Genomic DNA, 115343 nt, shown 5'->3' on the forward strand with positions numbered 1-115343 from the left:
GGTGGTGGTTACCGTAATCGCCTTGTCTTCGCCATTGATGCTCATGTGGCCATCGCGTTTGGAGACGAACACCGCGCCGGACGAGGTGAGCTTTCCCTTGAATGTGGCGGGCGGGGTCGGAGTCCCGTCGGGACGGGGGCCCGCCTCCATCTTCGCGACCAGGGAGTCGCCCTCCTGGGCGATGGTGAGCACCCCCTTGCCCATGATCGCTGTCTGTCCGCCCGCCTCGACCCGGCGGCCTGCCTCGTATTCAATATTCCATTTTCCGACCAGGGCCGGTGCCTGTTGAGCCTGAAGGGAGCCGACCGAGCCCAGCAGCAAGGCTGCTGCGGCAAACGTGCGTTTCATGCGTGTCCCCGAGGAGAGAGTGGACGAACCGAGGTGCAGAACCGAGAAGAGGGATGCGGGAACCATGGCAGGCGTCGCATCGGACTGGGCCGCCTTGGCTTCGAGCATCCCCCAGGCCAGCCCCCTCTTGCGCGATTCGCCCCGATTTCTTAGCGTCTAGGGGTCCAAGCGTTACAGATTGCGTTGCCAGAATAGCGCGCTGCTAATCCGGTGCCGCCTTGTCGAGTGGAGTTCGGCTCCACTAGCCGAAGGCGCCTTCCATCGCACCCCAGGGTGCGTGGCGGCGTCTTTTTCTGTTTTCGCCCGACCCGACCTCTTCTCGAAGCAGGGGCCATGACCCGAATGTCGCGTACGCCCGCAGAGAACGGTGGTGCAGCCCTCATCGAGCCGCACGCTACCGCCACCCTCGATCGCAGCCAGTTCCTCCACGCCCTGCAGCAGGTCCGCGGTGGCGATTTCTCGGTCCGCCTGCCGGGCGACTGGTCGGGAATGGACGGGAAGATCGCCGACACCTTCAACGAGATCGTCGCCGCCAATCAACAGATCGCGGCGGAATTGAAGCGCGTTGGCCAGGTGGTCGGCCGGGAAGGGAAGACGCGCCAGCGCGCGAAGTTCGAGCAATCGAAAGGCTCGTGGGGCGAGATGGAAGCGTCGGTGAATACCCTGATCGACGACCTCCTGAGGCCGACGACAGAAGTCACCGGCGCCATCGCAGCGGTCGCCCAGGGGCACCTGACCCAGACCATCCGTCTTGACGTCGACGGCCGGCCGCTCGAGGGCGAGTTCCTCCGCTCCGCCACCATCGTCAACACGATGATCCAGCAGCTCGGCGTCTTCACCTCGGAAGTCACCCGCGTGGCGCGCGAAGTCGGCTCCGATGGCAAGCTCGGCGGGCAGGCGCAGGTCCCCGGCGTCGGCGGCGTCTGGAAGGACCTCACCGAGTCGGTCAACTCGATGGCCAGCAACCTGACCGCGCAGGTCCGCAACATCTCCGAAGTCACCATCGCGATTGCCAGCGGCGACCTTTCCCGCAAGATCACCGTCGACGTGCGCGGCGAGATCCTGCAGTTGAAGGAAGCGATCAACACGATGGTCGATCAGCTTCGCTCGTTCGCCTCCGAGGTCACCCGAGTCGCCCGCGAAGTCGGCACCGAAGGAAAACTTGGCGGGCAGGCCGTGGTCCCTGGTGTCGCCGGTACCTGGAAGGACCTGACCGATTCGGTCAACGCCATGGCCGGCAACCTGACGGCGCAGGTCCGCAACATCGCTGAGGTGACGACCGCTGTCGCCCGCGGCGACCTGTCGCGCAAGATCACGGTCAACGTGTCGGGCGAAATTCTGGCACTGAAGGACACCATCAATACGATGGTGGACCAGCTCAACGCATTTGCCGGCGAGGTGACCCGCGTCGCCCGTGAAGTAGGCACCGAAGGGAAGCTCGGCGGCCAGGCAGAAGTGCCGGGCGTGGGCGGTACCTGGAAAGACCTCACCGACAACGTCAATTTCATGACGAGCAACCTGACGGCGCAGGTGCGCAACATCGCCGAAGTCGCGACCGCGATCGCCCGTGGCGACCTGTCGAAGAAGATCACCGTGCACGTCAGCGGCGAAATTCTGCAGCTCAAGGAAACGCTGAACACGATGGTCGACCAGCTCAACGGTTTCGCGTCGGAAGTGACGCGCGTCGCCCGCGAGGTCGGCACCGAAGGGCGGCTCGGTGGGCAGGCCGCGGTGCCCGGCGTGGCCGGCACCTGGAAAGACCTGACCGACAACGTGAACCTGCTGGCCGCAAACCTCACCACACAGGTACGCAACATCGCTGAGGTCACGACCGCCGTGGCTCGCGGCGACCTGTCGCGCAAGATCACCGTGGACGTGAAGGGTGAAGTGCTCGAGCTGAAGGTCACCATCAACGCGATGGTCGACCAGCTCAACGCCTTTGCGGCCGAAGTGACCCGGGTCGCCCGCGAAGTCGGTACCGAAGGGAAGCTCGGCGGACAGGCACAGGTGCAAGGCGTTGCCGGCACCTGGAAGGACCTCACCGACTCGGTCAACTCGATGGCGAGCAACCTGACCGGTCAGGTCCGCAATATCGTGGAAGTTGCAACCGCCGTGGCCCGAGGCGACCTGTCGCGCAAGATCACTGTCGACGTGAAGGGCGAGATCCTTGAGCTGAAAGACACGCTCAACACAATGGTCGACCAGCTCAATGCCTTCGCCTCCGAGGTGACTCGCGTGGCGCGCGAGGTCGGCACCGATGGACGACTCGGTGGACAGGCGCTGGTGCCCGGGGTCGGTGGCACATGGAAGGACCTGACTGACTCGGTCAACTTCATGGCCTCGAACCTGACGGCACAGGTGCGCAACATCGCCGAAGTCGCCACGGCGATCGCGACGGGCGACCTTTCCAAGAAGATCACCGTGGACGTCTCGGGTGAAATCCTTGAGCTCAAGGACACGCTCAACACGATGGTCGACCAGCTCAACGCGTTCGCTTCCGAAGTGACCCGCGTGGCGCGCGAGGTCGGCACCGAAGGGAAGCTTGGCGGTCAGGCACAAGTGCCTGGCGTGGCCGGTACCTGGAAGGGCCTCACCGACAACGTGAACTTCATGGCCGGCAACCTGACAGCGCAGGTCCGCAACATCGCCGAGGTCACCACGGCCGTCGCGCGCGGCGACCTCTCGCGCAAGATCACCGTCAACGTGTCGGGGGAAATCCTCGAACTCAAGAACACCATCAATACGATGGTCGACCAGCTCAACGGCTTTGCGGGCGAAGTGACGCGTGTCGCTCGCGAAGTCGGTACCGAAGGGAAGCTCGGTGGTCAGGCCGAAGTGCCCGGGGTAGCGGGAACGTGGAAGGACCTCACCGACTCCGTCAACTCGATGGCGAGCAACCTGACGGCGCAGGTCCGCAACATTGCAGAGGTGACAATCGCAGTGGCCAGCGGTGACCTCTCCAAGAAGATCACCGTCGACGTGCGCGGCGAGCTGCTGCAGCTCAAGGAAGCGATCAACACGATGGTCGAGCAGCTGCGCTCATTCGCCGCCGAAGTCACCCGAGTGGCCCGCGAAGTTGGCACCGACGGCAAGCTGGGCGGGCAGGCGAACGTCCCGGGCGTGGCCGGTACCTGGAAAGATCTCACCGACAACGTGAACCTCCTTGCCGCCAACCTCACCACGCAGGTGCGTAACATCGCCGAGGTCACGACTGCGGTGGCACGCGGAGACCTTTCGCGCAAGATCACGGTGGACGTGAAGGGTGAAATTCTCGAGCTCAAGCTGACCATCAACACGATGGTCGACCAGCTCAACGCCTTCGCCGCCGAGGTGACTCGCGTCGCCCGCGAGGTCGGCACCGATGGCAAGCTCGGTGGCCAGGCCAAGGTGCCGGGCGTGGCAGGCACGTGGAAGGACCTCACCGACAACGTCAACGTGATGGCCGTCAACCTGACCGAGCAGGTGCGTGGCATCGTGAAGGTCGTCACGGCGGTGGCCAATGGCGACTTGCAGCCGAAGTTGACCGTGAATGCCAAGGGCGAGGTCGCTGCACTCGCTGAGACAATCAACAACATGACCGGTACCCTGGCGACCTTCGCCGACCAGGTCACCACTGTAGCCCGCGAGGTGGGCGTCGAAGGACGCCTCGGTGGCCAGGCCAACGTGCCGGGTGCCGCCGGAACCTGGAAGGACCTCACCGGCAACGTGAACCTGCTCGCCGCAAACCTCACCACGCAGGTGCGCGCCATCGCCGAGGTGGCGACGGCGGTGACGCAAGGTGACCTGACCCGGTCGATCTCCGTCGAGGCACGGGGCGAAGTCGCGGAGCTGAAGGACAACCTCAACACGATGATCGACAACCTTCGACTCACGACCGACCGGAACACCGAGCAGGACTGGCTCAAGACCAACCTGGCGCGTTTTACCAGCATGCTTCAGGGGCAGCGCGATCTGGCCACCGTCGGCCGGATGCTGTTGTCGGAACTGACACCGCTGGTGAACGCACATCAGGGGGTCATCTATCGGCGGGAGAGCGCCGACGCCGAAGAATTGCGTCTGGTGGCGGCCTTTGCGGACGATGGCCACAGTGCGCCGCGGCAGACGCTCCGGATGGGGGAGGGCCTCCTGGGGCAGTGCGCCATCGAGAAGCGCCTCCTGATCCTGAGCGAACTCCCGCGCGACACGGTGGCGATCGGATCGAGTCTTTTCCGGGCGACGCCCCGCAATGTGATCGTGCTTCCCGTCCTCTTCGAGGGCGAGGTCAAGGCGGTGATCGAGCTGGCGTCGCTGGGCGAGTTCACCGCATCACACCTCGCGTTTCTCGAACAACTCACGGCCAGCATCGGCATCGTGCTCAACAGCATCGAGGCGACGATGCAGACCGAGGGCTTCCTGAAGCAGTCGCAGCAACTGGCCGCCGAGCTGCAGACCCAGCAGGGGGAGCTGCAGCAGACCAACGAACAGCTGGCGCAAAAGGCGCAGCAGCTGGCCGAGCAGAACGCCGAGGTCGAGCGCAAGAACCAGGAAATCGAGCAGGCACGACGCGCCGTGGAGGAAAAGGCGACCGAGCTTGCGCTCACCTCCAAGTACAAGTCCGAGTTCCTCGCCAACATGTCGCACGAGCTGCGTACGCCGCTCAACAGCATCCTGATCCTCGGCCAGCAACTCGGCGAGAACTCCGAAGGAAATCTGCTGCCGAAGCAGGTCGAGTTCGCCCGAACGATTCATGGTGCCGGCACCGATCTGCTCAACCTGATCACCGACATTCTGGACCTCTCCAAGATCGAGTCCGGCACGGTCACGGTCGTCGCCGAAGAAGTGCCGGTATCGCCGCTGCTCGACTCGATCGCGCGGCCGTTCCGCCATGAAGCGGAGCGGAAGGGACTCGGCCTCGACGTGCAGCTCGAGCCGGGCATGAACGCCAACATCGTGACCGACTCGAAGCGGCTGCAGCAGGTGCTCAAGAACCTGCTCTCGAATGCGTTCAAGTTCACGGAACGCGGCGGTGTCCGGATGCGTGTTGGTCCGGTGCATGACGGCTGGAACCGCGACCACCCGGTCCTCTCGCGCGCGGCGGGTGTTGTTTGCTTCGAAGTCGCTGACACCGGTATCGGCATCCCGGCGGAGAAGCAGCGGATCATCTTCGAGGCCTTCCAGCAGGCCGACGCGGGTACCAGCCGCAAGTATGGCGGCACCGGCCTGGGTCTGGCGATCAGCCGTGAGCTTGCCTCGCTGCTCGGTGGCGAAATCCAGCTGCGCAGCACGCCGGGCGTGGGCAGCACCTTCTCTCTCTACCTGCCCACGGCCTATACCGGGCCCTCGGTCACGCTCACCAAGCCGTCCGGGCGCGAACTCGATTCGCGGCATGCGCACGAGGCGATGTTTCCCTCAGTTCGTCCGGAACGCGCCATCGAACAGATCCCCGACGACCGCGCCGACCTGCTGCCCGGGGAGCCGACGATCCTGATTGTCGAGGACGATCCGGCGTACGCGCGGCTGCTGCTCGACGAGGCGCACGCCCAGGGATTCAAGGTGCTGGTGGCGATGCGGGGTACCGACGCGCTGGCCCTCGCTCGTGAATACCGGCCGACGGCAATGTCGCTCGATGTGTTCCTGCCCGACATGCTTGGCTGGGCCGTGCTCAACCAGCTCAAGCAGGATCCCACGTTGCGCCACATTCCGGTGCAGATCGTCACGCTTGATGAAGACCGTCAGCACGGTCTCGCGCGGGGTGCCTTCTCCTTCATTCCGAAGCCGACGAGCACCGAGGGCTTGCAGTCAGCGCTGTCGAAGCTCAAGGAGTACATCGTGCCGCGCGCCCGGCGTCTGCTCGTCGTCGAAGACAACGAGGCCGAGCAGATGAGCATCGGGGAGTTGCTGGGTCACGACGATATCGAAATCGCAACTGCCGGGACGGGGAGGGAGGCGCTGCAGGCCATGCGCGACACGCAATACGATTGCGCGGTCCTCGATCTGCGCCTTCCCGACATGTCCGGCTTCCAGGTGCTGGAGCAGATCCGTGATGACGCAACATTGCGGGACCTGCCCGTGGTCGTCTTCACCGGCAAGGAGCTCTCGCCGGACGAGGATGCGCAGCTGCGCACGCTTGCGCGCAGCGTGGTCGTGAAGGGTGTCGAATCACCGGAGCGCCTTCTCGATGAGACGGCCCTCTTCCTCCACCGGGTGGTGGCCGACCTGCCGGTCGAGAAGCAGCAGATGCTCGAGAAGCTGCACCGGTCGGATGATCACCTCATTGGCCGGAAGGTGCTGGTGGTGGACGACGACATCCGCAACATCTTCGCGCTGAGCAGTGTCCTCGAACGCCGCGGCATGGAAGTGCTCACGGCGGGGACCGGGTTCGAGGCCATCGAGAAGCTCGACACCACGGATGACGTGGCAATCGTGCTGATGGACATCATGATGCCCGAGATGGATGGCTATCAGACAATGCAGGCGATTCGCCAGAAGCCGGCACTGCGGCGACTGCCGATCGTCGCGCTCACTGCCAAGGCGATGAAGGGTGACCGCGAGAAGTGTCTTGACGCCGGTGCCTCGGACTATCTGGCCAAGCCGGTCAACACCGAGCAGCTGTTGTCCGCGCTTCGCCTCTGGTTGCACCGGTGAACGGGCGCGAGCCGTGATGGCCCCCGAGAAGGAAAAGGTGAACATCCTGCTGGTCGACGACCAGCCGGGGAAGCTCCTCGCGTATGAGGCGATGCTCGCGCCGCTGGGGGAAACGCTGATTCGCGCCAATTCCGGACGTGAAGCGCTCGAAGAGCTCTTGCGAACCGACATCACCGTCGTGCTGATGGACGTGAGCATGCCGGAGCTCGACGGTTTCGAGCTGGCAGAGATCATTCGCGAACACCCGCGATACCGCAAGACAGCGATCATCTTTGTCTCCGCTGTGCACCTCAGCGATCTTGACCGCCTCAAGGCGTATGCGTCGGGGGCGGTCGACTACCTCTCCGTGCCGGTGATTCCGGAGATCCTGCGTGCCAAGGTCAGCGTCTTCGTCGAGCTCTATCGGAAGACACGCGAGTGGGAGCGACTGAACGAAGAGCTGGAGCGCCGGGTGCGCGAACGCACGGCGGAGCTTGAGGCATCGATGGTGACGCAGGTCGATCTCTCCGAGCGCCTTCGCCAGGCCGACCATCGCAAGGACGAGTTCCTGGCATCGCTCGCGCATGAGTTGCGCAACCCGCTCGCCCCGATTCGCAACGCGATCGAGATCCTGAACAAGAAGCCGGCGGCCGATCCGGAGTCGGTCTGGTGCAGGGAAGTGCTGAATCGGCAATCGGCACAGTTGATCCGTCTGGTGGATGACCTCCTCGACGTCTCGCGCATCACCCACGGGAAGATCAAGCTGAAGCCGGTCCGCCTTGAGCTTGCCGAAGTCCTCGAACAGGCGATCGAGGCGAGCCAGCCGCTGATTGACGCGCACCGCCACACCCTCGCGGTCACCCTCGGTGACGATCCGGTCCCGGTCGACGGCGATCCAGCCAGGCTGATCCAGGTGTTCGGGAACCTGTTGAACAATGCGGCGAAGTATCAGGAAGACCACGGCCGGATCGAGCTGGATATGCGACTCAAGGGGGACACGGCCATCGTGACCGTACGGGACCGCGGCGTCGGAATCCCGCCCGAATTGCTGTCGCAGATTTTCGAGTTGTTCGCGCAAGGCGAGCGCGCTCCTGACCGGGCCGCTGGCGGCCTCGGCGTGGGCTTGTCGCTGGTGAAGTCGCTGGTCGAGATGCACGGCGGGCGGGTCGTGGCCCGAAGCGACGGACCGGGGCACGGAGCTGAATTCAGTGTGCACCTGCCGATCGCCGTGGCCGCGCCGGCGGAGATCGAAGGACCGGCGCGCGCCGGTGGGCCCGCCCAACGTTCATCGCGTCGGATTCTTCTCGTCGACGATAACCACGACGCCGCGGACAGTCTCGCGATGATCCTGCGCCTCAGTGGTCACGACGTGTCGGTGGCGCACGACGGACCCCGCGCGCTCGAAATCGCCTCAGCGGAGCAACCGGCGTTTGTGCTTCTCGATATCGGGCTTCCCGGGATGGACGGCTACGAGGTCTGCCGCCGACTCCGCGATCTCGGCCTGACGGAGGCCCGGATTATTGCCATGACCGGCTATGGCCAGGACCGGGACCGGCAACGATCCCAGGACGCCGGGTTCGACCTCCACACGGTGAAGCCGGTGGAGATCCATGGCCTGATGTCGATCCTCGCTGAGGGGTAGCCAGAGACCACGGTCTGGCGCCACCGGCCCCGACCCGCCATTTTAGAAGGCTATGTCAGCCCATTTCGGGCTGGCCAAGGCCCTTCTCACGACAGGCAGCATGGCGACCACTGTGGAACCGACTCCGATGACCGCCTCCGGCGACAGCAACGACACCCCGTTCTTCACCCCCCAGCGGATCCGCCAGTTCGGGATCGCCGGGGCGGTGGTGCTGGTGATCGCCCTGGTGGCGTGGTTCGCCATCACTGCCGGGAAGCGCAAGGAAGCCTTTGCGGCTCGCGAGCTCGAGGTCGGCCGTTCGATGGCCGAGCAGGGGAATCTCGGCGGCGCGGTGGAGCAGTTCAACAAGGTCTCGAAGTCGTACAGCGGCACTTCAGCGGCCTACGACGCCACCCTTGGTATCGCCCAGGCCCGGCTCGTGAACGGTCAGCAGGAGCTCGCGATCGCCTCATTGCTGGACTTCATCAAGACCAATCCGCCGGCCAACTACGCGTCGCCTGCCAACTCGCTGTTGGGGACCGCTTACGAGAACACTGGCAAGTACGCCGAAGCGGCGGCTGCCTATCGCAAGGCGGCCGACCTCTCGACGCTGGATTATCTGAAGGCGACCGCGCTCCTCGACCAGGGCCGGGCGCTCCGCCTCGCCGGGAAGAAGGACGAAGCGGTCACGGTCTACAAGGAAATTCTCACCAAGTTCGCTGAGACTTCCGCGAAGACTGAGGCCCAGGTCCGGTTGTCGGAGCTGACGCTCGGCCAGAGCTGAATCAACAAGCAGTGATGGTCGCGGGGCCCGATCCTTTCTGGATCGGGCCCCGCGTGCGTTCAGAGGGTCGTGGCAAGTCGGAGCACGATGTCGCGTCCCGGATTGAGCGCGAACGCCTTGTAGCGTGACAGGAAGTCGCGGTAGCTGGTATTGGTGGCGTTGTGGATGGTCAGCTCCATCGAGAGTGACCGGCCCAGCACGGCGCGATCGAACCCGGCCGAGATTTCGAGGAGCGAGTATCCGGCCGTCGGCAGGTCGTAGCTGCCGAGCCGGTCCTGACGCGCGACGCCGATCAGGTCGGCTCCAAGATGCGCGCGACCAGCCCACCCGAACGCAGGGGCGTGCCACTCCACGCCCACGAGCGTGCGAACCGGCGGGGTCAGTGGCAGCGGGGTATCGTTGGTCCGATCCAGCGTGCGCACGCCGTCGACGCGGGCGCGCACGGTGAGTGAGGCGATCGGGTCGACCTCGAGCGACGCCTCGCCACCGGTGAGCCTGGCATCGGTCTGGCGGTAGCGGTAGACGGCGAGTCCACCGGCGTTGGCGCCGGTTGGCGTGATGAAGATGTAATTGTCGATGCTGTTGCGATATCCGGTGATTTCACCTCGCAGGCGCGGACGCTGCCAGCGAATCGACGCTTCGAGGTTGTTGGCGGATTCCGTCACGAGCAACGGTTCGCCGATTTCATACCGGGCTTCGCTGAGCTTGGGACCGTTGCTGTAGAGCTCGAAGAGGTTTGGTGCGCGCCAGCCGCGGCCCGCATTGGCGCTGATCGACCAGCCGTCCACCGGACGGAAGACCACGCCGAAATTCCCGGTCAGCGCGTGAAAGTTGCGACGCTCGCCTGCAGAGGAGAGGGAACTGTTGGCGTCGGCATCGAGCGATGAGCGATCGCCGCGCAGGCCGGCGAGCATGCTCCATCGGGTGGTGCGGTGTTCGACCACCGCGAACCCAGCGGCGTTGTTCGTGGTACCCGCCGGCACGAGGGCGATCGGGCCACGGGTGTCATTGGTCTGGTGCAAGGCGCTGACTCCCACCGTGGTCAGCAGGTGTCCCGCGATGGTGCGATGCGCGCTGAGGCCGGCGGTCAGGGTGTTCAGCAGCAGGTCGAACGCCACCGTCTCCTTGCCGGCGCCCGCGGCCGGGTTGGCGTCGTCCGAGACCTCGACCAGCGAGTGCTGCTGGAACTGCGCATTGGCTTCGAGGCGCCAGGCGCCGGCGAGGCGAAGGGCATCGAGCTGCAGCCGTTCATCGCGCGCCTTCCGGACCGGTCCTTCTTCCTCTGCCTCCGGGCGGAGCCGGATGGCCGCTGCCGGCCCGGTCGCCTCGAGCAACCGGAACTCGCCGCCGTAGTGGGCCCCGCGGATGGTGAAGGACCCACGTGATCCGCGGCTCCCCCAGGCGATGTCGCCGTTGACGGCGCCGAAGCCGGTGTTATCGAGCTCGCCATCGGGGGTATGGAGGGAAGCCGCCCGGCGGCCGACCACATTCGCCCGGAATCCGTGCCCGGCCGACCCACGCTCGTACCGCAGCGTCGTCCCCGTTTCGGCGTTGTTCGACGCGACCGACTGCTCCACCGAGATCCGATGCCAGCTGTTGCCTCCGGGGCCAAGTTCCGGGAGGGGGTCGGGAACCGCGTTCACGACCCCTCCGATGGCGTCGGCGCCATAGAGGAGCGAGGTCGGCCCCCGGATCACCTCGACCCGGCCGGCGAGCCGGGCGTCGAGAGATGGGCCATCCTCATCACTCCAGGAATAGTCCTCCAGCCGGTGGCCACCATCGAGGACGAGGACCCTTTGCCCGCTCAGGCCCCGGATCATCGGTTTCGCGATCTGGCTTCCGGTGGTCACGCTCCGGACTCCGGGGAGGTTCTCGACCGCCCGGGCGATCGAGACGCTCTGGCTCCGGCGCAGGAGGTCGGACTCCATGGTCGACGAGGAGAGCGGAGTCGCCAGTGGTGTGAGCGGGTCGGGGGTCCCGGTGGAGACCAGGGTCGGCAGCTCGACCGGCGCCTCGGTCAGCCGGAATTCGAACCGGGAGGAGTTCCGGGTGAGGTCGACCGTACTGGTACCAGGGGCATAACCGATGTCGGTCACGCTCACCGTCCAGCGACCCAGGGGAACGTCCGCGAAGCGGAAACGACCGTTCGCGTCGGTCTCGGCGAGTCGCCGAAGCTGCGGAATCCGGACCGCCGCATGCGCCAGCGGACGGCCTCGCGAGTCGGTGACTCGGCCCACCAGGGAGTCGGCTGGGGCGTGTGAGGGGGTATTGAGGAGCGCGGCGAGGGTGAGGAGCGCGAGAGTCATGACGAAGCCGTATTGAGGGTTCGGAACCATCCACAGACCAGAATATGCTTGTGGACTAAAACGGTAAAGTCTTGGTGCTATGGCGGTTGGTACGCGTTGCTTGTAGTAATGGTTGCGCGATATTTCTATGACGTATAAGATGTATTATGTTAAGTTAGGCCGTGGATAAGTGTGCAAAACCCCGACTTCTCCCCAACCATCAACCCTCCCACACCCCACGCGCCACAATCCGCCCTTCACCACAGAGCCAGACTTCGCGCGCCACCCCATCGTCACCGACCGTCGCCTGGACCGTGAGCACCCGACCCCCGCCGGAGCGGAACCGGAGCGGCAGCTGATCTTCACCTGAGACCGCCAGTGCGAGTGCCGCCGCCACCGTCCCCGTACCGCACGCGAGCGTCTCACCCTCGACGCCGCGTTCGAAGGTCCGGATCGCCCAGGTCGGTTCAGCCGGGTTCCGGCTGCCGGTTCCAGCTCCAGTGGAACCTGATATCCGACTGACGAAGTTGGCATTCGCACCGGCCGGTCCGGTCGCGGGATCGTTCCGGAGGAATCGGCCTCGGGTCTCGAGGTCGACTGACCGGACGTCGGCAACCACCGTGACGAGGTGCGGCACCCCGATGGTCCCGAACAACATCGCCCGTTCTCCTTCGACGACCGGGATCCCGATCGGGGCCGGCACGGGAGCATCGGCGAGATGCAGTTCGGCAAGGTGCCCCGGCCCGACACAGCGGGTCTGGTAGGTGCCGGCGTCGGTGACCAGGGTCATCCCTGCGGGGTCTGCCATCTCGAGCCGAGCGGCGAGTCGGGTGGAACAGAGCGCGGCGTTGCCGCACATCGCGGCCCGGCTGCCATCGCTATTGAAGAAGGTCATCCGGATGGTGTCCGGGGTCGCCTCCGGCGTCACGAAAACGAGCCCGTCGGCCCCGACCCCGTCGCGCCGATCGCAGATCGACTGGATCCTGGCGGCGTCCCAGTCGGCCGGAGAGTTGACCCGGCCATCGAGCATCACGAAGTCGTTGCCGGACCCGGTCACCTTGAAGAAGACGACGCTCATCCGAGCCTCCCGAAGATGGCCTGGAACCGGAGCCACCAGACCATCCAGACCGCCTCGCGCACGATCCGCTGGTTCATCTTGCTCTGCCCCTCGACCCGGTCGACAAAGACGATCGGGAGCTCGACCAGCCGGAAGCCCTTCTTCCACGCCCGGAAGCTCATCTCGACCTGGAAGGCATAGCCGTTGGACCGGACCCGGTCGAGCGGGATCGCCTGCAGCACTTCGCGCCGGAAGCACTTGAAGCCGCCGGTGGCGTCGGTGAGTGGCAACCCGGTGACCCAGCGGACGTACTTGTTGGCGAACCATGACAGCAGCAGCCGCGACATCGGCCAGTTGATGACGTTGACCCCCGTTGCATACCGCGATCCCAGGACCAGGTCCGCGCCCGCGATCTTCTCGAGCAGGCCGAGCAGGTACTTCGGGTCGTGGGAGAAGTCGGCGTCCATCTCGATCATCATCGCGTACTCGTGCTCGAGCGCCCACCCGAAGCCGGCCAGATAGGCCCGGCCGAGCCCCTGCTTCGAGGCGCGATGGAGGACATGGACGCGTGGGTCGGCAGCGGCCATTGCATCAGCGAGGTCGCCGGTCCCGTCCGGCGAGCCGTCGTCGACCACCAGGATGTCCAGCCGCGGGTCGACCGCGAGAATGGCAGGAACGATCTGCGGCAGGTTTTCACGCTCGTTATAGGTCGGCACCACAACGAGGGCACGAGAATCAGGCGTCATGAGTGCGCGGTCGGAAGCGACCAGCTGCAAGGAGTCCGAGGGCGATGAGCGCACACGCCCAACTGACCCACATCATCTGGTGGTACTCGGTGGAGTCGTAAGTAAAGGTGACTTCCTTCGCCCCCGGCGGCAGGGCCACGCTCAACAGCGAGAAATCGGCACGGTGCGTCTGCACCGCCTTGCCGTCGATCGTGGCCTTCCAGTCGGGGTACCAGTTCTCGGCCACCATCAGGTAGGTGGTACGCGTGTCGGTCCCGCTGAGCTTCACTGTCATCGCACCCGGCTGCCAATGGCTCAGCTCGGCCTTCACCGTGGTGGGCGCAGGCGCCGTCTGGTTCCCTCCCCCGGCCACGATGCTGCTGCTGTCGGGGTAGAGCACGAACGCATTGAGCGGGAAGCGCGGATCGATGACGGTCGGCACGATCCGGTCTTCGGGCACCTTGGCGGCGGCGGGAACGACACGAACCCAGGCGATGGCCGAGTCGCGTTCCCACAGATAGCCTGCCGGCGCATTCTTGCCGATGAGGTGCGGGAAGGAGACCGGCCCGAGCGTCTTGTGGAAGCCAGGAATACTGGGCACGTCCTGATTGAGTGTGATGTACTTCACCCCGTACAGATCCCAGAACGTCGGATTCAGCTGGTTCACCCACTTGCCCTTCTCGCCGAGCAGTTCGTCGAAGTACTTGCTCTCCATGCCGAAGTAGCCGAGGAGCTGAGGCACCCGGTACCCCATCAGCACGGAATGTGTATAGACACCCGCACCCAGTGGGTCGAGGGTCCGAAACGGCAACGCGGTCTTCCGCATGGCCGTCGTGATCTCATCGTCGGCATAGGTCACGCTGGCTGGCGGATACCATTTCGCGAAATGATGGAGAATGCTCCAGTTGTCCCCCGCGACCGCAAACGCGAGAAGCGCCACGGCGAATCCCTGCTTGAGGATGCCACGCTGAATCGCAATCAGCACGCCCCCGCCCAGCACAATCACTAGGAGGAGGCGAAGGGCCCCGGTCCGCAGCTCGGGCGCATTCGCCACTGCCGTCGCCATCGTCTCGGCGCTCGCGAGGGAGGTGGCGACGCCCTGCAGGAGGCCAGCCACCCCAAGGAGGGCGATACCCCCGACCACCGCGAGTGGGACGAGCAACCTCCTCATCGAGACCTCGCCTCGCAACAACCGCTCCGCTCCGAGTGCGGCCCAGACGCAGACCGGAAGTGCGACGAGATAGAAAGCCATGCCGGCGGCGCGCACGCTCGACATCATCGGCATCAGGATCCACAACCGATAGAACGGCGTGTGTCCGCCAAAACTCACCAGCAGGAAGAGGGCGGCAACGACGCCGAACCCGGTGAGCAGGCCGCGCTTCCTGGCGGCGCCGAGTCCGAGCACTGCCAGCACGACCACGAGCGCGCCGAGGTACTCGGTGTGGGACTTGAAGAAGTTCTGCCCCCAGTATCCGTCGAGCATGCCGTTGAACTGCGGCAGGATCGTCGTCATCAGCTCTTCAATCGGCATCGCGTAGGCGGTGTTGTACTCCCACCCAACGCTTGGGCCGCCCGCGCCACGCGGCGTGTACACCTTGTGCGTCAGGATCGGAATCACCTGCACCGCGGCAATGCCAACGCCGATGAGTACCGCGACTGCCGCAAACGCCACCGGCTTCCATCCCGGCCGATCGGTGCGCCGCTCCGGATCGAAGAAGGCGAGCCACAATGTCCAGATCCCCGACGCCACCATCAGGTAGTAGGCCATCTGAACCTGTGGCGACAGAATCGCCAGCCCGACGACCAGCGCAAAGCCACCATAGCCTGCGAGTCGGCCGTGCCGAATGGCACGCAAGAGCGCGAGGAACGCGAGTGGTGCCATCGACGAGACGAACAACTTGCCGTCGTGCCCCGGGCTCATCTGCGACGCCACGATGCCGCTGAGCTGATACGCCACACCGCCGACCACGGCGGCGCCCCACGCGAGCTTGAGGCCGCGCAGCAGCGCGTACATCGCCACGCCGGCCAGGATGATGTGGAAGAAGAAACCCAGCGTCATGCCGAGGTCAGTCGGCACGAACCACCGCAGCCAGGCGGTGGGATAGAATATGTCGCCGTGACCGACGACCGAACTGAACGGCACGCCGCCGAAGATGTACGGGTTCCACTGGGGGATGCTGCCGGTGGTCTTGTGCATCTCCGCGCCGAAGAGACGGAAGGCATAACCGGCGCCGAGCTGGTCATCACCCGCGAGAAACTGTCCCGAGAAGAGCGGATAGAAGATCGTCAGCGCAACGAGAACGAAGACCACCGCGGCGACAAACGCGGGATACCGTGGCTGCCAGGATTCAGGGGCTTCAGGCGTCGTCACGCGACGGCCTCCGCAGCAAGAGGAACGAAGCAAACAGGATATCGAACATGGTGAAGACCACGCGATACGAGAGTGCGATGGCAAGCGCTGGCCCCGGGGAGACCTGCGGCTTGATCAGGGCGTAGAGGACCGCTTCCCGCAGCAACAACCCGGTCGGGAAAAGCGGCAGCAGGTAGCCGACCACCGTCGCCCCGGCGAGGGCACCGGTCACCAGCATCCAGTCCACGTGGAATCCCACCAGCAATCCTTCGCCGAGCAGCGAGAGGCCATAGCCCGCGATGACCCACGCCGCAAAGTTGGCGAAGATTCCGATGCCCAGCGCCTCGGCATCTGCCGGTCGTACTGTTTCTGGCCGGCCAAGACTCTGGCCAATGCGACGCGGCAGGTCGGTCCCGGCAAGCCCGAAGGTCACCACCAGGATGGCGAGTGCGGCCAGCAACAGGATGGGGAGATAGATCTTGGTATTGCCATAGCGATAGAAGGCGAGCAGGACCGCCGCAGTCACGGAACCAGTGCCTAGCCAGACCAGTGGTGGATGCACCGCCGAGCCTACCACGAGCTTGGCCCTGAAGACTTCCTCCTCGGCGATCGCAACCAGTCGCAGCGGCAAGCCGTGCCAGCGTGGGAGATATCGCGCCAGATTGGAGCGCACCCAGAGGCGGATGGTGCTTGCCACCGAAATCTTGTATTCCCATCCCCGGATGATCTCGCCTGTCGACCAGATCAGGATCACGTAGGCAAGGAACGTCGCGGCCAGCCCTTGTGCGATGACGGGCCAGTCCCAGAGCCAGATTACCGGCTTGAGGGCGAGCGTATCGCCGCTATGCAGTACCGACCGCACACCGAGTGCGATCAGCGCAAGCGCCCCGAGGCGCTGGGCCCCGCGGATTCGTGGGTTAGCCATTGGTCGTGGCCGCAGCCACCTTCGCCGGGCGCCAGAACAGGAATGGCAGCGCCGCGCCGAGTTCGTTGACCGTAAGTGTGAGTCTGGAGGCGACAGCGAGCGCGCCCGCAGGTCCGAGCCCGATCGTGGGCTTGAGCAACAGGACCAGGACGAGTTCCCGGACGCCAATCCCGCCGGGCACGATCAGCGCGAGATACCCCACCAGATACGACGCCGCAAACGCCCCAGTTGCCGTTGCCCAGTCGAGCGTGACGTTTTCAATGGTGCCGAGGAGCAGCAGTTGCAACGCAAGGCCGTACCCTGCCCACGCCAGGAAATTCGTGAATAGCGCCGCCGCCAGCGACTCCGGCTCCACTGGCTGGACCGCATCTGGCCGTCCCACGACGAAGCCGATGCGCCGGGTGAGTGAGGGCGAGGTGAGCGCGAGTACGGCGAGCAGCGCGACGATGGCAAGGGCGAGTGCGGCCAATGACGAACCGGGCCACATCTCGTCGAGCAGGCGTGTTCCGATCAGCGCGAAGGTGAGGATGGTCCCCGTCGCGATCGACACCAGCTGCATGATGATCGCCGAGCCCGTCGCGGCCGCCCCGGACACGCCTTCGCGTTGCGCCATCACCGCCATCCCCGCGATCGCCCAGACCTTCCCCGGGATGTACTTCCCCAGCGAGGAGAGGCACCAGATCCGCGCGGCATCCACGGCTCGGATCCACTGCCGCCAGCCATGCAGCACCGAGCGCCAGCCGAGGATCAGGAAGCCGTACATCACCCAGGTCACGAGCAGTGATGCGATGATGAACTCCCAGCGGAAGTGCCACTGGATCTGCTGTGCCTTGAAGTCATCCCAGTTCTTGATGACCTTGATGACCAGGAAATAGAGGATCACGAGGCCGAGGGCGCCCTGCGCGATTCGCCACTTGTGCTTAAGCATCGAGTGCGCTCCGGTACCAGCCGAGACAACGCTCGGCCACGAATTCAGGGGAGAGGCGTTCCCGCCAGCGTGCGCCTGCAGTGCGAGCATCCTGCCGTGCATTCGGGTCAGCCAGCAATTCGTGCATCGCCGTGGCCATGGCGCGGGCCGAGGGAGCGACGACTCGCCCCGCTCCCGACGTCGACACCACATCAAGGAGCCCGCCGCCATCGGTACAGGCGATGACCGGTATGCCTTGCATCAGTGCTTCAGCCGCCGCCAGCCCGAACCCTTCCCCGACTGCCGGCATCAGGGCGAGGTCGGCCGTTGCCAACAACAACGGAACGTCGGACGGCGCCACCTCACCGAGGAAGCGGACGGCATCGCCGAGCGCGAGCCCGCCCGCCTGCACCCGCAGGGCGGCGCGAGCCGCGCCATCGCCAGCGATCGTGAGGGGCAACGCCAGCCCCTGCGTGCGGGCCAATGCGAACGCGTCGAGGGCGAGATGGACTCGCTTCTGCTCGACCAGCCGTCCCAACACCACGATTCCACCCCCGCCACTGCTCCACGGTCGATCGACGCCGGCGACCGGCATCGGCTGAACGGCGTCGTCGGCAACCCGCGCGGGAGTGCTCTCGTTGATCACCGTTGCAAGCTCGCGTGAGACCGTTGTCACGACCCTTGCGCGGCGAAACGGCGTCCGGGCGAGCCAGCGCACGACCCTGCCCCGTTGCAGCAGTCGCGCATCGCTTCCGTGGCACGTGAGCACCAGCCGCGCTTCGGGTGGAGCGGCGAGCCCGGCCGGAATCCACCAGTGCGCGTGGACCAGCGCTTCAGCGGCTCCGGTCAACTCCTCGCGCGCGCCCTTACGCAGCGCACGGATCATTCCAGCCAACGCCCGCAATCCCTGCGGCGTGCGAATCGCGCTCGCCATCGTGCCGGTGTAGGCAAACGATTCCTGGGAGGCATCGGCGTAACGTACGCGCCGCACCGGCACCCCGTCGATCAGATCCTGCCCACCCCGTCCGGCATCGCTCGGCGCCACGACTCGCACGTCCACTCCACGGGCCCGCAAGGCCAGCGCGAGCGGGTGCAGGAAAGCCCCGGCAACATCGCCCGGGTGGCGCGGGTAGTTGTGCGTCAGAAAGACGACCCGCATCACGGTCAGTCGGGCCGATCGGACTCGAGCCGACGCGCGAACTCACGCTGCTCTTCGCGCATCCCGGCCACGAGTTCGGCCGTGAACCCGAAGCCGAACAGCACCACGCCACAGATGACCATCGTCTCGACCAGGTTCAGCAAGGGTCGGAAGCCGATCCCGAATCCGAAACGCAGCACCAGGGCGACAATGCCCGCAAGGAATCCCACGCTGAACAGCAGCACGCCGGCGACACCGAAGAAGAGCATCGGCTTTCGCCCGAAGCGCAACTGGAACCAGACGGAGATGAGGTCGAGCACACCAATTGGAATGCGCGTCCAGGTGAACTTCGACACGCCGGCAGTCCGCGCGTAGAGCGGCACCGGTACCGATGTCAGCCGGAAGCCGTCGGCGGCCGCGATCACGACCATGAAGCGATGCCAGTCAGGGCGCATCGGCACATTGGCCATCACCTCGCGTCGATACGCCTTGACCGAATTGAGGTCGGTGACGCGAACGCCGAAGAGCCAGCGACAGAGGCCGTTGTAGATGGTCGAGACGAAGGCCTTCTCGTATTTCCCCTGCTTCGTGCCGGTCACGATGTCGGCCTGCCCGGCGAGAATCGGAGCCACCAGCTGGGGAATGTCCTCCGGCTTGTACTGCAAGTCGGCGGGATAGAAAACGAATACATCGCCGGACGCGGCGTTGCCTGCGCTGCGCAGCCCATCGGCAATGCCACGCTGACGACGGTGCGTCACCACGCGGAGGAAGGGATACTCGGCCGAGAGCCGCGTGAGCACACCGGCGCTGTCGTCACTGGAACCGTCATTGACGACGACCACCTCGAAGCCCACACCGAGCGCCGGCAGCGCGTCGGCGCACTGACGGAGAAATTCCGGGAGGTTCTCCGCCTCATCCTTCGCCGGCACCAGCACGGAGACGCGAATGGCGCTTCCGTTCATACCCGCTTCCGCATCCGGGCCGGCAGGATGCCGAGTTGATCGCGGTACTTCGCGACGGTGCGGCGAGCGATCTGGATCCCCTGCTCCTCGAACAGATGCACGATCTGCTGGTCGGTCAGCGGCTTCGCCGCGGCTTCCTCGGCAACCATCTTCTCGAGCTTCGCGCGGATCGAGCGCGCCGAAGCATCTTCACCAGATGCCGTCTGCAGGGCGCTGGAGAAGAAGAACTTCAGCGGCAACACACCGCGCGGAGTCTGGACGAACTTCTCGTTGGTGACCCGGCTCACCGTCGATTCGTGCATCGAGATCACCTCGGCGACCTCACGCAAGGTGAGCGGCCGCAGGTACTCGACACCCTTCTCGAAGAACTCTCGCTGCCGGTCGACGATGAAGTTCATCACCTTCAGCATGGTCTGGCGCCGCTGTTCGATGGCCTGGATCATCCAGGTCGCGCTATTCATCCGTGAGGCGATGAAGTCGCGATTTTCGGCGGTCATCTTCCCCTTTTCTCGCGCGATTTCCTGGTACGACCGCGAGAGCCGGAGTCGTGGGACGCCCGTGTCGTTGAGGAAGACCTGATATCGGCCCTCGATCTTGTCGACGATCAGGTCGGGGGTGATGTAGGCGTCGCCGCGATCGGCGTACTTGAGGCCCGGCTTCGCGTCGCATTTGGCCAGCACGTCGGCCGCGGCCTGCGCTTCACGCGGACCGACGCCAAACTTGCGGGCGAGGTCATTCCAGCGATGGGCAATCAGGTCTTCGAACGCCTGATCGACCAGTCGGTAGGTCAGTGTGTCGGCATCGCCATGCTCGCGCAGCTGGAGCAACAGGCATTCACGCAGGTTGCGGGCGCCGACGCCCGGCGGATCGAGTGACTGGATGATGACGAGTGCCGCATCCAGCTCTTCGGGCGTGAAGATCGCCACGCCAGGTGGCAGCTTGGCGGCGCCGTTGGTGTGGTGCGCCTCGTGCTGGCCATGCCCCTCTTCCTCTTCGTCGATATCGAAGGGGTCATACTCATCCGGCTCCGGCGCCTTCGCCGCCGGATTGTTGGAGAGCAGCCAGAGGTTGGCCGATTCGAGGACCACCTCCAAGGGGCAGCCCAGCAGGCCGTCATCGTTGATGTTGCCGATGAGCTCTTCACAGAGGAGCCGCATCCGGGGCGTCATGTCGAGCATCTGGAGCTGGTCGCGCAGATGATCTGCGAGATCGCGACTCTCGACCGACACCGGCTCGATGTAGTCCATGACCTCGAACTGCTCCTTCGGTCCGCCCACTTCGAAACCGTTGAGCAGGATCTCTTCCCAATCGACCTCGTCGTCCTTCTTGACCTCTTCCTGCTCCTGCTCGGTGGTCTTCTCCGGCGTTTCCTCTTCCTCGGGTTCTTCCAGCTCGAGGAAGGGATTGTTGAGCAGTTCCTGTTGCAGATGCTGCTGCAGGTCGAGCATCGGCATATAGAGCATATCCATCGCCTGATAGAGGCGTGGATTGATCCGCAGCTCCTGCCGGAGGCCCTGTTGCTGATGGAGGCCGGTCTTCACGCGGGCTGCTCCATCCGGCCGCGCAAGCGGGCGGTGAGGGTGGGTCCGAGATAGAGTTCGGCGACACGGTCATTCCAGACCAGTTCACGCACGGTCCCGGCGGCCTGCACGGTTCCCGAGTGCATGATGTAGGCACGGTCCACGATCTCGAGGGTCTGTTCGACGTTGTGGTCGGTGATCAGGACTCCAAGACCGCGTTCGCGGAGTGAGGAGACGATAGTCTGAATGTCGTGAACGGCGATCGGGTCGACCCCGGCAAACGGTTCGTCGAGCAGCATGAAGAGTGGATCACGGGCCAGCGCGCGGGTGATCTCGAGTCGCCTCCGCTCGCCACCGCTGAGCGTGTATGCCGGAGACTTTCGCAAGGCGGTCAGCCCGAGTTCGGACAACATCCGCTCCAGTCGTTCGAGCCGGTCGTGCTTCGTGAGCGAGAGGGTCTCGAGGATGGCGAGGACGTTCTGCTCGACGGTCATCCGGCGGAAGATCGACGGTTCCTGCGCGAGATAGCCGATTCCCCGGCGGGCCCGCTTGTACATCGGCTGGGAAGTGATTTCGGTATCGTCGATGTAGATCTGTCCCTGATCGGGGCGGATCAATCCGGTGATGAGATAGAACGTAGTCGTTTTGCCGGCGCCATTGGGGCCAAGCAGGCCCACGATTTCTCCCTGGGCCAGCGAAACCGCTACATCCTGGACCACCGCCCGCCGCGAATAGCTCTTCCAGAGACCCTCGGCCCGAAGCACGCTCATGGCCGCTTCCCCGGCAACGCCACCTTGCTGCTGTCGGCTTTGGACTTCCGCAGCGATGCGGTCTCGAGTTGCACGCCATCGATAGTGCCGTGGGCGCGCACCGCCGACACCCCGGTCGAATCGCCACCCTTCATCAGGACCAGGATGGTGTCGGCGCGGGTGTAATTCACCGACGGCGAGGTCTTGCCGTTCTTGGTGACGTTACGCGAGAAGAGTGATTTTGCCGACCCGATCGCCTCGATCCGACGAATCCGGGTCTTCTCGACGCCGGCGGAGTCGACCTGCTCGAACGAGGCGACAATGCGCTCGCCCCAGAGGGTATCGCGGTCGCGTGGCGTTTTGTTTGAGGTATCCGCCGCTGCGACCCTGGCCGCCGTCGTATCGAGTGGATTCTGCACCATCCCGCGACGGAAGACGCGGAGTTCCCGCAACTTCTCGCCCGGCGTGTCGATGGCAATGCTGTCGCCCTTGATGTCGTACCCTTCGTTGTGCACCGTGGCCGGATGCTGCCTGTCCCATGCCAGCGTCCGGCTGAGCTTCTCGCTGGTGAATGCGAGCACGACGTTCTCTCCCTTGATCCGGGAACTCCCGTTGAGCACCTCGCCATCGCCGAAGGCGCGCACGTCGCGCAGGACGTCATCATCGAGACCGAGCCGCACTTCCTTCCCCCGAACCGTGAACGAATCGCTCGAGGTGCGGCGCAGTTGTGCTGGCCTGCCAAAGAGCGACGCCGCTCCACCGCGTCCCGCGAGATAGACCAGAGAGTCGCCGGTGCCGTGCAGCGAATCGCGATCGACCGTCACGTTGCCATACCCATAGAATTTCGAGTCGCCGATGCCGCGGAGTCGATCACCGACAATCAGGTATGGCGAGGCCACCGCAGTGTCCTTCGGACCGCGGGCCGGGAGATACTTGAGGGTCGGTCGCTGCAGTGCAGTCATCTCGGCTTCGGGCCGTACTCCGGTCACAGCGCGGGCATAGTCGACCGAGGGGCCGACGATGTTGGAGCCGGTCTTGAGATTCCGCACCACCACGTGACCGCGCGCCTGCATCAATTCGCCGTTGGTCTTGAAATAGGTGATGGTGTCGGCAGTCAGCGAAACGGTGGCATCGCGGTAGAAGGCTTTCGTGATCAGGATGACCACATTGCCACCGAGCGACGCGAGCGAGTCACCACCGAGCCGCACGTCCTGACCAGCGCAACTCAAACGAACATTGCCGCCGGCGAAGTAGTTGGTGTTTCCCGGAATCGGCTCGCTCAGGAATCCCTCGCGGTCGACATTGTCGACCTTCAACAGGCACCGCTTCCCCTGCTGCGCCGTCAGGCCTGGGGTGCAGAACGCGCCGAGGAGCAGCACTCCCAGGAGTGCCCGAATCATTTCGGGGCTCCCTTGGCTGTCACCGGGCTCTTTGTTGCCGCACCCTGCCCTGGAAGCAGGAAACCTTTCCCCTTGACTGCTCCCTTGGGTCGCGCGGTCACGATGTTCTTGAAGTCCGGGTCTGATTCGAACGAAGCACCCGAGCCATTGCCATCGGGCGCCGTGAACTTGAACGCCGTATCCGAGCGCACCTGATTCGCGATCCGGTCGTAGACGAGGTGCTCGGTGTAGAGCTTCTTGCCGGACGGGGTCACCGCCACGACGTTACCCCGCAGATCGAGACTCTTGTCCCGGATGGCGTAGTTCCCCTTGTTCGAGGTCACCGTCGACGTCTCGTTGCCGCTCCTGTCGAAGAAGGTCACCGTCACCTTCTCGAGGTCGGCTACCTGACGCTGCTGATAGACGCGGGCACTGTCGGCCTTGAGCGTGAGCACCCGGACGTTGTTGTCGGTGATCGACGTCTCCATGCCACCCATCACCTGATCGGCACTGTCGGCCATCGCGGTCTGCGTCGGGGCAATGCCGCGGCTGGCACAGCCCGTCGCAAGCAGAAGGACGGTGCCGAGCGCGATGGTCCGCATCAGGCGGCTCCTGCCCGAAGGAGGTCGTGCATGTGGACCACCCCGATGACCCGCGCCTCATCGTCGAGAACCGGCAGGGCGACAACACCGTGGCGCTCCATCGTGCCGAGCGCGGTGGCCGCAAGATCATCGCCGTGGGTGCTGCGGGGGCTGCGGGTCATCACGTCGGCCACCGGTATCGAGAGATAGTCACTGGTGCGTTCCACGAGACGCGTGAGATCGCCGGTGGTCACGACGCCGATCAGGACGCCGCCTTCCACCAGCGGGACCAGTCCGCGCCCCCGTGCCAGCCCCACAACCGCCTGTTGCATCGTCGCCGAGGTGGCGAGTGCGTGGTCGGCCGGTACCATGACATCGCGAACCCGGAGCAGCAGCTTACGGCCGAGGCGTCCGCCGGGGTGGAGCGAGGCGAAATCCTCGCGGCGGAAGCCCTTCCGTTCGAGCAACGCCACGGCCAGCGCATCGCCGATCGCCAGCGCGACCGTGGTGCTGGTCGTCGGCGCGAGATCGTGCGGGCAGGCTTCTTCCGAGACCGCCGCATCGATGGTGACCCGCGACGCACGCCCGAGTGTCGACGACGCCTCACCGGTGATCGCAATGATCGGAATCAGCATCCGCCCGAGCGCCTCGAGGAGGCCGAAGAGTTCTTCGGTCTCGCCACTCTTGCTGAGCACAATGGCCACGGTGGTCGCGTCGACCATACCCAGGTCACCGTGAAGCGACTCGATCGGATGGAGGTAGCTCGCCGCCGTGCCGGTCGAGGTCAGCGTGGCGGCGATCTTCTGGGCAATGACACCGCTCTTGCCGATCCCGCTCACGACGACCCGTCCGCCCTGAGCGAGCAGGTCGATTGCCGCGTCGAAGCGCTCGTCGAGACGCTCAGCCGCCGCGAGCACCGCTTCACCTTCGAGCCGCAGTGTCCGGCGCCCGGCGGTGACGGCGCTGCTCACGCGTCGGTCCCGATGTAGTGCTGCGCGGCCTGTTCCCACTCACCGCGCGCCTGCAGCAGTTGCTCCACGACTTCGCGTAGCGCACCGTGCCCACCCGACGCCTGGGTGATGTATTGGCAGACGGCCTTGACCTCGGGGCGGGCATTGGCCACCGCGATCGGCAGGCCGACACGGCGCAACACGGGAATGTCCGGCAAGTCGTCGCCAATGAAGATCATCTGTTCCCAGGTCAGGCCGCGCTCGGCAAGCAGCGCTTCAACCGCTGCGACCTTGCCCGTGCTCGACACCTGGAGCACCGCGCTGACCTTGAGCTCGGTTCCGCGAAGTGCAGTGGCCGACGAGACGCGTCCGCTCACCCAGCACATCTCGATGCCCGCATTGCGAAGCAGCGTCGCGGCAAGGCCGTCGAGGACATCGAAGCGCTTGAACTCGACCCGCGCGCCGGCGACCTCGCCGATGTAGAGGCCGTTGTCGGTCAGACAGCCATCGACGTCGGTACCAAGGAGGCGGATCCCTTTCGCCCGCGCAGGATCAAGCATGCACGTCCTCCCTGACGCCATGCCAGATGGCCAGCGTGCGCTGTACAAGGGAGTCCAGCTGGTCGAGCGGCCACTGCGTCGCCGCGTCGGAGAGCGCCCGGGCCGGCTCGGGGTGCGTCTCGACAAAGAAGCCGTCGGCACCTGCGGCCGCTGCGGCCGCCATCAGCGGCGGAATGAATTCTCGCAGACCCCCGCTGGCGCCGCCGGCGGCCTGTCCCGGTTGCTGGACCGAGTGCGTCGCGTCGTAGATCGTGGGGACACCGGTTGCGGCGCGCATCCGCGCAAAGTTGCGAAAATCAACGACGAGATCGCCATAGCCGAAGAAGGTGCCACGTTCGGTCACAGCGACTTCCTGTGAGCCGCCGATACGCACCTTGTCGACCGCGCCCACCATCGCCTCGGCCTGCATCCACTGCCCTTTCTTCACATTCACCGGCTTACCGGTCGCGCCGGCCGCCAGCAACAGGTCCGTCTGGCGCGAGAGGAAGGCCGGGATCTGCAGCACATCGACGACGGTGGCGACGGCCGCGACCTGAGATGGCTCGTGCACATCGGTCAGGATCGGCAGGCCCGTAGCGCTTCGCACGCGTTCGAGTGCGCGGAGTCCTTCGTCGAGACCAGGCCCGCGAGGCGAATCGCCCCGGGCACGGTTCGCTTTGTCGAATGAGGCCTTGAAGCAGACGCGCAGGTCATGACGCAGGCCGATGGCGGCGAGCGTCTCACCGATGCGCAGCATCGTCGCGGCGTCCTCTACCACGCACGGCCCGGCAATCAGGAACGGTCCGGGGCCGAAGCGCCAGCCGTTGGTCACGAGGCCATTCCGGCGGCAACTGCGGTCGCGGCCATCACGAGCGGCACGGTCAGGAGATGGCGCTGCAGTGCCGCCCCCACGAACGCCGCGAACAGCGGATGCGGACGAGTTGGCCGCGACTTGAGCTCGGGGTGAAACTGGCATCCTACGAACCACGGATGATCTTCGAGTTCGATCATCTCGACGAGCGCCCCGTCGGGCGACTTGCCGGCGAGCACCATGCCGTGGTCGGTGAGCACATCACGATAGGCGTTGTTGACTTCCCAGCGGTGACGGTGCCGCTCGGAGATTTCAGTGGTGCCGTACGCCGCTGCCGCTTTGCTGTCGGGATGCAGGCGGGCCGAGTACGCCCCGAGGCGCATCGTGCCGCCAAGATCCTTCACGTCGCGCTGCGATGCCATCAGCGCGATCACGGGGTTGGGGCAATCAGGCTGGAACTCGGTGGAGGTCGTTTCGAGCATTCCGCAAACGTTCCGCGCAAACTCGATGATCGCCACCTGGAGTCCGAGGCAGATGCCGAAGAACGGCAGCTGGTGCTCGCGCGCCCAGCGGATCGCCTCGATCATCCCCTCGACGCCGCGTTCACCGAAACCACCCGGGACCAGCAGGCCGTCGAAGTCACCGAGCAACTCACCAGCAGCTTCCTGCGACGTGAACTTGTCGCTCGACACCCACTCGATCTGCACGCCGGTATCGTGGGGGATACCGCCGTGAAGCAGCGATTCACCAACCGACTTGTACGCGTCGTGGTAGTCGGTGTACTTGCCGACGATGGCGATGCGGACCCGATGCGACGGGCGCAGGATCCGGTGGACCATCACACCCCACTTCTCGAGATCGGGCTCACGCGCCTCGAGGCGAAGTCGAGCGCACACCTCGCGATCGAACCCTTGCTCATGGAAGCGGAGCGGGAGTTCGTAAATGCTCTTCACGTCGGGGCTCTCGATCACGGCCGAGAAATCGACGTTGCAGAAGAGGGCGATCTTCTGCTTGATGTCGGAGCCGAGGGGCCGTTCGCTGCGGCAGATCAGCATGTCGGGCTGGATACCGACCTGCATCAGGTCGCGCACCGAGTGCTGCGTCGGCTTGGTCTTGAGTTCGCCTGCCGCCGCAATCCACGGTACCAGCGTCAGGTGCACGAAGAGCGCATTCTCGCGGCCGACGTCCTGCCGGAACTGGCGGATCGCCTCGAGGAACGGCAACGACTCGATGTCGCCCACGGTGCCGCCGATTTCCGTGATCACCACATCGGTGCCGGTCGCGGTGCGCTTAAGCGACGCCTTGATTTCGTCGGTGATGTGCGGAATGACCTGTACCGTCCCGCCGAGATATTCGCCGCGCCGTTCCTTGCCGATCACCGTCTGGTAGACTCGCCCCGTCGTGATGTTGTTCTGCTGCGACAGCGACCGGTCGATGAAGCGCTCGTAGTGCCCGAGATCGAGATCGGTCTCGGCTCCGTCATCAGTGACGTACACCTCGCCGTGCTGGAACGGCGACATCGTACCCGGATCCACGTTGATATACGGATCGAACTTCTGCATCGTCACGGTCAGACCACGCTCGACCAGCAGCCGACCGAGTGACGCCGCTGCGATTCCCTTGCCCAGGGACGAAACAACGCCACCAGTGACGAAGATGTATTTGGTCGGGCGCGGCGGGTTGGTCATCAGCAAGCCTCGGCAAGGTCACGCCACCGCATTTCTGCGGCGGCCAGGTCAGCCGGCGTATCAATGCCGGCGGGAGCGGGTCGATCAAGGAAGGCGAGGCCGATGGTGAGGCCAGCGTCGAGCGCACGCAGCTGTTCCAGTCGTTCGGCACGTTCGAGTGCGCAGGTGGGGAGCGCCGTCACCTGCAGCAACGCATCGCGCTGATAGGCATAGACGCCGAGGTGCTGCCACCAGCGCGCCGCGGCGAGGTCGGCGTCATCCCGCACGTGGGGAATCGCCGCGCGCGAGAAATAGAGGGCCCGTCCCGAGGCATCGCTCACGACCTTCACGAGTGCCGGTTCGTGGCGAAGCGCGGGATCGAGCGGAGCGGCTGCCGTGCCGATCGCATCGCCCTGGCGGACTCGTGCCATCGCCCCGGCCACGGCCTCGACCGGCATGAACGGCTCGTCGCCTTGCAGGTTCACGACGATCTCGCAGCCGGCGTAGTCCGGGTGGCGCGCGACCTCAGCGACACGATCGGTCCCGCTCTCGTGGCCCGGGTCGGTCATCACGATGGCCACGCCGAGATACCCGAGTGCATCCGCAATTTCGATGGAGTCTGTGGCCACCACGAGATGATCGACCCCCGGAACCTGACGGGCGCGCTCGACCACGCGGGCCACCAGTGGGGCCCCGCCCAGAAGCTGGAGGGGTTTGCGAGGGAGTCGCGTCGAGCCGACGCGAGCGGGCACGACAAGCAGGACAGGCACGATCAAAGCTATGTAGTCTCGGCCTCTGTGTCAAAAGTCATGCCGAACTTGTGACCGTGACCCTAAACGCTTGCGAGAGAACCGATTAGCTGTCAAGCCCCGCGAGGCGGATGAAGTTCACCAGCAATTCCTTTCCGGCGGGGGTCGCGACCGACTCCGGGTGGAACTGCACGCCCCAGATGGGGAGCTCCCGGTGGCGCAGGGCCATGATCTCCGCGCCTGCCGGGCGGTCGCCCGACCAGGCCGTCACTTCGAGCTCCGTGGGCATCGACTCAGGCGCAATGACGAGGGAGTGGTAGCGCATCACGGTCATCGGGGATGGCAGCCCCTGAAACAACCCTTCGCCGTTATGCGCCACGTCGGTGGTCTTGCCGTGCATCATCCGGTCGGCCCGGACAACATCTCCCCCGAAGGCCTCACCGATCGCCTGATGTCCAAGGCAGACCCCGAGCAGCGGAATGCCCCGCTGCCCCGCCTCCCGGATCAGCGGAACAGCGATGCCGGCCTCTGCGGGAGTGCCCGGCCCAGGAGAGACCAGGATTGCCCGTGGGGCTCGATCGAGGGCCTCGGAGACCGTCAGCTGATCGTTCCGGACCACCTGAGGCTCGGCCCCGAGCTCACCGAGGTACTGGACCAGGTTGAAGGTGAACGAGTCGTAGTTGTCGAGGACAAGGAGCATCCTGAAAGTAAGGGAGTAGAGTTCAGGCGAGGAAGTTCCGCGAACCATCACAGGTACGGAGTGTCCGTTGGCCCTGACCGCGACGATTTACAACTTCGAGATCCAGCTCGCCGATGTTGACAGAGGTGTCTACGAGGAGCTGGCGCTCCGGGTCGCCTGCCATCCTTCGGAGACCCCGGAATACCTGGTCGCGCGGGTGCTCGCGTACGCCCTGGAATACACCGAGGGGATCACCTTCGGGCGCGGAATTTCCGAGCCGGACGATCCGCCCATTGCCGTCAAGGATCTCACGGGAACGCTCCTGACGTGGATCGAAATCGGCAGCCCCGATGCGGCGCGGCTCCACAAGGCAAGCAAGCTCGCCCGCCGGGTCGCCGTCTACACGCATAAGGACCCGCGAATGCTCCTCCGCCAACTCGAGGGTGAGCGAATCCACCGCTCGGAGGCCCTCGAGCTTTACAGCTTTGACCGTGAGATGATTGCGGAACTGGTGGGCTTGCTGGATCGTCGCACGAAGCTGGGGCTTTCAGTGACCGATCGTCAACTCTATGCGACGATCGGTGAGACGACAATTTCGGGAGAAGTCCTGCGACACCTGCTCGGCAGCTAGCCGCGTGGGTGAAATTTGTGGTGGACGGTGCGCAGGTAATCACGGTCCACGTGGGTGTAGATCTGGGTCGTCGAGAGATCGGCGTGGCCCAGCATCTCCTGCACCGCCCGAAGATCGGCACCGCCCTCGAGCAGGTGGGTCGCGAACGAGTGCCGCAGCGTATGTGGGGTGACATCCTTGCCGAGCCCGGCTTGCTGCGACCGCTTCTTGACGATGCCCCACGCCCCGACGCGCGAGAGCGGTTCGCCGCGCGCGTTGAGGAGGACGCGCCCCTTGCTGTTTCCCTTGTCGAGCGTGGGCCGGATGGTATGGAGATAGACCGAGAGGGCCGAGACGACCGCTCGACCGATCGGCACCAGGCGTTCCTTGCGACCCTTGCCAAACGCGCGGACCAAGCCGTCTGAAAGGAGCAGGTCGGTGATTCCGAGATTGCAGAGTTCGGACACCCGGAGCCCAGCGCCGTAGCCCAACTCCAGCAGGGCGCGATCGCGCCAGGCCAGCGGCTCTTCCACCTTTGGTGCCTCGAGCAATCGCTCGACCTGCTCCACCGAGAGTACTTCAGGGAGCGTCCGCCAGCGCTTGGGCGTCTCGAGCCGATCGCTCGGATCCTTCGTGACCAGCCCTTCGGCCGCCAGGAAGGCGAACCAGGTTCGCACGGCCGAAATGTGCCGCCGGATGGTGGCCCCGCTCAGCCCAAGATCCTTGAGGAGAAAGACGAACTCGCGCAGCACCGGTGTGGTCAGGCCAGCGGGTTCGTGGATCCCTTTGGTCACCGCGAACTGGGCCAGCCGTGTGAGGTCACGGCGGTACCCCTCGAGTGTATGCGGCGAATGCCCGGCTTCGAGCGAGAGGTGATCCCTGAATGCCGTCAGGTGGAACGCGAGCGCAACCTCCGCGTCGAGCTGCGGCAGTGTCACGGGGTGCCCTGCTGGCGCGATCGCCTCCAGAACCAGAACGCGAGCGCAAGTGCAATGACGACTGCGGCGATCGCCATCCCCTGATTCAGCGTGTCGAGGCTCTTGAGAAGTGATTCGACCTGCGCGCCGAAAGTCGATGCGAGCCAGACGATGCCACCATACCAGAGCGCCGAAGCCAACAGCATGGGAATGCCGGCGCGAATCGGGCCGACGTGGATCAGGCCGGCGAACGGCGGCACAATCGCCCTGAAGCCGGGGAGAAGCCTGCCAAGGAAGAGGCCCACGACTCCAAAGCGGTCGTACTCACGGCGGACGAACGCGAGTCCGTTCTCGGGAAGAAACCGGCGCGCGAATTTCGACCGGAAGAGTGCTGGCGCGTGTCGGGCGGCGAGGAAATACATCCCCATCGCGCCGGCGATGTTCGGGATCAGCGTGACGAGAAAGACGCCCCACGCGGTCGTGACACCCCGATGGGCGAGGAAGGCGCCGATGGCGACGGAGGCGTCGGCAGGAAATGGGGGAAAGATGTTTTCGACCGCCGCAAGCACACCGATGACGGCATAAACCGCTCCCGGCGGCAGCGTGGTCAGCCAGTTCAGCAGCCCCTCGATCATGGCAGGAGCGTTGGGCGGCCCGGGATCGCAGTGAGTGTGGCAACCGCCATGACAGCAATGCCCTCGCCGCGACCGAGGAAGCCCATTCCTTCGTTGGTCTTGGCCTTGATCGATACTGATCCGACCGGCACGCCCAGCACTTCTGCCATCCGAGCCTGCATGGCGGGCACGTGTGGTGCGAGCTTCGGTGCCTGTGCGATCACGGTGACATCGGTCTGGTGCAGTGTCCAGCCTGCGGCCTGCACCTGGCGATGCGCTTCCGCAAGCAGGAGCATCGAATCGGCGTCCTTCCATTCCGCATCGGTATCGGGAAAGAGTCGACCGATATCACCGAGTGCGGCGGCGCCGAGGATCGCGTCGGTCACCGCATGCCCGACCGCGTCGGCATCGGAATGCCCGTGCAGCCCCAGCGTGTACGGAATGACGACGCCGCCGAGCACCAGTCGGCGGCCGGCCGCGAAGCGGTGTGAGTCGTAGCCTATTCCCACCCGAATCACGCGACGGCCGCCAGTGATTCGGCAACGAGCGAATAGTCCTGCCGCCGCCGCATCGGGGTGAGTCCCGCATCGCGAATCGCGCGCTCCATCTCGCCGATGGTGGCTCGGTATGTCGTGCCTGCGGCGGAGACGACGTTCTCTTCCATCATCAGCGAGCCGAAATCGTTGGCCCCGAATCGCAACGCCACCTGCCCCACCTTGAGGCCCATGGTGACCCACGACGACTGCAGGTTCGGAATGTTCTGGCAGATGATGCGAGCCATCGCGAGTGTACGCAGGTAGGTGACCGCATCGGTCTTGACGTACTCACTCATGCCGGTCCCTTCGGGCTGCAGCGGCCAGCAGATGAAGGCGGTGAACCCGCCCGTCTTCGCCTGGACATCGCGAACGCGGAGGAGATGTTCAATCCGGTCGGCGTTGCTCTCCCCCAGCCCATACATCATCGTGACCGACGTCTTCATTCCCTGGCGGTGCGCTTCCTCCTGCACGCCGAGCCACTCTTCCGTCTGCGCCTTCTTCTTGGCGACGCGTTCGCGGATCTCATCGACCAGGATCTCGCCGCCACCACCGGGAATCGAATCCAGCCCGGCTTCGTGCAGTTGCCGCACTACCTCCGCCACCGGCATCCGGAAGCGCTCCGAGAAGAACACCACTTCCGACGGCGAGAAGCCGTGAATGTGAATCGGATGGTTGGCCTTGATGTACCGCATCAGTTCGAGATACCAGTCGAACGGGATGTACGGATTGTGGCCGCCCTGCAGCAGGATCTGCACGCCCCCAATTGCCTTGCATTCATCGATCTTGGCACCGATCTGTTCGAACGAGAGGACGTAGCCCTCCTTGTCCTTCGGTCGGCGGTAGAAGGCGCAGAAGGCGCAATCGGCCACGCACACGTTGGTGTAGTTGATGTTGCGATCGATGATGTAGGTCACCACCGGATCCGGGTGCAGCCGCTGCCGCACGGCATCGGCCTGCGCGCCCAGCTCCAGGAGTGGCGCCTTTTCGTAGAGCTCCAGGTAGCCACGGAACTCCGCGCTGCTGCGATCGAGCATCGACATCAGGCCGCCGTCAGAAACGTGAGGGAACCATTGGGAACCAGTCCGTCCTTCGCGAGGCGGCCGAAGAACTCGGTGAGGCCTGCGAGGTGTCGGTAGGAGAGTTCGTAGTCGAGATCACCGAGATAGGCGCGGCAGGTCGACGCGGGAATGCCGGTCCGAGCCGCGGCTTCGCCAGCAATGAGGTCGAGATGCTCGATCCCCCACGCCCGCGACTGCAGCAGCGCCTCGTGGACGCGGAGCACGGCGTCGCGGTCTGCCTCGCGCCGCGCGGCCCACACGGCAAAGACGAACGGGAGCCCGGTCCACTCCTTCCAGGCACTGCCGAGATCTTCGCATACGGGGTAGATGCCGCTCATCCGAAGGTGCAGTGCTGCATCGCCAATGACGAGGACGGCATCATGTGGCAGCGACTGCAGCGTCGTGAGGTCCGTCGCCTCGGCCCGAGCCGTGGCAAAGTTCGGCTGGACTCCCCACCGATGCCGGCAGAGCAGTTCGAGCAGCAGCACCGACGTGCGCGAAGACGCCGTCCGGAGCACCGTGGCCCCCTCGAGTTCACGCACGGGGCGGCGGGAAAAGAGCGCGACGCTGTGCACCGGGCCGTCGCAGGAAATCGCGAGGTTTGGCAGCAGGTGGTACGACGCTGCGTCGCGGGCATACTCGACGGCGGAAACCACGCTGAGATCGAGCTCACCCGCCGCCAGCAGATCGTTGAGCTCCGCGGCCGTGGCGGACACCACGCTCGCAGGCGCCGGCACGAGGCCGCGATCCATCGCGGCATAGACCGGCGCGGCGTTGATCCAGGGAATCCGCCCGAGCCTCATGCGGCGTGCACCACTGGGAGCGAAGCGCGCACGGTGCCGCCTTGCGGAATCGCGAGTTCGCTGAAGTCGGTGCGGATCGATTCGTAGAGCGAGTTGCGCTCGACGGGTTCCTTGCCGGCATCCCGGATCAGTGCGACGAGTCCCTCGTAGGCCAGGTGCATCTGCGTCGTCGCGCCGGCCTCATGGTAGACGCGCTCAAAGACGACGGTCCCTTCCACGTCATCACAGCCGAAGGCCAGTGCGATCTGGGAGAGGAACGGCGTTACCATCGGCCAATGGGTCTTGACGTGCGGGATGTTGTCGAGGAAGAGCCGCCCGACCGCAATGTTCTTGAGATCCTCGAAGCCGGTCGTGGCCGTTCCGACGCGGCCCAGCTCGATCCCGAGTTCGTTGTGTTCGGTGTGGTACGCGAGCGGGATGTAGGTGAGGAAGCCCCCGGTCTCGTCCTGCAGATCACGCAGCATCGTCAGGTGCTCAATGCGGTCATCGGCGGTTTCGATATGTCCGTAGAGCATGGTACAGTTGCTGGGGATGCCAAGCGTGTGTGCTTCGCGATGCACGTTGATCCACTCGGTACCGGTGAGCTTTCGCTCGGCGATCGTCGCACGCACGGCGGTCGAGAAGACTTCGGCGCCGCCGCCGGGCAGTGACGTCAGCCCGGCCTCCTTGAGCGCCACCAGCACCTCGGCCACGGAACACTTCTCGATGCGTGCGAGATGGGCGATTTCGACGGCCGTGAGCGCCTTGATGTGCACCTGCGGGTGACGTTCCTTCAGCCCGCGGATCATGTCGGTGTAATAGCTCAGCGCGAGCTTCGGATGCAGCCCGCCAACGATGTGAAATTCCTTCGTCGGCGAGCCGGTTGCCTGCGCGGCCTCGTGATACACCTCTTCCAGGGAGCGGGTGTAGTGTCCATCCTCTTTCGGCATTCTGGCGAAGGAGCAGAAGGTGCAGGTGTTCCGGAGAATGCAGACGTTGGTCGGGTTGATATGCTGGTTGGCCGAGAAGTAGACCCGGTCGCCGTTCTTGCGGCGATTGGCGACATCGGCGAGGGTACCGAGGCCGATCAGGTCATCGCTGGCATAGAGGATTCGAGCATCGGCCGCGGTCAGGCGCTCGCCGGCATCGACCTTGTCGGCGATACCAAGGAGGGCGGGATCACGGAGGCGATGGCGCGGTACGTTCAGGGTCTGAGCCATGCCTGAAATCTACGGTACCCCGGCCCGCAATGCTTACCTGGGTGGCGGGCCTCGGGGTGGCCCTTCCCCACCTCGAGGTGGCGGCGGGCGTCGGGCTGCCTCGGCGAGGCGATCGCGTTGTGCCGGGTCGAGCAAGGGGGCCAGTGCGGACTGCAGCGAATCCATCGCGGCGCGCATCGAGCCGGCCGCCGATTCCGAGATCAGACGATTGCGTGCATCCGTCGCGACGAGGAAGGGGCGGATCGCCGCGCGCTGAGCCGAGTCACGCGGCTGGAGGACCTCCTCCATGTGCGCCACGAAGCCGCCCGGCTCACGCAGGCGGACCATCTCCTGTGCACGGCGCTGCACCAGCGAGCCATTCCACAGCAAGCCGAGCGCGATGCCAAGCCCGAAGAGACCGGTGACCAGTACTCCGGCCTTGAATCCTGGTTGCATGAATGGCTCCTAGCGGGTCGGCGTGGTGCCAGAATCGAAATAGGCGACTTCGAGCGTGATCGGCGCGAGCCCCAGCAACGCCTCGGTCGTGCTCTGTCCGGCGAGACGACCGGTTCCCCCAAGGGTGTACAACGCGATCGCTGCGGCGGCCGCAAGCCCGACCGCCGCGGCGCGACTGCCGATGCGCAGGGTCAGGTCTGCCATCGACGGTGTCCGGCGGCTACGCCAGCGGAGGATGGCGCGCTCGACGAAACCCGGCTCGTACGTCGTGAGACGTCCCTCGGCGAGAATGTCGCGCAGCATGTTGAGTTCCCGGTTCATCGGTCGTTCTCCAACGGTTCGAGTGCGATGGCGAGTCGGGCCAGAGCGCGCTTCAGGCGGGACATCACGGTGCCTTCGGGAAGCTGCAACAGCTCGGCGGTCTCCCGGGTCGAACGCTCCTCGAGAATCCGGAGCACGACCACGGCACGGTGAATGGGGTCGAGCGCCGCGACCGCGAGGCGGATCTGCCGGCGACGGTCGTCACGATCGATCTCCTCGGGGCTGATCGCGGCGACGGTGGGTTCATCGCGCTCCGCCGTGACGCCAAGTCGCAGCCAGCCGAAGCGGCGTCGACGACGTGCCAGTACATCGAGCGAGAGGTTGATCGCAATCCGGGTGAGGTAGGTGCGGACCGCGGCGTCACCGCGAAAATTCGGCAGCGCGCGAAGGAAACGTACAAAAGTCTCCTGCCCCACATCATCGGCATCGTCCCCTGCGCCGAGCATTGCCGTGACTGTGGCTGCGATCGCGCCTTCGTGTTCCTGCACCAGCTGCCGGAAGGCAGCCTCGTCCCCTCCCGCGGCCGCAGCGACCAGCCCCCGCTCAGTCCACGGTTGATCCATCGGCCCTCGAAATGGCGGTGGTGCGGGAGCATCATGACGATTGGACGGGCGAGGGGGCTCTCTCATTCCCTCATGGGGGGGCGCTTCTCCTCCTCCCCTACGAACGTCCGTCGAGCGCCTCGCGGACGGCATCGGCAAGCTCGGCCGGGGAAAACGGCTTCGCGAGGAAGGGGGCCCCACCATACTCGGCGGCGACGAGCTCCTCGCTGTACCCGGACATCAGCAGGAGTCGGGTCTCCGGCCGCGTCTCGTGGATCCGTCGCGCAAGTTCACCACCACCCATGCCCGGCATCACCATGTCGGTGAGCAGGAGCTGGAGAGTGCCATTGTGCGCACTCGCGAGGGCCAGTGCCTCATTACCGTCGACTGCCACGAGAACGGTGTAGCCCAGCTGTTTGAGAACGCGCTCCGCCAGCCGGCGAATCTGGGGCTCATCTTCGGCGACCAGGATGGTCTCGGTTCCTCGCGGTGCCTCGTGCTCATCCCGGCTTGGCGGCGCCGGGTCCGGTGCACCAGGGGCGAGAGGCAACGCAATCCGGAACGTGGTCCATTCACCGAGCCGGGAGGTGACCTCGATGCGACCTCCGGCTTGCTGAATGATGCCGTAGCAGGTCGCCAGCCCGAGGCCAGTTCCCTGGCCCGCCGCCTTGGTGGTGAAGAATGGCTCGAAGATGTGCTCGCGCACGTCAGGTGCGACGCCGGTGCCCGTATCCGATACCGTAACGATGACGGTATTCCCTTCGACCGTCGTCTGGATATGGAGCGTGCCTCCATTCGGCATCGCGTCGCGGGCATTGACGGCCAGGTTCGTGAGCACCTGTTCGAACTGGGTGGGGTCGATCAGGACCCGTGCCGGCGATGGGGCGATGGTCGTCGCGATCGTGATCTTCTCTCCGACCAGTCGGCGCAGCAGTGAGTTGGCGCCCACAATGACCGTGTTGGCATCCACGACCCGGGGCTGCACCATCTGCTTGCGGGCGAAGGCCAGCAGCTGCCGGGTGAGTTCGGCGGCACGATCCGACGACTGGACGATTTCGTTCAGGTCTCGCAATGCTTCCGGATCGCCGTGGCACCGCTCGCGCAGGAGCTGCGCGTAGCCGGCAATCGCCGTGATCAGGTTGTTGAAATCGTGGGCGATTCCGCCTGCGAGCCGACCCACCGCCTCGAGCCGGGCCGCTTCCGTGAGGCGACGCTCCAGTTGCAGTTGATCGTGGACATCACGGATGATCATCAACAGGCAGTCGACGCCATCGAAATTGACGACTCGCCCGGACATGCGGCACTCGCGCAGGTGCCCGTCACCGGTCGGCAACGCGAGCGCAAATTCGCTGATGCTCCGGTCGGCCGCCAGCGCGGCAAGCAACTGCTCACGGCCTTCGGTCGAGCTCCAGAGCCCGGCTTCGATCGTCGTCCGCCCGATGAGTTCGTCACGCGGGCGCCCGGTCATCGACACAAGGACGTCGTTGACCTCGAGGATCCGACCATCGGCGTACCGAGTCAGGATGACACCGTCGGGGATCAGCGAGAAAAGGCGCGCGAACTTTTCTTCAGCCCCGCGTCGCAGCTGGGCATCACGCGCCTCGATTCGCGCGAGCTGACGGCTGCGGGCCAGGAAGGCCGAGAGGGCCATCAGCAGAACCACGAGCCCCACCCGCACGGCGAACGGGAAGAGCGGGCCGGTCGAGCGCGAGTCCCAGCCGCCGGCCGGCACCGATTCCAGCGTCCAGGTCCGGTCGGGGAGGTGCACTTCCGTCCGGATCACTTCTCCTGCCTGCTCCAACCCTGGGCGCCCGGCAATGACAGCGCCGCTGCTGTCACGCAGTCGCATCCAGAGTGATTGCTGGTTGTCGAATCCTGACTCGTGCAGCAGCGGGTCGACATCGAGGACAACGGCCGCAACGCCGAGCACCTCGCCCTTTGCATCACGGAAGGCGAGCCGGCCGATGAGGCCGCGCCCACCCTGAAAAAGCTGGATCGGGCCGGAAAGCACCACGCCATCTGACTCCAGCGCGTGGCGGAGTTCGACGCTGATCTCGGGTCTCGGATCGTGAAGGATGTCTCGGCCGACCGCCGCCTCGTTGCCGGCGAGCGGTACCGTCTGCGTGATCCGACCGTCGACGACGTACTGGATGCTGCGGACGCCCGGGACACCCTTCAGGATCCGGGTCCCGAATGCATCGAAGTCCTGGGCCAGCCCTGGCCGCCCCCAGTTGACAGCGAGGAATGCAGCGACGCCATCGAGCAACGCCATGCGGCGGTTGATGGCCGTCTCGAGCGCGTTCGCCGACGGAATCGTTTCCTGGATCACCTGTTGGCGGATGATCACGGTATCGCTGGAAATCGCAGAGCGCCGCACGAGGACCGCGAGCAGAATCGCGGCCCCGGCGATCAGGGCGGCAGCATGCAACGGGCGAAACGAGGCGACCCCCCGCCGGGGCAGCCCGGGGAGGGTCGTCGGATGGTCCGATGGTTCTGGCGCGCGGGACATCACATCGCCCGGACAGCCAGCGTGGCGTTGTGGCCACCGAATCCAAAGGAGTTCGAAAGCGCGACCCGAACCTTCTGTGTCCGCTTCACGTTCGGCACGCAATCGAGGTCACAATCAGGATCGGGATCGTCGTTGTTGATCGTCGGCGGAATCTCACCACGGCTCGCGACCAGGAGCGAGATCACCGCTTCGATCGCTCCAGCGGCGCCGAGGGCGTGTCCCGTCATCGACTTGGTCGAGGCAAACACCAGGTCGCGTGCGCGCGGACCGAACACCGCCTTCACGGCGTTCGTTTCGGCGATGTCGCCCTGCGAAGTCGAGGTGCCGTGGGCGTTGATGTAGTCAACCTCATCGAGGCCAATCCCGCCGCTCTCGAGGCAGTCGGTCATCGCCTGCATCGCTCCGTGACCATCTTCCGGCGGCGAGGTTATGTGATAGGCATCGCCAGATGCCGCGTAGCCGATGACCTCTCCGAGGATCGGCACGCCGCGTGCCTTGGCGTGTTCATACTCCTCGAGCACGAGCATTCCCGCACCGTCGGCGAGGACGAAGCCGTCGCGACCGCGGTCAAACGGCCGTGATGCCGCCGCCGGATTCTCGTTGCGCGCGGAAAGGGCTTTCATGTTCGAGAAGGCGGCCACGGTGAGCCCGGTGATCGCGGCCTCGCACCCGCCGGTCAGCATCACATCGGCAATGCCGCCGCGGATCATCTGCCACGAAGTCCCGATGGCGTGGGTCCCCGACGCGCAGGCCGACACGGTGGCGAAATTGGGTCCGCGCAGGTTGTAGCGAATCGAGGCGAGGCCCGCAGCGATATCCGGGATGAACATCGGGACGAAGAACGGTGAGACGCGATCAGGGCCCTTCGTGAGGAAGGCCTCGCAATTGTCCTGGTAGGTCTGCATACCCCCGATGCCCGCGCCGATGATCGCGCCGGCACGCTTCGGGTCGGCCATCTCGCCATTACTCAACCCCGCCTGCACCATGGCCTGGTGCGCAGCGGCCAGGCCATACTGGGCGAAGAGGTCGTACCGTCGCGCTTCCTTCCGGTCGATGTACGGCGACGGATCGAAGTTCTTCACTTCACAGGCAAACTGCACCGCGAAGCGCTCCGGGTCGAACTTGGTAATGCGGGCCGCGCCGGAGACGCCGGCAAGCAGGTTCGCCCATGACTCTTCCACGGTGAGCCCCACCGGGGTCACCAGGCCGAGTCCGGTTACGACGACGCGGCGCACCCGGTTACTTCCCGAGCTTCTCGTTGAGATACTTCAGGGCATCGCCGACGGTGCGAAGCTTCTCGGCCTCTTCGTCCGGGATGTCGATGTCGAATTCCTTCTCGAAGGCCATCACCAGCTCCACCGTATCGAGGGAGTCGGCGCCCAGGTCCTCCATGAACGAGGCCTCGGGGGTGAGCTTCTCGCGCTCGACGCCGAGTTCCTCGACGATGATGTCCTTGACCTTCTCCTCTACGTCGCTCATCTCTGCCTCTGTTGCCTGGTGTGAAGTGATGACCTGCTCAGCCGATCATGCCGCCGTCGACCACGAGTACCTGCCCCGTCACGTACCCGCCGAGATCCGAGGCGAGGAAGAGAACGGCTCCTGCAATATCACCCGGGCCGCCGAGGCGCTTGACCGGGATCGACTCCAATAACGCGGCCCGCGTCGCCTCGGGCAAGGCACCGGTCATGTCCGTCTCGATGAACCCCGGGGCGATGCAATTGGCCAGGATCCCGCGACCCGCGTATTCCTTGGCCACCGACTTGGTGAAGCCGATCAGCCCGGCCTTGCTGGCGGCGTAATTCGCCTGCCCCGCGTTGCCGGTGACGCCCACGATGCTGCTGATGTTGATGATCCGCCCCTGACGACGCTTCATCATCCCCTTGATCACGGCCTGCGTCGCGACGAAGGCGCCCTTCAGGTTCGCTGCCAGCACTTCGTCCCAATCGGCCTCGCTCAAGCGGATCAGGAGGTTATCCCGCGTCAATCCGGCGTTGTTCACCAGGATATCGATCGGCCCTAGCGCCGCTTCGGCGTCGGCGATCGCCAGCCGAAGGGAGGGCGGATCGGTGACGTCGCATGCGAAACCTCGCGCACCCGTTCCGAGTTCCGAGGCGACCCTTTCGGCCGCATCGAGAGAGCGGCCGAGAATCGCTACCTTGGCTCCGGCGCGGTGCAGCGTTTCCGCTATCGCACGCCCGATCCCGCGGGTGCTGCCGGTGACGAAGGCAACGCGGCCAGTGAGGTCGATGGTGATGCTCATCGGGCCAGCCACTTGTCGATATCGTCGGCGGTGCCAAGGGGAGTGCAGCTTGCCCCCGGAACGATCCGCTTGAGCAGGCCGGTGAGCACGGCACCTGGGCCGATTTCAAGCCACTGGGCCTCGGGGAAGCGCTCCGCCAGACGTTGCATCGACGCGACCCAGCGGACCGGCGCGGTGAGTTGCGCGGCGAGCAGTTCGACCGCGGTATCACGCGATTTCGAAAACTCGGTGGTGGCATTCGCAATCACGGGAAACGCCGGCTCTCCGAAGGGTGCGACGTCGAGCGCCTCGCGAAGTCCGGGCACCGCCGGCTCCATCAGCGGTGAATGAAACGCGCCACTCACCTTGAGCGGCAGCACTCGCTTGGCGCCAGCCGACTTGCACAATTCGCCGGCCCGTTCGACCGCGGCAGGGTCGCCCGAAATCACGGTCTGGTCGGGTGCGTTGAGGTTCGCCGCGACCACGGTCCCGACGCCTGACGCGGTCGCGCCGGCGCAACTCGCCTCGACCTCGGCGGTCCCGAGCCCGAGGATGGCCGCCATCGCGCCCGGGCGTGCCTGCCCCGCCTGGAACATCAGGGCACCGCGCCGACGCACCAGCAGGGCCGCATCGGCCGCGTCCAGGGCGCCAGCGGCGACGTAGGCGCTGTATTCCCCGAGCGAGTGACCAGCGGCGGCCGCGACGTTGCCAAGCTTGCCAGAGAGGATCGCGAGCACAGCTGCCGAATGCGCGAGAATGGCGGGCTGGGCGTTGTGCGTCAGCGTGAGCTGATCCTCGGGGCCGCTCCACATCAGCGTGGTGAGGGGGGTCTCGAGCGCGTCGTCGATGCGCTGCATGACAGCGCGCGCCTCGGGGAATCGCTCCGCCAGGTCCTTCGCCATGCCGACCTTCTGTGCCCCCTGCCCGGGGAACAGCAGGATGGTCACCACCGAAGCACCACACTGCCCCAGGCGAAGCCCGCGCCGAACGAGACCAGCATGATGATCATCCCCGGCTTGAGGCGACCCTCCTGCTGCGCCTGCGCCAGTGCCAGCGGAATGCTTGCGGACGAGGTGTTCCCGAAGCGGTCGACGTTCACGAAGACCTTGTCCATCGGGATCCCGGCGTGCTTCGCGGTCGCCTCGATGATCCGTTGATTTGCCTGATGCGGCACCAGGAGGTCGATGTCTTCTGGCGCGAGTCCGGCACGACGTATCGCCTCGTCAGTCGAGCGGCTCATGGCGAGCACGGCCGCCTTGAACACTTCACGGCCGGCCATCTTCATCAGGTGACGCTTGTCGCGGAGAATTTCTTCGTTCATCGGCTCGGTCGAGCCGCCCGCCGGAATGTAGAGCAGGTCGGCGAGGTCGCCATCGGCGCCGAGATAGGTCGCCAGCATTCCGCGCTCATCGGTGGCACGCTTGAGTACGGCGGCGCCCGCACCATCCCCAAAGAGAATGACGGTCGAGCGATCCTGCTGATCGACGATGCTCGAGAGCTTCTCGGCGCCGACGACCAGGATGGTGTCGCCATTGCCGGTCGCCATCAGCCCTTCGGCCACCGTGAGCCCGTAGACCCAGCCCGGGCAGGCGGCCACGACGTCAAAGGCCCACGCGTTCTTGGCGCCGAGCGCGGCTTGCAGGTCACACGCGGCAGACGGCAGGCGACGATCGGGGGTGACGGTCGCGAAGACGATGCCGTCGAGGTCGGCTGCGGTAATGCCGGCCTGCGCCATCGCCTGATGCGCGGCCACGAGTGTGTAGCTGGTCAGCGACTCGTTGACGTCGGCAATGCGGCGTTCACGAATGCCGGTCCGCTCGACGATCCATTCGTCGGAGGTCTCGACCGTGCGCTCGAGATCGGCATTGGTCAGCACCCGAGCCGGGGTAGCCGAACCGATGCCGGCGAAATAGGCGATCGGGCGCCGGATGCTCATGCGTCGGTCTCCTGGCTGCGCAGCGCGAACTCGGCCGCGATGTGTTCACTCAGGCCACCGCGCACTGATTCGACCGCCTTCTTGATGGCATTCTTGATCGCGTTGGCCGTCGACGAGCCGTGACAGATGATCGGCACGCCGCGCACGCCCAGCAGCGGACCGCCACCGTATTGCGAGTAGTCCAGGAAGCGCATCAGCGGCTTCATCGCGTCGGACTCGAGCAGCCCCGGGCTCTCCCGCCCGAGCAGCGAAGCGACGAGGCGACCCATCGACTCGTAGAACTTGAGCACGACGTTGCCGACAAAACCATCGCACACCACCACATCGACACGGCCATGGCGCGGATGCGGGACGGCGATGTCGCGGCCTTCGATGTTGCCGACGTAGTTGAGATGCGGGGATTTGAGCAGGACCTTGTGCGCCTCGCGCACGACGGCGTTGCCCTTCTCGTCTTCTTCGCCAACGTTGAGCAGGCCGACCTTGGGCTCGTTGCGGCCGACGACATCGCGCATGTAGATCGAGCCGAGGTAGGCGAAGTTCACCAGTTCCTTGACCGAACAGTCGACGTTCGCACCGGCATCGAGAACCAGCACGGGTCCCTCGGCGGCAGGAAAGAGCGACGCGACGGTGGCGCGATCGACGCCATCGTGCAGACCGAGGAGGATGGTGGCTGCGGCGAGGGAGGCCCCGGTGTTGCCGGCCGAGACGAACGCATCGACCAGACCGTCACGATGGAGGCTGATGCCCACGACCAACGAGGAGTTGGGCTTGCGGCGAACCGCAGACAGCGGCTTTTCGGCCATCCCGATGACTTCGGTGGCCTCGACAATGCTGAGGCGCGACCGGTCAATCCCGGGGTGGCGGGCGAGGTGCTCTTCAATGACCGCCGGCTGCCCAACCAGGGTCAGCGTGAAGTCCGGCGGCAGCTCGCGCAGGGCGAGGGCCGCGCCGTCGACTTCAGCGGCCGGCGCGTGGTCTCCCCCCATCGCGTCGAGCGCGACGCGGATCACAGCTTAGTTGTCCTCGACCTCGAGCCGCTTCTTCCCCGCGTAATAGCCGCAGGACGGGCACACCCGGTGGGGCAGGCGCGGAGCACTGCAACGCGCGCACGCCTGAGCCGGAATCCCCTGCGCGGTATGGTGCCCGCGACGGAGGCGCTTGCGCGACTTCGACATCTTTCGCTTCGGTACGGCCATCGGTCCCTCAGTTGGTCGAGCCGGCGACCATGCACCCGCATGGACCGGCGTTCAAATCCGCGCCGCAGGCAGCGCAGAATCCCTTGCAATCAGGTCGGCAGAGTGGAAATGCCGACACCCGCAGCGCGAGCTCTTCCCGGACAGCCGCCGCCACGTCGATCAGGTCGACATGCGTCGGGAGAGGGTAGACGCTGGGATCTTCGATCAGCTCGGGGTCCCCGGAAAAGAGGACGTCCACTTCATCGTCGATTTCCTGCGTCACCGGCGTCAGGCAACGGCGACACTCGCCCGCGACCGTGGCCTGGATCCGCCCGCGCCAGAGGTAATTCCCCTCCGACGTGGACTGCAACTCCCCCACCACCTGCACCGGGCCCGTCAGGGCCACGTCCAGCCCCTCAAGGGCGCTGTCAGTGGGGGCAATCTGCCCGTCGGTCTCGACCGGACCCCCCTTCAGCTGACGCACGTCCACGCGAAGCATAGCCATCAAAGCTAGCGGCGCGGCCCCGGCTGGGTCAAGCCGAGTTCAGGCCACCCCGAGGAGGGCTAACTCACGCTCTGGAAAGAAGAAAGCGATTTCCCGGGCGGCATTCTCGTCGCTGTCGGAGCCATGGACCGCATTCCGGCCCTTCGATTCCGCGAACAGCTTGCGAATGGTGCCCTCGGCGGCCTCAGCGGGGTCGGTAGCTCCGATGGCCACGCGCCAGGCCGCCACGGCATCGGCACCTTCCAGAGCCAGGGCGACAACCGGGCCCGAGCTCATGAACTCGACCAGTTCGCCGTAGAAGGGGCGTTCCCGGTGGACCGCATAGAAGGCTTCGGCTTCGGTCCGGGTCAGGCGGACCATCCGCATCGCCCGGATACCGAACCCCTGCTTCTCGATATGGGCGAGGATCGCCCCGCCCTTCCCGGTGCTCACGGCATCGGGCTTCAGCATCGCAAACGTCATCCGACCAGCCATCAAGAACTCCTCGCGGCCCCGCGGCCGCGTTCAGTACGTGCAAAACGTGACTACTTGAGGCGCGCCTTCAGCAGCTCGACCACGTCGGCTGGGCGGCGCATGATGCCGATATTGGCGGACTCGAAGGCCTGGAACTTCTCTTCCGCGGTGCCCTCGGAGCCCGAGATGATCGCGCCCGCGTGGCCCATCCGGCGTCCCTTCGGCGCCGTCTGACCGGCCACGAAGCCGCAAACCGGCTTCTTCACGTGGGCCCGGATGTACTCGGCAGCTTCCTGTTCCGCCGTCCCGCCGATTTCACCCAGCATGACGATCGCTTCGGTCTTCGGATCGGCGTTGAACGCCGCAATCACGTCGATGAAGTTGGTGCCGACGATCGGATCGCCGCCGATACCGACGCACGTGCTCTGCCCCAGCCCGGCACCGGTAAGGTGATGGACGACTTCGTAGGTGAGGGTGCCCGAACGCGAGACCAGGCCGATCGGACCCGGCTTGCAGATCGAACCAGGGATGATGCCAACCTTGGACTCGCCCGGCGTGATCAGGCCGGGGCAGTTCGGTCCGATGAGCCGGACATTCCGCTGCGCGATGTAGGGCATCACGGTGGTCATATCGAGCACCGGCACGCCCTCGGTGATGCAGACTACCAGTTCGATACCGGCATCGGCCGCTTCCTTGATCGCCGCCGCCGCCATGGCGGGCGGCACATAGATCACGGAGCAGTTCGCGCCGGTTTCGGCGACCGCCTGAGCCACCGTGTGGAAGACCGGCACCTTGGATTCAAAGGTCTGGCCGCCCTTTCCGGGCGTGACGCCGGCCACGATGTTGGTGCCGTATTCCATCATCTGGCGCGCGTGGAACGATCCCTCACGGCCGGTGATGCCCTGGACCACCAGGCGCGTGTCCTTCCCGATCCAGATGCTCACGCAGCCCCCTTGGCGAGTGCAACGGCCTTCGCAACAGCCGCGTCCATGTCATTCATTGCCGACATCCCGACCGATTCGAGAATGCGGAACGCTTCGACTTCGTTGGTGCCAGTGAGGCGGATCACGATGGGCACCCCGACCTTGAACTGCTTGGTCGCGGCCACAATGCCGTTCGCAACGTCATCGGTGCGGGTGATGCCACCGAAGATGTTGAACAGGATGACCTTCACCGCAGGATCGGCGGTGATGATCTTCAGCGCGTTCACTACCTTCTCCGGATTCGACGAGCCGCCGATGTCGAGGAAGTTGGCGGGCTCACCACCGTGGTACTTCACGAGGTCCATCGTCGCCATCGCGAGACCGGCACCGTTCACAACACAGCCGACGTCGCCATCGAGCTTGATGAAGGTGAGGTTGGCGCGGCGCGCAGCGACTTCGCTCGGCTCCTCGCCCGACTCGTCACGGAGCACCGCGAGATCGGGGCGACGATCCAGCTCGTTGTCGTCGATGATGATCTTCGCGTCGAGCGCGAGCACCTTGCCGTCCGGTGTCGTGACGAGCGGGTTGATCTCGGCGAGCGAGCAACCGTTGGCCATGAAGACGCTGTAGAGCTGCGTCAGAATCCTGGTGGCCGCCTTGACGTGATCCCAGTCACGGTAGAGCGCGAGCGCGAGCTTGAGTGCCTGGTGGGGCAGCAATCCGTCGCGCGGATCGATGGCCATCCGGGTGATCTTCTCGGGCGTCTTGGCCGCGACTTCCTCGATGTCGACGCCGCCGGCATCCGACACCATGAAGACCGGCTTCTGCGACGCGCGATCGAGGATCAGGCCGACGTAGCTCTCGGTGGCAATGTCGGCAGCGGGAACCACCAGCACCTTGTTGACGATCAGCCCCTTGATCGACATGCCGAGAATCTGCGATGCGCATTCAAGCGCTTCGGCGGGGTTGCGGGCGAGCTTGACGCCGCCGGCCTTGCCGCGGCCGCCGACGTGCACCTGCGCCTTGACGACCACCGTGCCACCCAGCCGGCGGGCGATGGCCTCGGCCTCGGTCGGTGTGCTGGCGACGTCGCCGTCAAACATGGGAATGCCGGCAACCTTCAGCAGGTCACGGGCCTGATATTCGTGCAAGTTCACGCGTACCTCGACGAAAGGATCAAGAGACAGCCATCAAAAATAGCCGTGCGCAGGGCGCCCCGCCACTAACGCGGGCGACGCTCGAGCACCTTCCGCAACTCTTCGAAGGCCCGCCCAAAGGCGGTCAGATCGTGTCGCGACAGGGCTGAATCGGCCTGCCGCATCCAGCTCTGTGCGGCGGTCAAACGCCCGGCATCCGTCGGGCCGGTGGGGCTGGCAGGGCGCCCCGCCCCGAACAGGGCGGCCCATGCCTCGGCACCACTCCGGGCGCCGATGGCGCGCTCGCCAACGGCAGCCCCGAGGCCGAGCAACGCCGGCCTGCCGCGGGCAGGGGCCGCAAAGATCGGCTGCCACGCCATCAGTTCGCCAGCCACGAACCGCCAACGCAATGGCGGCGCGAAGAAACTGTCACCGGCGGCCTGAGCGGAATCGCGGAGATGCGCCAGCGTGAGGTCCCGGGCCCAGTCGCGTTCCAGTTCACGTCCATTGGCAATCGCGGCTCGTTCGATCCGATCGATCCTCAACTGAGGCACCCCGTTCAGCCGCGATGCGGTCACCAGTGCGGAGAGGACCCGCCTGGCCGGATCCTCGAAGACGGCGACCCGGGTCGGCTGCGAACCGCTGCTCCAGACAACCATGGCTCGCTCGGCAGGTCCATCCGGACTTTCGCGACCTGGCCGCCGGCCGAGGCCCCATGCCGGCCCTTCGAGGACCTGCAGCTGGCTCGCCAACCAGGCGGAGGGGTAGCCGAGTTGCTGCCGCACCTCTGGCGGCATTGCCGCGGCCTCTGCCACGACGCCCGGTGCAAAGCGCGACCAACTCGCCGCAAGTGAATCGGCCCCTGGATCCCGGTAGATCGTGATGGTCCCCGACACGGCATCCATGGTCGCAACGAATGCCGGGACAACGCCTGACACCTCGGCCCCACGCCAGCGCAGGCGGGTTGCCTGGGGCGCAATCGGCAAGGGCAACATCCCTTGAACTACCCAGGTAATCCGGTTTCCCAGCGCCATCGGCACCGGGGGTGACCAGGTGGCCATCGGCAGAATTGCTGCGGCACGCTCAGCCGGATCGAGATGCCAATCCACGGCGCGCGCCGCGCCCGGTGTCACCATTCCCCAGGCCTGTCGTGCCCACGCCAGCCCGAGGTTCCGAAGCGGTCCTCCCATCGGCACACCGGTCAGCGTGAAGCGCCACTCGTCGGCATCTGGCCGCAGCCGTGGGTCGGCCAGTGTGAGCAGTGGAACGGCAGGCTCGGTCCTCGACAGGAGCACCGGACTGCCGTCGCTCGCGGCCACTCCTTCCGCAATCGCAAGCAGGTCGACACGATGGCGGTCGGCAGCGGCAGTCGCGGCAACGAGCCACCCCGGCTGCGCCCCTGCCGGACCACCGACAACCGCGGGGTTTGCCCCGAGGAGTGTCCTGCCGTCTCCCTCGAACCAGCGCGACAGGATGGCATCATCCCAGATCGCCGCAGGGACTTCGCTGCTGTCACTGGTGCGGGGCTCGGTCGCCTCGCGGATACCCCACGCGATGCTCTCGAGCTGCCTGATTTCGGCACTGGTCACGGCCGGCGGGGTGGCTTCGGCAGCGAGCGCCGGGATGATGACGCGCTCCACCAGGATCCCCATCACGAGCACGCTCCAGCCACTCAGCAGGAGCGCGTGTCGACCGCGCTGCGCCCACATCAGGCTCAGGAGCGAAACCGCCAGCGCTATCCCGGCCATGATCTGCGCGGCGCGAATCCTCGTCAGCGCGGCCACCGCGCCGAGCCCGGGGTCGTTCCCCGCAGCGATGCGGTAGGGCTCGATGAGGTAACCGGCGGCGAGCACGCCGGCGAAGAGCGTCAGGAGGCCACCCAGGTGTCGCCGCGCGTCGGGGTGAACGACCAGCGCTTTCTGGTCGCGCTTGATCCCGCCGATGCCGGAGTAGAGCATCGTCGCGACGGCGAGCCCGAGCACGATGAGTGTCACGGCGAAATCGTGGGCGAGTTCCCACACCGGCAATTGCGCGACGTAGACGCCGAAATCCTCTCCCAGGAGCGGATCCACCACGCCGTAATGCACACCCTGCCAGGCGAGCGCTACCGGCCCACGCCAGGCGCGCGCCCCGGCGCCAGTGATGAGGCCGAGCAGCACACCGGTGCAGACACCCGCGACCCAGAGGTAGCGGACCGGGATGGCTTCGCGGACCTGGAGATTTCCGATATTGCGGGTGACGGAGACCGTCGCCACCGCGCGGGCAACCAGCAGCGCTTGCAGCGCGAACCAGCACGAGGCGATGAGGATGGCGGCGCCATCGAGCGCGAGACCAAGGAGACGCCACCGGGTGATGGCGCTGACGGCGGCGGGCGAAAAGGTCGCGGCCCACCAGCGCTCGGTCAGGAACGCGACGCTCCAGCGGCCAACGTACAAGAGGACAACCACCACCGCGATACCGCTCAACAAGCGGCGCGTTCGCGGCGTCATCTGGTCAGGCCCTGAGGCCGCGGCCGGCGAGCCAGGACATCACTTCGTGTTGATAGCTGTCTCGTGCGGCAGCGGTGGCACCCTCGAAGCGCAGCACGAGGATCGCCTGGGTGTTGGACGCCCGGATGAGACCCCATCCTTCGGGGTATTCGATCCGCACGCCGTCGATCGTCGACACAGGATAGCGTGACGCGAAATAGGCCGCCGCTTCCTCGACGAGGCCGAACTTCACCGCATCGGCACACTCGACGCGCAATTCCGGCGTCGCAAACGTTTCGGGGAGGTCTGCCAGCAAGGGCGCGAGGCCGCCGGGCTGCGACGAGACGATCTCGAGCAGTCGCGCCGCGGCGAAGAGCGCATCATCGAACCCGAACCAGTCACCGCCAAAAAAGATGTGTCCGCTCATTTCGCCGGCGAGCGGCGAATGCTCGGCCTTCATTTTCGCCTTGATCAGCGAGTGCCCCGTCTTCCACATGATCGGACGAGCGCCAGCCGCCGTCAGCGCCTGCGGTAGCAAGTCGGAGCATTTCACGTCGAAGATCACCGGGATGCCCGGGCCGAAGCGCCGCACCGCATCGCGACCGAAAAGCACCAGCAGCTGATCGCCCCAGACCGGCCGGGCATCTTCATCGACGGCACCGATCCGATCGCCGTCGCCGTCGAACGCGATACCGAGTTCGGCACCGTGCACCCGCACCGCTTCCTGCAGGTCGACAAGGTTCTCGAGGACGGTCGGGTCGGGATGATGATTCGGGAAAGTGCCGTCGCTGTCGGCGAAGAGTGGCACGACATCGGCACCGCACGCCTGCAGTGTCGCCACCGCGACCAGCGATGCCACGCCGTTACCGCAATCGACCACGACCTTCACCGGACGCTGTAACTGATGCCGCTCGACGATGGCTTGCCGATAGCGTGTCAGGATCGACGCGTCGCTCGCGTGGCGCCCAGCACCTTCGTCGAAGCGCTCGGTCACGATCGCCTCCCACAGCGCGATTATTTCCTCGCCATGGATGGCATCGCCTGCCAGCATCACCTTGAAGCCGTTGAACTCGGGTGGATTGTGCGATCCGGTGACCTGGACGCCACCATCGGTCCCGAGGGCACTGACCGCGTAGTAGAGTGCTGGTGTCGGCAGCATTCCCACGTCGATCGCGGTGCAGCCGGTCGAGACAATCCCGTGGCGCAGCGCCGCCGCGAGCGCTTCCCCGCTCGGGCGATTGTCGCGCCCGACGGCGAGCGTCGCATCGCGATGCAACCGTGCCCGCGCTGCAGTGCCGATGGCACGGCCAAGCTGCTCGGCGAAGGCGGGGGTGAGTTCGCTGCCTACGATGCCACGGACATCGTACTGACGAAAAATCGACTTCGGGACGTTCACAGGAAAGGATTCCTTCAGCGCGGGCCGGTCGGCATCGCGGTCTGCCGCAGGTGTACCGCTTCCTGGGTCGCGAAGTTCAAGGGGATGTTGGGCAGCAAGCCGAACACCAGAATGGCGGCAACACAGATCGCAACGGCGATCTTGGCCGGAATCGGGAAGCGGATGGTGGTGTGCGCCGAGCGGGTCCGCGTCGGCTTCAGCGTCATTGCGAGAATCACCGGGAGGTAGTAGCCGATCGAGATACCGCTGCCGATCATTGCCACGATCGGAAGAAATGCCTCACCCTGCCCCAGCGTGGCCGAAATGAGATACCACTTGCCGATGAAGCCGAACGTGCCCGGGAAACCGAGCAGGGAGAGCATGCAGACTGCGAGCCCGAGTGACGCGAAGGGCCGGACCGAGAAAAGACCTTCGAGGTCGGTGAGCAGCACGGTGCGTGCACCGGCACGCTCGATGGAGGCGAGGATCCCGAAGGCGGCCACCGTTGTGATAGAGTAGGCCAGCAGGTAGACGAGTACCGCCGCCGTTCCCTCATCGCTGTGGGCCCAGAGCGCGAGCATCAGGTAGCCAGCGTGGGCGACTGCGCTGTAGGCCAGCATCCGCTTCATCGAGGTCTGCGCGAGGGCTGTCAGGTTGCCGACCAGAATCGTGGCCACCGCCAGCACCGCGATGATCGGGCGCCAGAGCAGCACATACGCCGGGAACGCCTCGGCCAGCAGGCGCGCGAGCGCGAGGAACGCCGCCGCTTTGACGCCGCTCGCCATGAACGCCGTGACCGGGGTCGGAGAGCCTTCATAGACGTCGGGTGCCCAGGCGTGGAACGGCACTGCGGCGACCTTGAAGCCGAAGCCGATCAGCAACAGCCCCATGCCGAACTTTGCCATCAGCGTGGGCGGTGTGGCCGACAGCTGCGCCCCGATCAGGGCGAAGTTGAACTGTCCGGTCGCGCCGTAGATGAGCGCGATGCCGTACAGCAGGAAACCGGAGGCGAAGGCACCCAGCAGGAAATACTTGAGCGATGCTTCCGCGGAAGAGCGCCGTGTGCGATCGTAGCCGGCGAGGACATACACCGAGATCGACATCACCTCGAGCCCGAGGAAGACGGTGATCAGGTCGGCCGCGCCAGCGAGGAGCATCATCCCCACGGTCGCGAGCATCAGCAGGACGTAATACTCCGGGGCGAGAATGCCTTGCCGTTCGAGCCAGCGCAGCGACAGCACGGCAATGGCCCCGCCGATCCAGAGCAGCAAGGCATCGCTCGCGAACCGGAAGCCGTCGAGCGCGATCATCTGCGGCAGGCCGTCCGCCCGTGCGCCACGCCAGGCCAGCCAGCCGGTCGCAACGACGGCGAGGAGATAGCCGAAGAGCGACAAGAGCCCTACGAACCGCGTATCGGCCGCCGTACGATGCCGCCACGCGACGACGAGCAGGACCACCAGCGCCCAGGCGGTGAGCAGCAACTCAGGGAGCAGTGCCAGTGTCGCACCGCCCGGTGTGGCGAGGTCGATCCCCATCACGGCTTCATCCCCGAGGTCGAAATGCCGGGCAGCGAGGCAGGCGGCAGGTGCGGCTGGATCAATTCGATGTAGCGACGGGCCGCCGCCTCCGTCCGGTGCAACAGCGGCTTCGGATACAGCCCGATCCAGAGCATCGCGATGATCAGCGGGGCCATCACCGCGATCTCGCGGAAGTTCAGGTCACCGATTCCCTCGTTGAGCGGGTTCGTGAACCGGTTGAAGAAGACGCGCTGCGTCGACCAGAGCATATAGGCCGCGGAGAAGACGACCACCGTCGCTGCCGCCGCGACCAGCCAGGGGTAGCGTCCGAAGGAGCCGATCAGGACGAGGAACTCTCCGATGAACCCGTTCAGTCCCGGCAACCCGATCGACGAGAAGGCCGTGATCGTGAACGCCGTTGCCATGAGCGGGGCGACCCGGGCGAGTCCGCCGAAGTCGGCGATCTTGCGGGTGTGCCGTCGCTCGTACAGCATGCCGATGATGAAGAAGAGCGCACCGGTCGAGAGGCCATGGGAGACCATCACGAGAATGGCCCCTTGCACGCTCTCGACGGTACTGCCCCAGATGCCGAGCATGACGAAGCCGAGATGGCTCACCGAGGAGTAGGCGACGAGGCGCTTGAGATCTGGCTGCACCATCGCCACCAGGGCAGCGTACACGATGCCGATTACCGCGAGTGACGCCATCACCAGACCAGTGGTCTTCGACAGGGCGAAGGCCGGGAAGAATGGGATCGCGAAGCGGAGGAAACCGTAGGTTCCCATCTTGAGCAGGATCACGGCGAGGTCCACCGAGCCCGCCGTCGGCGCCTCGGTGTGCGCATCGGGGAGCCAGGTGTGGAATGGGAAGAGGGGCACCTTCACCGCGAATGCCAGCGCAAACGCCACGAAGAGCCAGCCGCCCCACGGCGCCATCGATTCTGCGTGTTCCAGCAGGTGTGCGTAGGCAAAGGAGTACACCCCCGTTGCCTTGCCGACGGTCCACACCATCCAGACAATAGCGACGAGCATCAACAGCGAACCGACGAAGGTGTAGATCACGAACTTCGTCGCCGCGTACAGGCGGTTGCTGCTCCCCCAGATGCCGATGAGGAAATACATCGGGATCAGCAGCAGTTCCCAGAAGGTGTAGAAGAGAAAGAGGTCGGTCGAGATGAAGACCCCGAGCATCCCCGTCTTGAGCGCCAGCAGCAGCGAATAGAAGCCGCGCTGCTTCTGATCGATTCCGCGCCAGCTTCCCCACACAACCAGTGGCATCATCACCACCGACAGCAGCACCATCAGCACCGAGATGCCGTCGATGCCGATCCGGTAGCCGATGCCGAATTGCGGCAACCACGCCGCATCAGTGACGAACTGCATTCCGGGGTTGTTGGAATCGAACGCCCACCAGAGTCCGAGTCCGAGCCCCAGTTCCGTCAGCGCCACCGTGAGCGCGATCCAGCGCGCCGAGTGGACCGGGAAGACCAGGATCAGCGGGATTGCGAGCAGCGGCAGCAGCAGGAGCACGTGGAGAATCCAGTGCTCGTATCCGATGGAGGCGAGGAATTGCGTCATCTCCTTACCCCACCAGCGAACGAAGGATGAGTACCGCGCCGATCGCGAACATGGTCACGTAGAGTGCGACCTGTCCGTTCTGCAACCGCGAGCCGAGCCAGCCGAGTCCTTCGGCCACCCGGGCCGTACCACCCACCGCGAGGCGATCCACGAGGAACTGGTCCATCCCCTGCCAGAGTACCTTGCGCGCGATCCAGACCACCGGCCCGACGATCAGCTTCTGATAGAGTTCGTCGATGCGGTACTTGTCGTAGAGGAGTCGGGCGAGGCCGACATCAGGCGTCGCAAGCTCCGGCGTCGCGATCGGAGCGCGCAGCGTACGCGTGATGCCGAGGAAGAGTCCGAGTAGTCCGATCGCCACCGCACCACCGATCAGCAGGAGCTCGGTGCTGCCGTGGGGCATCGCAACGATCGGGAGGAGGGCATCCGCCGGCGCCGTGACCGGCTCGAGCCAGCGATGCATCGCCTCGCTCCCGCCGACCAGTTCCGGGAGATTGAGCGCACCACCCACGACCGAGAGCAGCCCGAGGATCACGAGGGGCCCGGTCATCACCCACGGCGCCTCGTGGAGCCCGGTCTCGGTCGCATCACCCCCACGGAACTTGCCAAGAAAGGTCATCGCGACCAGCCGGGCCATGTAGTACGCGGTCATCAAGGCGGCGGCGAGCCCGAGCACCCAGCAAATGAGGTAGACGGGATTGGTCTGACCCTTGGCAAACGCCATCGTCAGGATCTCGTCCTTCGACCAGAAGCCCGAGAGCGGAGGCACGCCGGCGATGGCCAGCGTCGCAATCGCCATCAAGGCGAAGGTCCAGGGCATCGCCTTCCGCAGGCCGCCCATGTTGCGCATGTCCTGCGCATCACGATGGCTGTGCGCATGATGCAGGGCGTGATGCATGGCGTGGATCACGCTGCCGGCACCGAGGAAGAGCAGCGCCTTGAAGAACGCGTGGGTGACCAGGTGGAAGATGCCGCTGGCGTACGCCCCCGTGCCGACGCCGAGGAACATGTATCCGAGCTGCGAGACGGTCGAATAGGCGAGCACCTTCTTGATGTCATACTGCTTGAGGCCGATCGTCGCCGCGAAGAACGCGGTCAGTGCACCGATGATCGCGATCAGTTCCAGCGTGGCCGGGGCCAGCGCGAAGAGCACCCCGGTGCGCACCACCAGAAAGACGCCGGCGGTCACCATCGTGGCCGCGTGGATGAGGGCAGACACCGGAGTCGGACCGGCCATCGCATCGGGCAGCCAGACGTAGAGCGGGATCTGCGCCGACTTGCCGGTGCAGCCCAGGAAGATCAGCATGGTGATCAGTGTTGCCGTCGTGCCGCCGAGGGAGAGCAGCGCCGGTGCCCGTCGCGCGATTTCGGTGTATTCGAGCGAGCCGAGGTACCACCAGATCAGGAACATCGCCATCAGGACGCCGAAGTCACCGATCCGGTTGGCGAGAAAGGCCTTCTTGCCCGCGTCGGCGTTGGCATCGATCTCGAACCAGAACCCGATCAGCAGGTAGGAACAGAGCCCGACTCCTTCCCAGCCGATGAAGCTCACTGGCAGCGAGGCGCCGAGCACCAGCACAAGCATGAAGGCGACGAAGAGGTTCAGGTAGGCGAAATACCTGGCATACCCCGGGTCGTCGTGCATGTACCCGACGGAGAAGAGATGGATCAGCGAGCCGATCCCGGTCACCACGAGGAGCATGATGACCGAGAGATGGTCCACCTGCAGGGCGAGATCGATGCTGAGGCGGTTCGAGATCGGCATCCACTGCCACAGCATCACCCGCACCGATTCCTCGGTCCCGCCTCGCAGTTCGCTGAACACGGCGAGCGCGACCCCGAAAGCCGCCACCAGAGTCCCGACCCCGACGAAGGAGACGAGCCCCTTCGCGCGGGATTTGCGCGCGGCGAGGACGCCATTGAACAGCGCGCCCAGGAGCGGGAAGAGCACGGCCAACCAGACGAGCTGGATCACGCCTCAGCCCTTGAGAAGGTTGAGCTGGGTGAGGTCGACCGACTGCGTGTGCCGGTAGACCGCGAGGATGATGGCGAGACCGACGGCCGCCTCGGCCGCTGCGACCGTCATCACGAAGAAGACCATGATCTGGCCGCCATAGCCGTGGACACGCGACAGTGCCACGAAGCTGACGTTCACGGCGTTGAGCATCAGCTCGACGCACATGAAGAGCACGATGGCGTTCCGGCGGATCAGCACGCCGGCCACACCGATCACGAACAGGATCGCCGAGAGGATCAGGGAAGGTCCGAGCAGCATCAGAGTTTCTTCTTTGCGAGGACGACGGCCCCGATCGCGGCCGCCAGCAGGAGCACCGAGGTGATCTCGAACGGGATCAGGTAGCTGGTGAAGAGTGGCTCCGCGATGCCCCCGACGACGCCGTGCGCCGCCGTGGCGGCCTGCGCCGCTGCACCCTCCGGAAAGACCAGCGCCGGGTCGACGGTGCCGGGGAGGGTTGAGAGCTCGCGGGCGAGCCGGTCCGGCGAATAGCCGCGCAACGCCACGAGTTCCGCGAGCATCACGGCGCTGAGCCCGGTGCCGGTGACCCACATCGGCCACCGCTTCATGTTGCGCGGCGAGTCGCCGATGTTGAGCAGCATGATCACAAACAGGAAGAGCACCATTACTGCGCCAGCGTACACCAGCACCTGCACCGCCGCGATGAACTCGGCCTGGAGCAGGACGTAGATGCCCGCGAGGGCGAACATGCAGGAGACCAGCCAGAGGACCGACGCGATCGGGTTCCGACGCGTGACACAGAGAAGCGCCGACACGACGGCCCACACCGCAAAGACCCACCAGGTGATGGTGACGAAATTCACGTCACTCTCCCTTCGGATCGGCAGGATCCCAGAGCGTCGAGACCGGATGGGTCTGCGCCGACAGTCGCTCGAGGTCATAGACAAAGCGATCGCGGGAATATTCGGCGTTCTCGTAGTGGACGCCCACGTGGATCGCCTCTTCCGGGCAGACTTCCTGGCAGTAGCCACAGAAGACGCAGCGGAATTCGTCGATCTCGTAGATCAGCGGATAGCGGTTCCCCGCTTCATCCTCGCCGGGCACCAGCTTGATGCAGTTCGCCGGGCAGATCTGCGGGCACAGCCCGCAAGCGACGCACTTCGAGCGACCCTGCGCATCCGTCATCATCCGGTGCGTGCCCCGCCACCGGGTGGCGATGTGCCACTCCTCGGTGCTCCGGCTCTCGGGGTACTGCATCGTGACCCGCGGCTGGAACATGTGCTTGAACGTCAGCGCCATCCCCTTGAGCGTCGCCCGGATGTACGACACCTCGCGTTCCGGGCGTCGCATCACCTTCACGCCGATAGCCATCACCCCACCCCTTCGGTACGAGCGACCGGCAGTGGCGCCCGACGACTGACGCCGCGCATCACGCGGCCGCGATCAAGCACGAAGAAGAGCAACCACCCGAGCACGAGATTCATTCCGGCCAGCGCGAAAGCGACATTGCGCACGCCGGTGACGCCAACCGCTTCGAGGCCCTGAATGGCGCCGGCCGTGACCATGATGTACGCCAGCGCCAGCGGCAGTAGCACCTTCCAGCCGAGCGTCATCAGCTGATCGTAGCGGAACCGCGGCAGGGTCCAGCGGATCCACATCACGAAGAAGATCCAGAAGAACATCTTGACGAAGAAGGCGAGGAAAGTGGCGACGGCCTGCAACGCTCCGCCCTGCTCATCCCACTTCGTGAACGGAATGTCCCAGCCGCCGAAGAAGAGGGTGGCGACCATCGCCGCGATCGTCACGATATGCGAGTACTCGCCGATCATGAAGAGCGAGAACTTCATCGCGCTGTATTCCGAGTGGTAGCCGGCCACCAGCTCCGATTCTGCCTCCGGAAGGTCAAACGGCAGCCGGTTGGTCTCGGCGAACCCAGAGATCAGGAAGACGAAGAACGAGATGAAGAGGGGCCCGATGAACCAGAGCCCTGCCTGCTGCCGGGCCACGATTTCGTTGAAGCTGACATTCCCGGTGAGCAGCAGGACGGGAATAAGCGAGAGACCCATTGCGACTTCGTAGGAGATCATCTGGGCACTCGCTCGCAGGCCACCGAGCAGCGAGTACTTGCTGTTGGAGGACCACCCCGCGAGGGCCACGCCGTAGACACCGAGTGACGAGAGGGCGAGGATGAAGAGGAAGCCCATCGGGAGATCGGCCACGGACATCGCCATCATGCCGTGAAAGACCGCTTGCCCGATCAGTGGCAGGGTCCAGTCGAAGTCGACGCGCATCGGTGCCGCGAGCGGGACCACGGCGATCAGCATCACGGCGGGAATGAACGACATGGCCGGTGCGAGGACGAAGATCGTCCCGTTGGCTGCCGACGGCCGGGTCTCTTCCTTGATGAAGTTCTTGATGCCATCGGCCGCAGGCTGCAGGATGCCGAATGGGCCGACGCGGTTCGGCCCCGGACGATTCTGCATCCACCCGGCGAGCTTGCGCTCCATCAGGGTGAGCAGCGCAACGCCCACGAGCAGGACGGTGAAGACCACGATCACCTTGATGACCGCGAGGATCAGGAAGCCCTTCATTTCGGGGGTCACGAGACGGCCCCCGCGGCCTGCTCGCCGACCACGCGCCCGGTGAATCCGAGTTCCGCATTCGAGAGCGATGCGAAGGGCGCCAGTGCGCGCAGCGCTTCGTCGGCAGACGCCGGCGCGGAACGGCCTTCGGCGGACTGGGCCCACGCTTCGGCAGCAACCCACCACGCCGGCCGGGCCATCCCGGGCGCCGGTCGCGCCGGGAGCACTCGCTGCGCCCGCCGGTCGCGGTTCACGAGCACACCCTGCGATTCAACGACCGTGGTCACCGGAGCGACAACGACCGCGTTGGTCAGTCGCGCGTCGGCCACGGTGGTGAAGTGGATCAGCTGAGGCGCACGCGACACGGTCGCGGCATCTTCGTCCGAAAGTTCGACGTCTAGCACGATCACCAGTGATGCCTGAGCGGCAGCGGCGACGGCCGCGCCCCAGTCACCCGCGAGTCCGAGGAGTCTGGCCCCTTCGAGATTCGCGGCGCGTTCGGCCCGGAGCGCCAGATCGGGGATCGCACCGATCGGTGCGGTCTCGCCGAGTGGAACCTGCATCGCCGCAGTCAGCGGACGATGCCCGGCAAACTTCGCGACCCAGCCCAGCGCCTCGCAGCTGCTTCGCCCGCCGCTCAGCAGGACCACCGGGCCGTCGCTCGCTCCGACCAGGACGGCCAGCCGCTGCAACGCATTGTCCCAGTCGGTCGCGCGCAGCTTGTCGCCATCGCGCACCAGCGGTGCTTCGACCCGGTCGCCACGATTCATCCAGCGATAGTCGGCGCGCCCGGTATCACACATGAAATGACGGTTGACATCGAGATTCGGGCGTGGACGCAACCGCACGACGACATCGTCGCGCGTGTCCACGGTGATGTTGCATCCCTGCGTGCAGCCGGTGCAAACCGATGGCGTGCCGTCGAGGTCCCAGGCGCGCGCCTTGTGCAGGAAGTCTTTCGAGATCAGCGAGCCGACCGGGCAGAGGTCGACGACGTTGCCGGCCCACGGATGATCCAGGCGCTGACTCTCATCGATCCCGATGAAGGCGCGATCCCCGCGTTCGGACACATTGAGAACGGGCTCTTCGGCCACGCTCTCCATGAAGCGGACGCAACGGGTGCAGAGAATGCATCGGTTCGCGACGTAGAGGATGTCAGGCCCGAAGTCCTCAACTGGATTGTAGCGCTTGGGCTCGGCGTAGCGGCTGTTGGCGCGGCCGCCCTGGAAGACGAAGTCCTGCAGTTCGCATTCGCCGGCCTGGTCGCAGATCGGACAGTCCAGCGGGTGATTGATCAGCAGGAACTCGAGCACCCCTTCGCGCGCCTTGATCGCCTCGGGCGAGTGCACGTGAATCACCTGGCCATCGGCCACCGGCGTGACACAGGCGGGCACCAGCTTCGGCATCTTCTCGACCTGGACCAGGCACATCCGGCACACGGCAGGTGAGGGCAGCGACGGGTGGTAGCAGTAGTGCGGCACCATGATGCCGGCCATCTTGGCCGCCTCGATCATGGCGGTGCCTTTGGCGACCTGCACCGGCACCCCGTCGATCGTGACCGTCAGCAGTTCGGCAGCCATCGCGTCAGACCCCCGCCAGCACCGGTGCACGCGCACCGGAGAGATAGGCCTCGAAGTCGGCCCGGAACTTCTGGATGCCGCTCACCACCGGCGTCGCGCACGAATCGCTCAGCACGCAGATAGTCTTGCCGGTCATGTTCTCGGCAAGGTCCATCAGCAGGTCGAGATCGGAAGGCTTCCCTTCCCCGCGGACAATGCGTTCGAGGATGCGGGTCGTCCAGCCGGTCCCTTCGCGGCAGTTCGTGCACTGGGCACAACTCTCGTGCGCATAGAAGCGCGCGAGGCGCATGATCTGGTAGACAATATCCGTACTGTCGTCCATCACGATCATCCCGCCCGAGCCGAGCAGCGATCCGGCGGCCGCAATGCCCTCGTAGTCCGTGACGCAGGTCTCGACTTCTTCAGGCGTCATGATCGGCACTGAGGAGCCGCCGGGGATGACCGCCTTGAGCGTGCGACCGAGCAGCATGCCGCCGCAGGCATCGTAGATCAGTTCCTTCATCGGCAGGCCGAGAGTGATCTCGTAGGTGCCGGGTCGCTGCACATGACCGCAGACGGAGATGAGCTTGGTGCCGGTGCTCTTGGGGTTGCCGAGCATCAACCCGGCGTACCACGCCGCGCCGCGATTCAGGATGTGCGGGACCGCCGCGAGCGTCTCGACATTGTTGATCGTGGTCGGCAGTCCGAAAAGGCCGGCGACGGCCGGGAACGGTGGCTTGATCCGGGGATTGCCGCGGCGCCCTTCGAGCGAATTCATCAGCGCCGTCTCTTCGCCGCAGATGTACGCGCCGGCGCCGCGATGCACAATCACCTCGAGGCGCTTGCCGGAGCCGAACGCATTCGCTCCGAGCGCACCAGCGGCGTACGCCTCATCGACCGCGCGCTGCAGGATCGTGCAGGGCTCGGTGTATTCGCCGCGAATGTAGATGTAGGCCACTTCGGCCCGGATCGCGAGCGCGCCGATCGCACACCCTTCGATGAGGGCGTGCGGTGTCCAGCGGATGATCTCGCGGTCCTTGAAGGTACCCGGCTCGGATTCGTCGGCGTTGCAGCAGAGGTAATGGACCTTGCCGTCTTCCTTCGGCATGAACGACCACTTCAGCCCGGTCGGGAAGCCGGCGCCGCCACGACCGCGCAGGCCGGAGGCCTTCACCTCATCGACGATCTGTTCCGGTGTCATCGTCAGCGCCTTCTTCAGCGCGACGTATCCGCCCCGCTCGGTCCAGCCACTGAACGTGCGTGCGCCGGCATCACCGAAATAGGTTGAGAGAACCGGGGTTTCCTTCGCGTGAATCGGATGCGGATATCCCATCAGGGATACCGCGCCAGGAGCGCCGGTACACCGTCAACCGTGACGCCTTCGATGAAATCGTCATCGATGAGCATCGGAGTCGCGAAACCGCAGGCACCCAGACATTCGACTTCCATCACCGTGAAGCGGCCGTCCGGCGAGGTGGCTCCCAGCTCGCCACAGCCAGTGTGCTCGAGCAGCGCCTTCGCCACCGCCTCGGCACCACAGATGTTGCACGGCGAAGTGGTGCAGACCTGGATGAAATGGCGACCGACCGGGTGCGTGTGATACATCGTGTAGAAGGTGATGACCCCACGGACGTAGGCAGGAGTGAGCTCGAGCTTCTCCGCAACCTCATGGATCGCCCCGTCGGAAACCCAGCCGCGCTCTTCCTGCACCATCCAGAGTGCGGGCAGGAGCAACGCCATTTTGGTGGGGTACTTGGGATACAACGCTTCGAGCTTCGCGAGCGTCGGGCCCACAAAGACCGGTGCGTATGCTTCAGCGGAGTGCGAACTCACCGATCGATCTCTCCCATCACGATGTCGACGCTCGCGTTGATCGCGATCACGTCTGAAAGGAGCGCGCCTTCGCAGAGCCGTGGCAGCGCCGCCAGATTGAGAAACGAGGGCGGGCGGATCCGCCAGCGAACCGGCTTGGCAGTACCGTCGGAGACGAGGTAGTAGCCCAGTTCGCCCTTGGGATTCTCGACGCCGAGGTAGACCTCGCCAGAGGGCGGCTTGACGCCTTCCATCACCTGCTTGAAATGGAAGATCATCGCTTCCATGTCGCTCATCGCCTTTGACTTCGGCGGCAGGATGACGCGCGGATCGGACACGTTGATCGGGCCGGGCTTCAGGCGATCGAGGGCCTGATCGAGAATGCGCACCGACTGGTACATCTCCTCGAGCCGGACGCGGTACCGATCATAGATGTCGCCGTGCTCACCGATCGGCACATCGAAATCGAACTCGTCGTAGCCGAGATACGGGCGATCCTTGCGGACATCGTAGTCGACGCCGCTGGCGCGCAGCATCGGCCCCGACAGCGAGTAATTGATCGCGTCCTCGGCCGACATCACCCCGACGCCCTGGGTGCGTCCGCACCAGATCGCGTTGCGAGTGAACATCGTGTCCACTTCGTTCAGCACCTTCGGGAAGGTCCGCGTGAAGTCACGGAGTCCCGCTTCCCATCCCTCGGGGATGTCGGCCATCATGCCACCGACGCGCGAGACCGAAGTCGTCAGGCGGGCGCCAGTCCAGGATTCCTGGAGATTGTAGATCCGCTCGCGCTCCTCGAACATCCAGAGGAACGGCGTAAAGGCACCGAGGTCGATGCCCGTCGTGCCGGCCCAGACCAGATGCGAAATGATCCGGCTCATCTCGCAGGCGATCACGCGCAGCAGGCGGCAGCGTTCGGTGACCTCGATGCCCATCAGGGCCTCGGCCGCAAGCGCGAAGGCGACATTGTTCGCCATCGGCGCGAGATAGTCGGTGCGGTCGGTGAGCGGAATGATCTGGTTGTAGTGGCGGTACTCGCCGAGCTTCTCGAAGCCGGAATGCAGGTAACCGATGTGCGGGATCACCCGCTTCACCGTCTCGCCTTCGAGCTCGACCACCAGTCGGAGCACGCCGTGCGTGGCCGGGTGCTGCGGGCCGATGTTGACCAGCATATGTTCGGCGCCGAAGTCATCGTGCACCGACTCGCTGGGCCGACGTGCGATGCCGAGCGGGACGTTGCGCACCTGCCCGCTGTGATCGAGCGTCGGCGTGGAGAGCTGCATCTCGATCGTGCGTGTGCTCACGGCAATGGCCCCCGGCCGCTCTCGGCAAGCCGCTGCTGCATATCCTTGGGGAGTTCGCGATACGCCTCGGAAATGGAGAGCTCTTCCAGGGAGTAATGCGCCTCAGGATTGGCGTTGAGTGCCTGACGGGTCTGTTCGGCGCGCGACCAGTGGCCGCGCAAGGGGAAGGACTTCCGCAGCGGGTGACCCTCGGAGTAGGTCTCCCACATCAGGATCCGTCGCAGGTCGCCGTGTCCGGCAAAGACCACCCCGAACATGTCCCAGGCCTCGCGCTCGAGCCACTCGGCACCGTACCAGAGATCGGTCACCGTCGCGACATCGAGCGGACCTTCGGGATCGAGACCGATCTTTACGCGCAGGTCGACCCGACGTGCGAGCGACCGGAGCTGGTAGACGACTTCCAGCTCGCGCTCGCGATCGCGGTATTCCACGCAAGTGATGTCGGTGAGGTAATTGAAGCGCTGCGCCGCGTCGCGCTGCAGGTACGCGAGGATCGCGTGCGCAGCTGCTCGGGTCACGTAGAGCACCGTCTGGCCATTCACCACGTGACTGCGGACAACACCTTCCGGGAAGCGCGCCCTCGCGGCGGCCACACTCGCTGCGGCATCGTCGGCGACGGTGACCGGCTCGGTCACGCCGACCTCGTCTGCTGCACCGAGTTGCCGAAGGGCTCGGAGACTTCGTCGATCTCCTCCGGGCGACGGAAGAGACCATCCGGACCGATCATATGTTCGACCCGGAGCGTGGGATCGGCGAGCGACTCCCCGCGGATCTTCTTCTGGAGCAGCAGAATGGCGTAGAGCAGCCCTTCGGGACGCGGCGGGCAGCCTGGCACGTAGACATCGACCGGGATGATGGTATCGATCCCCTGCACCATCGAGTAGGTATCGAAGATCCCGCCCGAGGAGGCGCAGGCACCCATCGAGATGGCCCACTTGGGCTGCGGCATCTGGTCCCAGACTCGCCGGATGACGGGCGCGAGCTTGAACGGCAATCGCCCGGCGCAGATGAGCACGTCGGCCTGGCGGGGCGAGAAGCTCATCCGCTCCATCCCGAAGCGGGCGATATCGAAGCGGGATGCGGCGGTTGCCATGAACTCGATGGCGCAGCAGGCTGTGCCGAACGGCATCGGCCAGAGCGAATTGGCGCGACCCCAGTTGGCGAGGAAATCGAGGCGGGTGGTCACCCAGTTGGGCGAGACCGACTCGTAAACGGGGTCAGTCTGTTCGCCGGGGCCCGGTGGCAGGGTCAATCCCATTGCAGTGCGCCTCGCTTCCAGATGTAGAGATACCCCACGGCGAGGATCAGCACGAAGGTCAGCATTTCCAGGAAGAGGACGCCGCCCATGGCACGGAGCTGCTGAAAGGCGACGGCCCACGGAATCATGAAAATGGTTTCGATGTCGAAAATGATGAACAGCATCGCCACGAGGTAGAACTTGACCGAAAACCGCTCCCGGGCATCGCCAATGACCGGCATTCCCGACTCGTACGCCGCCAGCTTGGTCGCGGTCGGCCGATACGAGGAAAGGAGCCCGGACGCGACGATAATGAGGATCGCGTTGGCAACGACGAAGAGGAACAGCAGGACGATGGGGACGTACGGTTGAAGCATTCGTGACTCCGCCTCGTGAAAACTTTCACAACCGTTCGTAAACCTACTGGTTCCAAGGGGGTAATTCAACTCAGACGCGGAGTTCTCGGAAGGCCGGGAGGGTCCATATATTCCCGCGCCGCCCAGTGCGGCTCCCCCCACCTCCCTCCACCCCCAGGCAGGCTGCAATGTCGATCAAGTCGGACCGCTGGATCCGCCGGATGGCCAAGGAACACGGGATGATCGAACCCTTCACCGACGGGCAGGTCCGCTCCGGCGGCATCTCCTACGGGGTCTCGTCCTACGGCTACGATATGCGGGTCGCCGATGAGTTCAGGATCTTCACCAACGTCCTCTCGGCCGTGGTCGATCCCAAGAACTTCGACGAGAAGAGCTTCGTGGAGTGGAAGGGGGACGTCTGTGTGGTGCCGCCGAACTCGTTCGCGCTGGCACGCTCGGTCGAGTACTTCCGGATTCCCCGGAACGTCCTGACGATCTGTGTGGGAAAGTCGACCTACGCCCGCTGCGGCATCATCACCAACGTGACGCCGTTCGAGCCGGAGTGGGAAGGCCACGTGACGCTCGAAATCAGCAACACGACCCCCCTCCCGGCCCGGATCTACGCCAATGAGGGGATCTGCCAGGTCCTCTTCTTCGAGGCCGACGACGACGACATCTGCGAAACCAGCTACGCCGACAAGAAGGGGAAGTACCAGAAGCAGCGCGGCGTGACCCTGCCCCGGCTCTAGGAGACTGGAGATTCGAGAGTGTCATCCTGAGCGCGGCCCGCGAAGCGGGCGGAGTCGAAGGAGCGGAACTCCGCCCCCTCGCTTCGCTCCGGGCGACGGATTCCAGCCTGGCGGTCTCTCGTCGCTAGCCGCTATTGAAACTGCAGGTTGCGCTCGAAGTCGGCCGGGGAGGTTGCCGCCCCCTTGGCGACTTCGAGCGTGATGTGCTGCTTGCTGTACAACTCCATCAGGTGCTGGTCGAAGGTCTGCATGCCGTACTGGATCCGCCCTTCCGCGATGTGATCGCGTATCTCGCTGGTCTTGTCGGCGTCGGCCACACACTCCGCGATCGTCGGCGTGTTTCGCATCACCTCCACCGCCACCACTCGCCCCTGCCCGTCCGCCCTCGGCAAGAGCCGCTGCGAGATGACGGCCTTCAGCGACTCCGCCAGGCGCAGCCGTGCGCCGGCCTGCTCACTCGGATCAAAGACGGAGACCAGGCGCGCGATGGTGCGCTGGGCATCGGTCGTGTGCACCGTGCTGAACACCATGTGCCCGGTCTCGGCGGCCTTGAGCGCGATATCAATCGTGGCCCGATCGCGCATTTCGCCGACGAGAATGATGTCAGGATCCTGACGCAGCGCCGCACGCAGTGCCGCCTCGAAGCTCTCGGTGTCGGTGCCGATCTCGCGCTGGATGACATTGCTGCGGACGTCCTTGTGGAGAAACTCGATCGGGTCCTCGATCGTGACGATCTTCCCGGCCTTCAGACTGTTGACGTAGGCGACCATCGCCGCGAGCGTCGACGACTTGCCGCTTCCGGTGGTGCCCGTGAGCAGGACCAGGCCACGCTCTTCCATGGCGATCTGGCTGAGTACCGAAGGAAGACCCAGACTTTCAAAGGTCGGGAGTACGTCGGCAATGCTGCGGAGTACCGCGGAGAGGGAGCCACGCTGGGAGCAGATGTTGACGCGGAAGCGTCCGATCCCCTGTACAGAATATGAACAGTCTACGTCCTTGAGGTCGCGGATCATCGCCTCGACCGTCTGCGCCGTGGCCTTTTTCGCGTTGATCAGGATTTCCCCGGCAATCGCTGCCGTATCCGCCGGGGTCAGTGCGGGGAGGCCGGCGACAGCCACCATCTCGCCGCGAACCCGGATCCGGAAGGAAGCGCCCGCGCAGATATGCACGTCGGAGGCCTTGAGTTCATTGGCTTTCTTGAGAATCGCATTGAACGTGTCGAGCAGGGCCATCAGCACTCCAGCAGAGTCGGGCAACGGGGGAAGAGCCGGTCGTCCCCGTTCCCGAGTGCAAGGTCCGCGCCTTCCGCCGCTTCAGACCGCCGTCAACTTCCTGGCTGCGGTCACGGCCCGCCAGCTCCCCAGTTCGCCCTCCATGATCCGCGCCGCTTCCGCGCCAATCTCGCCGATGGAACTGCTGTCGACCGGGTCGAGATGATCCAGGCGCCAGATGAGCTCCTTGAGCCGCGGCGCGACCCCTGCTGACCTGATCGCAATGCTCTCGAGATCACTGGTGCCGAGGAAGCCGTGCACGGCCGACGCGAGCGCGGGAAGCCCCACGCCGATCGCCCCGAGGATCGCAGCGGTCATCCCGGGGTTGCTGATCCAGCTCGAGAGGAGCCGCTCGGGCGCGTGCACAAGATTCCCCAGCGCCACGAGCAGCGCAACGAGGAAGAGCGCCTCGGCGAGCCGCTCCAGCGGGTGAACGATCGCACGGCCTCGATCCCGGGCCGCCGCATGAAAAACTTGCTGATGCTCGAGTTCCTGATCCCGGAGAAGCAGGCGGCACGCTTCGAGGTGGGCCCGGTCAAACGATCCGGTGATGAGCCCCGCTTGGCGAGCCACGCTGCGGAGGTACCAGCCAACCCACGAAGTGCGCGGGTCGCCGTCCAGCGCGATCGCAGGGAGCCGAACGGCAGGAGTCGTTCGACCGATCGCCCAGAGGACGCCGAGATGCCGCAAACGCTCGGCGAGCGCGCGGTAGTCAAGCCAACGCTCGTGGAGTCGGCCGCGCCTGCCCCAGTAGACGTTGGCAAATACCACCAACAGGATCAATGCTTCGGCACTGAGGCAAATGTTGTGGATGAGGTCCGCTGTCGGCGAGTGCCCCGCTTCGCCCCCCCACCCTTCGGCGACGGTGCCAACGAAGGCCGCAACGACCGCAAGCCACGCGAGTGCAAAGACCCGAGAGTATGTCGCGCGGAACTCCGCGGCATAGCGTGCTGCAAGCGCGTCAGCCCAGCCGTAGTGCTCCGCGAAGTGTGCAACCGCCGCCACTCGGGCTTGCTCCGGCATGCCGCGCCATTGCCACTCCCAACGGGTTCGTGCCAGATCGATCGGATCCGGCGCCGGCGCCAGCCGCACCATGCGGAGCAATGTCCTGGCCACCCGCGGGAACCACGCCGGATCATCCGGGCGACGGTGGAGCGCGGTTCCGATCAGGTCGAAGAGCGTGGCGCGCCGGGCGGGTGGCAGTCTCTCCTCGAAATATTCCTTACGCAGGTCGAGCTCGTCGCCGTGATGACTCTTCGCACGGTCGGGAGGCGCCAGGAGGCGGGCAACCTGCTCGCGGAGCGCCATGGTCCAGTCGTCGGGCTCCGCGACATCGGGCCGCGACTCGAGCCGGACACTGCGCGGCGTTCGCGGATTGAATCGCAGAATCGGCACGTCCGCCTGTCTGGCTGCCTGCACCAGCGTCGCAGTGCCACCTGGCCCACGTGCCGGGCTGCCATCCCAGACCACGAGGAGCAGGTCACATTGATCGACCAGCACGCGTGCCAGCGGCGAGTAGGCATCAAATGCGCGCTCGCCGTCGGGCGCGGTGCGTGCTCGACCGTCCAGTACGGTCAGGTGATCGGCGCGCTTGAGCAGTCGCCGGTACTGACGCATGGCGTCATCATCATCGCGAAAGTCGCGCGCGTATTCCTCTTCCACGAACGGCAGGACGGCGTGCAGGCGCCACCCCGAAGTGGCGGTCGCAGCGCGCGCGCCGATCTGATCGGTGCCCGCGGCGAGTCCGCTCAGCACGACCAGATCTGGTCCTCCCGGGGCATAGCCGCTCCCCGGTCGACCGGCGTGGTGATGGACCTCGGCACGGATGGTGACGAGTGCGCGACGGATGAAGGTCTCGAGCGGACCCTCGGCCTCAGGTGGGAGTCGATCGGGCCGGTGCCCCGCAATGGCGACCCGGAACGAGCACTTCGGGAGTGGTGGTGAGCTGGCTGGCATCCGGATCACGGGTAGGAGCTTCGGGGATATCGCCCCGACTGGCCGTGGCCGCAACCCCCGGTTGCGGTGAGGGACGGCGCCCAGCAACTTGGTCCATCCCCTTTCCGCGTGGGTTGATGGCGCACGACGTCTTCATCTCCTACTCCAGCACCGACCAGCCCGCGGCCCTCGCCGTACTGCACGGGATGGAGGCCGCCGGCATCCGCTGCTGGATCGCGCCCCGCGACATCGAGCCAGGCGCCATCTGGGCCCAGTCGATCATGGAAGGGATCACCGGCTGTCGCGTCATGGTGGTCGTCTTCTCGGCCAACGCAAATCGCTCCCCGCATGTCATCAACGAGGTGGACGCGGCGGTCCGGAAGGGTGCCATCATCGTCCCTTACCGGATCGAGGATGTGTTGCCGGATGGCGCGATGGAGTACCACCTCCGTACGCGTCACTGGCTGGATGCCCTCACCCCCAACACTACTCAGCACACCGCCGAGCTTGCGGCGCAGGTCGGTGCCATCCTGCAATCGCACCCGTCGACGCGCACGATGCCGACGCCGCCGCCGCGCCCGATGCCGAAGGACCTCCCGCCGCGGCGCCCTCCCAACGCTCCGGCACAGACCCGTCGTTGGCGGCTTCCCTCGACGCCGGCAGGATGGCAACGCTTCCGCCTCGCGAGCATCACCGGCGCTGCAGCAGTGCTTGCCTTGTTCTTCTGGTTCAGCAGGGATCGGCCGGTGGGCAAGGTCGCCATCACGGTGCGCGAAGTGAGCGGCTCCGGAAACAACCAGTCTTCGATCCGGATGACCAGCGGGCAGCTCCGCTTCTTCGAGGCGGGTGACAACATTCCGGCAGCGGGTCAGCGAGCGTACACGCAACGTTTTCTCGCGAGCGCGACGCGATACGTCGATGTCGAGGTGCAGCTTGACTACGAAGCACCCAATCGAGAGATCACGGTACCGATCGCATGCACGCTGACATCGAAGGGTGGCCAGGTCATCACCGCCATCACCATCAACGCGAAGATCCAGCCGAGTTGGACCTCGTCGTTGCACGTGCAGGGCTGGGGGAGTGCCGCTGGCGGGTTCTGGAAGCCTGACCGCTACCGGGTCGAGTGTCGTTATGGCGACAAGCTGCTTGGAAGGAACTGGTTCGAGGTAACCACGGATGCGAGCAGGGTCTCCAGCGCCGTAACCCCGGCGCCGCGCAACGATGCGCCCCTCGCCGAGGCGAGTCCATGGCGGGAGATCCGGGCGCGGGTCACCGGGATTCGTACCTTCGCGATGGGTGATGCGGTGCCGGAGATGGCGGCACGGCAGACCACGACCTCGTTCCCGGCGTCAAGCACCGGATATGTCGGTGTCGAGGTGACTCTCGCCTTCGATGCCCCCGGTCGGCGCTTGCAGGCGTCGCTCAACTGTCGCGTCCTGCGCAACCGGACCGAGGAGATGGGGCGGATGGCACTCGCCTACGACATCAATGCGAGCTGGCAGTCCGCGTGGGCCGCACGCGGTTACGGTCGCTCGGCCCCGGGAGTCTGGACGCCAGGAAAGTATCTCGTCGCCTGTGATGACGGGCGACGCACCCTCGCGCAGACTCCCTTCGAGATTCGCTGACCAGCACGCCTAGCGGCTCAGTACGACCGTAGCGAGCCGCATCTGCACGGTGGCAGCTTCGATCCGCTGACGCAGGTCGGCGAGTTCGCGGCGGGCACGATCCTGGTCGTGATCGCGAAGCGCCTCACTCACCCCGGGCAAGGCGATGTTGGCGTAGCCGTTGTCGCGATCGGCCGCAAAGATCAGGTTGCGCATGAACGGACGACCGACGAGGCCGCTGGTGCGCGTGAGCCCCTGCTCCAGCTTTCGGACACTCGCATTCACCGCATTGATTCGTGCTGAGGTGGCTCCAGCCGCGAGCGCACTCTCGCGCGCGGTGTTGAAGCGCGCCGAGGCCTGGGCCAGCCCGACGGCCGCCATCCGCAGCCGGAGGAAATCGCCCTGGAGCGCTGGTGCCGTGCCCCGTTCCACACGTGAAGCGAGTGCCGCCAGATAGTTGCCGAGCGCTTCGTGATCAAAGGGAAGAATGTCGGCGTTGCCCAGGCGTCCCATCAGCACCGCGGAGATCCGTCCAGCCGCAGCGTGACTGAGATAGCCGACGTCACCGAACCGCTCGTTGAAGGCCCAGGTATCATACGCCGAGTGGTACACGCCGCCCGCGCCGCCAAAGCCGAATTCGAGCGCAGGAATGCCGAGGTGGTTGTAGAAACCGGAAAAGTCAGAGCCGCCGCCAAGATCGCCAAGGGTGGGTTCGCTGCGTGCGGTGGCCCCACGTCCGCGGCCCCATGACTGGTACACCGAGCCGGTATCGCCAGGCTGGCCGACGGTACGGGTTACATCGCGCAACAGCGCATGCAGCGAGGCAGTGCCGCTCGCGCCGAAGGAGCGACCCGATGCCGCGACATCCTGGTTGATGTACGCGACGGCCTTCGCCTGCAGCGAATCGGGCATCGATTCAACCCACTCGGTCGAGCCGACCAGCCCCCATTCTTCCGCGTCCCACGTTGCGAACACCAGTGTGCGCCGCGGCCGGTCACCATTCTTGAGCGCGTTGCCCCACGCCCGTGCCGCCTCGAGAATGCTCACGGTTCCCGAGACATTGTCGGCCGCTCCAGGACCCCAGCCGTCACGGTGCCCGCCGATGATGACCCACTCGTTCGGCAGCTCGCTACCGCGGATCATTCCGAAGGTGTCGTAGATCGTCTTGTAGGCGCGATTGCCCCGCTCCGGCCACACGGCAACGCGTGCCTGGAGCACACCGTCGCCAACGTGGTAGGGGAAGTTCATCCCACCCTGCCACCCTTCCGGAGCAGCGGGGCCGGCCATATCACGCATCAGCAGCTCGGCGTTGCCATAGCCGATCGGCACCACCGGAATGTGCGGCACGGCGAGCGAATCTTCGGGGAGCCGCTTGGCGTTGCTGGTTGACGCCCAGCCTGGCGTCGTGGCGTCGCCGTAGCCGTTGAAGATCGACCCACGCTGCACACCCTGCGCGTTGCGGTACGGACCCTTGGGATAGACCTCGCCGCGGGTGAAGCCATCATCGAACGGGTCCGAGTAGATGATCAACGCGCGCGCACCGTGCGCCTCCGCCTCGCGCGCCTTGATGCCGCGGAACGAGCGGCCATACCGCACGATGGCCACTTTCCCCTTCACCGAGACGCCAAGCGAATCAAGACGGGCGTAGTCGTTAGGAAGACCGTAGTTGACGTAGACAAGCCCGGCGGTGACGTCACCCGCACCCGAGTTGCCATTCATTGCCGGCCAGCTCGGCAGAAAGGTCGTCGAGTCGCCCGGGACCGGTGGCTCAGTGAGATCGAGCCGTTGCCGCGTCGGAGTGATCCGTTCGACGATGGTCGAGTCGTGGTACGGCAGGTACACCTTGAAGGTCGCCCGCGAGGTGTCGAGACCCCACGACTTCATCTGACGCAGCACGTAGTCCGCGGTTGCCTTCTGTGCCGGTGTTCCCGCGACGTGCGGCCGCCCGGCGAGGACGTGAACGTGCCGACGCGCCGAGGCCGTGTCGGGTACGGCCTGCAGTCGAGTCTCGAGTGCGTTCTCGCGAGCAGACCGTGCGGCAGTGAATCCCGGCAGCTGCTGCGCCGTGATGGGAGTTGCGGTGACCAGCAGCGGCAGCGCAGCGAGCAGGGCACGACGGGTCATGACGGGCTCTTTGAGACGGGTGTGCGTGGGTATGGGGTAGTCCTAAAGATGGCCCCGGAATAGCACAACGCCAACTCGCGAGGAGTTGGCGTGGCGTGCTGCGGCAGCATCATCGCAATGAGTTCAGGGCACGACGCCCGTGATATCGTAGATCAGCAGCGCCGGCAGGGCCGGGTCGCGCGCCGCAAAGACATAAGTCCTGCCGTTGATGACCGCGATCTCCCCGGTATGAATCCCCTGTGAGACGACAACAGCTCCGCGTACGACCGGACGGCGGGGGTCCACGCGATCAAGGATGTACATCCCGGCCCCGCCGCCATTCTCAGCAGTCACCACGAGCGCCTTGCCATCGGGTGTCACTGCGACGTCGCTCAGCGTGTTGACGTTCGGGATCTTGATCGAGTCGATCAGCACCGGGATGCCCCCGGGAGTGCCGAGCGACCAGATCTTCAGGGCGTTGCCGGCGACGCCGCTGCGGACGCCCCAGCTGCCGCTGTACGCCCACGCGCCAGTAACCCACTGATCGGAACCGAAGCGTTCCGGCGCGTTGTTGCCGCCACCCTTGGTCGCGAGCGTGACCGGATCGAGCGCCCAGAAGCCGCTGAGCATGTCGGTCGCGTAGAGGGTGCCGTTCGCGAGCATCACGCCCCAGATGTAGGTATTGCCAGGACCTCCCGGCTTCGCCTGGGCAACGATGCGGTTGGAGAGGTCGCCGGCAAGTGTACCCGAGACGTCCACGGCGACGACGCCGCCATTGTAATACGCCGCGTACAGAACCTGGCGCTGCTCGTCCATCCAGAAGTTGTGGGTGCCTGCGTTCGGGACGTGGATCGACCCGACCTCGACCGGAGCCAGCAAATTCGAGACATCGAGAACGTGGATGTCTCCTGACGAGGATCCGCCGATCGACCCCGGACCTTCCTGGCCGACAAAGAGGTACTTCTTGGCGCCGGTCACCGGGTTGTGGAACCACCAGGCATTGTGTGCCTGCGCACCGCCCGTGACACCATTGTCATTCGGAACGATGGTTGACATCAGGACGGGGTTTACCGGCGAGCCGTCCCGGATGCCGTTACCCACGTCGTAGATCATCACACCGCTGTTCCATGCGAGCACGAAGGCGATGCCATCCCGGACATAGGTATCGTGGATGCCGTAGTTGGCCGGAATCGGCACGGTCGCCGTGAGAATCGGGTTGCTGGTCGATGCGAACGAATTGAAGGTGAAGGTGACGGTTGAGCTCGTCCCTTCCAGTGTCGCGGTTGCCGTCTGGACCCCATTGCCGTTGCCCAGCGTCGCATTCACGTTGGCGATGCCGGCGGCGTCGGTCGTACTCGCGGCCGACGAGAAGGTGACGCCGCCCGAGGTCGCAGCCCACTGGACTGTGCGCGAGGGGGAGATCGCCAGGCCGTTCTCGAGTACCTGCACCCGAAGCTGGGAGTTGAGGGGCTGGCCCGCCGTCCCGCTCTGGTTATTGCCCTGGAAGATCCGGACGGTGATGGGGAGTTCACTCGTCGCACTGAAGAGGACGCTCGCGCTGCTGCCGCGCTGCGTCGCCTTGACGACGGTGCTTCCTGCGGCCGCGCCGAGGGTCAGTGTCGCCGTGGCGAATCCGTTGGCATCCGTCGTTGAAGTGGATGGCGTCACACTGCCGCCGCCCGATTGCACCGACCAGTCAATCACGATCCCGGTCAGCGGCGCCCCGAGGCCATCGACCGCCTTGACCTTCAGTGGCGTCGCCAGCGCCGCGCCAGTCACACCGGTCTGCTGATTTCCGCCGGCCGCCGCAATGACAACATCGCTGTTGGCGTCAGTGCCGCTGTTGCACGCGGCACCGACGAGGAGGAGTGCCGTCAGGAAAGTCCGGAAACGCATCGAGATGTTCCTGCGGCCGCGAGCCGCGTCAGTGTTGGTGCCCCGCCATCGACGCGTGGTCTGCCTGGCCGATTGCCAGGACCCCGTAGCGCCCCATCCGATGTCCCCGCATCCCCCAGTCGAGAGCGATGCCGAGACTCAGTGCCTTCATGGTCGTGCTGCCGTAGAGCGACTGGGGGTCAAAAATTCCGTTGTCGCGCTTGGCGACCGAACCCAGCGTCCCTTCGACAAAGAGTTGCGCCTGTGCTCGCCGACCCGGCGCAACGAGCTCGGCCCCCACCCGGAGGGTGTGCAGCGACCAGCGGCCGATCCCCAGGATGCTGTTCTCGAAATGGGGCCGCCGCGTCCGGAAGAGGTCCATCAACCGCTCCTCCTCGGGCCGATCCGTCACTTCAAACCGGTACGCCCCGCTCAACCGACCTCGGCGCAGCATCGCCTCGGCAAGTGCCGAGTGAAAGACGAAGAAGCCGTCGAGTTCTGACGTGCGAGCCCACTCGGCCACCAGGTATCGCTCGCCCCATCGCGGCTGATCGGCGAATCGTGCCGAGAGGGAGCTCTTCACCACGTTGCCGCCGGCTCCCTCGCGATGCTCAGGTGAATGCACCGTGGCGCGCGACCCCTGCAATTCCAACCCACGAAATGGCCGAATTGTCACACGACCACTCCACGAATCGCCGAACCGTCGTTTCCCATCGGCGTTTCTCAGTAGCGGCCACTGTCCCGGCCGTTCCGGCTCGTCGCCGTTGAAAAGCGCTCCCTCGAGGGTCACCTTGCCGACGTCGTATTGTGCTATCGCGATGGCGCGTTCAAGGATCTGGGCAAAGTGATGGTTGACCGGATACCGGCTGATCGGACGAGACATCGGGTCATCACTGCCGAAGGGTACGAATCCCTTTCCCAGTGCGACACCGAGTCGCCCGCCACCGTCGAGCCGCCCGAGCAGGTCGACGCCCGCAATGTTGAGCTCATGCACAGTCGTGTGCGGATGACGCCGATCCACGAACCCTTCACCCCACGCGCCAGGCGTGAGCTCGCCCTTCGGCATCGTGAGCCCTTCGAAGTCCAGCGTCGCGGTCGCGATCCACTTGCCGCCGAAACCGGTCAGCGTTCCCATCAGCACCGGTTGCACAATGCGCACTTCGCTCAGTGAGCCGGTTCCCGGAATCGGGTCGACAGTCGTGCCGAGCACGACGGCATGGGCCATTGGTCGCAGCTGGAAACCTGACTGGGCGGGCAGCGCAATTGCGCTCCCGCCCAGTACGGAGATTGTCAGGAGCGTGGTGTGGCGAATCAGCCGGTGCCTGCCGAGGCCACGGCCTCTCCCCGATCGGAGAGCGTAGCGCGCACCCAGTCGCGGTTCATCCGCGCGATATTCTCGACCGAAATATCCTTTGGACATGCTTCCTGACACTCGCCGTAGTTGGTGCAGCCGCCGAAACCCTCTTCGTCCATCTGCTGGACCATCGCCAGTACCCGTCGGTCACGTTCGGGCTGCCCTTGAGGGAGCCGGCCGAGGTGGCTCACCTTGGCCGCAGTGAACAGCATAGCAGACGCATTGGGGCAGGCGGCGACACACGCCCCGCACCCGATGCAGCTCGCCGCGTCCATCGCCAGGTCGGAATCTTCCTTCGGAATCGGGATCGCATTGCCATCCTGCGCCGATCCGGTCGGGGCCGAGATATAGCCACCCACCGCGATGATCCGGTCGAGCGCGGTCCGGTCCACGACCAGGTCCCGAAGGACCGGGAAGGCGGCGGCGCGCCACGGTTCGATCACGATGGTATCGCCGTCCTTGAACGTGCGCATGTGCAACTGGCACGTGGTCGTCGCCTTCCGTGGACCGTGCGGCGCACCGTTGATCATCAGGGCGCAGCTGCCGCAGATCCCCTCTCGGCAATCGTGATCGAACGCGATCGGCTCGTCACCCTTGGCGAGCAATTCCTCGTTGACGACATCGAGCATTTCGAGGAACGACATGTGCTCATCGGCGGTCGTGCTGTACTGCACGAACTTGCCGGTGGCCTTGGGTCCGGGCTGACGCCAGACCTTAAGCGTCAATTTCATTGAAGTGCTCATCGAAGAATCTTTCCTTCGCTGCGCTCAGGATGAGCAGCGCCAAAGAGGGGAAGATCGCGATGCATTGAGGAAGCGCTGCTCATTTATATGACCTCGTCGCCAGCTTCACGAACTCGAAGGTGAGCGGCTCGATATGTCGTACCGGCGTCTGGTTCTCGCCCTGATATTCCCACACGGCAGCGTGTGCGAATCGGTCGTCATCGCGCAGCGCCTCGCCGTCTTCGGTCTGGTACTCTGTCCGGAAGTGTCCGCCACATGATTCCTCGCGAATCAGCGCGTCGGAGCACATCAGCTCACCGAATTCGAGGAAGTCGGCAACGCGCCCGGCCTTCTCGAGCGACTGGTTGAGCGTCTCGGCCGATCCGGGAACCTTCACGTTTTCCCAGAACTCGGCGCGCAAAGCAGGGATACGGGCGAGAGCCTCCTGCAGGCCGGCGCGATCACGCGCCATGCCGCACTTCTCCCAGAGGATGTGCCCCAGTTCCTTGTGGAACGAATCCACCGAGCGCGTGCCGTCGATCGCCAGCAACTTGCCAAGCCGGGCATTCGCCTCGGTCTCGGCATCACGGAACGCCTGATGCGAGGTGTCAACCGCTTCCAGCTTGGCGCCCGCGAGATAATCGCCGATGGTGTACGGCAGGATGAAATATCCGTCGGCCAGCCCCTGCATCAACGCGGATGCGCCGAGGCGGTTGGCACCGTGGTCCGAGAAGTTTGCCTCGCCGATGACGTGCAGTCCCGGCAGGTTGCTCATCAGGTTGTAGTCGACCCAGAGCCCGCCCATCGTGTAATGGACCGCGGGGTAGATCCGCATCGGGGTCTGATACGGATTCTCGTCGGTGATCCGCTCGTACATCTCGAACAGGTTGCCATAGCGCTCGCGAATGGTGTCTTCGCCCAGGCGCTTGATGGCACTTGAGAAGTCCAGGAACACCCCACGCCCGCCAGGGCCGACACCCAGCCCATCGTCGCAGGCTTCCTTGGCAGCACGCGAGGCGATGTCACGCGGTGCGAGGTTGCCGTAGCTCGGGTACTTGCGCTCGAGGTAGTAATCGCGCTCGGCTTCGGGAATGTCCGCCGGCTTGCGCGTGTCGCCCGCCCGCTTCGGCACCCAGACGCGACCATCATTCCGCAACGACTCCGACATCAGCGTCAGCTTCGACTGGAAGTCACCAGCGACCGGGATGCAGGTCGGGTGAATCTGCGTGAAGCAGGGATTGGCAAAGCCGGCGCCCTTCTTGTAGGCACGATAGGCCGCCGTGACGTTGCACCCCTTGGCGTTGGTCGAGAGGTAGAACGCATTGCCGTAACCGCCGGTGCCGAGCACCACGGTGTGCGCCGCGAACGACTGCATCTCGCCGGTGACGAGGTCGCGCGCCACGATGCCACGGGCCCGACCGTTGACCACGACCAGTTCGAGCATCTCGTGACGCGAATACATCGTTACGGTGCCCTTGCCGATCTGCCGCTCGAGGGCCTGGTAGGCCCCGATCAGCAATTGCTGACCCGTCTGGCCGCGCGCGTAGAACGTGCGCGAGACCTGGGCGCCGCCGAACGAACGATTGGCGAGCAGGCCGCCATACTCGCGCGCGAACGGGACGCCCTGCGCCACGCACTGATCGATGATGTTGGCCGAGACCTGGGCAAGTCGGTAGACGTTCCCCTCACGCGCCCGGAAGTCGCCGCCCTTGATGGTGTCGTGGAACAGTCGCCAGGAGGAGTCGCCGTCGTTCTGGTAGTTCTTGGCCGCGTTGATGCCGCCCTGCGCCGCGATCGAGTGGGCCCGGCGGGGTGAGTCCTGGAAACAGAAACAGGAGACGTTGTAGCCAAGCTCGGCGAGCGATGCCGCTGCCGAGGCACCCGCCAGTCCGGAGCCGACGATGATCACGTCGAACTTCCGCTTGTTCGCTGGCGACACCAGGCGAAGGTCCTTCTTGTGCCGATCCCATTTGTCTTCGAGCGGGCCGCCAGGAACTTTTGCGTCGAGATTCATCAGAGTAGTCCGAGAAGCGCGGCGACCGGGATGCTCAACAAGCCCCCCGCCACGAGTACGGCCAGCGTGACCGCAATCACCTTGCGCGTCTTGTTCCACGCGGGATGATTGAGCCCGAGGGTCTGGAAGACCGACCAGATGCCGTGGCCGAGATGCAGTCCGAGAAAGACCATCGCCAGCGCGTAGAACGCGGCGACCGGCTTCACTTCGAGGCCGGTCTTCAGGTTCTGCGATACGGCGCCCTCGACGAAGTCCGGGTGCACCGTGCCGAGCGTGAGATGGAAAATATGAAAGACGATGAAGACCAGCAGTAGCACCCCGCCCCAGCGCATCGTGCGGGCGGCATAGGAGGACACCCGCAGTTCATGCCGGTTATAGTCGGCGGGCCTCGCTGCGCGCGCCATCTGCGTCAGCTGCCACGCGGCGGCAATGTGGATGCTGACGGCTGCCAGCAAGCCGAGCCGCGCCACCCAGAGCAGCGGGCCGAACGAGCGCAGCCACGCGCCGTAGTCATCGAGGTGCTGGGGATTCTCGAACACCAGCACGTTCGAGATCATGTGCGAAACCAGGAAGAGCACCAGCGCGAGACCGGTGACCGCCATCGCGACCTTCTTCCCGACGGCTGTCTGCCACAGGGCAATGATTCGGTTCATCACGCCCTCAGACGATCGCCTGAATCGCCCGCACGGCCTCCGCCGATTGGTGGAGTGCCGCCATCTCGGCGTCGGTCAGCGTGATCGAGACGATCTTCTCGAGTCCGTTCCGGCCGAGCAGGCACGGGACCCCGCAGTACACATCCTTCAGCCCGAACTCGCCCTGGAGCCAGGCCGAACACGGCAGGATCCGGCGCTTGTCGAGCACGATCGCTTCGGCCATTTGCACCGCGGCGGAGCTCGGAGCGTAGTAGGCCGAGCCGGTCTTGAGGTGGGCCACAATCTCGGCGCCGCCATTCCGGGCGCGAGTCACGATGGCTTCGAGCTTGTCGGCGGCGAGGAGCTGCGTCACCGGGATGCCGGAGACCGTGGTGTAGGAGATCAGCGGCACCATCGTGTCGCCGTGACCGCCGAGTACCATCGCCTGGATATCCTCGACCGAGACGTCCATCGCTTCGGAGAGGAACATCCGGTAGCGCGCGGTATCGAGGACTCCTGCCATGCCAATGACACGTTCGCGCGGGAAGCCGGTGGCCTCGCGCATGACGTAGCACATCGCATCGAGCGGATTGGAGACCACAATGACGATGGCGTTCGGTGCCACTCGCTTGATGTTCTCGCCGACCGACTTGACGATACCGGCGTTGGTCTTGACGAGATCGTCGCGGCTCATTCCCGGCTTGCGGGCGATGCCGGCGGTGACGATGAAGAGTTCGGATCCCGCAGCCAGGTCGTAGTCGTTGGTACCCAGGACCCGCCCGCTGAAGCCTTCGACCGGTGCCGACTGCCACTGGTCGAGTGCCTTCCCCTGCGGGACACCCTCCACCACGTCGACCATCACCACGGTCTTGGCCAGATGCTTCTCGGCAACCCGCTGAGCTGCCGTGGCGCCAACGTTCCCTGCCCCAACCACTGTGATCTTCTCGAACATGTCGGATCCGCTCGTGACGAAGTGATCAGGCGCCCCGGAGGCGCCCCGGAATGCTATGGAATCAGCCTGCTGAACCTAATCGAAACGTGTGGGTCACCCAAGCGTTCAGCGCGGCCGACGACTCCGCGAGCGCCGCCGGTCGCTGCCAGCGCCACCCTCGGCCGGCGGCTTCCCCGCCCGCTCGGCGGCGAAGGCGAGCGTCGCCTCGACGGCCGCAGGCAGATCGGGCTTGCCACGGCCCTTGCCGCCGGGGAGGCGGAAAACGCGCTCGGGGTATTTCTCCCTGATCTTGTCCGGGAGCCCGAGTGATTCGTCGCCGAATACCAGGACGCTATTCGAGCGGAACGGGGCCTCGGCCGGATCGCGCGTCCCGTTGGCCGCGAAGTAGATGCAGCGGTCGCGGCGCATCGCGTCGCGGAAGTCGCGCCAGCCGGGATGCAGCCACCAGTCGAGGGCGTCCCAGTCGACGTCGGCCGAAGTGCGGAATGCCGGCTCCTCGGCACCGAATCCGAGCGGCCCGACCAGATGGAGCGAGGCGTCGACCGTGGCGCAGCGCTTGGCAACCGCCGCCGTGGTAGTGGGGGTGCGGGGCTCAAGCAGGGCGATATGTAGCGGCATCGAGAAGCCTTCCTCGGACAGCGGGTGAAGACGATAACTCCCGCAAAGTAAGCGACACGCCGCCCGGAGGTCCCCGGTGGGGCTCCGGACGGCGTGAGAAAAGCTTGAACAGGCTACTGCTGGCAGCGGCCGTTCGGATCCGGCTTCGGCTTGTCGACCACGACGCGGTGGTCGAGGTTGGCGACCTTCACCGCAGCATCGAAGATCAACTGATCAACTTTCGCCATGTGCGCGTACTGGATGTACTGCGGTTCGTCGGTCACCTGGTGGTAGTCGGCGTGACCGCCAGTCGTCGCGAACACGATCGGAATACCGTAGCGGGCGTACTCGTAGTGGTCGCTACGGCAATAGATGTTCTGCGGATGGGCATCGGCATCCATGGCGTAGTCGAACGTGAAGCCCAGCTTCTGCTCCTTGTTCACCGACTCGATGAGATCACCGAGTTCGGTGGAGAGCCTGCGGGAACCGACCAGCTGCAGGTAGTTGCCTGAGCCGTGCAGGATGGTGCCGGACTTGTCCGCGCCAGTCACATCGCTCGGCGCGCCGCGACCCACCATGTCCATGTTCAGCTGCGCCACGATGGAGTCGCGCGGAACAGTCGGATGATCCGTGAAATACTGCGAGCCCCAGAGCCCGGCTTCCTCGCCCGCATGCCAGACGAAGATCAGCGAACGCTTCGGCTTCACGGCGCCCTTCGCGAAAGCCTCAGCGATTTCGAGAACGGAGACCGACCCAGAACCGTCGTCGTCAGCACCGTTGGAGATGGAATCCGCGCGAGCCGGGTAGATCGCCCGCAGAGAGTCCTTCAGGTGGTTGATGGTGACCCACTGTTCCGCGGTCGGAGCCGCAGCACCGCGGGAGTCGGCGCCTTCCGGCCGGGCCACGATGTTGTAGGCCTTGAGCGAATCGTGCTCGACGACACGCTGATTCTGGATGTGGTCGTTGTGGGCTCCGATCGCCACGTATTCGCCGCGCAGCTTGGGATCAGAGCCGCGGAGAATCGCGACCACGTTTCGTCCGGGCTTCTGCTCCTCGACAAAACGCAGATCCATTGACGCCGAGGTGCCAGCAGCTCCCTTCGCCAGACCATCGAGCGACTTGCCGAGCAAAGCCTCAGCGACCTTCGTGGTTACGGTCAATGTCGCCGGCCGTGGCACACTTGGAGCGTCCGAACGAAGCGTTGGACGCGGCCCGCCAAACCCGCCGCGCGCGGGCGCCGCAGGCATCGAGTCTCCCACCACGGTCACGGTAGCCAGTGCGCCTGCGAGGGACTGCTGGTACGCCTGCATCGCCGGCGACGGTGCGCCGCGACGGCCACCGGGAAAGCGCGCTCCCCCGTTGGCGGCACCTGCAGCGGCGCGCAGCACGACGATCTTGCCTGCGACCGCGTCTGCCGCGAGCAGGTTGGTCGTGTCGCCGACCATCCCGCCGTAGATCACACTCCCCTGCACCGCCTGGTGCTTCTCGGCAATGTTCGCGGTGAAGTCAGCGCCACCTCGGAAGGTGATCCCCCCGGCGGTGATGGTGGAGCTGTTGTCGAAGGAGCGGGCGAAGATCGGGAGGTTCTGGAAGTAGCCGCCGCTGTCGCCGGCCGGCACCAGGCCGAGGCGACGCACTTCGCGTTCGATATAGGCGGTGCCACGGAGGTTGTCGACGGTTCCGACCTGGCGGCCATTCATCGAGTCGTCGGCAAAGAGGTAGAGCCGGGTCATCAGGTCGCAGGGGAGGATCGCCGTGGCGGTAGGGCCCCCCACGTACTTCAGCGGCATCGGGCCGCCCTTGGCGGCGGGACAGCTGCCCGACTGGGCCTCGAGCGAGCCGGCACCGAGAATCAGCACGGCGATCAGGGTCATGGCCAAGCGTGGCTGCAATGGGAAACGCGAGTTCATCGAGAGCAGGTCCTGGGAGTGGGGTCGGGGGCATCAACCGACTCCTCTACGCGCGACGCGCCCCCCGGGTTGTCGACCTCGGCGAGTTGAGGCCGGGGTGGTCCGGGGGGCGCGTCTGGCCGAGCGAATCAGCCGGCGGAGACTACTGCTGGCAGGCCGTCGCCGGCGCAGGGTTCGGCTTTACGCCGTCGACCAGGACCCGATGATCGAGGTTGGCCACTCGCATCGCCGAATCGAAGATCAGGTGGCCGAGCAGCGCCATATGGTCGTAGCGGATGTACTGTGGCTCGTCGGTCACCTGGTGATAGTCGGCGTGACCGCCGGTGGTGAAGAACACGGCCGGAACGCCCCACTTGCCATACGACCAGTGGTCGGAGCGGCAGTAGATGTTCTGCGGATGGCCGTTGGCGTCCATCGCGTAGTCGAGCTTGAAGTTGTACTTCGGGTCCTTGTTGACGTTCTCCACAATGTCGCCAAGCTCGGTCGAAAGACGACGGGAGCCAACCAGCTGCACATAGCGATCGGCACCAGCGAGGAGGCCTCCTTCTTTCTGCTGCCCGGTCACATCGCTCGGCGCGCCGCGACCAACCATATCGATGTTGAGGTCGGCCACGAGCGAATCACGTGGCACCGTCGGGTGGTCCATGAAATAGCCCGAGCCCCACATCCCGCTCTCTTCGCCGGTCTGCCAGATGAAGAGAATCGACCGCTTCGGCTTGGCTGCGCCCTTGGCGAATGCCTCGGCGAGTTCGAGCAGCGTGACAGAACCCGAGCCATCGTCATCCGCCCCGTTGCTGATCGAGTCGGGACGAGGAGGATTGAGTTTCCGCAGTTCAGCGATTTCGGCGTTGATCGCGGTCCAGTCTTCCGCGCTCAGCGTCTTGCCGCTCCCGTCGGCGCCCTGCGGCCGCGCATGCTTGAGCCATACCTTCATCGAATCGTGGTCGACCGGACGGTTGTTGAAACCGATGTGGTCGTTGTGAGCGCCGATGACGACGTACTGACCCTTCAGCTTCGGATCGGAGCCGGGAAGCACAGCGATCACGTTGCGACCGCCCCGGGGGGAGTCAATGAAGCGAATGTCAGCGGCAACATTCTTCCCCATCGTGCCGGGAACTGCGGTCGCCGATCCGGGGCCGAAGATCGCGTCTCCCACCTTGCTCGTCACGGTGAGGGCCACCGGGGCTGCTTCCTTCACGGTGCGTGATGCCCCAGCAGGATTCACCATGTTCTTCACCAGCGCAGGATTCAACTGTTCCGTGGGGCTGATGGTGATCCGACCGACGACCGCGCTGGATTGCAACATTGCCTGGTACCGGGCGAAGCCGGCCGACTTCACGAACGCTGCCTGGTCGAATCCTGCAGGAAGTCCATTGATCCCGCGGATAACGACCCACTTGCCGTTGTACTGATCGGCGGTCGGATTTCCAGTCGTATCCAGCACGGACCCCCATACGACGACGCCCGCGGCGGCGACGGCGTGCTGCACTCCGCCCGTGCTCCCGACAAAGTCGGTGCCTGGCTTGTACGCGACGCCATCGACGGTGAGCGTTGACGCCGTCGTATCGAAGGCGCGCGCGACCAGCCCGATGCTCTGGAAGAAGCCATCATCGCCTGCCGGCTTCAGTCCGAGCTTTCGGACCTGGGCCTCGAGGTACGCGGTTGCCCGGGTGTTGTATTCGGTTCCGACGCGTCGCCCCATCAGCGAATCATCGGCGTAGATGTAGAGACGGGTCATCAGGTCACCGGCCGTGATCGCAGCCACGGTAGGCGGGCCGGAGTACTTGATCGGGAGTGGCTTGGTCTGGGCGCTGGCGCTGCCGGCGGCAAGCGCAGCGAGGGCGAGCAACGTGCCCGACCGCATCAGGGTGGTGCTGGAACGCATTGGATCGGTATCCCGGGTGAAAGACAAAGGGTTAGACGCACGAGGCATCGATAGGGTTTCGGGGCGGCGTACGCCTAGCCTCCCCGGACGTGCATTTCCTTGCGTGGATCGGCCTTGAGCCCAGCGAGCTGGACCAGCACCCCGCGATCTGCAACGTGGGTGCGATCCTCGGCGCCTCGATCGGCCCGTTCCCGCCAAGCCGCCCTGATCAGCTCCTCCAGGTCAGCCTCAGTGATGCCGCCGCGAATGGGGCCGCGGAGATCGATCCCGGCCTCGCCATAGAGGCACCGGAAGAAGGTTCCATCGGCGGTCAGCCGGGCCCGGTCGCAGTCGCGGCAGAACGGGGCCGTGGTCGATGCGATGACTCCGACCATTGTTCCGTCGCCGAGCTGAACGCGTTCTGCCGGTGCGTGGGGATCATCGCTTCGCGGGATGGCGACCGCGCTGCCGAAGCCTGCCGCGAGCGCGGCGAGGATCTCCTCGCGCGACACGACGTCGCGAGTGTTCCACTGGGTGGCGCCCCCAACGTCCATGTACTCGATGAAGCGCATCTCGACTCCGCGGTCGCGAGCGAAGCGCACCAGCGGCACGATCTCGTCGTCGTTGAAGCCGCGCACCACCACCGCATTGATCTTGATGCGCTCGAACCCGGCCGCACGCGCGGCATCGAGTCCGGCGATGGCATCCGCGTGGTGCGAACTCCGTGCGAAGGCCGCCATACGCTCCGGCTGCAGCGTGTCGAGCGACATCGTGACGCGATCGAGGCCGGCACCGCGCAGCCGCTGCGCGAGCGGAGCGAGCAGGAGTCCGTTAGTGGTCAGCGCGATCTCCCGCACCCCTGGCACCGCACGCAGCATCGTCACCAGGTCGGGAAGTCCCTGGCGCAGGAGCGGCTCGCCACCGGTGAGGCGAATCTTGGCTGCACCGAGCGCAGCAAATGCCGTCGCCGCGCGCACGATCTCCTCGAACGAGAGGAGTGATTGTTTCGGCAACCACGCATACTCCGCTTCGGGCATGCAGTAACGGCAGCGAAGATTGCAGCGATCGGTGACGGAGATGCGCAACGATCCGAGCGGTCGCTGGTGCCGATCGAGCAGCGCTGTCACTTCTCGCCCTGCACCGGCATCACCCCTGCAGGCGCCGTCGGATCGACCCACGCTTCGCTGCCATCGGCATAACGCTCGCGCTTCCAGATCGGCACTCGCGACTTGACCTCGTCGATGGCGTGACGAACCGCATCAAAGGCCGCGCCGCGATGGGCCGCGCTCGCGACCACCAGTACCGCCGCCTCGCCGATGGGGACCTCGCCAAGTCGGTGGACCATCGCGACCTGAACGTTGAACGCCGCCGCAGTCTCGCGCACGATCGACTCACACACCGCTTCTGCCATCGGCTCGTAGGCCGAATATGACAGCGCCACCACCTCGCGGCCGGCGTGATGATTCCGAACCATGCCGGCAAAGGTCGCGATGGCACCACGATCCGGCGCGGAGACGGCGTCCGTCAATGGAGTGAGATCGAGCGGAAGGTGAGAGAGGTAGCGCATGCGAATCACCCGCCAGCGAGCGGCGGCAGCAGGGCGAGCTCCGCCGCTGGGTCAAGCTGCTGCCCTGCGCGGACTTGCGCGTGGTTCATCACCAGAAATGGAGTCGGAGGAAGCAAACCGCCCCCCGGCAACTGCCGGAGGGCGCCAATCAGGTCGGCCGCAGTCGCACCACTCGGAAGACTCACTTCAACTTGTGCGCTACCAAGGAGTTCCGCGTAGCGTGCGAAGAGCAGGACCCGGAACTGGTTCATTCGTCGTCGTCGTCGTCATCCATGTCGGAGCCATCGGGGATGTACTCCTCGTGGGCCACGAGTGCGCGTAACTCCTTGCTGGGCTTGAACACAGGCACCGGGCGCGCGGCGACTTCGACTGGATCACCGGTGCGAGGATTGCGCGCCATCCGGGTCTTGCGACGACGGATCTTGAAGGTGCCAAACCCGCGGACTTCGATGTTGTGCTGGTCGCGCATGGCGAGTTTGACCGCATCCAGGAAGGCGTCGACGACGCGTGCACAATCCTTCTTGGAAATCATCGGCCCGGAGGTCCGGGCGATTGCGGCAGTCACCTGTTCAACGAGATCGGCCTTGGTCATCGCTCCCTCGGGGAGATGCCTTGGGGGCCAAGGTGGGAGCCCCCATCGGGCCGATATGTACGATGCTTAAGCGTTGTCTGTCAAGAGGTTGCGCCCTTTTGGGATGCCCGGGCCTGGATCGCGGCGAGGAACTCCCCGAAGTGCGGATAGGCGTCGTGGGGACCCGGAGCCGCCTCCGGGTGGTACTGGACCGCGAAGACGGGGAGGGTCCGGTGGCGGAGGCCCTCCACGGTCCCGTCGTTGAGGTTGAGGTGGGTCACCTCGAGGTCCGGGGCCCCCGGGACGCCCTCAGCGCTCCCCTGGACCGCGAAGCCGTGGTTCTGGGTGGTAATGAGCACCTTACCTGTCGCCAGCTCCTTCACGGGGTGGTTGCCACCCCGATGGCCGTAGGAGAGCTTGGTGGTCTCACCCCCGAAGGTCAGGCCGAGAAGCTGATGCCCGAGGCAGATCCCGAAGGTGGGGATGCCGCTCTCGGTCAGGGTCCGAATGGTCTCCCGGGCGTAGCCGACCGCTGCCGGGTCGCCGGGTCCATTGGAGAGAAAGAGGCCGTCGGGGTGCCGCGCCATCACCTCTGCGGCGCTGGTCTTCGCCGGGACAACTTCGACCCGGAGTCCGGTCGCCTCGAGCATCCGGACGATGTTGCGCTTCATTCCGAAGTCGAACGCCACGACTAACGGGCCATCGCCCTGGGTATATGAGACCGGTGTCGTCGCGAGCGAGGCCAGATCGAGCCCTTCCATCGAGGGCGAGGCCAGGAGCTCCGCCCGGAGCGTCGGCGAGGGTTCACTCCCCTCGGCAATCACGCCCCGCATTGAGCCACGTTCACGGAGGTGCCGGGTCAGCTGGCGGGTGTCGACGCCGGTAATAATCGGAACGCCGGCCTTGGCGAGCCACTCGGGCAGCGAGGTCGTTGCTTGCCAGTTGGAGTAGTGCGCCGAAAGCTCTCGCACGACGACGCCGCTCACCTGAGGGTGGGCGGATTCGTCGTCGGTGTCAGTGATGCCGTAATTGCCGATCATCGGTGCCGTCATCACGACGATTTGACCGAGATAGCTGGGGTCGGTGAAGGTTTCCTGATAGCCGGTCATGTTGGTGGTGAAGACCACCTCACCGAACCCCTTCAGCACGGGTCCGACCAGCTCCCCCGGGTACCAGGTCCCGTCTTCCAGCAAAACGAAGGCGGGACGACCTGTCCCGCCTGCGAAATCCTTGATCAAGGCTTGGGGACCGGCGCGGGAGCCGGCGGTGGTGCAGTGGTGCCAGGGATCGGCGCCGGGGCCGTTGTACCCTGAATCGGCGCCTGCTGCGGGGCAGCCGCTGGAGCAGTCCGCAACTGCTGCTGCACGTCCGACGAGCCGGCGTTCCGGCTGGTCGAGGCAAGCGAGAGCAGCAGCGCCAGCGCCATGAAGATCCCGCCAGTCCACCAGGTGGCCCGGGTCAGGAGGGTCGTGGCCTGACGGCCGCCCAGCACCTGCGAGGCGCCGCCGCCGCCCAGCGAGGCGAGTCCGCCACCCTGGCCAGCCTGCATCAGGACAACGGCCGAGAGCAGCAGGCCGTCGAGGATCATCAATACGAGCAAGAAGCCGAACACAGTGCAGTCCTTGGTTTTAGCCTAGCTTGCAAAGATAGCGGAAGGTCCGCCGAGGCTCAACCGGAGCCGTCAGGAGGCCTCGGTCGCGCAGATTCCGGCCCAGACATCGGGATCGAGCGATGCCCCGCCCACCAGAACGCCGTCGATATCCGGCTCGGCGAGCAATTGGGCGACGTTTGCCGCGTTGACCGATCCGCCGTAGAGGACCCGGGTGTCGCGCGGGAAGCCAAGCTCCACAAGCACCGTGCGAATGGTCTGGTGGACGAGGGCTGCATCGGCCGGGGTCGCGTTCCTGCCGGTGCCGATAGCCCACACCGGCTCGTAAGCGATCACCAGATCGGAAGCACCGTCGACATCGGCGAGGCCGGCGCGCAATTGCCGGGTGACGACCGCTGCAGTCTCCCCTGCTTCGCGCTGCGCCAGCGTCTCACCGACGCAAAGGATCGCGAGCAGCCCGCCGCCCAGCACCGCGTGCACCTTCTTCCCCGTTTCGACATCACTCTCGCCGAATACGTGCCGGCGTTCGCTGTGGCCGATCAGTGCGGCCGCTGCGCCCGCCCCGCGCGCGAGTGCGACAGACGTCGCCCCCGTGAACGCCCCTTTCGCTTCCCAGTGCACATCCTGCGCACCGCTGAAGAGATGGTCGTGGGCTCGCAGTGTGTTCGACGTCGTCTCGATCGTAACGGCCGACGGGAAGAAAATCACGGTGCGCCCAACCCGCGGCGTGTCGATCGCCAGAAAGCGATCAAGGTAGGTCCGCGCTTCTCCCGGCGAGAGATGCATCTTCCAGTTGGCGGCGAAGAGGATCGGTCGGCTCATGGCAGATCATCCAGGGCGGCAACGCCGGGGAGCGGCTTCCCTTCAAGGAACTCGAGCGATGCCCCGCCGCCCGTCGACACGTGGGATACCTGCGACTCGAGGCCGGCCGCAACGATCGCCGCCGCGGAATCGCCCCCGCCGACGATGGTGATCGCTCCCTTTGCCGTTGCAGCGGCGAGCGCATGCGCGACCCCCATGGTGCCGGCATCGAATGGCGGCGTTTCGAACACCCCCATCGGACCATTCCAGATGACCGTGCGCGCGGCTGCAATGATGGCGCTGAAATGCGTGACACTCGAACTGTCGATATCGAACATCGCCCAGCCCGCAGGGATTCCGTCGCGTGGCACCTCGCGCGTTGCAACGCCAGGCGCAAGCTTCTCGGCAATGAGCGCACCGGTTGGCAGCACGAGCTTGTCACCGGACTTGGCGAGCAGCGCCTTTGCCATCTCGATGCGATCTGGCTCGACCAGCGAGTTGCCGGTTTCGAGTCCCATGGCCTTGAAGAAGGTGCACGCCATCGCACCGCCGACGAGAATGTGATCGACCTTGGGGAGCAATGCCTCGATGAGGTCGATCTTCCCGGAAATCTTCGCACCACCCAGGATCGCCACGAACGGTCGCACCGGCTGGTCGATCGCCTCGCCCAGGAACTTCAGCTCCTTCTCCATCAGGAAGCCGGAGACGGCAGGCTTGAGTCGGTGGGCGATGGCTTCGGTACTCGCGTGGGCGCGATGCGCCGAGCCGAAGGCATCGTTGACGTAAAGATCGCCAAGCGCGGCGAAGCGGTCGGCCAACGCCGCATCGTTCTTCTCTTCACCCGGGTAGAAGCGCGTGTTCTCGGCCAGTGCGACGCCGCCACGCGGCATGTGGCGCACCACTCCGACCGCTGCTTCGCTGGTGGGGTCTTCGAGAAAGGTGATGGGAATCCCCAGCAACTTCTCGAGCGCGCGTGCGACCGGCTTGAGGGAGTACTTCGGGTCCGGCGCCCCCTTCGGTCGGCCGAGGTGCGAGAGGAGCACGACGCGGGCGCCCTTTTCACGCAGATACTTGATGGTGGGCAGCGACGCACGAATGCGCGTGTCGTCACCGACCACGCCATCGACGAGCGGAACGTTGAGATCAACCCGCACCACGACGCGCTGGCCGTCGAGGCGCGCGCCATCGAGCTGGGCCAGCGTCCGCTTGCTCACAGTTGCGAGCCGATGTGCCGGATCATGTCGACGCAGCGGGCCGAGTACCCCATCTCGTTGTCATACCAGGACGAGACGTGCACCAGCGTGCCATCAATGACGCCGGTCGACAGCGAATCCACCGTGCTCGATGCCTGGTTGCCGATGTAATCCACCGACACGAGCGGCTCGTCGTTCACGAAGAGCACGCCCTTGAGTGCACCGGCGGCGGCCGCGCGGAATGCCGCGTTGACCGCCTCAACGGTGGTGCTCTTCTCGACCGTGCAGGTGAGGTCGACCAGCGAGACGTCGGCCGTCGGTACCCGGAGCGAGATGCCGTCCAGCTTTCCCTTCACTTCGGGAATGACCAGCGAAGTCGCCTTCGCCGCACCCGTCGAGGTCGGGATGATCGACATCGCGGCCGCGCGAGCACGCCGCAAGTCCTTGTGCGGCAGGTCGAGGATGTTCTGGTCGTTGGTGTAGCTATGCACCGTGGTCATGAAACCGCGGACGAAGCCGAACTCTTCACGGATCACCTTCACGACCGGCACCAGGCAGTTGGTGGTGCACGAGGCGTTGGAGATGACGTGGTGCTTCGCCGGATCGTACTCGAGATGATTGACGCCGAACACGAAGGTCTTGTCCTCGCCCTTGGCTGGCGCAGAGATGATGACCTTCTTCGCACCGGCCGCGAGATGCAGCGCCGCCTTGTCGCGATCGGTGAAGTGGCCAGTGGATTCGAGCACGATGTCGACGCCGAGTTCACCCCAGGGCAGCTTGGCCGGGTCGCGCTCGGAGAGCACGCGCATCAGGTCGCCACCGACATCGAGGCCACCCTCGGTCGCGCGCACGTCCTTCGGAAAACGCCCGTGCACCGAGTCGTACTTCAGGAGGTGGGCCAGGGTCTTGGTGTCAGTCAGATCATTGACGGCCACGAAGTCGATGTCGGTTCGGCCAGCAGCGATTGCGGCGCGCACAACGTTGCGGCCGATGCGGCCGAAGCCGTTGATCCCCACGCGAATCTTGCTCATTCGTGCTCCTCATCCCCGGTCGGGAGAGTGAAAGGTGCCAGTCGAGATGCTGCGTCAGTCAGTGCCGGTTCGGCGCGGGCGAAGGTCACCGCCCCCACCTGGGTCGCGCCAGCGTCGAGCAGGGCCAGCGACGCCGAAGTTAATGTGGCTCCGGTCGTGAATACATCATCCACCAGCCAGGCGGGGCGGTCGCTCGGCACGGCAACAAAGGCCTCTGCAAGATTGGCGAGGCGCGCCTCCGGCGTCAGCCGGGTCTGCGTGGGGGTTTCTCTACTCCTGAAGAGCCGGTCGACGCGAACCGGCAGGCCGGTCAGGGATGAAAGCGCGGTTGCCAGCGCTTCGGCCTGGTTGTAGCCGCGCCCCTGCCTGCGCCGGGCCGCCAGGGGCACCGGCACCAGGTCGGCATCGCCGACGTCAGCCAGCAGTGGCACCATCCGCCTCGCAAATGGCTCGGCGAGCCGCCACCAGCCATCGTACTTGAACTTGTGGACCAGCTCCCGGGCGGAGGCATCGAGCCGGACCGCACTCCTGACCGGCCCGAATCCCGCCGGCCAGGCGAGGCAGAGTCGGCAGCCCAGCCCGTAGTGGAGTGGCTCGCCACAGATCTCGCATCGTGGGTCGGGAATTCCGCGCCACCTTGTCTGGCAGACGCCACAGACGAGCGCATCGTCGTGTGCCGCGAGTGGCTGCTGGCAGGCAAGGCACTCGGCGGGAAAGACCCAGCGCTCGGCGGCCCGGGCCGCGTCAGTCCAGTCGACCATCGAGGGCGGCCCGCATCATCTCGACCGGTGGCTCGACTCCGGGGAACCAGAGCCCCCATGACGCGGCGCCCTGCGCGAGGAGCACCTCGCGGCCGTCGGTGGCACGGAGCCCTGCGGTACGGCACGCCGCAGCCCAGGCACTCTCGCCGACCGCCCGGTAGGTCAGGTCGACGACACCACGCAGACTCGACAACGCTCGCGGCCCCAGCGGCCACGGATCGGAGGTGCCCAGCCCCAATGGAGTCGCGTTGATTGCGATGGCACATTCCGCTTCGGGAACCGATGCAACACCGAGCGATGCGGCCCATGCGGCAAACTCTGCAGCTCGCGCCGGCTCGCGCGAACGAACCGCGAGGGCGACGCCACGCTCAGCCGCCGCGCCCGCCACCGCACGGGCGCTCCCACCCGTTCCGATGACCAGCCATGCCGAGGCCGGAATTTCGAGGGTGTCAACCGCGGCGAGAATACCATCGACATCGGTGTTCCCGAGCACCATCCGGTGCTCCTCGTCGCCGCCAAACACATTAGCTGCGCCAAGTGCAGCAACGCGCTGAGAGACGACCTCTCCGAGCCCGGCGGCTTCCGCCTTGTAGGGGATGGTGATGTTTCCGCCGCCACCATTGGCGACCAGTGTCTGCATGACCGCAGCAAGCTCGGTGGAGCGGACACGGAGCGCGACGTAGCTGGCATCGATTCCGGCAGCGAGGAACGCCGCGTTCTGGAATCGGGGCGACAAGGAGTGTCCCACCGGATCGCCGAGCACGGCGAAGAGACGCGTCTGCGCGCTTCCCCTCATCCGGTGCGCTCACGCAGCAGGCGGGCGACAACCTCGGCCATCAGCTGGTCGAGTTGCTCCGCCGTTTCGCGGTAGACCTCGACTGAGCGGCCGAAGGGATCTTCCACATCGAATCCCGTTTCGCCGGCGTAGTCGGTCAGCAAGTGGGTACGGTCACTGCCGCCGAGCTCGCCAGCATGCCGGAGGTGCGAGCCTCCCATCGTGAGAATCAGGTCCGCTTCCACGACCATTTCGCGTGTCAGCATTCGCGAGCGATGCGCCGAGAGATCAAGTCCACGCTCGAGCGCAACGAGGTAACTCCCCTCCGAGGCCGGCTCGCCGTTGCGCGCGCCGGTGCCCGCCGAAGTGACGACGACGTCGCTCAACGCGGGTGTCTCTGCGAGCCGGGCCGCGAGAATGGCAGCGGCCAGCGGCGAGCGGCACGTGTTACCAGTGCAGACCAGGAGCACGGAGCGGACTGCGGATGTCACGGTGCCATCGATCCGGCCCGGCGCCGTAGTTCGTCGCGCGGGATCGCCCCTTCGCGCACCAGGCGCGGCACTGAGCTGGTACAGTCGACCAGCGTCGAGGGCGGGACGTTCCCGAGCACGCCACCGTCAAGCACCATGAGTGTCCCGTCGGCCACCGCCTCGGGGAAGAGCTCGACAATCCGTTCCGGACCGGGCGCAGGTGGCCCGCCAGGGAGGTTTGCCGAAGTCGACGTCAGCGGCCGATTCATCGCTGCCACCAGGCGTGCGATGGCGCGGTGCGATGTCCAGCGCACCGCGATGCCGCCTTCCGCGCCGCGGAGTCGATCGGGGAGCCGTCCTTCGCCGCCCGGCAGCACCAGCGTCAACGGCCCCGGCCAGAACTCGGCCGCGAGCACGCGCGCCGCCTGATTGAGAGCGAGACCGATCTGCTCCACCATCGCTGTGCTGCTGACCAGCAGCAGGAACGGCTTCCGCGGCGGGCGCCCTTTCAGCGCGGCGAGCCGGTCGAGGCCGGCGTCGGTGGCCAAGCTCCCAACGCCGTACACGGTTTCAGTGGGATAGGCGAGAACACCACCATGCGCGAGGTGGCGCTCAACTTGTGGAATGGCGCTACCGACCTCGAGGTCGGACTGAAACGGCAGAATCACGGGTGCTCCGCATACCACGCGGCAAGCGCAGCATCATCGGCGGTCGTGATCTTGAGATTGCGCGAGCTTCCTGGCAGGAGTTCGACCACCTCGCCGAGCCGTTCCACCAGACAGGCGTCATCGGTGCCGGTAATCCCCTCGCGCTGCGCGGCCTCGTGCGCGCGGACCAGCGTCCCCCGAGGGAAACATTGCGGTGTCTGCACGCGCCACAGTCCCTCCCGCGGAACCGTGCCGAGCACCCGGCCATACTTGTCGGCGCGCTTGATGGTGTCGCCGACGGGCAGCGCCGGCACGGCACTGTGGCCTGCCCGCGCTGCGCAGATCCCGGCGTCGATAGTGTCGCGGGGCGGAAAGGGACGAGCGCCGTCGTGCACGAGGACCACCAGGCACTCGGGCCGCAACGCCGTCAGCCCCGCCATCACCGAGTCACCACGTTCCGCGCCACCCGCGACTGCTACGAGTGTGGTGCCGAGGAGTGGTTCGAGCCAGGATGGAGGAGCGGCGGCATCGTCGGGTGGCAACACGACCACGACCTGCGCGACATCGGGATGCGAGGTGAACGGTCGGAGCGCGTGCAGGAGCACCGGCACACCGTGGAGCGGGAAGTACTGCTTGGGCAGCTCAGCGCCGAAGCGAGCACCACGTCCGGCCGCCACGACGATGACGCCGACATCACGCGGCAAGGGCACGCACCAGCTGATCAACATGGGCGAGGCCACGATGCCGGATACCGGCCACCTTCGCGGTGGAGCGGTCGGATCCCCACGCTTCGTTGAAGCCGAGTCGCGCCGCTTCGGCGAGTCGGCGATCGAGCCCCCCGATCGGACGGATTTCTCCGCCGAGCCCGACTTCGCCGAGATAGAGCGCGTTGGCGGGCGTGGGTCGGTCATGCATCGAGGAGAGCAGTGCGGCCGCGACGGCGAGATCTGCCCCCGGCTCGCTGAGCCGAACACCCGCCGTCACCTGGACGAATACATCGAGGGCGGCGAACGATGCGCCGGCGCGTCGCTCGAGGACGGCGAGAATGACCGCCAGGCGCTTCTGGTCGAGGCCAGTTGCCACCCGCTGCGGCGTACCGTATCCGGAAGGCGCTGCGAGGGCCTGCACTTCGACGAGCACCGGACGCGTCCCTTCCATCAACGCGGTCACGGCGCTTCCGGATGTGCCACTCGCTCGCGCGGCGAGGAATACAGCTGAGGGGTTCGCGACCGCCACCAGCCCGCGGGCAGTCATTTCGAAGACGCCCAATTCGTCGACTGCTCCGAACCGGTTCTTGGTCGCGCGCAGGAGACGGTAGTCGAGCGATGCCTCACCCTCGAAGTACAGCACGGTGTCGACGATGTGCTCAAGGGTCTTGGGACCTGCGATGCTTCCCCCCTTGGTAACATGGCCCACCACCACCACCGCGGTGCCGCTCTCCTTGGCGAAGCGCATCAGCAAGCCGGCGCATTCGCGCACCTGGCCCACGTTACCTGGTGCACTTTCGAGTGCGTCGGTGAAGACCGTCTGAATCGAATCGAGCACGAGCACCGATGCGTTGACCATCCGCGCCGCCTGCAGTACTGACTCGAGGCGTGTTTCGCCAACGACCTGCACGCCCCCCGCGGCGTCCCCAAGGCGATCGGCGCGGAGCCGGAGCTGTTCGGCTGACTCCTCGCCGCTGGCGTAGAGCACGGTGTGACCCGCCTGCTCGAGCAGTCCGGCCGCTTGCAGCAGGAGTGTGGACTTGCCGATGCCGGGTTCGCCGCCGATCAGTGTCATCGACCCCGGCACCAGTCCGCCGCCGAGGACGTAATCGAGCTCCGGGAGACCAGTGCTCCAGCGTTCGAGGCGGACGCCGGTGACATCCCGCAAGCGGATGACCGGAGCCCCGATCGCCACGCTCCCCGCCCCGCGTGATGGCGCGGCGGCCAGCGGCTCTTCCCCGACCGAGTTCCAGGCGCCGCACGCTTCGCAGCGCCCGACCCACTTGGGATGGTCGTGCCCACACTCGACACAACGCCAGATCGACTTCGGCTTCGCCACCCTATGCCTCGCGCTCGCTCAGATTGTCGAAGCGCGTGAAGTGCTTGTGGAAATAGAGATCGAAGTCACCGGTCGGGCCGTTGCGGTGCTTTGCCACGATGACCGTCGCCTTGCCATCGAGCGACTCACCCTTCTCCTCCGCCTTGTCGCGCATGTCCTTGTACATCTCGGGACGGTGGATGAAGATCACGACGTCGGCGTCCTGCTCGATGGCACCTGAGTCGCGCAGGTCGGAGAGGAGCGGCAGGCGATCGCCGCCGCGCGTTTCCGACGCACGCGACAGCTGCGAGAGCGCGACGACCGGCACTTCGAGTTCGCGCGCGAGTTGCTTGAGCGAGCGCGAAATGTCGGAGATCTCCTGCACCCGGTTCTCGGAATACTCGGGCGAGCGCATCAGCTGGAGATAGTCGACGACGACCATCCGGAGGTCGTTGTCGGCCTTGAGGCGGCGGGCCTTGGAGCGCATCTCGAGCAGCGTGAGCGCGGGGGTGTCGTCGATCCAGACCGGACAGGTTTGCAGGTGCCCTGCGGCGCGGGCGAGTCGGGTGAAGTCGGCATCCTTGAGGGTGCCTCGCCGCACGCCCTGCGAATCGACGCGCGCCTCGGCGCAGAGCATACGCTGCACCAGCGAGTCCTTGGACATTTCCAGCGAGAAGATGGCGACGCCGAATCCCTCGGTGGCCGCATGGGTCGCCAGGTTCAGACAGAACGCCGTCTTGCCCATCGACGGACGCGCCGCAACAATGATGAGTTCCGAGTTCTGGAAGCCGGTGGTCATCTCATCAAGATGCGCGAACCCACTCGGAACTCCGGTGATCGAAGTACCGCTGCGCTGGAGCGTTTCGATGCGCTCCATTGCCGGCCAGAGCATCTCCTTGATACGGGTGAACCCGGCATCCCGGCGCTGCTGTGCGATCGTGAAGATCTTGCCTTCGGCGGCATCGAGCAGCTCGCTTGCCGTGTTCTTGCCGTCATAGGTTTCGGTGATGATCTGCGTGGCGGCCTCGATCAGCCGACGCTGGATCGACTTCTCCTTCATGATCTTGGCGTGAAACTCGATGTTCGCCGCGGTCGGCACCGAGTTCACCAGTTCGTCGAGATAGCCGTCGCCACCGGCCATCTCGAGATCCCCGCGGCGGGTCAGCTCATCGCGCAGGGTGACGTAGTCGACCACCATCCGGCTCTCGACCAGGCCACGAAGCGCCCGGAAGAGCCGGCGATGGCCTTCCTTGTAGAACATCGTGTCGTCGATCAATTCGGCGCCGCGCAGTGCGGCGTCTCCGTCGATGATCATCGCGCCGAGCACGGCTTGCTCGGCCTCCTGACTCCAGGGGACGGCGCGACCCTGGAACGGATCAGTCATCGATGTCGAGGAGCTGTCGCGCAATACGGACGTCATCCCAGGCCGGCCTCTTCCAGTTCGGATTCCGCAGCAGGGCCGCGGGGTGGTACGTGACGATCAGGGGAATGCCGTTCCACTCGTGCACCTTGAGCCGGATCTCGCCGAGCGGCTTCTTGACCCCGAGCATCGCTTCCGCCGCCGTACTGCCCAGCGCGAGGAGCACCTTCGGCTTCACCAGCGCGATCTGCCGATGCAGGTACGGAAGACATGCCGCGCGTTCGTCGGGCAACGGTGCCCGGTTGCGGGGCGGCCGGCACTTCACGACGTTGGCGATGAACACCGTAGCACGAGGTGCCTCGATGCTCTCGAGAATCTTGTCGAGGAGCTCGCCCGCGCGACCCACGAAGGGGCGACCGGTCAGGTCTTCCGTTTCGCCGGGCCCCTCACCGATCAGCATCAGGCGCGCTTGAGCGTTGCCCTCCCCTGGCACCGTCTTCGTCCGGCCGGTGCAGAGCGGACACTGGGTGCACGTGCTTACCACATCGGCGACTTCGGCCAGCGTGCTCCAGCGATCCGGTGCCGTCACGTTGACGACGAGGCCTGGTCCTGGAATCGGTGGCGCACCCTTCCGCCAGCCGACAGCGTTCTCTTCACTGATCACCGGGACCACCCGAGGACGACTTGGCGCGGCAGCAATGGCCGCGGGAGCAGGAGCAGCGGATGCAGGAGTCGCCGGTGCAACAGGCGTGGCAGCACTCGCGCGAGTTCGCGGCGCGACGGCAACCGTGGCCGGAAGCGCAACGGGAACGTCGAAGAGTACTTCGTCACCACCCAGGTCGCGCTGCGCGGCGAGGTAGCGGCGCAGCGGGTCAGGCACGATAGCCCTCGATCGCGTCCAGGATGGCGTCGGCCACTGCCGACTTGCTGCTCAATGGGACCCGTCGCTCGCCACCCAGGCAATCGAGAATCGTGACCGCATTGGTGTCGACGTCGAAGCCGGCGCCCGGTTCGAGCGCGTCGTTCACCACGATCATGTCGAGTTGCTTCCGCTGCAACTTGGCGCGACCCTTTTCTATGGCCGCTCCGGTTTCCAGCGCGAAGCCAACCACCGTGAGGCCGGCGTGACGCTCCGACATCGTGCCGAGGAGGATGTCGTCCGTCGCCTCGAGCGCGAGGGTGAACCCACCACTGGAGCGCGGCAATTTGGTGTCGCGGGCGCTGACAGGGCGATAGTCGGCGGGGGCAGCGGCCATGATCAGGACGTCGCTGCTCCGAAGCTGCGCCTTCACTGCCGCTGCCATCTCAGCGGTCGTATCCACGTGCTGGCGAGCGACACCCACCGGGGTGGTCTCGTTGGATGGCCCGGAGATCAGCATCACATTGGCACCCCGCCGCCACGCTGCTTCGGCGAGGCGAAATCCCATCTTGCCGCTCGATCGGTTGGTGAGCACCCGCACCGGATCGAGCGATTCGCGGGTGGGCCCGGCAGTGATGAGCACCCGGCGACCGGCAAGCGGTCCGTCGCCATAGAGCGTCCGCTCGGCGTGCGCCACGATCTCGGCGGGCTCGACCATCCGCCCCGGTCGATCGGAAGGGCCTTCGGCGAGAGCACCAATCGCTGGTCCGACGATCCGCCAGCCGCGGGCGACGAGCGCGGCGACATTCGCGGCAGTCGGCTCGGCCGCGAACATCTCGTCATTCATGGCCGGGGCGATCAGGACGGGTCGCGTGGTGGCGAGCAACAGCGCGGTGAGCAGATCATCCGCCATTCCAGCTGCCGCGCGCGCAATCAGGTGGGCAGTCGCGGGCGCGACGATGATCAGGTCGGCGTGCTGACCCAGGGTCACATGATCGAGCGCCCCGTCACGCTCCCACAACGAGGAGCGCACGGGGCGCCGGGTGACTGCTTCGAACGTGGCGCGACCGATGAACTCGGTCGCGCCGCGCGAGAGGATAACGTCCACGAGCGCACCGCGCGCCGACAGCTCGCGGGCTACCAGCACGCTCTTGTAGGCCGCGATCCCCCCGGTCACTCCGAGGACGACATGGCGGCCCCGCCACATCTCAGGCCTCGGTGCGGCGCCGACGGAGTTCGCGGAACGTCAACTCACCGGTGGTGAGCTTCTGCAGCGAGAGAGTCGTCAGCTTCTTGACCCCTTCGACGCGTTCCCAGTTGGCGACCGCTTCGCGCGGAAACTCGTTCAGATAGCGGGCGAACTTCGCCGCGACCAGCACGCCGCGATACTTCGAGCCGGTCTGAAGAGCAACTTCCTGTGGCGTAAAGATTTCCATTCCATCCCCCTGCGATCAGTGATCGCCGCTCGCACGATCGAGTTCGGCGGCGACTTCGGTTCGGAGCCGGTCGAGCAGTACGGTCACATCCCGCTGCCGGCTGGTGCGCCGTGCTTCCGCTTCCAGGATGGCGTGCACGGCGCGCACCGCTTCATCCAGATCGTCATTCACGACGACGTAATCGTATTCCACCGCCGCAGCCAGCTCCTCGAGCGCCTGCTCAAGTCGACCGGCGATATCCTGCTTCCCTTCGGTGCCCCGTGCCCGGAGCCTCGCTGCCAGCGCCATCCCGCTCGGCGGAACGACGAAGATCAGCACGGCATCAGGAAAACGTTCGCGCACCAGTCGCGCGCCCACCACCTCGATGTCCAGCAGCACATGGCGCCCACCCTGCATCACCCGGCGCAGTTCGCCTACCAGCGTGCCATAGCGGTGTCCGTTGTACACCGCGTGCTCGATGAACTCTCCGGCCTGCACTCGCCGTTCGAATTCCTCGTGCCCGAGAAAATGATACTCCCGTTCGTGCACTTCTCCGGCCCGTGCTGCCCGGGTGGTCGCCGAAACGGAATATCCGACGTCGTCACGCTCCGCGAGCACCCGCCGGGCGATGGTGGACTTGCCACCTCCTGACGGCGAGGAAAGCACCACGAGCAGCGGTGTCATTCCAGATTCTCCAGCTGCTCGCGAATCTTTTCGAGCTCACCCTTCATCGCGACGACTTCGTGCGCAATCGCGGGGTCGTTCGCCTTCGATCCCATCGTGTTCACTTCGCGACCGAGTTCCTGCGCCAGGAAACCGAGAGCCTTGCCGACCGGCTTGTCGCTCGCGAGCAATCCTCGCACCGCTTCGAGGTGAGCCGTGAACCGCACCAGCTCCTCGGTGATGTCCAGCCGGTCGGCCGTCAGCACCAGTTCCTGGGCCACCCGCCCCTCATCGATTGCCCGACCTTCGAGCAACGTCGCGAGCTGGCCGCTGAGCCGTTCCCGTTCCCGTACCAGCCTGGCCGGTGCGAGTTGGCCCACGCGCTGCCCACCAGCATGCAGCGCGGCAATCCGCGACGCGATCTCGGCCACGAGCACGGCGCCTTCCCGCCGCCGTGACGCGAGGCAGTCCGCCGTGGCCGATGCGACTAGCGGAGCCAGGGCATCCCACCCGACCGCCGCCATCGGTTCGTCGCGACGGGTGCCGAACAGATCGGCCTGACGAGCCACCATCTCCACCGTCACGTCACCAGCGAGGCTGAACCGATCGCGAACCTGTCGCAAGGCATCCACCACGGCTTCGGCCCGGGTCCAGTCGATCCCGATGCCGCTGGCGGCATCGTCAGTCCAGCGGACGTTCACCGTGACATGCCCGCGATCGAAGTCCCGGCGCAACGCCTCGCGGAGTTCAGTCTCCAGGACGCCGAGTTCCATCGGAAGGCGCGCCGAGAGGTTGAACCAGCGGTGGTTGACCGTCCGGATCTCGACCCGGGCCAATCGCCCCGCGACTTCGCCGTCTGCCCCGCCGAATCCGGTCATGCTCAACGCCAAACAGCTGACTCCGGTCCGAGGATAGCTAGGGAAGATAGCCGCATTCGGGGTCCCAAGGGACTCGGGGTCCTCAGTTGGCAAACTCCCAACGAACCCCGAAGGTGCTCCCGAGGCCGAGGTAGGGGTACCCCGGGACATACCCTGCCTTGGTCGATCGGAAGTTCACCCGGTCGTAATAGGCGAAAAACGGCCCGATCTGGAACTGGAGGAGGCCTCGAACAAAGGAGGCTCCCGGGAAAAGGATGGCACTTCCGTCACCGCTCCGGCCAATGACGCCGGGGCTCCAGCTCTCCACCACCCCCTGCACTTTCAGGCCGAAGATGCCGCTGGGGAAGTTCCGGAGGAAGCGTGATCGGATGGTGGCCGTGGAGTAGGCGTGCTTGGGCGGCTGCCCGTCGGGCAGAACTCCCTTCAGCGGGTGCTCAAAGTGGCTCTCAAGGGTCAGCCAGCTCAACGGCATCAGCCGCGCCTGAAGGGTGACCCATTCGGTGCGTGGCACCGGCCCGAGCCCGGGGACCAGGAGGAACTGGCGGAAACTCACCGGCGACCAGCCATCATTGCGGGAATAGCCGGCCTCGAGGCCGAGCCGTCGCCACGCGACCGCAGCACTCCCCTCCAGATCGGAGAATCGCTGTTCCGGGGAACTGGCAAGCGTCGGCGCGTCGACGCGCTTGCCGTTGCGGATGACTCCGGCGAGGGTGACGCCGAGGGGGAGCACAACGCCGCCCCGTGCCTCCAGCCAGCGGCTGCTACGGTCCCCGTCGTGCTTCTGCTCGACGGCTGCCAGCGAGGCGCTCACGCGCGCAAGCGGCGCCCATCCAAACGAGAGGCGGGCATCGAGCGGCGTCCACTCGGTGTGGTGCCATGCGGTCAGCTGCGCCGACCAGGTCGGCTCTCGGTATCCTGCGGTGCCTCCGAAATGACCGATATCCTGATTGACCGAATCGCTGCTCCACTTGGTGCGGGCAGCGAACAGATCAACCCGTGGTCCGAGACCGTCCTGGCGTTGTTGCCACGAGCCACGCAATTGCAGGTCAGAGCGGGTGCCTTTCACGAAGGGCGAAATAGTGTCGCCAGTTTCGTTCGCCGACCCTCCGGAGAGCAGTGCTGCGCGATCGATGGCCTGGATCATCGCCTGAGCCTGAATTCCGAACCGGGGTGACGGGACCCAGCCGAACTGGGCCCAGACATTGGTGGCATTGGCTTCCCCGCTGCCGCCGTTCGGTGCGTTGACACCGAAGTAGTCAGCGGCAAGGCTGAGCCCCAAACCGTTGGAGTAGCGGCGGGCATATTCGCCCAGGTATCGCGCAATCCCGCGATCACCGGCCGCGATGCCGATCCGCGTTCGTGGCGCCGCCCGGTCATGTCGCCGGGTGAAGAGGGCCACGCGCAGGAAGCCTGGACCACGCTCAACCTCGACGCGATCGATCAGCGAGAGCGCCAGCATCGACGGATCGACCGCCGCCGAGTCGGGGCCAATCGGTGCATACGGCACACCGTCGAGCAGATACTCGACCGACGCGGCGCCCCGCCCCTGATAGTTCGGCAATTCTGCGCGGCCGAGCCAGCCGCCGCGCTGCACGAACACGCCAGGCACCTGGGCCAGCAGGTCGCTCACCGTCTGCGCCGGTGCCCAGTCGATCGAATCGCGGGTGAACACCCTGCGCGAACCACCCGGGAGGAGTTCACCGTTGCCGACGATCGGGAGCGGTTGCAGTTGTACTCGCTGCTTGAGTGACTCCGCGAGCAGTCGATCGGTATCTGACAAGGTGTCGGCCCTCGTCTTCAACGAATCGCGCAGCGAGTCCCGTGGTGCAGGCACCGGCACCTGTGCCCCCGCGCGGCCGGCTGCCGCGAGCAGCAACAGACCGGCCAGCAGCATCCGATGGACACCACGTGCCACGGCGATCAACGACGCGCGAGCAGGAATTCGGTGAACAAGCGCACCAGCACACCGGTCGGGCCGCGCACTTGCGTGGCAAGCTCACGCTCGGTGTAGGCGGTGCCGGCGATGTCGAGATGCGCCCAGGGAAATCCTTCGACAAACTCCTTGAGAAAGAGCGCCGCGGTGATACTCCCCGCAGGGCGCCCGCCAGTGTTCTTCATGTCGGCAATATCGGACTTGATGTGTTCCTTGTACTCGTCCCACAGCGGAAGTTCCCACGCGCGCTCGCCGGCGCGCTCGCCGGCCGCAAGGAGTTGCGACACCAGCGCGGTATCGGTGCCCATCACGCCGGTCGCGGAGTGACCGAGTCCGATCACGATCGCACCAGTCAGCGTGGCGCAATCGACCACGGCGGCGGGTGAGTAGCGGCGTGCCCACGAGAGCGCGTCGGCGAGAATGAGGCGACCCTCGGCATCAGTATTGAGCACCTCGATCGTCTTGCCGAAGTGCGACCCGACGACATCTCCCGGTCGATAAGCCGAACCCGACGGCATGTTCTCGCAGGTCGGTACCAGGCCGATCACGTGGAGATCGGGGCACAGCTGCCCCAGCGTCTCGAAGGTTCCCAGCACGGCCGCCGCGCCGGACATGTCGTATTTCATCTCTTCCATCGACGGCGCCGGCTTGATCGAGATGCCACCGGTGTCGAAGGTGATTCCCTTGCCGATCAGCACGACCGGCGCATCAGCACTTCCCTTGTACTCCAGCACAATGAAGCGGGGCTCGAGCACACTTCCCTTTGCCACAGCCAGGAGTGCGTGCATCCCCTCCTTGACGATCGCGTCGCGGTCCAGCACGGTGATCCCGAAGCCGTGCCGCTGGGCGAGTGCCTCGGCCTGGGCCGCGAGGTATTCCGGCGTGCAGGTATTCCCCGGCGTGATCTGCAACTCGCGCGTCAGCGTCTGTCCTGCCGCAATCGCGACGCCCCGCGCGACGCCCCCTGCGAATCCGCTATCGTCGGCGACGGTGACGATGTCACAGTGGGTGAATTCCGGCTTCGGCGATTCGGGTGGTCGCTTGAGGTGGGGATAGTGCCAGGCGCCGAAGGGGAGACCTTCAGCGAGCGACTGGCCCGCCACATCGGCCGGCATTCCATTGGGGACACCTTCGGCCAGAAAGAGCACAGCCGTCGGAGCACCCATCGTCCGGCCCCGTTTGCCGGCGATCATCGCGGCCCGTCGGAGCGCGCCTGCGCTCAACTGGTTCGGCTCGCCCATCCCGATAAGCAGCACCCGCGCCAGACCGGCATCGGCCGGGTAGAGTACGGCGGTCTCGTCGCGGGCGCCGGTGAAGTCTCCCGCGGCCCAGCAGCGGGAGAGTGCCCCGCCGGTGCGGGCGTCTATTGCCGAAAGGGCGGCAGGCAACGGGCCTTTGGCCACCGGAAGAATCAGGAGCGGAGTATCGATCGTGGCAGGAGAAGCCACTCGGTGCGCAACGGTGAATGCCATGGGGGTCCGGGAGGTGAGATGCCAGTCCTGGCGGTCGCCGGGAGAACACCCGGAGGCCACGAAGGCCCAAATATAGTGGCGGGGACGAGCGGCTTCACACGCCGGTAGTGACCGCGCCGTCGAGGAGGTCACGTACACGGCCGAGGAATTCCTCGGCCGTAAACGGCTTGGCGACGAACGCACGACCCGATTCCATTCGGGCATCGCGAATCACCTCGTCGTCGGTGTATCCCGAGATGAACAGCACCCGCAGATCCGGGTGGGTGGCGACCGCACGACGCGCGAGTTCGCCGCCGCCGATGCCAGGCATCACCATGTCGGTCACCAGCAGGGCGAACGGTGATTCGTCCCGCAGAGCCAGCTCGGCCTCTTCACCTGACTCGACCGACACAACGTCGTAGCCGGCACGGGACAACATTCGCCGCACGACGGAACGCACCGCTGGGTCATCATCGACGACCAGGATCCGTTCGGATCCACTGGCGTTCCGCGGACCGAGGCCCAGGGAGGGTTCGCGCGCGGCGGCCATCCCGACTGCCGGCAGGTACGCGTGAAACGTGGTACCCGCCGGACCCGTGTCGGCCACTACGAGGTGACCATTGGCCTGCCGGATGATTCCGAACGATGTCGAGAGACCGAGCCCGGTGCCCTTCCCCGCCGCCTTGGTCGTGAAGAACGGCTCGAAGAGATGCTCGAGCACGTGCGTCGTCATCCCGCTTCCCGTGTCGCGAATGGTTACCCGGCCCCATTCCCCGGCGGGAATGCTCGCCTGGCCGTAGTGGCGCGCCGCAGCCAGCGTCACCTGCTCGGTGAATACAGTGAGGGTCCCCCGGTCGACCATCGCGTCGCGCGCGTTGAGGATCAGATTCATCAGCGCCTGCTCAAGCAGGAGCCTGTCGACATGGACATACGGTGCGGAGGGGCCCTGCACGGCGTCGAGCGCAATTCCTTGCGGCAGGACACGTCGCGTGAGGGCGACGATTTCGCCGACGAGCGCAGGCAACGCGATTGTGGCCGGCGCGATCGGCTGCCGGCGCGAGAAGGCAAGGAGTCGGGTGGTGAGGTCGGTGCCCCTGGTGACTGCGCCGAGGACCTCGAACAGGTCGGCGCGGTGGTGCGATGACAGCTCCTCATCTTCGATCATCATCACCGTGATGCCGATGATGACTGTCAGCAGGTTGTTGAAGTCGTGGGCCACGCCAGTAGCCACCCGGCCCACCGCATCCATCTTCTGCGCGTGCCGGAACTGTTCCTCGAGCTGACGCGCCGCGGTAACGTCACGTGAGGTAATCGCGACCCCGTCCCCCACCTTGACGATCTGCTGCTTGAGGAACTGCGCTGCGCCGCCGGCGACGTCGGGTTTGATCTTGAATTCGGTCTCTACCGGGATGCCGCTGAGCATTACCGACTCGTAGGTCTCCAGAAACTCGCCCTTGCGATACACCGGGAATTCCGCGCAGAGCGACGCGCCGCGCAGCCCGTCTGGCGCCCGCATCAGAAAATCGGCGGCGCGAATATTCAGGTCGAGGATGCGGAGATCCCGCAGGGTACCGTCAGCATCGCGAATCGCTTCGAGGAGGTAGAACGAGTCGAGGCTGCCGTCGAGTGCGGCGCGGAGGAGCTCGGTGCTGCGTGCGAGCTGTGCTTCACGCTGCCGAAGCTCGGCGTTGGCGGATTCCAGTTCCTGCCGGGCACTCCGTGAGCGCTCGACCCCGAGGCCAATCACCGCGATGAGCGTCGCACCCGTGACCGCGAAGAGCGCGAGAGTCGCCGGCCAGACCCCGACTTCGTCAGGACGCGCGACTACCGACCCGACGAGGTGAAGCACATAGGCGAGTGCGACCGACCAGGCCGCGAGCAGCCACCAGCGCACCAGATTGTGGCGCAACTCTCCCTGCACCGCCCGCCAAGTTCGCTCGAGCAGGGCCAATCCGAGAAAGAGCACTCCGACGGTGGCCATCACCGACAACCTCGCCGACCAGAGGGTGCCGCCCGCCTCGATGATGCCGACCGTGTAACTGACCAGCACCGTCCAGCCACCCGAGGCCGCCGAGGCGGCCAGCATGCCACCGACGGTGAGCGAACGGACGCTCGCGGCATCGCGCGCGAGGAGAATCATTGCGAGGCCGAGCGCTCCTATCGCCGTCGCCATGACGAGCACATTGGATGGGCTGCCGGTCAGCGCCGCAACTCGCGCCGGGTCGAAGGGATGCAGCCGGGTGACCACGGCGAGCGCCGGAATCACGAAGGCGGTGATCGCGAGGAGCCCAACGACCAGGACGGCCACTCCGACGCGCGACATGCCGCGCTGTCCCAGCAACAGCCCCGCCGTTGCGAGCAGCAAGAGCTCGGCAGTGAACGGCGCCATGGCAGGGAATGTCGGAAAAGGCGAGAGGAAGAGCGGATTGTTCGTCGTCCACCCGTACAGGTTCCCGAAGGAAACCAGCAGGGCGATGGCGACGAAAATCGTCAGCCGCCTCGGCGGGATAGAGGGCACTGCGAACGGCACGACGGCTGCTTCGGCGATACAGCCCCCTCGGGGACACCAGGCCAGTCAATCGGTGGGTAGCGCGGATGCCCAAGGTGGGAGTCGAACCCACACGACCGTGAAGTCTGCGGATTTTGAGTCCGCTGCGTCTGCCATTCCGCCACTCGGGCGCGCGCCGAAGAATCGTCGGCACCGGCCGCGCGGGCAAGGGTTTAGGTCAGGGCGCGTCCGGACGCTGCTGTTGCTGGACCTCCTGCATGCGGAGGAGGAGACGGTCGCGGAGGAGCTGGAACTGGCCGCGCTGCACCGGGGTCAGAATCGGGGTGAGGTCGCGCATCTCATCGCGGAAGCTCTGCGCGTAAGCGACCCGGTTCGCCGTCAATTCGTCCACGTACGCGCCCACGCTGTCGCTGTTTGCTGCGACACCGGGACGAAGCTGCAAGTTCAGCGATTGCCGGAGTCGCCGTTCGTCGCCTTCGAGCGCGCGGCGACGCGTCGCCCAGGTCACCACGACCCGTTGCATCCGGACGGCGGTCTCGTCGCTCAGGCCGAGTTCGGCTTGCATCCGGCGGGCAAACTGCTCCTCGATTCGTCCGCGGAGGAGGGCCGCGCGCGCCCCCGGTTTCTGCGCTGCGGCAGGCACTGCGAGTACGAATCCGAGGGCGCTGAACAGCACCAATCGACGAAGTCGGGTCATCATCCTCCCTCCAGATCCCGGAGTACCAGCTCCAGTTGCATCTCGTTCAAGTCGCCGAGCCGGGGAAGCCGCATCGGGGAGACCGATTCATCAGGAAGATCGCCGTCCGAGAGGACCCGTTCGAGTTCTGCCTCGCTCAGCCGATCAAGTTCGGGCAGAATTGCACTTGCCTCGGGGACCGGCGGTATCGTCGGCGCGCGAGGACGAGGCCGCCCGCTACCGAAAAGCAACGCCACACTCGCGGCGGCGGCTAGCAGGCCGAGCCCACTTCGCCACGGCAACCGACGGGGACGGGCTTCCGGCGTCGCGCGGACCCTGGCCAGCAGGCTCCGGGAAATCGCGGCCGCATCCACGGAGAGCCCCGAGTGGAGCGAGGTGCCTGTATCGATCACCCGCCACGACGCGGCGCAGTCCGCACACGATGCGAGATGGCTCGCCTCGGATGGGCTCCAGGCGGAGCGTCGGTGCGCCACCTCGGCCATTCGGTCCAGCAGCTCGTCGCAATCGGTCATGTGAGCAACTCCTTCAACTTCTTCACGGCGTGATGAAAGTGCACCCGGGCGGCCCCAGGCGTGGTCGAGAGGGCCAGTGCGATTTCCCCGTATTCGAGCCCCTGCTGCACCCGGAGGAGGAAGACCTCTCGCTGCAACCGTGGCAGGCCCTGCAGGCCTTTCGCCAACTGCTCTCCCACCTCCGACGCCACGAGTTCCCCTTCGGGGTCGGCGTGGTCAACCAGATCCTGATCCGCAATTTCGAGGAAGACCCGGCCTTTCCCCGCCCGGAATCGATCCTTCAGCAGGTTGCCAGCGATTCGGAAGAGCCATCCCCGAAAGGTGCCGTCCCCCCGCCACCCTTCGAGTCCGCGGAATGCCCTGAAAAAGGTGTCCTGGACCAAGTCATCAACGTCGGCGCTGCCGGCTCCGGCGGCTGCCAGGTAGCGTCCGAGCGCGGCAGCGTGCCGACGGACCAGCTGGTCGGCCGCCTGCTCGTCCCCGCGCCGCCATGCGGCAACGAGCTCCGGATCGTTCGGGAAGTCCGCTGCCACAACCGTCATCGCCCCCTAGGACGTCTGCACGCTGACAACGTTAAGGTCGGCTCGCGCCAGAGGGGCGCCGAGCCTCGCCGAATGGTATCATCCACTCGGAATGCGCGATGAAGGCGGATGCGGAATCGCGAAGCGCATGGACTCACCTGTACCGAGGCTGACCCAGCATCAACAATGTGCACAAACTGCACATCACATTATAAACATTGTTGATACGTAGTACTACCTGAAGTTATTTCAACACGCATTCACACCCTGCACAATGACTGCACACCAGTTGTCCACAGATCGCTGGCCACTCGTCATCGCCCATAGAGGTGTCTCAGGCCGCGCCCTCGAGAACAGCGTCGCCGCCTTCGAATTGGCTGTGGCGGAGCGTTGTGACGGCATTGAACTCGACGTCCATGCGACCGCCGACGGGGAGTTGGTAGTTCACCATGACCCGGTCCTGTCGACCGGCGAGGGAATCAGCACCCTCGCGCTGCCTGAGCTTCGCGAATTCCGGCTGAAGGATGGCTCCCCGATTCCGACCTTGGCCGAAGTTCTCCACATCACCGGCCGACTCCGGCTCTACATCGAAGCGAAGACCCTTCCGACCGACGTCGATGGTCGGCTGCTGGAGCTTCTGGCACGCGACCCCTTCCCCGCACGTCTGCAGGTTCATGCGTTTGATCACCGGGTCATTGGCCGGCTGGCCGCACGCCAGGGGGACCTCGCGCTGGGAGTGCTGTCGAGCAGCTACCCGCTGGATCCGGTTGGTCCTGTCCTCGCCGTAGGCGCGCGAACGCTCTGGCAGGAATGGACGATGATTGATACGGAGTTGGTCGAACGGTGTGGTGCGGCTGGCGTCACGGTCATCGCCTGGACCGTCAACGGCGCAGGAGCAGCGCGCGACCTCGCCGCCCTGGGAGTTGGCGGACTCTGTGGCAATTTCCCCGATCGGCTCAGGCGCGGGTCATGAAATGTCGAAGGGGCGCCCGAATGGGCGCCCCTCGATGCGTGCGATGAAGCCGGCTGGTTACGCCGTGGCAGTCTCAACCAGCGGATAGACAGAGACCTTCATCCGGTTCTTGTCCTTCCGCTCAAACTTCACCACGCCATCGATGTAGGTGTGAAGCGAGTCATCCTTGGCCTTGAAGACATTCTTGCCGACGTGGAACTTGGTGCCACGCTGCTTGACCAGAATGCTGCCGGCCGTGACCCGCTCGCCCCCGAAGTGCTTGACGCCGAGGTACTGCGGATTCGAATTACGACCGTTGCGGCTGGAGCCGACGCCCTTTTTATGAGCCACTTGTTACCTCAACCCAGCTGGACGTCAGTGATGCGGACTTCGGTGAACTTCTGCCGATGTCCGGTCTTCCGCCGATAGTTCTTCCGGCGCTTGAACTTGAAGACGTAGATCTTCTTTTCCTTGCCGTGCCCGACCACCTCGACGGTGACCTTGGCTCCGGCAACGGTGGGCACGCCGGCCGTGATGGAATCGCCCGTGGAGGTCAGGAGCACCTCATCGAACGTCACCACATCGCCCGCAGCCTTCTTTTCCATCAGTGGCAGGCGAAGTGTGGCGCCCATTTCGGCGCGGTACTGCTTCCCCAATGCCTTGAAAATCGCGTACATAGCGCCCTTTTGGTCCGTGTGTTACGACACGCCTAGCCATCAATTATAGGGGACTGTCACCCACCCCGCAAGTCCAAGCTACGCCACGGCATAGAGTTCGGTGACGTCGCGGCCGGCCGGGCGGGACATCAGCCGGAACTCGTCGAGCCGGAGCATCGGATCGTCCCGGACCTCAAGTTCCAGCCCCCCCTGGCGGCCCAGAGCAACCACCAGCTTGGGCTCCTCCTCCAGAAGGTAGAGCGCTACATCGGGATGGAGCCTGATCGCGAGCCGCTTTTCCTTCTGCTCGATCCCCGCCCGCTTCAGGGCCCGCTCCAGCCGCCGAGTAACTATTTCAGGTGAGAATACCCGGCCGGTCCCATGGCAGGTATTGCACTCCCGGGTCATCGAAGCCCAAAGGGAGGGTCGCACCCGCTGCCGGGTCATCTCGATCAGACCGAGCTCCGAGACCGCAAACGCACGCGTCCTCGCGCGGTCCCGGCCGAGGTGGGTCCGGAGCTCCTGGAGGACGCGGTCGCGGTTGGCCTTGGATTCCATGTCGATGAAGTCGGCCACGATGATCCCGCCGACGTCGCGGAGCCGGATCTGACGGGCAATTTCGCGCGCCGCCTCGACATTGGTCCGCAGGATCGTCTTCTCGGGGTCGCGCTTGCCAGTGTAGCGACCGGTATTCACGTCGACCGACACCAGCGCTTCCGTGGGCTGGATGATGACGTAGCCACCGGTTGGCAGGTCGACCCGCGGCTTGAAGAGATCGCGAATTTCCTCCTCGATCCGGAACAGATCGAAGAGCGGTTGCGGCTCCTGATACCAGTGCACGCGCTCGATCAGATCAGGATCGATCTGCTCGAGATACTGCATGATTTCCTGGTGCAGTTCGCGCGAATCGACCCAGAGCGCGTCCACCTTGTCGGAGAAGACGTCGCGGACAAGCGACCGGGTCAGCGAGGCCTCGCGATGCAGCAGCGCGGGGGCCTTCCTGACGTGCTGCTCCTTCCGCTTCACCTTGTTCCAGGTCCCCACCAGCGACTCGATTTCCCGACGGAAATGGTCTTCGGTGACTCCTTCGGCGACCGTACGCACGATCACTCCGCCGGCATCCTTCGGGAGCAGGCGCGACACCATCTCGCGCAGTTTCGCGCGTTGCTCGCGATTCTCGATCTTGCGGGAAATTCCGACCTTGGAGGCGTACGGCATATACACCAGAAAGCGCCCCGCCAGGGAGATCTGCGCGGTAACGCGGCAGCCCTTGGTGGAGATCGGCTCCTTGGTGATCTGGACTGGAAGAGTCTGGCCCTTCTTCAGGATTTCGGAGATATCGGGAACGGCCCGACGAGCGCCGACCTCGCGCTTGCCCCCGACGCCACGGCGTTTGGTCGCCGTCGCGGTCTCGCTGGCATCGGCCTCGGCATCGGTCGACTCGTCCTCGGACTCTTCGTCCTCGGCATCGTCGACTTCAGCGGGGTCATCGTCTTCCTCGGGCTCGAGCAAGTCGGACGCATGAAGGAAAGCGCTCTTCTCGAGCCCGATGTCTACGAATGCAGCCTGGATTCCCGGAAGGACCGCCTCGACCCGACCGAGGTAGACGTCACCGACTGACCGACGGTGGTCCGGGCGGTCGACGAGAAGCTCGACGAGCTTGTCGTCCTCGAGAATCGCCACCCGCGTCTCGCGGGGGGTACCTGAAATCAGAATTTCGCGCTTCACGGGGGTCCCTCGCGGAGGTCGAGTGCCGCGCGGCGGCACCCCCCGCGTCTCGAAGGGGCAAAGGCCGTGGCCCACGGGGGGCAACGGGGAGCCGGTTCCGGAATCGCTCCCGTCCCGCCGCGAGGCGGAGACTGAGACGCAACGCTGGCGAAAGCCCCGACCGCAGCCGGACGCGACGAGTCACTGCGGGTGCGCTCGAACGATTGGCGTCGAGAGCGCCCGGAGTCCACTCATCGTGAACCGGGGGACGGAGCTGTCGCAGGTCTGAAAGGCGCTGCGCGTGAGGAGCCGACCGAAATCGGTGGAGGACACCAAAGGTGGCACATGCAACCCGCCGGCACAGGGCCGAGGCCCTGTCGACGAGGCCGATCCACGCGGAACGGAACTGTGGTTGCATAGTCGAAATGTAGGAACCACAGTGACTTACGGCAATAGCTAGCGCTCCCGGTTACCCCGTCGGCTGAGCCTGTGGGAGGCCATGCTCACGGCTATATTTGCGATTCCGAATCCGTACCCCCACATCGGATCCTCAATGCATCGCCGTGGCAGGCCCGCCAGACCCCTGATGGTCGCTTCGTTGCTGCTGGCCCTCGGCTGTGGTGGCAGCAGCGAGACCATCGGCCCGCCGTCAGCAATCGAGATCACCGCGGGCAACAATCAGCAGTCAACGGTCGGGCAACCCCTCCCGGTCACTCCGACGGCACGCGTGCGAGACAAGGACGGCCACAACCTTTCCGCCATCACGGTCCGGTTCACCGTGGTAAGTGGTGGCGGTACCATTGCTGCCGATACAGCGATCACTGACGCGAATGGCGTCGTGGTCCTCCCGAGCTGGACCCTCGGCACCAGGAGCGGTGCGAATACCCTGAAAGTGCAAGCGTCGGGACTGACCACGAGCGTCACGGTCAACGCGACTGGCACCGCCGCGGCACCAAGCAACCTTGCTACGGTCGATCAGGTCAACTTTGCCGCGCTGGTTCAGACTCAGGTGACCGGGCAGCCCACGGTGCTCGTCACCGACGGCTTCGGCAACCCCGTTGGCGGTGTCATCGTGACCTTCAGCGTCTCGCTCAACAACGGCTCACTGACGGGCGCAGCCCCGACGACAGACGCCGCGGGCCATGCCTCGCTGGCAGGCTGGACACTGGGCTCGACTGTCGGCGTGAATCGAGTGACCGCCTCAGCAAGCGGCACCAACTCGGTGCAGTTCGAAGCGCAGGGGCTGTCCGCCGCCCCGACGATCGTTTCCACGTCACCGACGACGCAGGCTGGGATTCTTGGCGCAATGGTTCCGAGAGTCCCCCAGGTGCGGGTCACCAACTCCCTGGGGCAGATCCTGGGCGGCGTGCCGGTCCGTTTCGCCATCTCGGGTGGCGGAGACGCTACTGTGCTCGGTCCGCTGGCCGTATCGGATCCGATCACCGGCATTGCCGCTCCCACCGACTGGCGGCTGGGACCGGCGAGTACATCGAGCACCGTCATCGCAACGCTCCCCGGTTTCCCGGGGTCGAGCGTGACCTTCAACGCAACTGGCACGTTTTCGCCGTTCCTGATCGACGTCCGCTTCCTCAGCTCAGCGACACCGGCCCAACGGGACGCGTTCGCCTCGGCTGCCGCGCGCTGGATGCAGATCATCGTCGGCGACATTCCCGATGTGCCGGTGAGCCTCGCGGTGGGTACGTGTGCCACCGGGGCGTCGCCAGCAATGAACGAGACGATCGACGACGTGGTCATCTTTGCCCAGGTCACCGGTATCGATGGCGTTGGCGGCATCCTCGGATCGGCCGGGCCGTGCATCAGGCGAAGCACAGGTCTCTTCACAGCGGTCGGGTCGATGCGGTTCGACATGGCTGACCTGGTGGGACTTCAGAACACCAATCGCCTGGAGCCCGTGATCCTGCACGAGATGGCGCACGTCCTTGGGTTCGGCACGATCTGGACGGAAAAGGGCGTGCTGGTCGGCGCCGGGGGCGCTGATCCGGTCTTTACCGGGGCGGAGGCCTTGTCAGTATGGCCGAGTTTCAACCTGGGGTACGCTGGCACACCGGTTCCGGTCGAGAACCTGTTCGGCGCCGGCACCCGGGACTCGCACTGGCGCGAGAGCGTACTCGTGTCGGAGCTGATGACCGGCTTCATCGAAGCTCCCGGCGTTCCGACGCCGTTGTCGCGACTCACGATCGCGTCTTTCAAGGACCTCGGCTACTCGATTTCGTATAGCACAGCAGACGCGTACGCCGGGAATCTGATGGCGGCAATGAGAGAAGCCGGGGCTGGCGCGCGCACACCGATCAACGACATCGTCGAGAATGCGCAGTGGGAAGTCACACCGCTCGGAATCGTGCGTCGCATTCACTGACTCCGGGAAGGCATCCTACTTCGCGGGCCGGCAACCATCGCGTTGTCGGCCCGCATTCATTTCGGGCGCCGCGCCCGGCAGTAATCGCACCCGGCGCAGCGTACCACGCGCTCGCCGAACCATCCCAGCAACAGGGCGCGTCGACACCCGGCACTTCGCGCATAGGCCACCATCGCGTCGAGGCGGCGTTCGGCCTCGCGACGACGACGGCGAACCGCGCTCCAGTCGACCCGGCCTCGATCAGGCCGGAGTTCGGCCGCAAGCCGGTCCGCTGCCGCAAGGATCGACGCAGGGTGCCGGGCCCGGGTGGATGGATCGCGCCACAACTGTTCAAGGGTGCGCTCGGGCGGGAAGGTCGTCGCCAGTTGTCGCCGCGGCATCAGGGCATCATGCGGATGATGGAGGAGCAGGCACCGCGCCGAGTTGCCATCGCGCCCGGCTCGGCCGGCCTCCTGATAGTACGACTCCGGCGTCGGCGGCAGCGTCCAGTGGATCACCAACCGGACATCGGACTTGTCGATGCCCATCCCGAACGCACAGGTCGCGACGACGACCCGGATGCGCCCCGCCAGAAAGCGCTGGAGGCAATCGAGGCGCGCTTCGGAGCTCAGTCCTGCGTGATAGGGGCTCGCCACCACGCCACTCTCCTGGAGCACGCGAGCGATCCCTTCGGTGAGCCCACGGGTGGGAGCGTACACGATGACCGTGTCGCGGCTGGCGCGGACCTGGGCCACCAGTCGCGCGAGCCGGTCGTCCCGACTCACCACCGGCAACACTTCAAAGGTGAGGTTGCGTCGATCGAACGAGCCCACGATTTCG

The 115343-nt window shown here is 65.6% G+C and carries 107 protein-coding genes and 1 tRNA gene (1 of these 108 running past the window's edge); 8 read left to right on the plus strand and 100 right to left on the minus strand.

Annotated elements, in window-relative coordinates:
• Positions 1 to 456 (minus strand): hypothetical protein (locus tag V4558_09885; protein MES2305810.1); only part of this gene is annotated, 456 nt, incomplete at its 3' end.
• A gap of 234 nt (positions 457 to 690) precedes the next feature.
• Here V4558_09885 and V4558_09890 point away from each other — a divergent pair.
• From V4558_09890 to V4558_09900, 3 genes are read left to right on the plus strand one after another with little or no spacing between them, the layout of a single operon-like run.
• Positions 691 to 6972, plus strand: a complete 6282-nt coding sequence (locus V4558_09890) for a HAMP domain-containing protein (GenBank protein ID MES2305811.1) — start codon at positions 691 to 693, stop codon at positions 6970 to 6972.
• Between the two features lie 16 nt (positions 6973 to 6988).
• Positions 6989 to 8593 (plus strand): response regulator, encoded by a 1605-nt coding sequence (locus V4558_09895; GenBank protein ID MES2305812.1) that lies wholly within the window; start codon positions 6989 to 6991, stop codon positions 8591 to 8593.
• 52 nt (positions 8594 to 8645) lie between these two features.
• A complete protein-coding gene (locus tag V4558_09900; protein MES2305813.1) occupies positions 8646 to 9356 on the plus strand; it encodes a tetratricopeptide repeat protein in 711 nt (236 codons plus the stop codon).
• A gap of 59 nt (positions 9357 to 9415) precedes the next feature.
• Here V4558_09900 and V4558_09905 read toward each other — a convergent pair whose 3' ends face one another.
• The 18 genes from V4558_09905 to V4558_09990 all read right to left on the minus strand — a co-directional run bounded on the left by V4558_09905 (position 9416) and on the right by V4558_09990 (position 29350).
• Positions 9416 to 11662, minus strand: coding sequence for a TonB-dependent receptor (locus tag V4558_09905; GenBank protein MES2305814.1), 2247 nt, complete (start codon positions 11660 to 11662; stop codon positions 9416 to 9418).
• 199 nt (positions 11663 to 11861) lie between these two features.
• On the minus strand, positions 11862 to 12719 hold the full coding sequence (gene dapF, locus V4558_09910; GenBank protein ID MES2305815.1) for a diaminopimelate epimerase: 858 nt from the start codon (positions 12717 to 12719) through the stop codon (positions 11862 to 11864).
• Entirely contained in the window at positions 12716 to 13444 is a 729-nt protein-coding gene (locus V4558_09915; protein MES2305816.1) for a polyprenol monophosphomannose synthase, read from the minus strand. The genes dapF and V4558_09915 overlap by 4 nt, the downstream gene beginning before the upstream one ends.
• Complete coding sequence (locus V4558_09920) at positions 13434 to 15794, minus strand: hypothetical protein (GenBank protein MES2305817.1); 2361 nt, start codon at positions 15792 to 15794, stop codon at positions 13434 to 13436. Before V4558_09920 ends, V4558_09915 begins: the two co-directional genes overlap by 11 nt.
• Positions 15781 to 16698: a hypothetical protein gene (locus tag V4558_09925; GenBank protein ID MES2305818.1), complete on the minus strand. Its 918-nt coding sequence runs from the start codon at positions 16696 to 16698 to the stop codon at positions 15781 to 15783. The genes V4558_09920 and V4558_09925 overlap by 14 nt, the downstream gene beginning before the upstream one ends.
• The gene (locus tag V4558_09930) at positions 16691 to 17626 is read right to left on the minus strand and encodes a lysylphosphatidylglycerol synthase domain-containing protein (GenBank protein ID MES2305819.1); all 936 of its coding nucleotides are present in this window, start codon (positions 17624 to 17626) and stop codon (positions 16691 to 16693) included. Before V4558_09930 ends, V4558_09925 begins: the two co-directional genes overlap by 8 nt.
• The gene (locus V4558_09935; GenBank protein MES2305820.1) at positions 17619 to 18764 is read right to left on the minus strand and encodes a glycosyltransferase; all 1146 of its coding nucleotides are present in this window, start codon (positions 18762 to 18764) and stop codon (positions 17619 to 17621) included. Before V4558_09935 ends, V4558_09930 begins: the two co-directional genes overlap by 8 nt.
• A gap of 5 nt (positions 18765 to 18769) precedes the next feature.
• Positions 18770 to 19705, minus strand: a complete 936-nt coding sequence (locus tag V4558_09940; GenBank protein MES2305821.1) for a glycosyltransferase family 2 protein — start codon at positions 19703 to 19705, stop codon at positions 18770 to 18772.
• The gene (gene rpoN / locus V4558_09945) at positions 19702 to 21246 is read right to left on the minus strand and encodes an RNA polymerase factor sigma-54 (GenBank protein MES2305822.1); all 1545 of its coding nucleotides are present in this window, start codon (positions 21244 to 21246) and stop codon (positions 19702 to 19704) included. The genes V4558_09940 and rpoN overlap by 4 nt, the downstream gene beginning before the upstream one ends.
• Positions 21243 to 21995 carry an LPS export ABC transporter ATP-binding protein gene (gene lptB, locus V4558_09950; protein ID MES2305823.1) on the minus strand — a complete coding sequence of 251 codons (753 nt, stop codon included), beginning with the start codon at positions 21993 to 21995 and terminating at the stop codon, positions 21243 to 21245. The genes rpoN and lptB overlap by 4 nt, the downstream gene beginning before the upstream one ends.
• On the minus strand, positions 21992 to 23374 hold the full coding sequence (locus V4558_09955; GenBank protein ID MES2305824.1) for a hypothetical protein: 1383 nt from the start codon (positions 23372 to 23374) through the stop codon (positions 21992 to 21994). Before V4558_09955 ends, lptB begins: the two co-directional genes overlap by 4 nt.
• Complete coding sequence (lptC, locus tag V4558_09960; GenBank protein MES2305825.1) at positions 23371 to 23955, minus strand: LPS export ABC transporter periplasmic protein LptC; 585 nt, start codon at positions 23953 to 23955, stop codon at positions 23371 to 23373. Before lptC ends, V4558_09955 begins: the two co-directional genes overlap by 4 nt.
• Entirely contained in the window at positions 23955 to 24905 is a 951-nt protein-coding gene (locus tag V4558_09965; protein MES2305826.1) for a KpsF/GutQ family sugar-phosphate isomerase, read from the minus strand. The genes lptC and V4558_09965 overlap by 1 nt, the downstream gene beginning before the upstream one ends.
• On the minus strand, positions 24902 to 25444 hold the full coding sequence (locus V4558_09970) for an HAD hydrolase family protein (protein ID MES2305827.1): 543 nt from the start codon (positions 25442 to 25444) through the stop codon (positions 24902 to 24904). The genes V4558_09965 and V4558_09970 overlap by 4 nt, the downstream gene beginning before the upstream one ends.
• Positions 25437 to 26255, minus strand: coding sequence for a 3-deoxy-8-phosphooctulonate synthase (gene kdsA, locus V4558_09975; protein MES2305828.1), 819 nt, complete (start codon positions 26253 to 26255; stop codon positions 25437 to 25439). The genes V4558_09970 and kdsA overlap by 8 nt, the downstream gene beginning before the upstream one ends.
• Positions 26252 to 27922: a CTP synthase gene (locus V4558_09980; GenBank protein MES2305829.1), complete on the minus strand. Its 1671-nt coding sequence runs from the start codon at positions 27920 to 27922 to the stop codon at positions 26252 to 26254. The genes kdsA and V4558_09980 overlap by 4 nt, the downstream gene beginning before the upstream one ends.
• Positions 27922 to 28671 carry a 3-deoxy-manno-octulosonate cytidylyltransferase gene (gene kdsB / locus V4558_09985; GenBank protein ID MES2305830.1) on the minus strand — a complete coding sequence of 250 codons (750 nt, stop codon included), beginning with the start codon at positions 28669 to 28671 and terminating at the stop codon, positions 27922 to 27924. Before kdsB ends, V4558_09980 begins: the two co-directional genes overlap by 1 nt.
• A gap of 85 nt (positions 28672 to 28756) precedes the next feature.
• On the minus strand, positions 28757 to 29350 hold the full coding sequence (locus tag V4558_09990) for an aminodeoxychorismate/anthranilate synthase component II (protein ID MES2305831.1): 594 nt from the start codon (positions 29348 to 29350) through the stop codon (positions 28757 to 28759).
• Between the two features lie 67 nt (positions 29351 to 29417).
• On the opposite strand from V4558_09990, the gene V4558_09995 reads away from it, so the two are divergent.
• Positions 29418 to 29960, plus strand: coding sequence for a YaeQ family protein (locus V4558_09995; GenBank protein MES2305832.1), 543 nt, complete (start codon positions 29418 to 29420; stop codon positions 29958 to 29960).
• On the opposite strand, the gene xerD is transcribed toward V4558_09995, so the two are convergent.
• The 37 genes from xerD to V4558_10180 all read right to left on the minus strand — a co-directional run bounded on the left by xerD (position 29957) and on the right by V4558_10180 (position 65023).
• On the minus strand, positions 29957 to 30877 hold the full coding sequence (gene xerD, locus V4558_10000; GenBank protein ID MES2305833.1) for a site-specific tyrosine recombinase XerD: 921 nt from the start codon (positions 30875 to 30877) through the stop codon (positions 29957 to 29959). The genes V4558_09995 and xerD overlap by 4 nt on opposite strands.
• Positions 30874 to 31491 carry a hypothetical protein gene (locus V4558_10005; GenBank protein MES2305834.1) on the minus strand — a complete coding sequence of 206 codons (618 nt, stop codon included), beginning with the start codon at positions 31489 to 31491 and terminating at the stop codon, positions 30874 to 30876. The genes xerD and V4558_10005 overlap by 4 nt, the downstream gene beginning before the upstream one ends.
• Complete coding sequence (gene ispF / locus V4558_10010) at positions 31488 to 31988, minus strand: 2-C-methyl-D-erythritol 2,4-cyclodiphosphate synthase (protein ID MES2305835.1); 501 nt, start codon at positions 31986 to 31988, stop codon at positions 31488 to 31490. The genes V4558_10005 and ispF overlap by 4 nt, the downstream gene beginning before the upstream one ends.
• Positions 31985 to 33046 carry a cyclic dehypoxanthinyl futalosine synthase gene (mqnC, locus tag V4558_10015; protein MES2305836.1) on the minus strand — a complete coding sequence of 354 codons (1062 nt, stop codon included), beginning with the start codon at positions 33044 to 33046 and terminating at the stop codon, positions 31985 to 31987. The genes ispF and mqnC overlap by 4 nt, the downstream gene beginning before the upstream one ends.
• Positions 33046 to 33867 (minus strand): menaquinone biosynthesis protein, encoded by an 822-nt coding sequence (locus tag V4558_10020; protein MES2305837.1) that lies wholly within the window; start codon positions 33865 to 33867, stop codon positions 33046 to 33048. The genes mqnC and V4558_10020 overlap by 1 nt, the downstream gene beginning before the upstream one ends.
• Positions 33864 to 35066, minus strand: a complete 1203-nt coding sequence (gene mqnE, locus V4558_10025; protein ID MES2305838.1) for an aminofutalosine synthase MqnE — start codon at positions 35064 to 35066, stop codon at positions 33864 to 33866. Before mqnE ends, V4558_10020 begins: the two co-directional genes overlap by 4 nt.
• A 33-nt stretch (positions 35067 to 35099) precedes the next feature.
• Complete coding sequence (locus V4558_10030) at positions 35100 to 35501, minus strand: hypothetical protein (protein ID MES2305839.1); 402 nt, start codon at positions 35499 to 35501, stop codon at positions 35100 to 35102.
• A 9-nt stretch (positions 35502 to 35510) separates the two neighbouring features.
• Complete coding sequence (locus V4558_10035; GenBank protein MES2305840.1) at positions 35511 to 35822, minus strand: hypothetical protein; 312 nt, start codon at positions 35820 to 35822, stop codon at positions 35511 to 35513.
• Positions 35819 to 36385 (minus strand): RNA polymerase sigma factor, encoded by a 567-nt coding sequence (locus V4558_10040; GenBank protein MES2305841.1) that lies wholly within the window; start codon positions 36383 to 36385, stop codon positions 35819 to 35821. Before V4558_10040 ends, V4558_10035 begins: the two co-directional genes overlap by 4 nt.
• A 97-nt stretch (positions 36386 to 36482) precedes the next feature.
• The gene (locus V4558_10045; protein ID MES2305842.1) at positions 36483 to 38873 is read right to left on the minus strand and encodes an ATP-binding protein; all 2391 of its coding nucleotides are present in this window, start codon (positions 38871 to 38873) and stop codon (positions 36483 to 36485) included.
• Positions 38873 to 40108, minus strand: coding sequence for a beta-ketoacyl-ACP synthase II (gene fabF / locus V4558_10050; GenBank protein MES2305843.1), 1236 nt, complete (start codon positions 40106 to 40108; stop codon positions 38873 to 38875). Before fabF ends, V4558_10045 begins: the two co-directional genes overlap by 1 nt.
• A gap of 4 nt (positions 40109 to 40112) precedes the next feature.
• Positions 40113 to 40352, minus strand: a complete 240-nt coding sequence (locus tag V4558_10055) for an acyl carrier protein (GenBank protein MES2305844.1) — start codon at positions 40350 to 40352, stop codon at positions 40113 to 40115.
• A gap of 37 nt (positions 40353 to 40389) precedes the next feature.
• The gene (gene fabG, locus V4558_10060) at positions 40390 to 41133 is read right to left on the minus strand and encodes a 3-oxoacyl-[acyl-carrier-protein] reductase (GenBank protein MES2305845.1); all 744 of its coding nucleotides are present in this window, start codon (positions 41131 to 41133) and stop codon (positions 40390 to 40392) included.
• Entirely contained in the window at positions 41130 to 42059 is a 930-nt protein-coding gene (fabD, locus tag V4558_10065; protein ID MES2305846.1) for an ACP S-malonyltransferase, read from the minus strand. Before fabD ends, fabG begins: the two co-directional genes overlap by 4 nt.
• Positions 42056 to 43048 carry a beta-ketoacyl-ACP synthase III gene (locus tag V4558_10070; protein ID MES2305847.1) on the minus strand — a complete coding sequence of 331 codons (993 nt, stop codon included), beginning with the start codon at positions 43046 to 43048 and terminating at the stop codon, positions 42056 to 42058. The genes fabD and V4558_10070 overlap by 4 nt, the downstream gene beginning before the upstream one ends.
• On the minus strand, positions 43045 to 44058 hold the full coding sequence (gene plsX, locus V4558_10075; GenBank protein MES2305848.1) for a phosphate acyltransferase PlsX: 1014 nt from the start codon (positions 44056 to 44058) through the stop codon (positions 43045 to 43047). Before plsX ends, V4558_10070 begins: the two co-directional genes overlap by 4 nt.
• Positions 44059 to 44061: 3 nt before the next feature.
• A complete protein-coding gene (gene rpmF, locus V4558_10080; GenBank protein ID MES2305849.1) occupies positions 44062 to 44244 on the minus strand; it encodes a 50S ribosomal protein L32 in 183 nt (60 codons plus the stop codon).
• A 7-nt stretch (positions 44245 to 44251) separates the two neighbouring features.
• Positions 44252 to 44722, minus strand: coding sequence for a DUF177 domain-containing protein (locus V4558_10085; protein ID MES2305850.1), 471 nt, complete (start codon positions 44720 to 44722; stop codon positions 44252 to 44254).
• Between the two features lie 45 nt (positions 44723 to 44767).
• The gene (ndk, locus tag V4558_10090) at positions 44768 to 45202 is read right to left on the minus strand and encodes a nucleoside-diphosphate kinase (protein ID MES2305851.1); all 435 of its coding nucleotides are present in this window, start codon (positions 45200 to 45202) and stop codon (positions 44768 to 44770) included.
• Positions 45203 to 45252: 50 nt separating this feature from the next.
• Complete coding sequence (gene sucD, locus V4558_10095) at positions 45253 to 46125, minus strand: succinate--CoA ligase subunit alpha (GenBank protein MES2305852.1); 873 nt, start codon at positions 46123 to 46125, stop codon at positions 45253 to 45255.
• Complete coding sequence (gene sucC, locus V4558_10100; protein ID MES2305853.1) at positions 46122 to 47261, minus strand: ADP-forming succinate--CoA ligase subunit beta; 1140 nt, start codon at positions 47259 to 47261, stop codon at positions 46122 to 46124. The genes sucD and sucC overlap by 4 nt, the downstream gene beginning before the upstream one ends.
• Before the next feature lie 65 nt (positions 47262 to 47326).
• Positions 47327 to 49729, minus strand: a complete 2403-nt coding sequence (locus V4558_10105) for a UPF0182 family protein (protein MES2305854.1) — start codon at positions 49727 to 49729, stop codon at positions 47327 to 47329.
• A 4-nt stretch (positions 49730 to 49733) separates the two neighbouring features.
• Positions 49734 to 51104, minus strand: a complete 1371-nt coding sequence (locus V4558_10110; protein ID MES2305855.1) for a phosphomannomutase/phosphoglucomutase — start codon at positions 51102 to 51104, stop codon at positions 49734 to 49736.
• Positions 51105 to 51118: 14 nt separating this feature from the next.
• Positions 51119 to 52618 (minus strand): NADH-quinone oxidoreductase subunit N, encoded by a 1500-nt coding sequence (locus V4558_10115; GenBank protein MES2305856.1) that lies wholly within the window; start codon positions 52616 to 52618, stop codon positions 51119 to 51121.
• The gene (locus V4558_10120; GenBank protein ID MES2305857.1) at positions 52618 to 54177 is read right to left on the minus strand and encodes an NADH-quinone oxidoreductase subunit M; all 1560 of its coding nucleotides are present in this window, start codon (positions 54175 to 54177) and stop codon (positions 52618 to 52620) included. The genes V4558_10115 and V4558_10120 overlap by 1 nt, the downstream gene beginning before the upstream one ends.
• A gap of 4 nt (positions 54178 to 54181) precedes the next feature.
• Positions 54182 to 56152 carry an NADH-quinone oxidoreductase subunit L gene (gene nuoL / locus V4558_10125; protein ID MES2305858.1) on the minus strand — a complete coding sequence of 657 codons (1971 nt, stop codon included), beginning with the start codon at positions 56150 to 56152 and terminating at the stop codon, positions 54182 to 54184.
• A 3-nt stretch (positions 56153 to 56155) separates the two neighbouring features.
• Complete coding sequence (gene nuoK / locus V4558_10130) at positions 56156 to 56452, minus strand: NADH-quinone oxidoreductase subunit NuoK (GenBank protein ID MES2305859.1); 297 nt, start codon at positions 56450 to 56452, stop codon at positions 56156 to 56158.
• Positions 56452 to 57015, minus strand: a complete 564-nt coding sequence (locus V4558_10135) for an NADH-quinone oxidoreductase subunit J (GenBank protein MES2305860.1) — start codon at positions 57013 to 57015, stop codon at positions 56452 to 56454. The genes nuoK and V4558_10135 overlap by 1 nt, the downstream gene beginning before the upstream one ends.
• A gap of 1 nt (position 57016) precedes the next feature.
• Positions 57017 to 57523, minus strand: a complete 507-nt coding sequence (locus V4558_10140) for an NADH-quinone oxidoreductase subunit I (protein MES2305861.1) — start codon at positions 57521 to 57523, stop codon at positions 57017 to 57019.
• On the minus strand, positions 57523 to 58743 hold the full coding sequence (gene nuoH / locus V4558_10145; protein ID MES2305862.1) for an NADH-quinone oxidoreductase subunit NuoH: 1221 nt from the start codon (positions 58741 to 58743) through the stop codon (positions 57523 to 57525). The genes V4558_10140 and nuoH overlap by 1 nt, the downstream gene beginning before the upstream one ends.
• Positions 58744 to 58751: 8 nt before the next feature.
• On the minus strand, positions 58752 to 60314 hold the full coding sequence (locus V4558_10150) for a 2Fe-2S iron-sulfur cluster-binding protein (protein MES2305863.1): 1563 nt from the start codon (positions 60312 to 60314) through the stop codon (positions 58752 to 58754).
• A gap of 4 nt (positions 60315 to 60318) precedes the next feature.
• Complete coding sequence (gene nuoF, locus V4558_10155) at positions 60319 to 61626, minus strand: NADH-quinone oxidoreductase subunit NuoF (GenBank protein MES2305864.1); 1308 nt, start codon at positions 61624 to 61626, stop codon at positions 60319 to 60321.
• Positions 61626 to 62126 carry an NAD(P)H-dependent oxidoreductase subunit E gene (locus V4558_10160; GenBank protein ID MES2305865.1) on the minus strand — a complete coding sequence of 167 codons (501 nt, stop codon included), beginning with the start codon at positions 62124 to 62126 and terminating at the stop codon, positions 61626 to 61628. The genes nuoF and V4558_10160 overlap by 1 nt, the downstream gene beginning before the upstream one ends.
• Positions 62123 to 63277 carry an NADH dehydrogenase (quinone) subunit D gene (gene nuoD, locus V4558_10165; protein ID MES2305866.1) on the minus strand — a complete coding sequence of 385 codons (1155 nt, stop codon included), beginning with the start codon at positions 63275 to 63277 and terminating at the stop codon, positions 62123 to 62125. Before nuoD ends, V4558_10160 begins: the two co-directional genes overlap by 4 nt.
• A 128-nt stretch (positions 63278 to 63405) precedes the next feature.
• Entirely contained in the window at positions 63406 to 64044 is a 639-nt protein-coding gene (locus V4558_10170; GenBank protein MES2305867.1) for an NADH-quinone oxidoreductase subunit C, read from the minus strand.
• The gene (nuoB, locus tag V4558_10175) at positions 64041 to 64667 is read right to left on the minus strand and encodes an NADH-quinone oxidoreductase subunit NuoB (protein ID MES2305868.1); all 627 of its coding nucleotides are present in this window, start codon (positions 64665 to 64667) and stop codon (positions 64041 to 64043) included. The genes V4558_10170 and nuoB overlap by 4 nt, the downstream gene beginning before the upstream one ends.
• Positions 64658 to 65023 (minus strand): NADH-quinone oxidoreductase subunit A, encoded by a 366-nt coding sequence (locus tag V4558_10180; GenBank protein MES2305869.1) that lies wholly within the window; start codon positions 65021 to 65023, stop codon positions 64658 to 64660. The genes nuoB and V4558_10180 overlap by 10 nt, the downstream gene beginning before the upstream one ends.
• 167 nt (positions 65024 to 65190) lie before the next feature.
• Here V4558_10180 and dcd point away from each other — a divergent pair, with 167 nt between their 5' ends.
• The gene (gene dcd, locus V4558_10185; GenBank protein MES2305870.1) at positions 65191 to 65751 is read left to right on the plus strand and encodes a dCTP deaminase; all 561 of its coding nucleotides are present in this window, start codon (positions 65191 to 65193) and stop codon (positions 65749 to 65751) included.
• A 131-nt stretch (positions 65752 to 65882) separates the two neighbouring features.
• On the opposite strand, the gene V4558_10190 is transcribed toward dcd, so the two are convergent.
• Positions 65883 to 66983 (minus strand): PilT/PilU family type 4a pilus ATPase, encoded by a 1101-nt coding sequence (locus V4558_10190; GenBank protein ID MES2305871.1) that lies wholly within the window; start codon positions 66981 to 66983, stop codon positions 65883 to 65885.
• Positions 66984 to 67064: 81 nt separating this feature from the next.
• Complete coding sequence (locus tag V4558_10195; GenBank protein MES2305872.1) at positions 67065 to 68978, minus strand: hypothetical protein; 1914 nt, start codon at positions 68976 to 68978, stop codon at positions 67065 to 67067.
• A 116-nt stretch (positions 68979 to 69094) separates the two neighbouring features.
• Here V4558_10195 and V4558_10200 point away from each other — a divergent pair, with 116 nt between their 5' ends.
• The gene (locus V4558_10200) at positions 69095 to 70582 is read left to right on the plus strand and encodes a toll/interleukin-1 receptor domain-containing protein (protein MES2305873.1); all 1488 of its coding nucleotides are present in this window, start codon (positions 69095 to 69097) and stop codon (positions 70580 to 70582) included.
• Positions 70583 to 70591: 9 nt separating this feature from the next.
• On the opposite strand, the gene V4558_10205 is transcribed toward V4558_10200, so the two are convergent.
• The 38 genes from V4558_10205 to V4558_10390 form a co-directional block, all read right to left on the minus strand.
• A complete protein-coding gene (locus V4558_10205; protein ID MES2305874.1) occupies positions 70592 to 72685 on the minus strand; it encodes a M20/M25/M40 family metallo-hydrolase in 2094 nt (697 codons plus the stop codon).
• Positions 72686 to 72808: 123 nt separating this feature from the next.
• Positions 72809 to 74560 carry an Ig-like domain-containing protein gene (locus V4558_10210; protein MES2305875.1) on the minus strand — a complete coding sequence of 584 codons (1752 nt, stop codon included), beginning with the start codon at positions 74558 to 74560 and terminating at the stop codon, positions 72809 to 72811.
• Between the two features lie 28 nt (positions 74561 to 74588).
• Positions 74589 to 75764, minus strand: a complete 1176-nt coding sequence (locus tag V4558_10215; protein MES2305876.1) for a hypothetical protein — start codon at positions 75762 to 75764, stop codon at positions 74589 to 74591.
• 86 nt (positions 75765 to 75850) lie between these two features.
• On the minus strand, positions 75851 to 76624 hold the full coding sequence (locus tag V4558_10220) for a succinate dehydrogenase/fumarate reductase iron-sulfur subunit (GenBank protein ID MES2305877.1): 774 nt from the start codon (positions 76622 to 76624) through the stop codon (positions 75851 to 75853).
• Between the two features lie 91 nt (positions 76625 to 76715).
• Positions 76716 to 78629: a fumarate reductase/succinate dehydrogenase flavoprotein subunit gene (locus V4558_10225; protein MES2305878.1), complete on the minus strand. Its 1914-nt coding sequence runs from the start codon at positions 78627 to 78629 to the stop codon at positions 76716 to 76718.
• Positions 78629 to 79282: a succinate dehydrogenase cytochrome b subunit gene (locus V4558_10230; protein MES2305879.1), complete on the minus strand. Its 654-nt coding sequence runs from the start codon at positions 79280 to 79282 to the stop codon at positions 78629 to 78631. Before V4558_10230 ends, V4558_10225 begins: the two co-directional genes overlap by 1 nt.
• 7 nt (positions 79283 to 79289) lie before the next feature.
• Positions 79290 to 80213 carry a malate dehydrogenase gene (gene mdh / locus V4558_10235; protein MES2305880.1) on the minus strand — a complete coding sequence of 308 codons (924 nt, stop codon included), beginning with the start codon at positions 80211 to 80213 and terminating at the stop codon, positions 79290 to 79292.
• 105 nt (positions 80214 to 80318) lie between these two features.
• Positions 80319 to 80831 (minus strand): TrmH family RNA methyltransferase, encoded by a 513-nt coding sequence (locus tag V4558_10240; GenBank protein ID MES2305881.1) that lies wholly within the window; start codon positions 80829 to 80831, stop codon positions 80319 to 80321.
• A gap of 113 nt (positions 80832 to 80944) precedes the next feature.
• Positions 80945 to 82720 (minus strand): M28 family peptidase, encoded by a 1776-nt coding sequence (locus tag V4558_10245; protein MES2305882.1) that lies wholly within the window; start codon positions 82718 to 82720, stop codon positions 80945 to 80947.
• Positions 82721 to 82862: 142 nt separating this feature from the next.
• The gene (locus tag V4558_10250) at positions 82863 to 84605 is read right to left on the minus strand and encodes a M20/M25/M40 family metallo-hydrolase (protein MES2305883.1); all 1743 of its coding nucleotides are present in this window, start codon (positions 84603 to 84605) and stop codon (positions 82863 to 82865) included.
• A 74-nt stretch (positions 84606 to 84679) separates the two neighbouring features.
• Positions 84680 to 85711, minus strand: coding sequence for a GTP 3',8-cyclase MoaA (moaA, locus tag V4558_10255; protein MES2305884.1), 1032 nt, complete (start codon positions 85709 to 85711; stop codon positions 84680 to 84682).
• Positions 85708 to 86151 (minus strand): molybdenum cofactor biosynthesis protein MoaE, encoded by a 444-nt coding sequence (locus V4558_10260; GenBank protein ID MES2305885.1) that lies wholly within the window; start codon positions 86149 to 86151, stop codon positions 85708 to 85710. Before V4558_10260 ends, moaA begins: the two co-directional genes overlap by 4 nt.
• Before the next feature lie 5 nt (positions 86152 to 86156).
• Complete coding sequence (locus V4558_10265) at positions 86157 to 86402, minus strand: MoaD/ThiS family protein (GenBank protein MES2305886.1); 246 nt, start codon at positions 86400 to 86402, stop codon at positions 86157 to 86159.
• Positions 86399 to 86743, minus strand: a complete 345-nt coding sequence (locus tag V4558_10270) for an HU family DNA-binding protein (protein MES2305887.1) — start codon at positions 86741 to 86743, stop codon at positions 86399 to 86401. Before V4558_10270 ends, V4558_10265 begins: the two co-directional genes overlap by 4 nt.
• Positions 86744 to 86823: 80 nt before the next feature.
• Positions 86824 to 87960 carry a glutamine-hydrolyzing carbamoyl-phosphate synthase small subunit gene (gene carA, locus V4558_10275; protein ID MES2305888.1) on the minus strand — a complete coding sequence of 379 codons (1137 nt, stop codon included), beginning with the start codon at positions 87958 to 87960 and terminating at the stop codon, positions 86824 to 86826.
• The gene (gene secG / locus V4558_10280; protein MES2305889.1) at positions 87957 to 88334 is read right to left on the minus strand and encodes a preprotein translocase subunit SecG; all 378 of its coding nucleotides are present in this window, start codon (positions 88332 to 88334) and stop codon (positions 87957 to 87959) included. Before secG ends, carA begins: the two co-directional genes overlap by 4 nt.
• Positions 88335 to 88403: 69 nt before the next feature.
• The gene (gene tpiA, locus V4558_10285; protein ID MES2305890.1) at positions 88404 to 89153 is read right to left on the minus strand and encodes a triose-phosphate isomerase; all 750 of its coding nucleotides are present in this window, start codon (positions 89151 to 89153) and stop codon (positions 88404 to 88406) included.
• Positions 89150 to 90346 (minus strand): phosphoglycerate kinase, encoded by a 1197-nt coding sequence (locus V4558_10290; protein ID MES2305891.1) that lies wholly within the window; start codon positions 90344 to 90346, stop codon positions 89150 to 89152. Before V4558_10290 ends, tpiA begins: the two co-directional genes overlap by 4 nt.
• A complete protein-coding gene (gene gap / locus V4558_10295) occupies positions 90343 to 91356 on the minus strand; it encodes a type I glyceraldehyde-3-phosphate dehydrogenase (protein ID MES2305892.1) in 1014 nt (337 codons plus the stop codon). Before gap ends, V4558_10290 begins: the two co-directional genes overlap by 4 nt.
• Positions 91353 to 92117, minus strand: a complete 765-nt coding sequence (locus V4558_10300) for a ComF family protein (GenBank protein MES2305893.1) — start codon at positions 92115 to 92117, stop codon at positions 91353 to 91355. The genes gap and V4558_10300 overlap by 4 nt, the downstream gene beginning before the upstream one ends.
• Positions 92101 to 92913 (minus strand): hypothetical protein, encoded by an 813-nt coding sequence (locus tag V4558_10305; GenBank protein MES2305894.1) that lies wholly within the window; start codon positions 92911 to 92913, stop codon positions 92101 to 92103. Before V4558_10305 ends, V4558_10300 begins: the two co-directional genes overlap by 17 nt.
• Positions 92910 to 93383, minus strand: coding sequence for a low molecular weight protein arginine phosphatase (locus V4558_10310; GenBank protein MES2305895.1), 474 nt, complete (start codon positions 93381 to 93383; stop codon positions 92910 to 92912). The genes V4558_10305 and V4558_10310 overlap by 4 nt, the downstream gene beginning before the upstream one ends.
• Positions 93380 to 94030 (minus strand): L-threonylcarbamoyladenylate synthase, encoded by a 651-nt coding sequence (locus V4558_10315; protein ID MES2305896.1) that lies wholly within the window; start codon positions 94028 to 94030, stop codon positions 93380 to 93382. Before V4558_10315 ends, V4558_10310 begins: the two co-directional genes overlap by 4 nt.
• A complete protein-coding gene (gene ispD, locus V4558_10320; protein ID MES2305897.1) occupies positions 94027 to 94719 on the minus strand; it encodes a 2-C-methyl-D-erythritol 4-phosphate cytidylyltransferase in 693 nt (230 codons plus the stop codon). Before ispD ends, V4558_10315 begins: the two co-directional genes overlap by 4 nt.
• Positions 94703 to 96055 (minus strand): DNA repair protein RadA, encoded by a 1353-nt coding sequence (gene radA / locus V4558_10325; protein ID MES2305898.1) that lies wholly within the window; start codon positions 96053 to 96055, stop codon positions 94703 to 94705. The genes ispD and radA overlap by 17 nt, the downstream gene beginning before the upstream one ends.
• Before the next feature lies 1 nt (position 96056).
• Positions 96057 to 97418 (minus strand): replicative DNA helicase, encoded by a 1362-nt coding sequence (gene dnaB, locus V4558_10330; protein MES2305899.1) that lies wholly within the window; start codon positions 97416 to 97418, stop codon positions 96057 to 96059.
• Positions 97411 to 98274, minus strand: coding sequence for a uracil-DNA glycosylase (locus V4558_10335; GenBank protein MES2305900.1), 864 nt, complete (start codon positions 98272 to 98274; stop codon positions 97411 to 97413). The genes dnaB and V4558_10335 overlap by 8 nt, the downstream gene beginning before the upstream one ends.
• Positions 98267 to 99460 (minus strand): bifunctional phosphopantothenoylcysteine decarboxylase/phosphopantothenate--cysteine ligase CoaBC, encoded by a 1194-nt coding sequence (gene coaBC, locus V4558_10340; GenBank protein ID MES2305901.1) that lies wholly within the window; start codon positions 99458 to 99460, stop codon positions 98267 to 98269. The genes V4558_10335 and coaBC overlap by 8 nt, the downstream gene beginning before the upstream one ends.
• Before the next feature lies 1 nt (position 99461).
• On the minus strand, positions 99462 to 99689 hold the full coding sequence (locus tag V4558_10345) for a hypothetical protein (GenBank protein MES2305902.1): 228 nt from the start codon (positions 99687 to 99689) through the stop codon (positions 99462 to 99464).
• A gap of 15 nt (positions 99690 to 99704) precedes the next feature.
• Positions 99705 to 100352, minus strand: coding sequence for a guanylate kinase (gene gmk / locus V4558_10350; GenBank protein MES2305903.1), 648 nt, complete (start codon positions 100350 to 100352; stop codon positions 99705 to 99707).
• Positions 100349 to 101209: a YicC/YloC family endoribonuclease gene (locus tag V4558_10355; GenBank protein ID MES2305904.1), complete on the minus strand. Its 861-nt coding sequence runs from the start codon at positions 101207 to 101209 to the stop codon at positions 100349 to 100351. Before V4558_10355 ends, gmk begins: the two co-directional genes overlap by 4 nt.
• 82 nt (positions 101210 to 101291) lie before the next feature.
• Entirely contained in the window at positions 101292 to 103124 is a 1833-nt protein-coding gene (locus tag V4558_10360) for a TonB-dependent receptor plug domain-containing protein (GenBank protein ID MES2305905.1), read from the minus strand.
• Positions 103125 to 103129: 5 nt separating this feature from the next.
• On the minus strand, positions 103130 to 104614 hold the full coding sequence (locus V4558_10365; protein ID MES2305906.1) for a leucyl aminopeptidase: 1485 nt from the start codon (positions 104612 to 104614) through the stop codon (positions 103130 to 103132).
• Positions 104615 to 104708: 94 nt separating this feature from the next.
• On the minus strand, positions 104709 to 107123 hold the full coding sequence (locus V4558_10370) for a response regulator (protein MES2305907.1): 2415 nt from the start codon (positions 107121 to 107123) through the stop codon (positions 104709 to 104711).
• Positions 107124 to 107189: 66 nt separating this feature from the next.
• A tRNA-Leu gene (locus V4558_10375) sits at positions 107190 to 107272 on the minus strand.
• Positions 107273 to 107319: 47 nt separating this feature from the next.
• Positions 107320 to 107802 carry a hypothetical protein gene (locus V4558_10380; GenBank protein ID MES2305908.1) on the minus strand — a complete coding sequence of 161 codons (483 nt, stop codon included), beginning with the start codon at positions 107800 to 107802 and terminating at the stop codon, positions 107320 to 107322.
• Positions 107799 to 108311, minus strand: a complete 513-nt coding sequence (locus tag V4558_10385) for a hypothetical protein (protein ID MES2305909.1) — start codon at positions 108309 to 108311, stop codon at positions 107799 to 107801. Before V4558_10385 ends, V4558_10380 begins: the two co-directional genes overlap by 4 nt.
• A complete protein-coding gene (locus V4558_10390; GenBank protein ID MES2305910.1) occupies positions 108308 to 108853 on the minus strand; it encodes an RNA polymerase sigma factor in 546 nt (181 codons plus the stop codon). The genes V4558_10385 and V4558_10390 overlap by 4 nt, the downstream gene beginning before the upstream one ends.
• Positions 108854 to 109106: 253 nt before the next feature.
• Between V4558_10390 and V4558_10395 the strand changes: the two genes are divergently transcribed.
• The gene (locus V4558_10395) at positions 109107 to 109805 is read left to right on the plus strand and encodes a glycerophosphodiester phosphodiesterase (GenBank protein MES2305911.1); all 699 of its coding nucleotides are present in this window, start codon (positions 109107 to 109109) and stop codon (positions 109803 to 109805) included.
• 57 nt (positions 109806 to 109862) lie between these two features.
• Here V4558_10395 and rpmA read toward each other — a convergent pair whose 3' ends face one another.
• The 3 genes from rpmA to V4558_10410 all read right to left on the minus strand — a co-directional run bounded on the left by rpmA (position 109863) and on the right by V4558_10410 (position 112168).
• The gene (gene rpmA, locus V4558_10400) at positions 109863 to 110135 is read right to left on the minus strand and encodes a 50S ribosomal protein L27 (protein MES2305912.1); all 273 of its coding nucleotides are present in this window, start codon (positions 110133 to 110135) and stop codon (positions 109863 to 109865) included.
• An 8-nt stretch (positions 110136 to 110143) separates the two neighbouring features.
• Positions 110144 to 110461 carry a 50S ribosomal protein L21 gene (gene rplU, locus V4558_10405; protein MES2305913.1) on the minus strand — a complete coding sequence of 106 codons (318 nt, stop codon included), beginning with the start codon at positions 110459 to 110461 and terminating at the stop codon, positions 110144 to 110146.
• A 78-nt stretch (positions 110462 to 110539) separates the two neighbouring features.
• Entirely contained in the window at positions 110540 to 112168 is a 1629-nt protein-coding gene (locus V4558_10410; GenBank protein ID MES2305914.1) for an Rne/Rng family ribonuclease, read from the minus strand.
• Between the two features lie 565 nt (positions 112169 to 112733).
• On the opposite strand from V4558_10410, the gene V4558_10415 reads away from it, so the two are divergent.
• On the plus strand, positions 112734 to 114524 hold the full coding sequence (locus tag V4558_10415) for a leishmanolysin-related zinc metalloendopeptidase (protein ID MES2305915.1): 1791 nt from the start codon (positions 112734 to 112736) through the stop codon (positions 114522 to 114524).
• Between the two features lie 56 nt (positions 114525 to 114580).
• Here the strand turns inward: V4558_10415 and V4558_10420 are convergent, their stop codons facing one another.
• A protein-coding gene (locus V4558_10420) for an ATP-dependent DNA helicase RecQ (GenBank protein MES2305916.1) crosses the window boundary here: on the minus strand, positions 114581 to 115343 show its 3' portion. Its footprint extends 590 nt past the window's final position; 763 of the gene's 1353 nt are visible here — the last part of the coding sequence; the start codon falls outside the window, past its right edge; it ends in the stop codon at positions 114581 to 114583.

The organism is Gemmatimonadota bacterium (genome assembly GCA_040388535.1).
In the GTDB taxonomy this organism is placed as follows: domain Bacteria; phylum Gemmatimonadota; class Gemmatimonadetes; order Gemmatimonadales; family GWC2-71-9; genus Palsa-1233.

Excerpts from the sequence above, each read along its gene's own strand:
- V4558_09890 (MES2305811.1), top strand. The coding sequence starts at position 691 with ATGTCGCGTACGCCCGCAGAGAACGGTGGTGCAGCCCTCATCGAGCCG.
- V4558_09895 (MES2305812.1), top strand. The coding sequence starts at position 6,989 with ATGGCCCCCGAGAAGGAAAAGGTGAACATCCTGCTGGTCGACGACCAG.
- V4558_09900 (MES2305813.1), top strand. The coding sequence starts at position 8,646 with ATGTCAGCCCATTTCGGGCTGGCCAAGGCCCTTCTCACGACAGGCAGC.
- V4558_09905 (MES2305814.1), bottom strand. The coding sequence starts at position 11,662 with ATGACTCTCGCGCTCCTCACCCTCGCCGCGCTCCTCAATACCCCCTCA.
- dapF (MES2305815.1), bottom strand. The coding sequence starts at position 12,719 with ATGAGCGTCGTCTTCTTCAAGGTGACCGGGTCCGGCAACGACTTCGTG.
- V4558_09915 (MES2305816.1), bottom strand. The coding sequence starts at position 13,444 with ATGACGCCTGATTCTCGTGCCCTCGTTGTGGTGCCGACCTATAACGAG.
- V4558_09925 (MES2305818.1), bottom strand. The coding sequence starts at position 16,698 with ATGGCTAACCCACGAATCCGCGGGGCCCAGCGCCTCGGGGCGCTTGCG.
- V4558_09930 (MES2305819.1), bottom strand. The coding sequence starts at position 17,626 with ATGCTTAAGCACAAGTGGCGAATCGCGCAGGGCGCCCTCGGCCTCGTG.
- V4558_09935 (MES2305820.1), bottom strand. The coding sequence starts at position 18,764 with ATGCGGGTCGTCTTTCTGACGCACAACTACCCGCGCCACCCGGGCGAT.
- V4558_09940 (MES2305821.1), bottom strand. The coding sequence starts at position 19,705 with ATGAACGGAAGCGCCATTCGCGTCTCCGTGCTGGTGCCGGCGAAGGAT.
- lptB (MES2305823.1), bottom strand. The coding sequence starts at position 21,995 with ATGAGCGTGCTTCGGGCCGAGGGTCTCTGGAAGAGCTATTCGCGGCGG.
- V4558_09955 (MES2305824.1), bottom strand. The coding sequence starts at position 23,374 with ATGATTCGGGCACTCCTGGGAGTGCTGCTCCTCGGCGCGTTCTGCACC.
- lptC (MES2305825.1), bottom strand. The coding sequence starts at position 23,955 with ATGCGGACCATCGCGCTCGGCACCGTCCTTCTGCTTGCGACGGGCTGT.
- V4558_09970 (MES2305827.1), bottom strand. The coding sequence starts at position 25,444 with ATGCTTGATCCTGCGCGGGCGAAAGGGATCCGCCTCCTTGGTACCGAC.
- V4558_09980 (MES2305829.1), bottom strand. The coding sequence starts at position 27,922 with ATGACCAACCCGCCGCGCCCGACCAAATACATCTTCGTCACTGGTGGC.
- V4558_09990 (MES2305831.1), bottom strand. The coding sequence starts at position 29,350 with ATGCTCCTTGTCCTCGACAACTACGACTCGTTCACCTTCAACCTGGTC.
- V4558_10005 (MES2305834.1), bottom strand. The coding sequence starts at position 31,491 with ATGATCGAGGGGCTGCTGAACTGGCTGACCACGCTGCCGCCGGGAGCG.
- mqnC (MES2305836.1), bottom strand. The coding sequence starts at position 33,046 with ATGTCGATGCTCGATCGCAGCAGCGCGGAGTTCCGTGGCTACCTGGAG.
- V4558_10020 (MES2305837.1), bottom strand. The coding sequence starts at position 33,867 with ATGAGGCTCGGGCGGATTCCCTGGATCAACGCCGCGCCGGTCTATGCC.
- mqnE (MES2305838.1), bottom strand. The coding sequence starts at position 35,066 with ATGGCTCAGACCCTGAACGTACCGCGCCATCGCCTCCGTGATCCCGCC.
- V4558_10030 (MES2305839.1), bottom strand. The coding sequence starts at position 35,501 with ATGCAACCAGGATTCAAGGCCGGAGTACTGGTCACCGGTCTCTTCGGG.
- V4558_10035 (MES2305840.1), bottom strand. The coding sequence starts at position 35,822 with ATGAACCGGGAACTCAACATGCTGCGCGACATTCTCGCCGAGGGACGT.
- V4558_10040 (MES2305841.1), bottom strand. The coding sequence starts at position 36,385 with ATGGATCAACCGTGGACTGAGCGGGGGCTGGTCGCTGCGGCCGCGGGA.
- V4558_10045 (MES2305842.1), bottom strand. The coding sequence starts at position 38,873 with ATGTCCCGCGCGCCAGAACCATCGGACCATCCGACGACCCTCCCCGGG.
- V4558_10055 (MES2305844.1), bottom strand. The coding sequence starts at position 40,352 with ATGAGCGACGTAGAGGAGAAGGTCAAGGACATCATCGTCGAGGAACTC.
- fabG (MES2305845.1), bottom strand. The coding sequence starts at position 41,133 with ATGAGCATCACCATCGACCTCACTGGCCGCGTTGCCTTCGTCACCGGC.
- V4558_10070 (MES2305847.1), bottom strand. The coding sequence starts at position 43,048 with ATGAGCATCCGGCGCCCGATCGCCTATTTCGCCGGCATCGGTTCGGCT.
- rpmF (MES2305849.1), bottom strand. The coding sequence starts at position 44,244 with ATGGCCGTACCGAAGCGAAAGATGTCGAAGTCGCGCAAGCGCCTCCGT.
- V4558_10085 (MES2305850.1), bottom strand. The coding sequence starts at position 44,722 with ATGCTTCGCGTGGACGTGCGTCAGCTGAAGGGGGGTCCGGTCGAGACC.
- ndk (MES2305851.1), bottom strand. The coding sequence starts at position 45,202 with ATGGCTGGTCGGATGACGTTTGCGATGCTGAAGCCCGATGCCGTGAGC.
- V4558_10105 (MES2305854.1), bottom strand. The coding sequence starts at position 49,729 with ATGACGCCGCGAACGCGCCGCTTGTTGAGCGGTATCGCGGTGGTGGTT.
- V4558_10115 (MES2305856.1), bottom strand. The coding sequence starts at position 52,618 with ATGGGGATCGACCTCGCCACACCGGGCGGTGCGACACTGGCACTGCTC.
- V4558_10120 (MES2305857.1), bottom strand. The coding sequence starts at position 54,177 with ATGACGCAATTCCTCGCCTCCATCGGATACGAGCACTGGATTCTCCAC.
- nuoK (MES2305859.1), bottom strand. The coding sequence starts at position 56,452 with ATGCTGCTCGGACCTTCCCTGATCCTCTCGGCGATCCTGTTCGTGATC.
- V4558_10140 (MES2305861.1), bottom strand. The coding sequence starts at position 57,523 with ATGGCTATCGGCGTGAAGGTGATGCGACGCCCGGAACGCGAGGTGTCG.
- nuoH (MES2305862.1), bottom strand. The coding sequence starts at position 58,743 with ATGAAGGGCTTCCTGATCCTCGCGGTCATCAAGGTGATCGTGGTCTTC.
- V4558_10150 (MES2305863.1), bottom strand. The coding sequence starts at position 60,314 with ATGGCTGCCGAACTGCTGACGGTCACGATCGACGGGGTGCCGGTGCAG.
- nuoF (MES2305864.1), bottom strand. The coding sequence starts at position 61,626 with ATGGGATATCCGCATCCGATTCACGCGAAGGAAACCCCGGTTCTCTCA.
- nuoD (MES2305866.1), bottom strand. The coding sequence starts at position 63,277 with ATGCTGGTCAACATCGGCCCGCAGCACCCGGCCACGCACGGCGTGCTC.
- nuoB (MES2305868.1), bottom strand. The coding sequence starts at position 64,667 with ATGGGATTGACCCTGCCACCGGGCCCCGGCGAACAGACTGACCCCGTT.
- V4558_10180 (MES2305869.1), bottom strand. The coding sequence starts at position 65,023 with ATGCTTCAACCGTACGTCCCCATCGTCCTGCTGTTCCTCTTCGTCGTT.
- dcd (MES2305870.1), top strand. The coding sequence starts at position 65,191 with ATGTCGATCAAGTCGGACCGCTGGATCCGCCGGATGGCCAAGGAACAC.
- V4558_10190 (MES2305871.1), bottom strand. The coding sequence starts at position 66,983 with ATGGCCCTGCTCGACACGTTCAATGCGATTCTCAAGAAAGCCAATGAA.
- V4558_10195 (MES2305872.1), bottom strand. The coding sequence starts at position 68,978 with ATGCCAGCCAGCTCACCACCACTCCCGAAGTGCTCGTTCCGGGTCGCC.
- V4558_10200 (MES2305873.1), top strand. The coding sequence starts at position 69,095 with ATGGCGCACGACGTCTTCATCTCCTACTCCAGCACCGACCAGCCCGCG.
- V4558_10205 (MES2305874.1), bottom strand. The coding sequence starts at position 72,685 with ATGACCCGTCGTGCCCTGCTCGCTGCGCTGCCGCTGCTGGTCACCGCA.
- V4558_10210 (MES2305875.1), bottom strand. The coding sequence starts at position 74,560 with ATGCGTTTCCGGACTTTCCTGACGGCACTCCTCCTCGTCGGTGCCGCG.
- V4558_10215 (MES2305876.1), bottom strand. The coding sequence starts at position 75,764 with ATGGCCCATGCCGTCGTGCTCGGCACGACTGTCGACCCGATTCCGGGA.
- V4558_10220 (MES2305877.1), bottom strand. The coding sequence starts at position 76,624 with ATGAAATTGACGCTTAAGGTCTGGCGTCAGCCCGGACCCAAGGCCACC.
- V4558_10225 (MES2305878.1), bottom strand. The coding sequence starts at position 78,629 with ATGAATCTCGACGCAAAAGTTCCTGGCGGCCCGCTCGAAGACAAATGG.
- V4558_10230 (MES2305879.1), bottom strand. The coding sequence starts at position 79,282 with ATGAACCGAATCATTGCCCTGTGGCAGACAGCCGTCGGGAAGAAGGTC.
- mdh (MES2305880.1), bottom strand. The coding sequence starts at position 80,213 with ATGTTCGAGAAGATCACAGTGGTTGGGGCAGGGAACGTTGGCGCCACG.
- V4558_10240 (MES2305881.1), bottom strand. The coding sequence starts at position 80,831 with ATGCCGCTACATATCGCCCTGCTTGAGCCCCGCACCCCCACTACCACG.
- V4558_10245 (MES2305882.1), bottom strand. The coding sequence starts at position 82,720 with ATGAACTCGCGTTTCCCATTGCAGCCACGCTTGGCCATGACCCTGATC.
- V4558_10250 (MES2305883.1), bottom strand. The coding sequence starts at position 84,605 with ATGCGTTCCAGCACCACCCTGATGCGGTCGGGCACGTTGCTCGCCCTC.
- V4558_10260 (MES2305885.1), bottom strand. The coding sequence starts at position 86,151 with ATGCGCTACCTCTCTCACCTTCCGCTCGATCTCACTCCATTGACGGAC.
- V4558_10265 (MES2305886.1), bottom strand. The coding sequence starts at position 86,402 with ATGAACCAGTTCCGGGTCCTGCTCTTCGCACGCTACGCGGAACTCCTT.
- V4558_10270 (MES2305887.1), bottom strand. The coding sequence starts at position 86,743 with ATGACCAAGGCCGATCTCGTTGAACAGGTGACTGCCGCAATCGCCCGG.
- tpiA (MES2305890.1), bottom strand. The coding sequence starts at position 89,153 with ATGAGCCGACCGATCCTCTTCGCCGCCAACTGGAAGATGCATCTCTCG.
- gap (MES2305892.1), bottom strand. The coding sequence starts at position 91,356 with ATGAGCAAGATTCGCGTGGGGATCAACGGCTTCGGCCGCATCGGCCGC.
- V4558_10300 (MES2305893.1), bottom strand. The coding sequence starts at position 92,117 with ATGGTCGACTGGACTGACGCGGCCCGGGCCGCCGAGCGCTGGGTCTTT.
- V4558_10305 (MES2305894.1), bottom strand. The coding sequence starts at position 92,913 with ATGAGGGGAAGCGCGCAGACGCGTCTCTTCGCCGTGCTCGGCGATCCG.
- dnaB (MES2305899.1), bottom strand. The coding sequence starts at position 97,418 with ATGACTGATCCGTTCCAGGGTCGCGCCGTCCCCTGGAGTCAGGAGGCC.
- coaBC (MES2305901.1), bottom strand. The coding sequence starts at position 99,460 with ATGTGGCGGGGCCGCCATGTCGTCCTCGGAGTGACCGGGGGGATCGCG.
- V4558_10345 (MES2305902.1), bottom strand. The coding sequence starts at position 99,689 with ATGGAAATCTTTACGCCACAGGAAGTTGCTCTTCAGACCGGCTCGAAG.
- gmk (MES2305903.1), bottom strand. The coding sequence starts at position 100,352 with ATGACACCGCTGCTCGTGGTGCTTTCCTCGCCGTCAGGAGGTGGCAAG.
- V4558_10355 (MES2305904.1), bottom strand. The coding sequence starts at position 101,209 with ATGACCGGATTCGGCGGGGCAGACGGCGAAGTCGCGGGGCGATTGGCC.
- V4558_10365 (MES2305906.1), bottom strand. The coding sequence starts at position 104,614 with ATGGCATTCACCGTTGCGCACCGAGTGGCTTCTCCTGCCACGATCGAT.
- V4558_10380 (MES2305908.1), bottom strand. The coding sequence starts at position 107,802 with ATGATGACCCGACTTCGTCGATTGGTGCTGTTCAGCGCCCTCGGATTC.
- V4558_10385 (MES2305909.1), bottom strand. The coding sequence starts at position 108,311 with ATGACCGATTGCGACGAGCTGCTGGACCGAATGGCCGAGGTGGCGCAC.
- V4558_10390 (MES2305910.1), bottom strand. The coding sequence starts at position 108,853 with ATGACGGTTGTGGCAGCGGACTTCCCGAACGATCCGGAGCTCGTTGCC.
- V4558_10395 (MES2305911.1), top strand. The coding sequence starts at position 109,107 with ATGACTGCACACCAGTTGTCCACAGATCGCTGGCCACTCGTCATCGCC.
- rplU (MES2305913.1), bottom strand. The coding sequence starts at position 110,461 with ATGTACGCGATTTTCAAGGCATTGGGGAAGCAGTACCGCGCCGAAATG.
- V4558_10415 (MES2305915.1), top strand. The coding sequence starts at position 112,734 with ATGGTCGCTTCGTTGCTGCTGGCCCTCGGCTGTGGTGGCAGCAGCGAG.